Below are 115,343 nucleotides of genomic sequence, written 5' to 3'. Positions count from 1 at the left end.
GTAAGATGCCAGATTATTCGCTCAAGTACTTCCACAGAAATACCAGAGTATCCCTGACTTAAGGACTGCAATTTGGTAATGAGCATCAGCCGGACAATGTCCAGAGGAACAGGGGGCCCTACGCCGACACTATGGCTTCTTAGAATGTTATCCTGAAGTTTCCGGGTGTCGCTGGCGGCTATCTGGGTATTGCACAAAGGCCCAAAGCCGGTATTGATGCCATATACAACCTTATTGCTTTCTACAATTTGGTCAACATAACTTCGGCTCTGTTCAATTTTTTCTCTGGCGGCTCTGGCGATCTCAACACCGACTTCCTGCTGGCACACCCTCATGAGAAGACCGACAGACAGCCGGTCTTCTCCAGGGTGAAAATTCACTGACGTGGGCATAATTTGGGTTAAAGTTGCCTATTCGGAACGAACTGACCCCTAGACCTATGAAAATCAATCAGTTCTAACCGACGTAAGCATTTCTCAAATCTACTCACTACCTTTAATTACTAAAAATACCTTTTATATCAACAACTAATGCCTATAAGTAATCAGTTAGAGCTTCGCCATTTTAAGTACTTTTTGGAGGTGGCAGAGGAGCTTCATTTCAGGAAAGCGGCCGAAAAACTGTTTATCACCCAGCCGGGGCTCAGCCGCCAGATACAGCAGCTGGAAGAAGAGCTGGATGTAAAACTGTTTGTAAGAAACAAGAGAAACGTAGCACTGACGGCACCGGGAAAATATCTTCAACAGGAGCTCAAGGGCGTTATCAACAACCTCGACTTCATAGTCAAGCAGCTCAAAATGATTGAGGCTGGAGACGACGGTGAGGTAAGGATTGGCTTTGTTGGGTCGGCTATGCAAAGAGTCATTCCAAAGGTATTGCTGGAGATTAACAAGCAGTACCCTTCGATACATACCACACTGACAGAAATGGCTAACCAGGAACAACTGGAAGGGCTCATGCACGATAAACTGGATATCGGTTTTGTGAGGTTGGAACATGCACCCAAGGAGATGCAATTGGTGACAGTTTTTGAGGATACTTTTTCGCTGGTGCTCCCTCAGGATCACCCAATGAATGAAGACAACTTTGTGGATTTGCATCAGCTAAAGGAAGAAAACTTTATCCTGTTTTCGAGCGACTATAGCGTCGATTATTTTAATCAGTTCATGAATATATTTGAAGCCAGTGGCTTTCGTCCGAAGGTTTCACATCGCTCTGTGCACGCCAGTACAATCTTCAGGCTTGTAGAGAATAACCTTGGGATTGCCATAGTACCCACTACCCTGAAAGATGGCTTCAGCCTGAAAGTGAAGTTTATTGAGTTGAAAAACGGGAAGCAAACGGCCCGGTTGTCAGCGATGTGGAAAAAGGAGAACGAGAATCCGGCACTGAGGAAGTTTTTGGAGGTGATGTTGGGGGAACACCGGTAACCACTTGTCTTTTTAATTGAGATGCCTGCCTTCGCAGGCATGACATTCCTAAATAGCAATCAATGAAATTTCCAGCGCAAGGTTGAAACCCAGCGCTAAAAACAATAGAATTGATGGAGATTGGATGGCTTGGAACGCAACGAAAATGCGTCGGGTTGAAACCCAACGCTAAAGAAAATCGCCCCGATGGGGCTTTGAAATGCGTTGAACCAGATTTTATTTCGTAATTGGTGTGCTTCAGTCGAAATTCCAGCTTTCACGTTCGGCTTCGATTTTGGCTACTTTCTCTGCGTATTCTCTTTCGAAAGCTTTGTATTCTTCTGATGGAAGCAGGTCGAGGAGTTGGATCACACCATTTTCAGCATAGTTTTGGAAACCCATGTCGAGTGCCAGCCAAATATATTTCTTGATGACATCGGGGTTATATGGATTGGCTTCAATGCTGGCCACGAGCACATCGTAGGCCGCTTCGTCCTCCTTCATTTCCCGCAGAAAATCGGCGGCAGCCATAGCGAGGGCCGCATTGAAGGGGTTACTTACAATTGCCTCCTTCAAGGCAGTCGCATCGTTCACTTTCACCGCCTGAGCAGCTTTTGCCCACACCTGGCCATACTTTGGAGGCAGGCTATTGATCAAATCAATATCATCTAGCTTTGGCAGCCCACCCTCTTTAATCGCCAGTTCCAATTCTAAAATCGTCATTTCGGGCTGTGCCCAGTCATTCAGCAATGGATTGTCTATCAGCTGCTGTGCGGCTTGTGTGTTTCCGGCGTTAAAATAAGCCTGTGCGAGGCAAACCAAGGCTGCCTTCTTCATGCTTTCGCTTTCGAAAGCGGCTAGAACATCGTCCTGCTGCGGTTCATTTAATCGCAGTCCGAACCAACGAAAGTACTGGTATCGTTGTTGGTCAGTTGTCAGATCACTCAAATCCGTTGTCTCCGACAATTTGAGCATAGAGTCAGCAAGTGTTGATGTGCCCTCATGGGTTTCCAACAAAATCCACTTCAAAGTGGCCTGCTGCCAATTTCCAGCTTCAGATAATGCAATCGCCTGGTTGATATCAGCATCAGGATAGTTTTCAGCCGAGGCACTTTCAAAATACTCAGCTGCTTTCATTGCTGCCCCCTGATCAAGCGCCATCACGCTCATTAAATGGAAGCAATAGCCCCGATAGGTGGGGAAGGTTTGCTGCACCCGGTTGAGGATCTGAATGGCTTGGGAAGCCCTGCCGCCATAATAAAGGTGAAATGCATGCGCAATGGACAAAGGGCCGTAAAAGCCCGCATTGGAAGACGCCTCCACCATAGCAGGTAGTCTGCCGGTCAGTTTTCCTTCCGTCTGCCCAAGATCTACCAATGCAGCATTGTAAACAAAAGGGAACGTGAAGCCAGATAGTGTCGAGTCGGGTAGAAAGGGCTCTACTACTTCTGGCAGTTCTTTCGTGCCATTTTTTGCTGTAGCTGCCAATGCATTGGTCAGGAATCCAAAAGGTAGCTTGTCTTTCACTACCTCCTCTATTTCATCGGTGCTAATTTGCTGACCAGCCTTGAACGACACATATCCAAGATTAGCGTTGGCGGCACGTCGGGAAAACTCTTCTCCCAGCCCTTGCTTCAGATAAAATGCTGCAGAGTCAAGAATATTGGTCGAAGAATAAAGCACGCCCAGGTTGTTGCCAATGTAGCCATTAGAAGGGAATTTGCTCTTCCCCTTCCGCAAAGTGAAAATACCTTTAAAGAATTGGTCGGTATTTTGATATTGGTTACTCAGGTTGACAAAAGCGTGGGGGGAAGGGTTCTTACTAGCTGCCAGATCAAACCTATACAGCGCTTCACCGAGCTTTTCTTTGCTGTTGGCGATGAAGCCTAGCTGATAGTTAGATTTGTGGTTTTGGTAACCATACAATGCCCCCTGAAGGTAGTACTGTTCGCTCAGCAACTGCTCATTTCGCACTTTGTACAAGTCACCCAATGAGTTGTAATACCCTGCAATTGACTGATTGAGTGCGACACGGTTGGACAGCAAAAACAAAGCGGTCACGGCGATGGTACCTGCCAGGCGGTAAGTTGGATAAGGCAGGGTACCTTCTTTGAACACCACCCTGTAAACTGCCAGGTTGCGCATGAGGGGAGTGACAAAATTGACAATAATGTAAAGGAGAAAAATGACTCCAAACCCCAGTTGACTGAAAAGAATAGCATCTTCAAACGCCTCCAGCACCGGGTCGTTGCCCTGCAACACTTGGTAGCCAATGGTAGTGAAGCTAATCCCGCACAAGGCGACGTAAAAAACAGCTGCGATAGGATAAAAAGGAGCTGTGCCTTCGTACCTGGCCTCCCTGGCTTTCAAACCCCAAAGACCTAAGACGGCTGCAAGGCCGAGCATCAAAAATTCGTTGAGATAGAGAATGTCCCAGGTGAGATAGCGGGCATTGTGCGCATAGGCCAGACCCACGTTGACGAGATAGAATATGCTGAATGTGAAAAAGTGCACCCAGTTTTTTGACCCCGCCTGCGCTTTACCGCTGGTGATCACTCGCAGGATGAAATAGACGACCTCGTGCCCTACCAATAAAGCAAACACAACGACAATAATTACAGGAGCTGTGAAATTGTATTGAGCAAGGGTATAAAAAGGCTGGTCAATTTGGGAGCCAAGGTAGATGACACCTGCAAGGAGTATGAATGCTCCTGAAAATGCAAAAAACCTTTTAAGCAGGGGAATATGGCTTTTGAAAGCATGGAAATAGTAGCTCAAGGGCAGAAAAAGCAGTATTCCAATCGCCAGAGGCTTGTAGTCGAACCAGCCGAAAAGAAGGAGCTGCTCCAGGCGCATCGAAATCAGCAGGGCTATGAAAACCACTGAAGCCACCATGTACCAAAACCTGGGGAGGTAAGTAGAAACGGCCAACAGAAGGCTGTAAAAAAGAGAGATGAGACCAAGATAAACGACACCGGCCCACGGGCGGATGATCCAGGTACTGCCCTCGAAATGCTGCTTGACCAGGTATACATCTGCTGGTATTTCCAGGTCGAAAAGGCCAACTGAAACACGATCCAACGCAAGCTTGACAGTCTCTGTTTCGGAGGTGAGGTACCAGTCAAGCACAAGGTGATGGCCAGCGATTTCGAAACCCAAAACGGTTAAAATGAGAAGGCTGGCGATGGCTGCCATGGCAACAAAAAGCCGCCTGAGTTCGAAAGGCCACTCCTTCCAGAAAGCCCGGCTTCCGTTCATATTATTCGATTACCTTAGGTACGATGAAGAACTTGTCGTCGTGCCGAGGGGCATTGGCTAGACCTTCCTCCCGTGGAAGTTCTTCCGTTACTTTGTCCTCTCTGAAGGCGTTCAATTCATAAGACATGCTCACAAGGGGATCCACATCCTTTGTGTCCAGCTCGTTGAGCTTTTCCACCCAGGTCAGTATTTCGCTCAGACTGTTGAGCATTTCCTTTTCGTTGGAAGGATCCAACTCAAGCCTGGCCAGGTGGGCCAGTTTGTGTAAAGTGTCTTTATCTATCTTCATGTAGTTTCTTTTGCAAATTCCTCAGGAAAACGACTCCTGAGTTCTTCATCTATCACCTTAAAACACTCATCCTTCAGTTCGTTCACCCTGTCGATTGTCATTCCTTTGGTGTCGATGGGCTCATGAAGCACAATTTTAGGGCGTTTGAAACGAATGACAAAACGATTATCGTCGGGTAAAATTATCCAATTGTATGGAATGGTCACTGGAACAATAGGAATTTGTTTCTCAATGGCCATGCGAAAGGCACCATCCTTGAATGGCGTCATCTTCGGCGAATGCAACACTTTGATACCTCCTTCAGGGAAAATGATCACAGATTTTCCTTCGTCCAAAGCAATGGCAGCTCTTTTGTACACCTCTGCCCTGCTTCTGGCCCTCTCTCTGTCGACCATGATGTGTAACTTCCTAAACATAAACCCGAACAGCGGCACTTTGGCAATGCTGCTTTTGCCTACGAAAACGCAAGGCGAATGCACAAACCCCATCACGGGTATGTCCAGGTATGAAAAATGGTTTGAGCAGAAGATGTAGTTTTGGCGGCCGTCCCGTTTGAAGCGCCACTCCTCACCAATAGGCAAGCCAATAAGGAAGAAGTACACAATCGCCCACCAGTAGTTTACTTTTAGCACTAGCCTGGAAGCAGGCGTGTAATAGATGCCCAATAGAAACCAGGGGAAAAGAATGAGAAAAGTAATAGTGAAAATCAGCAAAGCATAGCCTACGTACAGCCTGTTGAAGAATAGCTTCATGGGGTAAAAATAGGGATTGTTAGGAAATGGTGGCGGACAAATTCATGAATAGAAAAAGGCCGGCCTCGATTCACCCCATCCTCACGCACAGCCAGGTGGCTTCCAGAGCGGGCAGTTCGTTCACATAGGCCACGCCAGACTGCTTGATGAGCTTGTCGCTGATGCGAATATTTTTGATCACATATTTAACGGGCTGATCGTATTCCACTCCTTTGAAAAACTCTGCGTGTTCAATACTGGTCAGGGCAAACAGGCCGTCCATAATGCCCATCTGCTTGATGGCGGCTCCGCCACACTGCGCCATCGACTCAATCAGGATGGTGCCTGGCACGAAGTTGTGCTCCGGAAAGCTGCCCCTCAGCCATTGATTGGTTTCACTGTCGAAGGTCTTTATGGCTACGATTTCCTCTTTGTCGGAAGAAACAATCTCATCGACAAACAGGAAAGGAGTTCTGTGTGGCAGAAGCTCCTCTATGTTTTGTTCTTTGTTCGGCATTATTCAATTTCTCAGAAGAGGGGAATCCATCCCATGTTTACACGGGCATTACCTTTTCTTTCTTACCCGAAGCAATCGACTTGTAGATCGCTTCCACTACCAGCAAGTCCTTCAGGCCTTCATAGCCGTTGACCGGTGATTCCTTGTTCTCTTTCACACAGCGGCTGAAATCGTCCATTTGCAGGGCCTGGTGAACAGTGTGGGGAATGTCCATTTCGCCTTTGCTGGTTTTCCCCTTGATAGGGCCGTAGCCAAATGCCGGCCGGAGCTCCGCCCAGCCTTTTTCGTAGGCCACGTACAGTCTTTCTGTTGATGCCGCATAGGTAGTAGTACAAGTTGCTACCGCACCACTGGGAAATTCCATTTGCCAGGTAATGGTTTCGTCGACTTCCTTGAATTTGACAGGATCGGTTTTGTACTCCTGCGCAGTAACGGCAATTGGCTGTTCGCCCGTGGCATAACGAGCGCCGTTGATGCAGTACACGCCCACATCGTACATGGCACCGCCTCCGGCCAGGGCCTTTTTCAGCCTCCACTGGGTGGGGTCACCAATGCGGAAGCCATCGGCTGCTTCAATCAGCTTGACAGCTCCAAGGTCTTTCTCCCTGGCCAAACGCATGATCTCCTGTGTATGCGGCTCCGAGTGCAGTCGGTACCCAATGGCTAGCTTCACCTTCGCCTTGTCGCAGGCAGCGATCATTTCCCGACATTCAGCGGGGTTGAGTGCCATAGGCTTCTCGCAAATCACATGCTTACCAGCTTTGGCGGCTCTGATGGTGTATTCCTTGTGCATGCTGTTGGGCAGCACCACATAAATGATATCGATGTCGGGGTTGTCCTTGATCTTTTCGAATGTGTCGTAGCCGTAAACATTCTTATCGGCAATATTGTACTTCTCTTTCCATTCGGGAATCTTCGAAGGCGTGCCTGTGACGATTCCGGCCAGGTAACAATCCTCGGTTTTCTCCAGCGCCGGCGCCAGCAGGTTTTTGGCATAGTAGCCAAGCCCCACCAAGGCTATTCCGAGCTTCTTCCCCTGCTTGCGCCGGGGAAATGAAGAGACCGAAGCCAGTGCTGTAGAAGATGGAAAAGTAAGCAGAGAAGCTCCGAGTGCTGCACCAGCACCGAGTTTCATTGTATCTAAAAATTTGCGGCGTGAGTAGGTGGTCATCGAATATCAGTTTTTTTGAACAATCAAGATAGTGAGAATATGAGTTTTTAGACAATGAAGTTACGTAATAGGCAACAAAAAACCCCGCCACAGGAAGGGCTGTGAAAAACCAATGCTCTCTTACCTGAACATCACTTCTGCCATCACCGGCAGGTGGTCACTAGGGTAGCGGTTTTCTTTCGAGTCTGACAACACAGCATACTTTCTCACCAGCACTTTTTCATTGACAAAGATGTAGTCGATGCGGCGGGTGAGGTCAGCGCTGTGGTCGAAACCGTTCCAGGTACCGTAGGGCCCGTAAGGTGGGTTCTCGCTTAAATTACGAGCGTCGGTCAGTCCTTCAGTAAGCGTTTCGTAGGCCTTTGTTTCAGGCTCCGAGTTGAAGTCACCGGTAAGAATCACAGGAAGGTTGCCAGCAATTTCTTTGACCTTTTCGATAATAAGTTTCGATGAGTTAGTCCTGGCCTCCACGCCGATATGGTCGTAATGCGTATTGAAAATGTAAAAGTCTTTTCCCAAATGCCGGTTTTTCATTTTAGCCCAGGAGCACACCCTCACAATGGCTGCATCCCATCCTTTGGAGGGAACGTCGGGAGTATCTGACAACCAGAATGTGCCCGAGTCCATAACCTGAAACAGGTGCTTGTTGTAAAGAATGGCCGAAAACTCACCTTTAGCGATGCCATCGTCTCTGCCCACACCCAGCCAACTATGGTCGGGTAGCCTTTCTTCAAGGTCTTTCAACTGATGAAGAAGTGCTTCTTGCACGCCCACTATTTCAGCCTCATGGAATTTGACGAGGTCAGCAACTGCATCTTTCCTGTTGGGCCAGGCGTTGATGCTGTCGTTGGGCGTGTCGTATCGGAGGTTGAACGACATCACCTTGAAAGAAGGTATTTCTTTCTTCTTGCAGCCTGTGGCTACTATCACTAACAGTAAGGCAATGGCCAAAATATTTTTCATCAGTATACGGTAGGTGGATACAATAAAGCTATAAGTAGCAAGGTGCAAAATTCATTGACGAAGCCCAAGCTATATAATCCGACTTTTTTGTGGGCGGAACAGGATGGTAATTTTGGGTGGCAGGGGTTTTGAGCTTGCTTCGGCTACTCACCTCACCCCGGCCCTCTCCTAAATGGAGAGGGGGTAGCTGCAAGCAGCTTTCCAATTAAGAGATTTACTTCCCATTCGGAAACATAGGCCTCGGAATCACCATCAACTCTTTCTGCCGGCCATCGATATAGCGGAAGCCGGTTTTGTCGAAATAGCCGTCTTCTTCCAGCATGATCCTGATCTCTTTGTTCCATTCCTTGATGAACACGCTGGCGTTGAGCTCAATGGAATAGGCCGTGTTGTGGTACAAGGGATAATCGCCATTGAAAGGCACGCCATCCTGCTGATCCCACATGCCGATGGTGGGGCCGCTGGCATGCCCATAGTAGCCGATGGGGTGTGTATAAATGGAAGGCTTTAAACCCGCAGCTTTTGACTGATCAAGCGCTGCTTTTAAGATTTCATTGCCGCTTTTGCCCACCACAAAGTTGCTGGTGAGGGCGTCCTGCACTTTGTTGCCCTGGGAAAAAGCCTCCTGCAAAAACTTAGGTGGCTCGGTTTCTCCGGGCTTCAGGATATAGGCATGCTGCTGCGTATCTGTGTTGAGGCGCAGGTAGGTGATGCCAAAGTCGGTGTGAATAAGGTCGCCGGGTAAAATGACCTGCTCGCCAGGCCTTTCGGAGAAGCTGCGCAAATGGTCGAAAGATTCAGGATCCTGGCGCTGGATGGAGACTGAGGGGTGGAACCAGGTGTCGAGCTTGAGCTCTTTGATACGCTCCCGCATCCACCATACCACATCGTCGGTGGAGGTAATGCCGGGCTGAATGACTTTGTCGGAGAAAGCCTCCTGAATAATTTGGTGGGCGATGCGCACAATCTGCTGGTACACGATCATTTCGCTTTCGGTGCGTGTTTCCAGCCAGCCGATGGCCAGCTTTTCTGCCGACACCACTTTTTGCTGGAAGTTCTTAGGCAGCACATTCATCAGCTGGTCGTACTCATTGGACGTAATGCCATCTGTTTGCGCAAAGTGCTCCGATTTATTGATGCCTATTTTCTTTGGGTTCTTTTCCTGGATCAGGCGACTCAATGCCTTGAACTGATCGGGTTGAATGGCAGGGTTCCAGGCCATTTTAAAGGCGCTGCCTACGTTGTAGCGGGCAATGGCATAAGTTTCCAGCTCCTTGCCTGCGCCCGGATCATATACCACCAATATGGTGCGGCGACGGGCAGCCAGCCAGGTGGCAGGCAGCATGGTGCGGATCACAGGGTCTTCGTTGTACTCCCTGGCAATGATCAGCCACATATCGAGACCTTCCCGGCGCATGAGGTCGGGCAACACATATTTAATGCGCTCTTCCAGCCAGCGGTCGATCACCTCGGCTTGCTCACGCTGGGTGAGGATTTTAGGGACTGACATGTCCTGCGCCAGCACCTGGCCAGCCATGATTACAGTAAGAAGGAAGGTGAGTATTTTTTGCATATTTCATCGTTTTGCGAAAGCTGACGAAAAAGTGCAAATGAGGCAAAAGAAATTGTTTGGGTGGGGAGGTGTGGTGGTCAATATTTCACCCATTTTGAAATGCGTCCGAGCTAATAGTTCGTCACCAGCGGGGTATCGTGTCACATGATTTTACAGATACTGTCTACGCTTTTTCTGAGCTTTGCCATTTACCTCTTCTTGTTTTTCAGCTCCTTTTCTGTTTTTTCTATTTTTTTGATAAAGTCTTTCTCTACTTGTGAAAGTTCGTTTTGATGGAGCTCTTTGAATTTCTCGTATTCAGCATGTGCTTTATCCAATGCCTTTTGATGGCTCACTTTTCCGGCATGGGAGAGAATGTCATTGCCTGTCATTGTTAGGAAATCATCTAAACGAGCTACCCAATCTTTCATGTGCATGGGTTTGTGATTCAGGGCCTGTAGTTCTGCTATCTCCAAATAGGCCGTTACCATTCTGTTGAGAATGTCCATTTCCTTTGCATTCAGGAAGTTTTTAGCAACCTCAACTTCCTTTTTTGTTGGTTTTTCACCTTTAAAATTGGTAAGCCCTAGATTTGGTTTAGAAGCATCAATCCGTTGGTAAATCACCTCCGCAGCAGTTTGGCCGTGGGCAGCCCAATGCATCTTGTTTTGTACTGTTTTGAAAAAAGTCTGCGATATGTCAGTATTTGGATCATAGTCAATACTCGTTGCATAAATATCAAGCACTTTTCTCCAAAAGATTTTTTCAGAAGAGCGAATATCCCGGATACGGGCGAGCAATTCATCAAAGTAATTGCCACCACCGGCTTCTTTGAGCAACTCATCGTTCATGGTGAAACCTTTCACAATGTACTCACGCAAGCGAGCAGTTGCCCATTGTCTGAACTTGGTGCCTTGCAGGCTTTTCACCCGGTAACCGACAGATATAATGACGTCCAGATTATAAAAATTTGTGGGTTTGGTAGAAAAATCGGAAATCCCGATTTTTCTCATGGATGTTTCCCGGGTTAGTTCACCTTCTTTGTAAATATTCAGGATATGCTCATTAATGGTCGATTTGCCTTTTTGGAAAAGTTCGGCCATTTGCTCAAGAGTTAACCAAACTGTTTCATTCTCCAAGCGAGTTTGAATGCTAGTCTTGCCATCTTGAGTTTGATATATGATGATCTCTGAACTCATTAAGCTCCTGTTTTTTTAAGTTCTGATTCTTTCACTGCTTGAAAGTACTTTTTCTTTTCTCTAAAAATACCATTTACAATTCCCAATGCTGAACCCGGTTGGAAATCTCTTGGATCAGCCATCCATTTTTATCCTTTGTTCGGCTTTCCCGCTTAGCGTCGGGTTGAAACCAGACGACGGGGCTGAGGGACGCCCTTCGGAACAGGGGAAAAAAGGAGGGTAAGTACTTTCTGCATATTTCATCGTTTTGCGAAAGCTGATGAAAAAGTGCAAATGAGGCAAAGAAAATTGTTTGGGTGGGGAGGGTATTGCTCGGATCCTGGCCAATTTTGATTAGGGTACGAGACCGCTAGTGGTACGAGACTCCGTCCGGGTCAAGCCTCGCACTAGCGTTCGCTACTATTGGATGATGCCGCTGCTTGGACTGCTAGTGGGACATTCCAAGCCAGCTACCCTATGATTACCCGTGAAGCCCACATTCATTTTTACCGTTGTTTTAGCCACATTTATTTTAAGAATTTCCCGTTTGAGACTAAGTGAAAGAAAAACTTTATGTGATCAAAAAGCTCCGGATGCGATTTAATGAAATCACTTGCTTCGGAGGAAAACATAGACACTATTGTGCCCATCGCTAGGTTAATCCAATCGATTTTTGGGTATTTCTTATCAACTCGGCTTATCAGATAGTCGATCTTCGCTTCAAGAGATTGGACGACCATCTGATTTTCACCCTGTAGGCTTTCAATTTTTTGCTTGAGCAAAAGTAGCTCTGTTGTGAGCTGACTGACCTCATCCTCATTCAATAATACGTCCTCTGAAAAATCGAACTTCTCTGTTGGTGTGGAGGCAAATTCTTGAATATCATCAAGAAATTCACTGGCTTGGATTTCATCCTGCAAGAGTGCTATCCATGACTTAAATATTATCTTTACATTATCCCAGCCCTTAATTAATTCAAAAGAGGAATATGCTGAATAGTCATTACCTGGAGTAAAATATACATGCCAGCCTCCCATATTTTGGTGCACCGTTTCAAATAAAACATCGTGAAATATCTCAAAAAATAAGCCAGTGGGTTTATGGATTAATCGACTATATTCTTTTCCAGCATTTGCAACTTGGACTTCTTCAAAGTTGCCCCAGTCAATAGAGTTGGATAGCACTATCTCTGCCAGTTCCTTCTCTTGTTTAGGGGTTAATTTCATATATCGCGTCAATTAGAACCTTTGCTACATAAAGTATTTGAGCTAGCCTTTACTTGAAATTTCTACATTCTCCGAAAACTGAAAAATTTGATTGTCAGTCTCAATTTTAAAATCAGCAAGAACTCCTTTTGCTATTTTTATTCTTTTCAAATCCATTACAACATTAAACAACGATCTCCTTTTAAATAGTCGTTGGGCAAAATTCTGTCTGTTTGATAATGTGAATTGGAGCCGTACTTTTTCTCCTGTTGGGAAAGACAAATTCTCTCCAGTGAAGTCATTATTTAATTGGTCGTCAAAAGTACGCAAATCAATGATGCAGCCATTCTTGTAAATATCAAAGTAGTCGACTAGAATTTCCCCAACTACATCTTGAGCTTTCTCATTTCTGAAATCAAACTCAACCCACTTTTCAATAAAATCTTGATTTGGGAGGTTCTTAAGATCTTCTTGTAATTTTTCGATGTGAATAGTTTGAAGTTTTAAGGCATTTTTGTCGGGCTTCCCATCTATCCCAAGAACCTTCATACTAATTAGTTCATGGGCGGTCAGGCTACTAAGAAACGGCTGGTTTACCTCCATGAATCGATCCTCCGAATAAAATACTCTATAACGTCCAATTTTATAGTATGCCATTCATGTATGCGATTTTATGCAACGAACGAATATACACAATTACGTTCACTTTCATTATAGCCACAAAAGGCCTAAACTGCTCTATTTTGCCTAATAAGGTCCATTGCCCATTTTTAGGTGTCTAGAGATGCTTACAAATGCCTAAAAACGGCCCGTTGGAAGCCAGGCCTTTCGGGGCGATACCCGGGAGGTTACAGTGTGCGGCCGGAAAGTTGCTGCTCTGTTAACTGTCGGCACTTTTCCAGATGGCCGAGGCTTGCCAGTTGCCCAGGCCAGCGAGTCAGAGGTTCCCTCTTAGAGATTCTCTCTCAGAGACTCGTTTTTATTGTCAATCCGCAGGGCTCTGGGGAACTCTACGGATAGTAAGGTTCAGACCAACACCAATAAGAACTTCTGGAGCATTCTTAACCGTTGGGCTGTATAGGACTTACCGCCAGTAAGTGAGAAGCACATTGAAAGACACCTTGACGAGTTTTCAGCCCGATTCAATACAAGGGATATTACCGAACGGGACAGGTTTAATAAATTCTTGAAGGACTCAGAAAGCGTACTGACATACAAAAGATTGATAGGGGCTGAATAATCAGCCCTTTTCTCATTTATGCGCCCTCCTCTAATAGTAACAATCCCCGTTTTACACATTGAAAATGTAAGTTATACTTTACAAAAGCAAAATATTATTTCGTTTTGTGGGTTATATTAACATCATATGCAGTACAATATTCTATTTTTGTTCCTGAAAGTTTTGGAGTGAATTGGGAAAAGATGCAACTTTGCAAACAGAAAAGGCGCCCGTTGTGTGGTGCGCCCCTCTGAGTCAAATAATACCCTCTGTGTAACCGGCTCTACTACCGTTGTATGGATAGTAACCGAGATAAGCAGAGTACTAATCGGTCTGGTCGAAGCCATTCTCATTAAATGGAAATGAGATGGGGTGTAGAAAACTCTAACAGACCTTTTTATAGTTGGATCAAAATTAAGGCTGCTCACAATGTGGGTGGCCTTTCTTACTTCAAAGGTAGTATTTCCCGCTATCAGGCCAAAACCTTTCTAATATGTAGGTTCCCTAAAAACGGATCAGCCGGAGGGCCGGGGCTATCAGGAGGTCGCTGAGCCACCAGAAATACTTGTGGGTGATTGGGTCGCTGGTCCTTTTGCCTCTGGGCTCTTGCCGGGCAGATTCTCACGTCGTCATGCTCTGCTTTGCGCCGCATGGCTCCTCAGAATGACGTGGCGAGGCGGTGGGCTGCCCCCTGCCAGCTTCCCACGCCCTCCTGCCCTACTCCCCTTCCTTCTTTTCCTTTGCCAGCTTCCTGAGCTCTTCCAGGGGCAGATTGTGCAGGGCTGTGAGCCACTCCACGGCCTGCTGCTCGTCGTCTTTGCGGGCCAGCCGGTGCAAGGCATGGCCGGGCGGCACCACCTCCCGGCCGGGCGAGAAGCGAAACAGGTCGTTGGGTGTGCAGTTGAGTAAATGGCATAGCTTTTCTATGTGATCGAGGCGGATGGCACGGATTTGCTCATTGGCCATTTTGTGTGCCAGGTTGGGCGAAATGCCATTCCGAACCAGGTAACCATAGGGCTGCCTGATCCAACGTACCCGAAGCACCTGCAGTAAGTTGAAAGTAAGCATGAGTTTGTCTTTTAGTATAAAAAATTTACCTTTTGTGCATGAACTACCCACTTAAAAGAATAGTCATTCCACTTAAATGGTAAGTAATTTAATCAAAAAGATAACTCTCCTGAATAAAAATTATAGGAAAATACTCTATAAAAATAGTGTTTTCACTCAAAAACAAGGTGATACCACCGAAAAGATAAGTAAGTGTAGCAAAAAGGAAGGTATTACGATTTAATTTCTGGCTTATCTTTCCTTAAGCAGTAGTTTGATCAACAAAAAGCAAAGTAAGTTCAATCAGATACAAGGTTTCTCGATACAAATACTTGCTCAGTAGGGTGTTAGGGTGTTTTTATTCCTTGCGCCATTAGAAGCTCCGTCAAGCTTCATTTGGCGGCGAAAGCTATCTCGCACCTTTCCTTCTCCAGCAACGACACCACATTCTCCAGCTGAAAAACCTTTTTGGTTGCCTGCATCCTTTCAGCGGCTTCCTTCTTCAGGTCTTTTCGGTGGATAGCTTCCACAAATCTCCTGACCTCCTCTTTGTCGGACAGAATGAGAGCGGGCACTGTGGTCAGCTTATCGTTGTCGTCTTTGGCCACCATGGTAAAGTAGCTGTTGTTGGTATGCTTCACCACGCCCTCCTTTACGTTCTCAGCCACTACGTGAATGCCCACCACCATGGAAGAATTGCCCACGTAGTTGATGGATGCCTTCAGCGACACCAGGTCGCCCACTTCCACCGGCTGGAGAAAGTCGACGGTATCGACTGACACCGTGACGCAATAAGCACCTGAATGCTTGGTGGCGCAGGCATAGGCTACTTTGTCCATGAGCGACAGCAGAATGCCGCCGTGGATTTTGCCGCCGAAGTTGGCGTATGAAGGGATCATGAGCTCGGTGATGGTCACCTGAGAGTAAGCAACGGTTCTGGGATGTATGGCCATTTTGCGAAAGTCTTATTTGAGAATGCCAACGCCCGACAGGCTACCGTTGGCACTCAACTTTTCACCCAAATTAACTAATATTCCTTCCGTAAAAAATAATTCACTGCGCCGCAAATCAACGGATCGGGCAATCCCATATCTTTCCGCATTTATACACCATCAACCGTTGACCCTGAATGAAAAAACTCGCTCTTCACTGGCAGATTATTATTGGAATGATCGCCGGCGTTCTGGCAGGACTTTTGGCCGGATCTCTTGGCACCTCTGCATTTATCAAGGTTTGGATAAGCCCCTTCGGCACCATTTTTATCAACCTCCTCAAGCTGATCGCCGTGCCGCTGGTGCTGGTGAGCCTCATTGTGGGCATGAGCAACCTGAAAGACATCAGCAGGCTTAGCAGAATGGGTACGAAGACCTTTGTTTTGTTTCTTTTCACCACCATTCTGGCCATTACCATTGGCCTCCTCACTGTGAACATCATCAATCCCGGCCTTTCTTTCTCCCCCGAAAAGCGGGAAGAGCTGAAGGCGATGTACTCTTCGAAAGTGGAAGAAAGGAGTGCGATGGCACAGGATTTTCAAACCAAGGGGCCGTTGCAGTTTGTGGTGGATGCCGTGCCGGAAAACCTGTTTATGTCGCTGGGCGATAACAAGCGAATGCTGCAGGTGATTTTCTTTGCCCTTATTTTTGGCGTTGCCATGGTGATGCTGCCCGAAAAGCAGACGGATACTGTCCGTAAGTTTTTTCTGGAAGCCAATGACATTGTGCTGAAAATCGTGGACATCATCATGAAGTTTGCTCCCTATGGCGTGTTTGCCCTCATGGCAGGCATGGTAGCCGACTTCTCAAGCGGCGGTGGGGTGCTTGAGCTGTTTCAGGCACTGGGGCTTTATTCCTTTGCCGTGATTTTCGGGCTTTTCATGATGCTGCTGCTGGTGTATCCGTTGATGCTCAAAATATTTACCAAAATCCCGGTGAAGAAGTTTTATCAGGACATTCTTCCGGCGCAGATGCTGGGCTTCAGCACCAGTTCCAGCGCAGCGGCGCTGCCGGTAACTATGAAGTGCAGCGAAGAAAAGCTTGGCCTCAGGGAAGAGGTGACGAGCTTCTGCCTGCCGATTGGCGCCACAGTGAACATGGACGGCACCAGCCTTTATCAGGCAGTGGCGGCGGTCTTCATTGCTCAGGCCTTTGGCGTTGACCTGAGCCTGGGCCAGCAGCTAACGATTGTGGTCATGGCCACGCTGGCCTCTATTGGTGCTGCCCCGGTTCCTGGTGCAGGCATGGTGATGCTGATTGTGATTTTGCAAAGCGTAGGGCTGAATGCTGAAGGCCTGGGGCTTATTTTTGCTGTCGACAGGATACTCGACATGTTTCGCACGGTGGTCAACATCACCAGCAATGTGACCGTGGCGGCCATCGTTGACCGGATGGAATACAAGCAAACCTAAACATCATTTGTTATGTTTGAGAAAGTATTGGCATTACTTTCTCAAACAATAAAAATGACGCTCAAAAAATACCTTACCATTCTCCGGCTGGTTTACATTTCTCTCATGTCAACCCTGGCCCTGTTCACGATGGTTTCTTTCTTCGTTTTTTTCTCCGGCGAGGGGGCAACGATTATTCCCACGGGACTGCCGAAATATGCTATCCTTGCGGTGGCGCTGGCGGCACTGGCAGGGTGGACTTTCACAGGGAAGCTGCTGAAGGCTGATCCTACTATTCCTTTGCAGCAAAGGTTGCAGTCGTGGTACAACTACAAAGTGATCAGAGGGGCTGTGCTGGAAACGGTGGGACTGATTGGCGTGGTGGGCGCCATTGTCACCTACGATCCGATATACTTCCTGGCGCCTATCTTCATTTTCAGCGTATTATTCACTGTTTTGCCTTCAGAAAGACGCATTCAGATTGACCTTGCCCTGAGTGAGGAAGAAATGGAAGAGTTGAAAAAACTGAATCAATAAAAAAAGATCGGTGGCGGGAAAAGAGCATTTGTACTTCATCATTCACAAGCCCTATGGTGTGCTGAGCCAGTTCACCGACGAAGACGGCAACCCTGGCCTGGGCACTCTGTTCAAGCTGCCGAAGGATGTGTACCCGGTAGGCAGGCTGGATACAGACAGCGAGGGTTTGTTGATTCTCACCAACGACAAGTCACTTAATGCGAGGTTGCTCCACCCAAAGTATCAGCACCAGAGAACTTATTGGGTGGAAGTGGAAGGAACTGTGCAGCATAAAGCCCTGGAAGACTTGGCCAAAGGCCCAACTATTCGAATCAAAGGGAAAGAACATCGTAGCCTGCCTGTGGAGGCTAAAATTGTAGTGGCATCTGACAAGCTGGCTGAAAGGAACCCACCTGTCAATCACAAAAAATATACGGAAACTACCTGGCTGGAGTTGAAACTTACCGAAGGGAAGAACCGGCAGGTGCGGCGGATGACGGCGGCAGTGGGGCATCCTACGTTGCGATTGGTAAGGGTGGCGATTGAAGAGCTTGGCCTCTTTCCGCTGAAGTCGGGAGAAATCAGTCAGGTGTCGGCTGGGGTATTGATGAGGAAGTTACATTTGGGGTGATGGTGGAAAGTCACCCATCAATTCAAAGGCTTTTTTGTGAATTTGTACAAATGAAAACGATCACTCTAAATAATATACCAGACGATATCGATGAAAAAGAGGTATCGATGATTGTGGCTGCAAAGCTGTTTGATCAAGGAAAATTATCGTCCGGTCAGGCGGCGGCTATCGCAGGGATTTCCAAACGGGAGTTTATCGAGACTGTGGGAGAATATGGTGTCTCCGTGTTTCAACAATCGGCAGAAGACTTGCTTAATGATGTTGAAAATGCTGCGAGGAGAAAATAACGATGGAAAATAGCTTTAGACCTCCGTACATTGCTTACCACCATGCCGAGAGCTGCAAATGAAAACTAACTTCCCCGCATCATTTTCGAACAGGCTGCAAGCACAAATGGGAGCCGAGGCATCGTTGCTGCTTGAGGCTTTGGCTACTGACTCCCCTACCTCCATCCGTATCAACACAGCGAAGTTTCATGCTCCGGTGCAGCTGGAAAAAGTGCCGTGGTCGACCAATGGGTACTACCTGCAGGAAAGGCCCTCCTTTACCCTCGATCCGCTGATGCATGCCGGCGCCTACTATGTGCAGGAAGCCAGCTCCATGTTTTTGGAAGAGGTGGTGAAGCAGTCGGTAGATCTTTCTCAACCCCTGAGAGTGCTCGACTTGTGCGCAGCTCCTGGTGGCAAATCCACGCTGCTGGCTTCGCTGCTCAGCAAAGAATCCCTGCTAGTCTCTAACGAGGTGATCAAAAGCCGGGCGGAGATACTGGCCGAAAACATAACCAAATGGGGCGCTCCGAATGTGATTGTGAGCAACAACGACCCCAGGGACTTCGACAGGCTGGAAGGCTTCTTTGACCTGATAGTTGTGGATGCCCCGTGCTCCGGCGAAGGGCTGTTCCGTAAAGACCCCAATGCCATCAACGAGTGGTCGCCTGACAATGCCAACCTGTGCTCCGACAGACAGCGAAGGATTTTGATGGATGTGTGGCCGGCGCTGAAGCCCGGCGGCGTGCTGATATACAGCACGTGCACCTACAACCACGCCGAAAACGAGCAAAACATCCAGTGGCTGTCAGAGCAAACGGAGTTGGAGCCCGTCAGCCTGTCGGTAGACGCCGGGCTGAACATCAGGGAAGTGCCGGCTGCCAACAATGTGGTGGGTTACCAGTTTATGCCTCACCTGGTAAAAGGAGAAGGCTTTTTTGTATGTGCCGTAAGGAAGCTGGATGGCGATGAATGGCAGACTCCGAGAAAAGATAAGTTTCCGCTGGCCCCCACCGGCAAAAAGGAACAGGCAGAAGTAGCTCCCTGGCTGACTGACGACCGAGACTATTTCCAGCACTATGAAAACATCCTGGCTTTTCCACCGGGCGACAACACTGCCTGGGGAGCAGTGATCCGGGAGCTACATATTGTGCAAGCCGGTGTGCTGGTGGCTGAAATCAAAAAGAAGAACCTCGTGCCTGCTCCTGCCCTGGCGCTCTCAACTATTTTCAAGAAAGACACTTTCCCGACTTGGGAGCTAGAGCTTCGCCAAGCCTTGCAGTACCTGCGCAAAGAGGAATGGCCCATCGACAGAGAAAAAGACGGCTGGCACCTGATGTGTTACGAGCAGTTGCCTTTGGGCTGGATCAAACGTATTGCTACCCGGTTTAATAACTACTATCCGCTGCATTGGAGAATCAGGATGGAGCTGCCTGTGGAGTTGCCTGGAACTGGCTTTTTTAGTGCTAAAAATTAGCTGCATTGTAGATCCACCGATCCAAACAGTCGGGTCCTTATGGAAAGACACTATGCTGAGAGTATTCGGTACAATTCAATGTTTAGGTAGTAGTGATGACCTTCGATTTCTTTCTTCTCCATCACCTCCATTTCGCACAGCCTATTCAAGTAATCTCTTGCCGTATTCTCGGCATACAGCCCGGCTTCAACAAGATGTTTCACCTTTGTAAAGGGTTGAGAAAATAAGAGCTCTACCAGACCTTCCGGACTGCGGAATTTCCGATCACCCCTCTTTACAAATTCCAAAATTGAATCTCTCGCCGACATAATTTCATTGATCTTATGAAAAGTTAGATTCGAAGTATGCTCCACTGCCCTCATCATAAAAAGCAACCAGTCTGTCCAGTTTGCTCGTTGAGAAACTCCCATTAACCCTGCATAATAATCCTCCTTGTGATCCAGTATATATCTGCTAAGAAAGAGTATGGGCACATCCAGTAGCCCTTTGTTAGTTAAATAATGAATATTGAATAAGCGCCCTGTCCTACCATTTCCATCACGAAAAGGATGAATAGCTTCGAACTGAAAATGGGCGATCGCCATTTTTAGTATATCATCAATTCTATATTTCTCATCATTATTGAGGAAGTTTACCAGATTGTCTAGCTTATCCTTAATAGCGGCAATACCTCTCGGAGGGGTATAAATCACCTGACCAGCATTGGGCCCAGAGCCTCCCTGTCTTATAGTTGTATTCAGGAAATCAGGGCGAATCCCTTCCCTGGTTTGTTTTATCACCTGAAACCCCTGAATGAAATACTCTTGATTGAATTGGCCTGTTTTTTTTAAATAGTGATGGCCAGACCAAAGTGCCTCCCGATACCTCAGCACTTCTTTGGATGCTCCTGTCGACTCGGTATTTTGATCGCTAAATGCTTTATACAACTCATCGTCCGTTGTAAATATATTCTCGATGGCACTCGAAATCTTTGCTTCCTGCAAGCTTATTGTATTTATCAATAAGCCTTGATTGGGTATAATTGCACTACGTCCATGAAGCCTGGCCAGCGCCGCCTTTGCATCTCCAAGTTTCTCTAACACTTCTATCGTATGATGGAGCTCCTTCCTGATGGGTAATGAAGGAATATCATTCCATGGAACACTTCTATCTGGGTTGATTGGATAAAGTATCTCTGGCATTAATTAATCCGTTTTTTAATGTTTACAAGAATTCTAGCCTTAAATTTACACTTTAATCACTTATCAAACATTAAAAATGCATACCTTTTAATGTCTACCCTGGTTTTGGCATTAAGAAGAAGGCTGGCACCTGATGTGCTACCAGCAGCTGCCCCTTGGGTGGACCAAACGAATAGCTACCAGGTTCAACAACTACTATCCGTTGCATTGGAGGATCAGGATGGAGCTGCCTGGGGAGTTGCCAAAGGTTGGTTTGTTGGACGCAGGCAACTAAGGAAGGTGATGATTTTGCCGGGCTGAAGGCAAGGCCATGTGTGAAGATGTGTGAAGACACACATGAAAACGGCTTTGGTAGAAAAAATGGACTGCTGGCAGCCAAAGTGCTACCAGCATCCAATAAGCCCAACAACTATTTGATTGAATCGCCTTTGTAGACAGTCATTTCCAATAGCTCATATTGCTTGCCTATTTCTTCAGGATCAGGGCCTGGTAAGTGCCTTAAATGCCTGTCGAAAAATGAGGTGGTTAGCTTAGTGACAATTTCCATTCCCTGATAAGGGTCAATGTCGCCAGTACCAGCAAGCGATTGAACAGGGATCATGAAGGGAATATCCATAAAGTTCGGATGCCCAGATTTCAAGAGCTTGCTCTCGTAGAAGTAGTCCGTGCTCTTGTTGAGATAAATATGGGAGTTAACATCTTCATGTTCCTCTGGCCAATCCGCCGAAATATAGAGGAAAGGGATATGGTAGGTGCTATCGATCGTGTTGCCCCATGAAATGCCATCCAAATTTGCTGCTGCCTTTATCCGGCCGTCTGTAGTAGCCACCACACCTGCTGCCCCACCACCTACTGAATGCCCAAAAACGCCTATTTGATTCAGATTCAGTTTACCTTTCAGTGCACCGTCGGTGTTCCACTTTTCCAGCAGATCCAACGTATATATCATGTCTTCAGCCCATCGATCATTTACTCCGGCCATGAAATAATTCTTGGATGCTTCCCGCACAATAGGATGCCTTTCCTCATAACTCAGGCCACTTTTGAATGCTTCGATCAGCGGCTCGACCACTGGCTGGGATCCGGCAGAAATTTCGTTCTGGAAGTCATAATCAAAGTACTTTACCCTGCCATCCGGAAAAGTAGCCCCAAGGCTTTCGTAGGTATGATTCATGTTGATGATCACATATCCCTGGCTGGCCACCTCGGTCAACAAAGCATAGTATCCCGTTGCTTTTGACCCATAGCCATGAGAAAAAATCAACACAGGGAAGGGCCCATCCGCTACCGGAATATCCGGATAGACGTAAGTTTTTACCCGATCAAGGTAATTGAGCGCTGAAGGTGGCAGGCCATACTTAACGGAGAAGCCAGCCCGGCTTCCTTCATCTACATACTTCTCGCCTTTCAGCGATAAGACTTCCACATCGCCTGGATACCAGATTTTATACATTAGTTCTCGCTTATCGGTAGCATCTTTGGTGATGATCTCATCCCGCTCAGTTTGCACGTAAACCAATTCTGCACCCACGCTGTAAGGGCCCCGTGGTTCCGGCAAGGAGAAAACAGGGAGGAGCTTTGGAAGTGCCCAACCCGGCAGTAGCAAAACAATCAATCCCAAATACCCGACCACCCTAACAAAGGACACACGGGCAGAGTCAGTAGCATCAACAGCTTTCACCCTCCATCCCACGATAAGCGTAAGCAGATAGGCGGGAAACATTTGCCAGCGCCATCCTTCTACGGTCAGGTGCAAGGCCAGCAACACCCCGAGAAATGCTAAAACGTAGTTAGCCCGAACGTGCCGGACAAGCGGTCTCTTGACGAAAGGCAGTATCGATACAACCAGCAAAAGGGTAATCTCGAAAGTTCTCATGCACCAGTTAAGTTTTGTAGGACAAAAATGTTTATAGCAAAACTAGGGCGAGGGTGGTTCAGATGCGATGTTAAATCCGTGCGCAAACTCGTTATCCGTCGACCAAACCTAACATCGATATCAGTTATTGCCGAAAAATGGGATTTTGCTGGCCCGGTAAGAAGAGTTTTGGCATTAAGAAAAGGGTTGGCACCTGATGTGCAGCAGCAGCTGCCCCCTGGATGAACCAAACCGATTGCTACCCGTTTTAACAACTATTTTCCGCTACTTTTGAGGATAAGTATTGAGCTGCCGGAAGATTTAACTCACTCATTTTTGAACCACCATGCTTAAAAAAATCAATTTCAAACTTGCCGTCCACGCCATGATAGCCCTGCTGTCGCTTGTTTTGGTGTATCACCTCATCATCATCACCGGTCTGATTCCTTATGAAGCCACCTGGGGTGGGCGACTGCAAAACAGAGAACAAATGCTGCGGTTTGAAACTGTCAGCATTGTGGTGAACCTGTTTATTCTTACCGTCATCCTGATCAAAGGAGGCTATTTGAAGCTAAAACTGCCAACTATGATATTAAAGGTTTTGCTTTGGGCGTTTGCTGTGCTTTTCGCTCTCAACACCGTAGGGAACCTGGCCTCCACCAGCGTGCTTGAACTTATCATTTTCACCCCGCTGACAGCGGTTTCGGCAGTCTTTTGTGCGAGGTTGGCGGTGGAGCGGCAAACAGCTTAACTGTGATCTTACAAAGGCGTCATTTCCTTTAGGATTGTAGGGAGAGAAAATTCTAAGAATTGAATTAGATTAATTAGGAAAGAAACTGACAGGGTGAACTATCGTCATTTCTAGATTAGGGATCTACGCTGCGATTGAGTCCCTGTCAGTTTAGATTGAGTAAGTCTCAAATAGAAATTAGGGTAAGACCCATTATCAAGGTATTGAGAAATTCTCGATCAATTAATCACTTAAATCTAAAGGTATGAAATTCAATTGGTTTATTGGAATTGATGTAAGTAAACGAACGCTTGATATCCACTTACGTTATTTGTCTGATCACGTGGAATACCAAAAGATTGATAACACAGCGGCAGGGATCAAGGCTTTCTTGTCACGTTGTAAAGAATTGAAAGTAGACTTTACCGATGCATTGTTTTGCTTAGAGTATACTGGGATTTACAATGAGTTATTGGTCAATACACTATCTAAGAAGAGGCTTCACATCTGGGTTGAGCAGGGCCTTCATGTGAAGAAGTCGTTAGGAATGCAAAGAGGTAAGAATGATAAGGTAGATGCTTCCAGGTTAAGTGAATATGCATTCCGGTTTCAGGATAAATGCAAGCTATGGGAGCCTGTAAGTTCTTCTTTGAAACAACTTAAAGACCTTACAGCACTGCGAAATAGGCTAATTAAAGCCAAAAAACTTCTGAGCGTACCAATAACTGAATTAGCAGAAAATGCCATAAATAAGCAGCACATTTCTCAGATATCAACGCTCAATAGGCCAGTAATTACACAGCTATGCGAGCAGATCAAGCAGGTCGAAAAGGAAATTTCAACTGTGATTACCAATGATCAACGATTACAAGAACTGCAACAAATAATCACCTCAGTGGATGGAATCGGGCCAGTTACGGCCTGGGAGATGATCATCGCAACCAACCAATTCAAATCGATCACAGACGGGCGTAAATTTGCCTGCTATGCTGGAGTAGCTCCCTTTGAATATCAGTCCGGAACCAGCATTAAAGGAAAGCCTAGAGTTAGTCATTTGGCCAATAAGAAGATGAAGCAACTACTCCATCTGTCCGCACTATCGGCCACCGTTATGAAGGGAGAGCTCAATGAATATTACAATAGAAAGGTAGCCGAGGGTAAAAGCAAAATGCTCGTTCTAAACAACATCAGAAACAAAATGATCCTGAGAATATTTGCTTGTGTGAACGAAAATAGAAAATATGAAAAAACTTATATGCCAAGTCTTGCTTAATCCATAGAAATCGTAGTGCCGCTGGATCTCTTGTTTAAATACTAACAGTTACCTCCTCAGGTTTTGTCCAGTTCCAGGCATACCAAACAATTACCATTGTTGTCACAATCTCTATACTTCCAAAAAACAGATAATATGATTTGGGAGTCGCAACAAACATGGTCAAAATCATAATCACAGTTTTTATAGAACCTGCGATAATATTGGCCCAGCGATTAGCTGTGTGTTTCAGCAGTCGGGAAAGGATAACCATCGCTATAGGAATCTCCATTAGAATGGCCCCACTTAATAAGAAATTCTCGTTCATCTCCATGCCATTGACAGTGCCTGTCAAATATTGGCTGAGCAAGCCTGAATCCATGAGCCCCACGACATCACAATACAGATAATTTAGCGTAGCGAATATCCAGAGAGTTGAGAGTAATATTTTTTTATCATTCACGGCAGTTGTGTTGTTTTGTCGTTAATAAGATGAGTACAAAGGCATTCGTGCCAGGCAGGAATGCCTTTATATATTGTGGTCAGCTTTTTTCTTCCTCACTATTTTTTCGACTCGACTATTTATGATTTCCGCCAAACTCCAGTCGTATCCATCAAAATTGGTTGTATTGTTAAATTGAATAATCACTGTATCAATGTCTTTGTGGTATTTGGCAATACTCTGGTAGCCAGGGAGCAGGCCCGTATGTTCGTAAACATAAATGGAGGAATAGATTTCCTGTTCCCCGTCTTTGAACACGGAGCCATCGTTCAATGCCCTCAGGAATTTGCCCACGTCCTCTGCCGTAGCTATCATGGAGCCTGCAGGGCTTATAAATTCATTGTGCTTTAGGTCGCCATCATACCCTACATAATAGCCACTCATTACATCGTCTATATTCACTTCACTAAGCAAACTGTAAGTATTGTTCAGGCGGAGCGGCATCAAAATTTCAGTTTTGATATATTGGTGATGGCTATATCCCAATGTTTTGTCAAGGATGTCGCCTATCAGTAAATAATTCGTATTTGAATAGCCATATGATTCATCAGGCTCAAAGTCCGCAGGCTTGTCCAACACCAACTCAAGATTTTCTCTATTGGCTTTCGGCGGATCCACCCAATAGCCAGCGGTGCGGGAAAAATCGGGAATGCCACTGCGATGCTGCACCATCATTTTCAGGGTAATTTTATCCGCATGTTCAATCCGTCCAACAACCTCTGGGATGTATTCAGCGAGGGTTTTATCCAATGATAGCTGTTTGTCATTGACCAATTTAGCGACGGCTACAGCCACATATAACTTGCTCACACTGGCAATCTTGAACAAAGCTTTTGGGTTGGCGGGAATTTTATCTTTTCGGTCGTGCCAGCCTGCGGCATACAACTCCGGTGGCTTCCCGGCCTGGTCCACGTAAACAATCATTCCATCAAATCCGAGGTCGATTGCTTCACTGACTTGCTCCTGAATGGAATCAGGTAGTGGCATAATCCAGGCCTTTACCAAAATCCATGGCACGAAGTATAGGGAGCCGAAGCTTGCCACAATAAATGCTATTCTGAGTATTCGCTTAGTTTGTTTCTTTTTCATTGCATCATTTTTTCAGGACGGTGCCCGTGCCCCATTTAAATCCATCCCAATTCCTTGACTGTTTTTTCACTTTCCGTTGTGCCAGTATGCAACGTTTCCTTTGGCTCAAAAAGTAGGTTAAATACAATTTCTCCATTTGTGTGCGGCCTGTGCTCCACTCCTTTTGGCACAATCAGGATTTCACCTTCTTTCACTTCAACTGTTCTTCCATCCCTAAAGTCCATCAAAAGAGTGCCTTTAAACACCATAAAAAGCTCATCTTCATTTTCGTGGCTATGCCACACAAAGTCGTCCTTGAGTTTGCATAGCTTGACGTACTGACCATTGAGTTCCCCAATGATGTGAGGAGTCCATTGCTTTTCAAACAATGAAAACTTCTCCATAATGTTGATAGAATTGATTTCCTGCATAGTTTCTTACATTTTAAGTGGTCAATGCTTCTATGATTTTGACGTTCAACACTTACAGCGGACGAAAAGCATCAGAAGCTTTGGCTTAATTTTTCTTGTACTTCCGTTTTATCGATTTTCTTCAGAAGAAGTAGAGCGATAATCAATAAAGGCATAAATATAACTATTGGAGCCATTGACACATTCTGTGATTCTTGCGGCACCTGGCTTTGAAGGCCAGGTAAATTTTGAAGGGAAAACGAGAAATTAATTAACGCATGTGTTATGGCGATGGGAACAAGCTTATTGGTTTTTAGCAGTAATACACCAAAGAAGAACCCAATAAATGTGGCAAAAACAACCTGGACTAGCACTGGCATTAGTGCCCCTTTTTTTAAATAATTGATGAGGTGAAATAAGCCAAAAGCAAGCGAAGGAATGAAAATGCCTGAGAAAATGCCTGATTTTTGGTGAATGTATCTCTTCAGGAAAAACGATTGTAAAACACCTCTGAACAATAGCTCTTCTGCAAAACCTACCGCCAAACAGCTCAGTAATAGAAGGAGTAAGTTTGGTAGTTCTATTTTCGTCAGATCAGCAGCGATTACAGAGGCAAGGCCAAGCAGTACCAGATAAACAGGAATGACATTCAAATATTGACGCTTCCAAGTGTAAATGGCTGAGAGCCCAGCAATAACAGTCAAGTTCCATTTTTTTATAAGCGAGAATCCTAATAGCATTAACACGCTCATTTTCGCTAGCAGGTTGACATATTCAGCCTGAAAGTCTGACAGAGAACATTGTAGGAGTAAGCTTTCAAGTGGAATCATAAAAACTAACCCCACTGCGAGCAGCATGATGGCTGTAAGAAAAAAGGGAGCAATAGTTTTGATGTCTTTCATTGTGCTTTTTTTAATTTGGCTAAATACGACCCGCAATAATGAAGGCTGAGTGTCATTATTATCAAAGTCCGTCAACAAACCGCCTGAATGAACTCACAAACAATGGCTGCTCTTCCATATACCCTTCATGAGCACTATTTTCTAATATCACCATTTCCTTGTCCGTAAAATCAGGCCCGCCAATACTGTTATATGCATCAAAACCCATTTCAATTGTATTCACCCCGTCGTGTCTTCCCCAGATGACCATTGAGGGTATCTTGATCTTTGCCATTTGAGGGCTGAGGTTTAGCGCTAATACATTAAAGTTTGGTCTGAGGTATCCACCATTGAAGAATATGGACAATGAGAGGTAGGAGTTCATTGCGCCCAAAGCGCCGACTTCTGGTCCCTGCACCTCCTGATTGGGATCTTTGCGATAGGCATTCGTATTGGTTAAGTAGGCATCGTATTTGAAATAGTTTTCCTTAATTGTCATGTCCCGAGCAATGGAGCACCAGTTAAATGCTTCTCTCCAATAGCCAACATCAATACCTGCCTCAATTTGCTTTTGGGCGTATTCTTTCACAAACACCACCGATTTCGGAATGCCTTCAAGCAGGTTGTGTCCGCTATCCATACAGATGAATCCGGCTACCTTTTCCTGAAGGTTGCCGGTACTTAAATAAGCGCTGCCTAAAGCACCGCCCCAGCTAATGCCGTAGAAGACAATCCTGGGGTTGTTGTGTCTGAGTTTGATGCTTTCAACAACTAAATCAAGGTCTTCCACAAATTGATCGACGGTGAATGTGGCTTGGTCAGGGTTGCCCTGCGAAAGTCCGGAACCACGCTGATCCCAATAGACAAAGGCGTAATCCTTTTCCAGCTCTTTTGAGACGGGCATAAAGGAAGGAAGAGAAGCGCTTCCGCCTGGCCCGCCGTGCAGGAAGACGATAAAAACACCGGACTCGGTGTTTCCTTTTATGAAGACCGGCATTTCGGCCCCCGCATTTTTGATAAAGAAATAATCTCCATCGTAGAAACTTTCCTTTTCACAGGAGCTCATGATAAACAGAGCTAAACATGCGAGCACTTGAATTAAAGTTCTCATAGTGATTGTCTTTTGAATTTATAGGTAAACCCAACCTTGGCCGCGGCATGAGGAAGGAATATGTGATTGAAGGAGGATTGTAAATAGGCCTCCACTCCTGCATGAAAAGTCCAGGGTAGGTTCATTATTCTTGTTCCATCCCAGCCGATCAAAAAGGAGGTGGTGGGCATAAAATGAGGACTCCCCCAGTTGGCTGCTATTTCAATTCCGCCTTCTGAAGATATTTGATACATGGTGCCAGCAGGAAGGGAGTGTATGTATCCGGCTCCGACATTCAGATCGACAAAGAGAGACCTGACTGGAAACCTGGCGCCAATACTGGATTTGAGAAAGACTGCGGTATTGTTCCAGCGATGCCAGTAGCCTCCCAATTCTGAGTCCCAGTGAACGGTTACCCAGTTCTTCCTGGCTAGTGTGTAGTCGATTCCCATACTAAGGCCCGGATGTAGCACCAATTCCCCGAAGTAGTCAAGCTTCAAGGCCACCTTGTCGTTATAGACGAATTGGGAGACAGCATTTTTATCTTGACTTTTTTCACTGTATTCCGAATTGGCCTGGGCATTGGGTTGACTAAATGAGTTGATTCCAGCGACCAAACACAGGATCAGGAGTAATAGCTTTTTCATTTCTTGAATTGGTTAAGTTCAACTGAAAGCAAGAGTAAGGGGATTTATTCAGGGTGTAAAATGAATGTGCTCGGAGCATAGTTAGCTGTGATGGATACCCTTGACAATGTGAAAAAGACAAACTTCCCGGGGAGGGTGGGTTTGCTCACATTAAATGTGCAGGTCGTCCCACGAGTAGCTTTGCAGGCCAATAGAAGGCTGGTTTTAATTTAGAATCGGTAACCGACGTTTACCTGAAAATCGAGGTTCATACCGAACTCATCAAACAGGTTTTGCGTGCCAAGGTAGTTTTTGTACGGATTCTCCGTGCGCTTGCTATGAGTGAAAGTTCCAAGATTAATGCTTGTTCCCAAATACGCCCCTTTAATCAACCTGATTTGCATACCATACCCTCCGCTTAAGAACAGGTATTGATAGGTGGCTGGATAGTATGTCTTTCGCAATTGATTGACATAGGCGGTGGACATCATCAGAAACAGATTGAATTTGTCGTCTGCTCCGTTTGGAAAGTACTTATAATTGAAATTCCCGCTTACTATTCTTTGGTTGTTTACAACAAACGGATAAAACCCGACACCCAATTCGAACTGACTTTTTCCTTTGTAGTACGATGCGCTGGGAACAAGTCCTACTGCGTCGACTTCAGTGTTAAAGCTTGAATTCAAAGCGAAACCCCAACTATTACCTGGTGAGTCAATTTTTTGAGCACTGCTTAGGTAAGGAATCAGGCTTGCCAGTAGAATGAGAAAGAAATGTTTCACAATATTAATTTCAATTATTGGATTGTTCCTTTTCTAAAGCTTTGACAATCCTGTTGTATACCTGTTCCAATTGAAGCCAGAACAGCTCATTACTGCTCGTATTAACGAACTGGACAACCACGGCATCTATGTCACTATGATAGCGTGCGATACTTGAATAGCCGGGTAACCAGCCCGTATGCTCGTATTTGTAAACAGAGGAATAAATCGCCTGCTCATCGTCAGAGAACAGTGTGCCATCAATTAATGCCCGCAAGAAAATCCCTACGTCCTCTGCAGTGGCCACCATCGAGCCACCAGGATGAATAAAATCATTGCCCTTGATATCAGGCTCATATCCTTTATTATACCCACTCATTACATCTTCTATATCCACCTCACTAAGCAAACTGTGGGTGTTGTTTAGCCTTAGCGGATGGAGAATTTCATTTTGGATGTATTGGTGATGGCTGTAACTCAATGTTCGGTCAAGTATCTCTCCGATCAGCCAATAATTGGTGTTGGAATACTTATGCTTTTTATCTGGTCTAAAGTCGGCAGGTTGACCCATCACCAGGGTGTAGGTGTCACTATTGTCCGTGAATGGACTGTCCCATGGGTAGGCGTCAATGAAATCAGGTATACCGCTGCGATGCTGGAGCAGCATTCTCAGGGTAATCTGATCTGAATATTCAATGCCTTTAGCAAGGTCTGGAAGGAGCTCTGTTAGTGTATTATCCAAAGACAAAGATTGATCAGCAATCAATTTGGTTGTGGCAGCGGCTATGTAGAGCTTACTAATGCTCGCAATTTTAAACAACGAGTGGGGATCTGCAGGAACCTGTTTTTCTCTGTTCTTCCATCCGGCGCTGTAAAACGAAGATGTTCCTGATCGATTGATATACACAATGGTGCCGTCAAACCCACGATCGATCGTTTTATCCACTTCTTCCTGAATCGTACCAGGAAAGAAAATCAATTCCCTGGTACATCCTGTGAAGAGCACGAGAGATAGTATAACCCCGATCGTTAAAATGCTTAACCTGCCTGTTTTAAGTTTCTTTCTCATAAGCGATGCAAGCCTAAGGGGCAAAACCTCGCCACTCAAAATGCTGTTTGAATTTTAGCCTCAAATTTTTCGGAGCCGTCATTCAGGGTTAGTAGTGAATCTGTCATATTAATTACTAAATCTTGCATGCCACCATTGCGGTGCCCGTCAATAAAGAATTTGTTTTCGCCCACAGGCACAAGCGCCACCTTTGTCACATGGCTTGTTCTGACAGCATCATCCATGAACATTCCCTGTATTTTGTGTTCAGCGTTCACCACGATGACCATTCCGACATCAACTGACTCGAAGTGAAATCTTATGTGCACGTTTTTCACTTCTTCGCCGGCAATTTTGTAGATGTTGTACGATTGAAATGCACCAGCATGGTTGACAAAATTGGCCCACATTCCTTTTAATTGATCCTGTCCTTGTTGGGTGCCTAAGAATCCTTTCATTTGTTCGTTGCCGTAATCTGAAAGTCCCTCAAACTGCTGCGTACTCCATGCTTTGGCGAAAAACAGCGCTACTTCACTGGCTTCATTCTTCTCACTTGCATCCTTAGCAAATGCATAAGTAAAAACCGACCAGGGTGCTTTGCCAGTCGTTTCTAAAAAGTACTTACCACCTTCATTTTTAATAACGATAGTGTGTTCGTCGTCCAATTGAAACGCCTTTTCTTCACTGAAACTGCCAGCACTTATTTGAGTGGGTACAGGTGTGAGTTCAACAGGCTTGCCCAGTAGCAGCGCTACCATTTTATCTGTTATTTCTCCTTCAACGAAGGAGATATTCCCCTCGAATTCATCTGTCACAGGGTTAACTGAAGTAGCATTAGATAGAATGATAATCTTAATGTTTTGCTCCGGCAACGAGCCCATCATGGAGGCATACCCAGGGAGCAAACCGCTATTGTATACCCACTTTTCTCCCTCTTTTTGATCGGTGACCCAACCCAACCCGGACGTCATCGTATTCACTCCCATTTCCTGAGAGCGGGTGTACAGCTGATCTACAGAAGCTGGAGTCAAAAGTGTGCCATGGTCCAACGCCTGCATAAACTTGTATAAATCCGTAGTGGTAGACGTCACGTCAGCAGCACCCATGAGCCAGGAAGTGTGGAATGGAGTCGTGAATTTTTCGAAGGTCTCCATACCCAATCCAAAATAAGGGTAGGCTATTTGCCCAACATTTTTTGATGCAGCCGCAGCCGTGTTTTTCATGCCAGCGGGTTTGAACACAGCTTGCTCCATAAAGTCGGGATAGGAGTAACCGCTTACCTTTTCAATAATGTTGGCAAGCAATACGTAGCCAAAGTTATTGTACTCATAAGCTGTGCCGGGCTCAAAATTCAACTTCGAATCTCCGAATTTTTCTAAAAGCTCATCGATCGTTATTACTTCTATTCCAGGCATCAGGCCGTTGCCAGCGTCGTCTATCCTTCCAATATTGGCCTGCATGCCCGAGCTATTATTTAACAGGTGCTGGATAGTGATTTGGCCTGAATGCTCGGGCATAAAATGGGGGAAGTAGGTGGAGAGAGGCGTTTCTAAAGTGAGCTTTCCATTCTCGACCAGCTTCATGATGCCTACAGCAGTCAATGATTTTGTAAGTGAAGCGATACTAAATATGGATGCCCCGGTGTTCTTTTTACCCCTTTCCAAATCGGCATACCCAAAACTCTTTTGGTAAGCGATCTGATCGTTTTTGCTGACTAACACATTGCCCACAAAGCGATTGTATTGTGTATAGCTTTCAAATAATTCATCCATTTTAGTTTCCAACTCCTTCTTCGAATTGGATTGCCCAAAGGAACCATGTCCGGCGGCTAAAATGAGTGCAACAATGATTAACCTTTTCATGATGTATCGCTTATAATGTGTTTTATAATTGAAACAACATTAGAGCATGTGGATGGCACTATAAAATGAAAGTGACCGACGTCCAATAAGATGTGATACAGGGGGGAAATGATGTGAAATAAGCCAACTTCACAGTACTACACGGTTTAGTCACAGGAAAGAGGGCATTTGTCCCATCGGGATTTATTCACCGTTTTAATTCCTTTTCTTTGAGAAGGAAAATCATCAACATGAATAAGAAATCAGAGACGATCATCCATATTTTGATTTGGGGAGTAGGGTATTTTATACTCTTGCAAGCAACGTCAACCATAGGAGATTTCAGGAAGGAAACCGGTCCCTATTGGGCACCGCTCTTGTACGGCACTTTGATGAGTCAACTGCTTTTTTACACGACGGCCTTTTACCTTGTACCTAAATTTCTACGCTTAAAAAAGACAAAGACATTAGTCGCTTTAATACTTACTGCACTTATTTCTATTGCACTGGTTGAGAGCTTTGTTGACTACAACTATCTGGTCAATTTCTTCTCCACGGCGAATGAAGGTTTCCAGGTTTATTTTTTCTACAATTTAATTGTCGGGTTCTTTGTTTTGCTTGTTGCCCTATCCTATTCGCTACTCAAGTATTGGCTACACAATGAAAAGCTGAAAAGGGTATTACTCGAGGAAAAACTATCCACTGAGATGGCCTTTCTGAAGTCGAAAATCAACCCACATTTCCTGTTCAACGTGTTGAACAGCTTTTATGCAAAAGCCTTGAAGCACAATGTCCCCGAATTGGCAGATGGCATTGCAAAACTGGCCGAGCTGATGCGATACATGGTGTACGAAACCAATGCAGACAAGGTGGTGCTGGAAAAAGAAATCCATCACCTGAAAAACTTCATTCAGGTATATCAATTGCGCATTGCAGAAGACGACGATGTGTATATCGATTTTGACGTGAAAGGAGATATCAAAGCAGCCAAGATAAGCCCGATGTTGCTTATTCCTTTTGTGGAAAATGCCATCAAGCATGGGGTAGTTCCCAATGCTAAATCATCCATAGAAATATCGTTGGAGATAAAGCAAAACCGGATGGACTTTAAAGTGACGAACTCCATTCACAAAGGAGCCAGCGCAATTCCAGATAATTCATCAGGGTTTGGCCTCGATAATTTAAGAAAGCGACTTGCTGTTCTATATCCTGATACGCATAAGCTGAAAACAACGGAAGAAAATGGCTACTTTATCTCTTCGCTAAGTTTACAACTTGACCAGACACCATGATAGACTACGTAATTATTGATGACGAGCCTGCCGCTATCGAGGTGCTTGAAATTCATTTGAATACTCTTCCTTCGATGGTGCAGAAAGCTTCTTTTCGAGACCCCATGGAGGCACTGGACTATCTTCAGCAGCACAAAGTTGATCTCATCTTTCTTGACATTAACATGCCTAAGCTGTCGGGCATTAGTTTTTCCAGGCTACTGCAAAATCCCCCATTAATTATCTTCACTACCGCCTATTCGGAGTATGCACTGGAAAGCTATGAGCTAAAAGCGGTAGACTATCTTTTAAAGCCGATTCAGTTCGATCGATTGCTTCAAGCGATCATGAAAGTGAAGAACGTGCTGAATCAAACCATTGGCGCTCAATCTGCCAATGCTGAACCATCGGCTGATGTGTCGGAGCAGACCATTTTTATCAAAAGCGGCGCTGAATTTCATCAGCTAGCTATCAAAAACATCAAATACATTGAAAGCGATGGCAATTATGTGACTTTCCATACGGCCGGCCGACCAATACTGGCCCGGTACAAATTGTCTGAAGTACTGGGGCTACTTCCGCCGCATCAATTTGTTCGAGTACATCGCTCCTTTGTAGTAGCACTCAAGCATATAGAAACAATCAAAAACCATTGTGTGATCATCGACAAACATGAGGTGCCTTTAAGCAGCACTTATAGAGAAGATTTTTTAGAAATAATAAACGGTAAAATTGGAGAGTAAGAAAAATTGACCTTAAGCCATCCGATTAATAAGGTGAATGTTCAATTATCTTTCAAATCTCCTTCTACGATACCATAATGATAATTGTCTTTCCATTCCCCTCTTATTGGGAGTATTCTCCGATGTAGCCCCTCTCTTTTCATCCCTATTTTTTCTAGAACCTTGATGGATCTGACATTTTCTGTTGCCACGCCAGCTTCGATTCTATGTAGAGAAAATTCATTAAATCCCACGCTTATCAACAAACTGCCGATCTCGGTTGCATACCCTTTACCCCATTGATCGGGCAAAATTTTGTAGTAAATCTCTCCACGTTTGAATCGATCGAGGGATAAAGTCATTCCAGCAATTCCTATAAACGCTGAAGTCGCCAATAATTCTATTTTCCAGAAGAAGGATTTTCTGGGAGTCACTTTTTGGGCTTGAATCAATGGCGTTAAATACTCTTTGGTTTCATCAAGATTCCCCGGAATCCCGAGCGTATTAAATTCATCCACTTCTGAAAAAGAGTGTAGATGATGAATATCACCTAAGTCATCGAAAGAAATCTCTCTCAGCCGTAACCTTTCAGATTGATAAGTCATTGCAAATTTTTCTCGTTAAGCAACTGCCAACTTCTGGTAAACCTCCAGATTGACATTAGGGCATTCTTTTCTAAGGACACGAAAGAAGGCCGAGCCACATCAACCACTACTCCCTCCTCCTTGCAGCCTTGAATTCACTTGCGTCGTACCATTTAGGAAAGTAGTCTTCATTAGCTAACCTGAGACCCACCTCAAACATCAGTTGTGCATCAAACTGCACACCGGTTAAATTCGTAGTCGCAGGGTCATATTCATCGGAGGGCTGGTGGTACCTGTAAGTTTCGTAGTGATCCGCTATTTCTTTGATCTGCTCCACACTGTAGTCGAAGCCCTCGTAAGTACCCGATGCATACAAAGCAGGGATGCCTATTTTGGCGAAATTGAAGTGGTCGGAGCGGAAGAAGTAGCCTTTCTCCTTGTTGGGATCGGGTATCACATAACGCCCTTGCTTTTCAGCGGCAGCAGTGGCGTACTCATCCATTTCAGAATGGCCAAAGCCGGTAATGGTGAGGTCTTTCATGCGGCCTGGGCTGGAAAGGGCATCCATGTTGATATTGGCCACCGTCTTCTCCGGATCGTAAATGGGATGCTCGGAGTAATACGCCGAGCCGAGCAGACCCTGTTCTTCGCCGGTCACAGCGATGAAAACAATCGACCGCTTCGTTGGCTCTCCTTTTTTTAAGGCTTCGGCGATTGCCAGCAGACAAGCAGTGCCTGACGCATTGTCGACAGCTCCATTATAAATGGAGTCACCATCGATGGGGCGGCCCACACCAAAATGATCCCAGTGGCCAGAATAGATAATGTACTCGTCCTTTCTTTCAGTGCCCGGCAGCAAAGCCACCACATTTTTTGACATATCTCTTTTGATGCTATTGGTAACTTTTACAGACACCGTGAAGCCAAGCGGCACAGGCTTGAACCCCTTAATCCTGGCCATTTGGTTGTAGTCTTTGCCCTCAAGGTTCGTGGCGGCAAATAGTTCGTCGGCTGCCTGGGTTGTGATCCACCCCTGCACGTCAGCCACAGACCGGTCGCTCTCCAGGTTAAGCTGTGGGCCTGTCCAGCCCGACTGTATCACGTTCCAGCCGTAAGAGGCCTTCTCGGTTTCATGGATAATGATCACTCCTGCAGCACCTTGTCGACCTGCTTCTTCGTATTTGTAGGTCCAGCGACCGTAGTAAGTCATTTCATCGCCTTTGAACAAGGTAGAATCGCCCGATTTGAAGCCAGGATCGTTGACTAATACCACGGCGGTTTTTCCGGCCCAGTCGATGCCCTCGTAGTCGTTCCAGCCGTATTCCGGCGCCACGATGCCATAACCCGCAAAAACGAGCTCAGAGTTTTCAAGACTTACCTCGGCCGTAGGCTTTAGGGTGAGGGCGACAAAGTCTGTCATGTAGGTCAGTTCCATTGTCTTGCCAGGGCTGGCGAATACCATCTTTTCTGACGGCGTGCCTGTAATCTCCACCATGGGCACCTCCTGAAAATAGCTGTTGCCATTGCCTGGCTGTAGCCCGAGTTTTGCAAATTCGTCCTTCAGATAATTGACTGTTTTGGTTTCTCCTTCAGTGAATGGCATTCTACCTAAAAATTCATCGGAGGCCAGTTGGCTGATGTGCTGGCCGATGGTAGCCTCTTCCACTGTGGCAGGGGTAGATTCTTGTTTTGTTTCTGGGTTACAGGCTGACAGCACCGCTAGCAAGAACAGGGGAGCATATTTTTTCATTGGGATGGGTTTCATGAGTGGTTTTAAGGTTTGGTTGTTAGGAGAGACAAGCTAAGGCTGCTATGGCAAATTTGCAATTGCCAGGAAAGATGCCATGGGGCAGGACAGGGCTTTATAACGAATCAAAGTTCCAGTGGCCAACCTTGAGAATTCAAGTTCCCTAGAATCAACGCTCATCAAGCCACGCCTGAACAAGGTCCTGATCGAACTTATTAAACTGAATATAGGAGATACCCTGACCAACCCATCTGCAGACAAAGTGTTGGATTTGCATGCTGCATAGACACAAAGGAAATAATCGACGTGAGGCAAAGTGACTCTTGGTGTGCACAAATTTTGGAACGTGTCTTTTAAACCGCTTGGTAAATATTTTACAACGTTCGCAGGATAATGATTTCACACTAACGAAATCATTGTTTCCTTGACCTGGTCAAACCGACGTTTTAATTAAGCATTCACCTTTTGGTAGTAAAAATCTATCAAGGCTAAAACAAATAAATTGGACTTGAAAAACCTTACCTCATTCAAACTGGTACTTCTGATTTTTACGCTCAGCTGTTCACCGCTGTCAAAAAAGCAGCCTGAAGAAGCCGTAAAAGCCGACTCTGCATCCGGACCGGTCGTAATGGCTTATTATGTACCGGGGCGCAATTTCGAACCGGAAAAAGTACCGGTAGAAAAGCTTACCCATATCATTTACTCTTTCACCCATGTGATCGATGGAGAAATGAAATTTAGAAAGCCGGAGGTGGCTGGGCCAAAGCTAGAGGCACTTGTCGAGCAAAAGCAGCGCAATCCGGCCCTAAAAGTAATGATCGCTTGTGGAGGCTGGGGTGCGGATGGGTTTTCAGATATGGCGCTTACTGAAGAGAGTCGTGCAAAGTTCATCAACAGCGCTTCGAAATTTATAGAAAAGTACCAGCTCGATGGTATGGATATGGACTGGGAATATCCAGGAATATCAGGTGCTGGCACCATGGCACGTGAACAAGATACTCAGAACTTCACCGCCCTGATGAAAGGCTTGCGTGAGATGCTGAACGCTTTTGAATCCAAAAAAGTCCTGACCTTCGCTTCGGCTGGCTGGAAGCGCTACTACGATCACATTGAAGTGAATGAAGTAATGAAATATGCGGATTATACCAATGTAATGACCTATGACCAGGTATCTGGCGTATCAGATTACACAGGACATCATTCGCCGTTGGGTGACGTGCGAAGCGAAGATATATTGGGCACACCGTTCCATGATCACCTGGATAGCTTGTACCAGGCCGGTGCCAATCCTGACCCCCACCCACGTTCTGCACAAAAAATTATCGACTTCCTCCTCAATGAAGGTGTCAACGCCAATCAGATAATCATTGGAGCCGCATTTTACGGTAGGGTTTGGAAGGGGGTATCACCAGAAAACAACGGATTGTATCAGCGCAGCGGCGGTATGCACATTGGGTGGATGGCCTACCACCAAATTCGGTCATCTTATGAGAACGACAGCAGTTTTCGACGCTTTTGGGATGATAAAGCCAAGGCACCTTTTATGTACAATGCTACAGATAGCTTAATGGTATCCTATGATGATACAGTCTCGGTGGCACTAAAAACGAAATATGCCATGGCAAAAGGATTGGGAGGTATCATGTTCTGGGAATTGGGCAACGACACAAAGGAAGAAGGAAGCCTGCTTGACGCAATTTACAAAGCTGCACATGAGTGAAAATAACGGAGAAAGCCAGGGTCAAATATCCTTCAATCTGCCTGTGTGATCGCAAATGAGAGACGTGCTGCCTGAAGTGGTTCAATCTTATTCAGCGAGTATTCCCGTTTCAAATCCATCAATGCTCTCAGTATTTCTATTCTTCCAGTAGTCTTCAATACCATCGGTTCCTTGTTTTGCCGACCAGTCGTTCAACATGGTTCGCTCTTCCTTGAAATCCATGTATGGTACAGCAAACCCACAGGACGTTTGCACCAAATCGACATGCATTTCAATGATTTGCCTGGAGCCAGTATTTTCAGGAAACTGGCCAATATATTCTTGGAATTTGCTGTCTCGCTTATGATAGATTTTAGCAGTTCCATAAAGCCTGAGAATCAAAGGCCTCCCTTCAAAGGCACAGAACATTACCGTCATTCTATCATTCTTTAATAAATGAGCAGCTGTTTCGTTTCCGCTTCCTGTTAAGTTGAGCCAGATAATTTTGTTCCCCTCCAGCACCCGAAAGGCGTCGGCCCCCTTGGGGGATATGTTTACCCGGCCTTCCCCGGCCGCAGTCCCCACAAAAAAAATTTTTTGATCCTCAATGAATGCTTTCAATTCAGGCGTGATAGCATCTAATCTCTTTCCCATTCTCTTCTAATTATTGCCGCAAGCACATGCTCCCTTCTATCTGGTTATGAAGGTATCGATTTCTGGGAAATTTCTGGGCTGAAGCTGGGTCGTTTTAGGGTGAGGACGTCCTACCTCGTGGATCGAGACACCCTAGAGAACATAGGAGAAACCCCCAGGCGTTCAGGCGCCGTACTAGCTTTCACCTCTGAATTGTTTTCCGCAACATGGGCAATGCACTACCGATGCTGGTCAATCAAAATCACATTGCCATCGGGATCGGTTATCATCATGCTGGCCGGGCCGGACGTTTTGGGGTCAATTTCCTTCCCCGTTTCAATGCTCTCACCTTTCAGGTGTTGCTGGATTTCTCTAATGTCATCGAAGCTTGCTATGTCTTTGCCATTTTCGTCCCAACCTGGGTTAAATGTCATAATATTGCCTTCAAACATGCCCTGAAACAGCCCGATCAGTGCATTCTCATTTTTCATGATGAGGTAGTTTTTATCCATACCGCCTCCCAAGACGGTAAATCCGAGTTTTTCATAAAACTGTTTTGAAGCCTTTAGGTCCTTGACACTAAGACTAACTGAGAATGCACCTAGTTTCATCTGTATAAAATTTACTTTTTAGAGGCCAGATCGGTCGCTCGGCGAACCGCCGCCGAAGCGGGAATAGCCTGTACCATTACGGAATAGATCGTAGTCTGTTGACTGGTTATTCATCGTTCCACGCCGGTCCGTTGGGTATGGTACTCCTTATGGCTATTTCATATTATTAAAATTTTCAAGTTATCACCTCAACCGCTCCAGCTTACCTTTTCGCTTGACGATGTTTTTATAGTCCCACTGAATATTTCTCGACTTTCCGAGCCATTGCTGCAATTTAGTCACGTCAATTTCTTCAGCAGAATTGTAAAAAATAGAAGCATCTTTGAACTTCTCACCTCTAACAGCTAAATCCTCTTCTTCAAAATCAGCTCCACTCCAAAACATCAGGCGCATCCCCTTCTTTTGCTTGCTGTACCCCACAATCGGATTGCCTTCCAAAAACCAAACAGGATGGGCATGCCAGATTTTGCTTTCGGCCTCAATCAAAACGCTGTCGATTGTGGTGGCAAGCAAGTCGCAGATTTCCTTGTCAGCTGCCGGTTGGCTTTCGTTATACGATTTTATCCCTGCATTCATACTTTCAAAAATTCGATCAGGCGAGCATTCGTCTTCTTCCTGGATGCACAGCATACAACAAGGGATTTTTTTGAGCCCCTTCTCTACATAAACATATCTCTTAACAACAGCAATTCCAAGATCAAGGATCAAGGTCAGGACAGCAGCTATCCAATATAACGATCAGCAAAAACAAACGACCAGCAGTGTAACAACAGTCACATACTTCCTTCTCTCCCCTGCCGATATTTAGGTAAAACATACCTGACATGGCAAAGATCGTTGTACTCGGGGCCGGTATTTCCGGCCACACTGCCGCCTCCTACCTGCGGCGTAAGCTCTCGAAGAAACATGAGGTGCTGGTGGTGTCGCCCAATAGCAACTACCAGTGGATACCCTCCAATATTTGGGTGGGTATCGGGCGAATGACCCGCAAGGACACTGTGTTCCCTCTGACTCCGCTCTACAAAAGGAAAGGCATCGGCTTCAAACAGGCCAAAGTGGTCACTTTCCATCCGGAAGGCGATGCTGAGGAAAGCATGCCTTTTGTGAAGGTTGAATACACTTCTGCAGACAAAAAAGGCCAGCAGGAAAAAGTCACTTACGACTATCTGGTCAACGCCACGGGGCCTAAGTTGGCTTTCGATATGACGGAAGGGTTAGTGCCCGGTACAAACAAAGCTTATTCCGTTTGTACGTACGACCATGCCGAGCATGCCTGGGAGGGTTTAAGAGCACTGATCGATAAGCTGAAAACCTCTGGTGAAAGAGCCAAAATCCTGATCGGGACCGGCCACGCCAAAGCCACCTGCCAGGGTGCTGCTTTTGAATACATACTCAACGTGGAGAAGGAGCTTGTCAGGTTTGGCGTTAGAGACAGGGTGGACATGACCTGGATATCAAATGAATATGCCCTTGGCGACTTCGGCATCGACGGCATGCTACTGAGCTATGGCAAGGACGTAATGAAGTCGAGCGACATGCTGGAAATGGTCTTCAGGGACAGAGGCATTCGCTGGATCACCGGAGCGGGCGTTACCAAAGTCGAAGACGGGAAAGCACACTACGAAAACCTCGACGGAGAGTATAAAACCGAGGAGTTTGACTTTGCCATGTTGATCCCAGCCTTTTCGGGTCATGGCTTCAAAGCTTACGACAAAGCGGGAGGCGATATCACCGACAAGCTTTTCAAGGGCTTCATGATTGTGGATGCCGACTACACACCCAGGCCCTACGAGGAATGGACGGTGCAGGACTGGCCGGAAACCTACCAGAACCCCTCCTACCCCAACATCTTTGCGCCAGGTATCGCCTTTGCTCCTCCTCACACCATCTCCAAACCAAGGAAAAGCAAAAACGGTACGGACATTTTCCCGGCACCTCCAAGAACAGGCATGCCTTCGGGCATCACCGCTAAGTTGGTGGCCGACAATATCATTGAATCAGTGAACAACGGGAAAATTACCCTGCCTCACAAAGGCTCAATGGGCAATATGGGTGCTGCCTGCATCGCCTCTGCTGGCTATGGTGCCACGCAAGGCATGGGCATCAGCATTACCACGTTTCCTATTGTTCCCGATTACAAAAAATACGGAGAAACCGGTGGAAGAGACGTCCACAAAACCTTTGGCGACATTGGGCTGGCAGGCCACTGGGTCAAGCTTACGCTGCACTATGCCTTCATCTACAAAGCTAAAATGAGACCTTTTTGGTGGTTGATACCTGAATAAAGAAACAAAGTCATGACACAGAAAATAACAAAATCGCAAAAAGCCAGGATGCAAAACCCAATCATCCAATTTTTCAAATACCTCTGGCTGAATATCAAAATCATAAGGATAGTGGCCCTGGGGCATGGTGGAACGAGAAAGGGCTAGCATCGTCTGTGATCTGCAAATGGTGAGCGTGGCTCTCTGAGGTAACTCAAGTGTCAGGTCACGCCAAAAACGATGTTAAATCCCTGAATTGATAAATTTTCAAAAATTAAATGTAGTTACACATAAAGGGTTGCTGCATTCCTTCTTATTTCCCTACTTTTATCCCCAGATACATAAATACTCAAAGTGAATTCTTTACTCTTTAGTATTCCCTTTACAACTCATAACGCTCCATGCTTAGAACAAGCTTACTATTCTTCCTTACACTTTTCACTTCTGTTTCTTTCGCCCAGCAGCAACTTCAAATTAACGAGCAAGGCTACTTCGACATGCAAGGCCTTAATGTTACTGTCTTTAGCGACATTTACCCCGATGGCCATCAAACAGGCGTCACTATTATCCAACATGGCAACCGGGTGGCTGCCAATGGCGATCTACGCCTCGAAGCATCGCCGGGACAATGGTCTCCTGTGCCCAAAGGAGGCGAGCTAACCATCGACAAGCAAGCAGGCACTATTTCCCAAAGACTTTGGTACCCTGATAGCAGTAAAAATCGCAAGGGATTCAATCCTATTTTGTACCCCGACCTAACCTTTGCCTACAGTGTGGAGGTGAAAGCCTTGCAGGGAAATACCTTCAGCGTGGTGGTACACCTCGACGAGCCCCTGCCCGCTGAGTGGATTGGCAAAGTAGGCTTTAATTTCGAGCTGTTTCCAGGCGACCTTTTTGGCAAATCGTGGATACTCGATCAGCAGACGGGCATCTTTCCTCAGCAGCCCAACGGGCCGGTGGCCGAAGAAGGTGGTGAGAATGTCACCCATGTGTTGGCTTCGGGCAAAAAACTTGTGGTGGCCCCTGAAGCTGATCTGCAACGCATCACTTTCACTTCCAATTCAGGCACGCTGGAGCTAAGGGATGGCCGGGCCAATCATAACAACGGCTGGTTCATAATAAGAGAAACCATACCGGCGGGCTCCTCCCAAAATGCTTTGCAATGGACAATTACACCCAATGTGGTGCCCAACTGGCAGTACAAACCGGTGGTGCAGGTGTCGCAGCTTGGCTACCACCCCAACCAGCCCAAGCAGGCGGTCATTGAACTTGATCCAAAAGACAATACGATAGCAGACCTTACACTTTTCAAACTCACCGAAAACGGCAGGCAATCTGTGAAGTCGGGTAAACCAACAGCCTGGGGGAATTTTCTTCGCTACAAATACCTGACCTTCGACTTTTCAGACATCAAAGAGCCGGGCATGTATGTTGCCAGTTATGGTGATATTGAAACCAATGCTTTCAAGATTGGGGCAGACACCTATGAACGCCATGCCTGGCAGCCCGTGTTGGAGTACTTCCTGCCAGTGCAAATGTGCCACATGCGGGTGAACGAAAAATACAGGGTTTGGCACGACTACTGCCACCTCGACGATGCGCTGATGGCACCCGTCGACACCAACCATTTCGACGGTTACATACAAGGCCCTTCCACATTGACCAAATTCGAGCCGCTGCAACCAGTCCCGGGCATTAACAAAGGCGGCTGGCACGATGCCGGCGACTTCGACCTGCGGGTGGAATCACAAATAGGCACGCTTTGGAACCTGGCCCTGATGATTGAAGAGTTTGGCCTCGACTACGACGCCACCATGATTGACCAGGAAACCAGGATCGTGGAAATCCACCAGCCCGATGGTACTTCCGATGCTTTGCAGCAGATTGAGCATGGTCTGGAAAGTGTGCTGGGAGGTTATCGTTCGCTGGGCAGGCTCTACCGTGGCATTATTTGCCCTACCCTGAGGCAATATGTGATGCTGGGAGATGCCACTGCTATGACGGACAACCTGGTGTACAATGCCTCACTGGGTAGTGGTGAAAGAACTGCGACGGAATCGGCTGTTATGGATGACCGGTGGGTGTTTACAGAAGAAAACCCACGCCGGGAGCTTTACGTCGCCGGCGGACTGGCTGCAGCTTCGAGGGTGCTGAAACAAAGCAATCCGGCGTTGGCGGAAGAAGCCCTGAAAGCAGCTCTCATGCTATATGAAAGTGCTGCTTCCGGCCCGAGAGTGGAAAGCGCAAAAATAGTTGCCTTGTCAGAACTCTTGCTCGCTACCCAAGACGAGAAATACAGCAAAGCGCTGGTTTCCATGCAAGAAGGTGTTGTGAAAGATATTGCCCGCAGCGGATGGGCCGTTGGCCATGCGCTGCCGGCCATCAAGGACAAGAAATTTCTAAAAGCGGTTAGCCAGGCTGTTGGGGAATACCAAACGAAACTGAAGGTCGAGCAAAAAGCCGACTCACCGTATGGGGTACCTTACAAACCCAATATTTGGGGGGCAGGGTGGAATATCCAGCGGTTTGGAGTCGAGCAGTATTTCTTCTACAAAGGTTGGCCTGAATTGTGTACTCCCGAGTTCTTCATCAATTCATTGAACTTTGTGCTGGGCGTTCATCCGGGCATCAACACCTCGTCTTTTGCCTCTGGCGTTGGATCCAAATCGGTGACGGTTGCTTATGGCGTGAACCGAGCCGACTGGTCATTTATTCCGGGAGGAGTCGCCTCCGGCACGGCCCTGATTCGACCTGACCTGCCAGAGTTGAAAGTATGGCCTTTCTTTTGGCAGCAAACAGAGTACGTAATGGGAGGAGGGTCTACCAATTATATGTTTTTGGTAATGGCCGTTGAAAATCTTTATAAAAATCAATAGTATTTCAGGAGATGATGATCCAAAATATGGATAAGGAACTGAACACAGCTCAAAAATTTAAGTTAGATCCCTTTTTTGAATTATCACCCTATTTACTTTGTGTTGCTGGCTACGACGGTTATTTCAAAAGAGTGAACCCTGCCGTGTGCAAGCTGCTAGGCTACAGCCAGGAGGAACTGCTGCAAAAGCCTATCAGTGATTTCATCTACCACGACGACAAACATCTTACCAAAGTCCATCGGGACTCCCTCATAAGAAATGTGCCCCTGCTGGATTTCGAGAATCGATATGTGACCAAAGGCGGGGAAGTAGTTTGGCTTTCATGGAATTCTATGCCCTATGACTCGGAACAGTTGGTATATGCCATTGCAAAAAATATTACCCACAAAAAAAGGATTGAAGAAGGAAGAGAAGCATTGCTGGCCGACCTGGCTGAGGCAAACAAAGACCTGAAGCAGCTAAATTATACTACCTCTCATGACTTAAGATCCCCCGTCAACAATCTCCTTACAATAGTTGAATTGCTGGACAACTCAAATATTCAAAGCAAAGTCGCACTTGAGCTAATTCCTATCCTTAAAGCCGCTACGGAAAATCTCAATCAAACGCTGAATGACTACCTGAACATAATCAGCCAAAAAGAGAGCCAGACTGCACCCATCGAAGAACTTGACCTGAAGGAAGTGTTGAGTACCGTAGTCAATTCTATCAATTCTTTGGCGAAAAATGCCAATGTTCAGTTTAAAATCGACTTTTCGGAAGTAACACATATCAAATTCAACAGGGCCTATCTGGAGAGCGTGTTCCTGAACCTGATCACCAATTCGATCAAGTACCGGAGACTTGATGTGGTACCGGTAATCTCTATTTCGACTACCAGATCGCACAACACAAACCAACTTGTCTTTTCAGACAACGGGCTTGGGTTTGACATGAACAAGGTAAAAGGAAAGATATTCGGGCTTCACCAGCGTTTTCATAACCATAGCGACAGTAAAGGCATAGGCCTTTACTTGGTTCACAGCCATGTAACCAGCCTTGGCGGAAACATCGAAGTCGAGAGTGAGGTCAATAAGGGGACTAAGTTTACCATTTCATTCAACGAGTGAAATGGTAGCAATCACCTCGCCTCCATCTCAAATGGTATCCACGGCCACTTTGTAGGTGGGATCCTCCATCACATTCACATCGATAAGCTGATCAGCATTTTGCAGCAGTTGTTTGCAGTCGGGGCTTAAGTGTTTCAGGTGAAGTTTCTTACCTACCTTCTGGTAACGTTCTGTGATCTTATTCAAAGCTTCTATGGCTGACATGTCTACCACCCGGCTCTCCGCAAAGTCGATAATGACCTCGTCAGGGTCATTGGATACATCAAATTTTTCATTGAACGCAGACACCGAGCCGAAAAAAAGTGGCCCATATATTTCATAGTGTTTTACGCCATTCGCATCGATGCTTTTTCTTGCTCTGATCCTTTTAGCGTTATCCCAGGCAAAGACCAATGCGGCGATAATGACACCAACCAACACCGCCAAGGCGAGATTGTGCAGAAACACAGTCACGAGCGTTACCATTACCATCACGAAGATGTCGGACTTAGGCATTTTATTGAATGTTCTCAAACTGGCCCACTCAAATGTGCCGATTGACACCATGATCATCAAACCGGTAAGAGCCGCCATAGGGAGCTTCTCCACCAGACCGGCACCAAACATGATGAATACCAAAAGCATCACGGCAGCCACAATGCCGGACAAGCGAGCCCTGGCACCTGAAGAAACGTTGATAAGGCTTTGGCCAATCATGGCACAGCCTCCCATGCCAGAAAACAAACCCGACAGGATGTTGGCCGTGCCCTGAGCTACCGCTTCTTTGTTGCCCCGTCCCCTTGTTTCGGTAATTTCATCGACGATGTTGAGCGTAAGGAGGCTTTCGATCAGTCCCACCCCGGCCACTATGGCAGCATAGGGAAAAATGATGGCCAGCGTTTCGAGTGAAAAGGGAACTGAGGGCAAGTGAAACGGGGGAAAACCGCCTTGTATAGAGGCTATGTCACCCACCGTTTTGGTATCAATACCAAAGATGGCCACGATACCAAAGACCACGAGGATAGCCGTAAGTGCTGCGGGAATAGCCTTTGTAATTTTCGGCAAGCCCCAAATGATCAGCATGGTTAACAACACAAAACCTAACAGAATATACAAAGATGGGCCGGTCAGCCAGTGACCTGAAGCATCTTTAAACTGATCAAGCTGCGACATGAAAATGATAATGGCCAGGCCGTTCACAAAACCAAAAATAACCGGGTGTGGCACCAGGCGCATGAACTTGCCCAGGCGCAGAAAACCAGCGGCTAGCTGAATAATACCAGCGAGGATCACAGTGGCAAAAACGTATTCTACCCCATGCGACACCACCAGCGAAACAATCACTACCGCAACGGCTCCTGTAGCCCCGGAAATCATACCGGGCCTTCCACCGAAAATAGATGTAATCAGGCCCATGACAAATGCTGCGTAAAGCCCTGTGAGAGGAGACAACCCGGCTATTAAAGCAAAAGCCACTGCCTCTGGCACAAGAGCCATGGCTACTGTAAGACCTGATAAAACTTCAGTTTTGTAATTGACCTTTTGGGAGAGGTCGAATAGGTTAAAATACTTCTTCATTAAAGTTTGGTAAATGGCTTCTCACCCGGGAAATAGTCACCCAGGGATGAAATCAATATATTGTATTAGGAATTTATGGCTGGGCGTTAAGCAGGTAGTAGGTTTGCCCTCTATCATTTTCGGACTGCAAAGGTAGGGATAATCCTTTTCATTCGAATCATTGACCAAGAAAATCGCTCGCTTAGCATTTGTCCACAGCCTTGTCGGTGTAGAACAGGCGCTTTTCGTATATTGAACCTTCGTCTAACACAACCGAGCAACCATGAATGTTACCCACCTGAAGCTACTCCTTTTTGTCTGCGTTATCACCATCTTACATGCCTGTCAGAGCCAAAAACCCCAAACCTGGGTTTTCATCATGGCAGGGCAGTCGAATATGGCAGGGCGTGGTATAGTTGAGCCCCAGGATACGGTGACCAATCCAAGAATACTTACTATTGACTCTCTTGGGAAGGTAATCAAAGCCAAAGAGCCACTGCATTTTTACGAACCAAGCAGGGTAGGTCTTGACTGCGGCTTGGCGTTTGCCAAGACCCTGCTACCAAAGGTACCAGACAACGTCACCATCATGATTATTCCGACTGCCGTCGGTGGCAGTTCAATGTCGCAATGGCTGGGTGATTCGCTTTATCGAAATGTGAAGCTACTTTCTAACTTCAAAGAAAAGGTAGCGATTGGAAAGCAGCATGGAGAGATCAAAGCGATACTGTGGCACCAGGGAGAAAGCGACGCCAACGAAAGGTCAATAGAAGCCTATCCGAGCAAAATCCCTCAGTTGTTGGCCACTTTCCGGTCTATTGTGCAAAACGACTCATTGCCAGTGCTGATGGGAGAGCTGGGAAGCTATTCTAATAACAACGATTATTGGCAAATGGTGAATACGGCGATCCGTGAATATGCCACCACCGACCAAAATGTGTCGGTGATTGGCACCCAGGACTTGATTCACAAAGGAGACACCGTGCATTTCAATTCCGCCGGGCAAAGGGAAATTGGGAAGAGGTTTGCCAATGCCTATAGGAGAATGGTTAAGTAGAGGCATATAAATTTTTCGGTCTTTTTACCCCATACCCCAAAGGAAGGAGACCGGAAAATTCTCCAACAACGGTAACAGTGAACCCTTTTCTATTAAAAAATGAGCGACAGTACATGAACTACAGAACTTTAGGCAAAACCAACTTCAATATCTCAGAAATCGCACTGGGCACCTGGCAGGTGGGTGGTAAATGGGGCTCGCCATTTAACGATGCCGAAGCTGATAAAATCATCAATACGGCTATCGATCGAGGCGTCAACTTCATTGACACAGCCGATGTCTACGAAAACGGCCTGAGTGAAACTGCCGTGGGGCGGGTGGTGCGCTCCAGGTCAGAGAGGATTTACGTAGCCAGCAAATGCGGCAGACAAATCAGCCCGCACACTAACGAAGGCTATCAACCCAAGGTGCTCCAGAAGTTTGTGGAAGACAGCCTCAGGCGAACAGGTCTGGAAGCGCTGGACTTGATTCAGCTGCATTGCCCTCCTACTGAGGTCTACTATCGCCCCGAAATATTTGAGCTTTTTGACCGACTGAAAGGGCAGGGGAAAATTCTCAATTTGGGCGTCAGCGTTGAAAAAGTGGAAGAAGCGTTGAAAGCCATTGAGTACGACAATGTGGCGACTGTGCAGATCATCTTTAACCTGTTTCGTCAGCGGCCTTCAGAGCTGTTTTTCAAAGAAGCTAAAAGAAGGAATGTCGGCATCATTGTGAGGGTTCCACTGGCCAGCGGCTTGCTCACCGGCACCTACCATGCAAAAACAACTTTCGAAGCAGGAGACCATCGGAACTTTAACCGAAACGGAGAAAAATTCGACAAAGGAGAAACCTTCTCCGGCATTAACTATGACCTGGGCCTGAAAGCCGTCGATGAACTAAAGGCACTATTTCCCGGCGTGACCAATCTGGCACCGATAGCGCTTAGGTGGATACTTGGCTTTGAGGAAGTAAGCTGCATTATTCCCGGCGCATCGAAGGTTGAGCAGGTGTTGTCCAATTTATCCACCTACGACACGCCGCCACTTACAACAGCGCAGGTAATGGCGATGAACAAAATTTATGAAGTATACATCAAAAAAGAGGTGCACCAATTGTGGTGAGTACCCATTTCCGAAGCACTAAATCAACTTTATGAAGTCAATTAATGCCTGTTTTTTCGCAATGTTGCTAATTGCTGGTAGCTGCTCAAGCCCAAAACCCACTCAGCCACCAGGCCCCAACCCTGCCGTCGACAGCCTATTCGAAGCCTACAATCAATTCAAGCTTCGGATCAACCCTATTGAGGCAACCAAAGCTGGCGTGTCGGAATATAACGACAAGGTAGCCAACTTCATTGCTGACGACTACCAGGAAGACCTTATAGAGAACTACACCCATTTTCTCGAGGCGCTTAGTGAATACGACTCCACCACGGTGAGCCCGTCGCAGTGGATGAGCATGCAGGTGATGGCCTGGGACTGTGACATTAAGCGGGAAGGCCTCACCAACAAGATTGTGACCATGGCATCGCCGATCTACAATTTGCCCAACTTCGAGCTCATGCCCGTCCTTCAAATCCAGTCGCTGCACCTTTACTTTTCGCAGCTGGCCGGGGGGCAAAGTGTACAGCCTTTCAACACAGTGCAAGACTATGACAACTGGCTTAGGCGGATTGATGCGTACCTGCCCTTCCTCGATACCTGCATAGTGAAAATGAAAGAGGGCATCGCCACGGGTGTCGTGCCTCCCAAAACGCTTATTAAGAAAACGATTCCTCAGCTGGATGGCTTTATCAATGACCCGCTGTCCGATCACTTGTATTACGCCCCTATTCGCCAGATGCCTGAGAGCTTTTCATCAGAAGAGAAGGAAAGGCTCGCCAGCGCTTACAGCGACGCCATTCAAAACAAGCTCAAACCGAAGTACAAAGAGCTGCAAGACTTTCTCTTGGATAGCTATTTGCCTGCTGGCACAGAGACCTCGGGTCTTGGGGCTTTACCCAATGGTCCCGAAACGTACAACTACCTGTTGAGGCTGCACACCACCACCAACCTGACGGCTGACGAGATTCATGAGTTGGGCAAAAGTGAAGTAAAAAGGATTTTGGCTGAAATGGAAAAAGCGAAAGCTGCGACCGGCTTTGAAGGCGACCTGAAGGCCTTCTTTGAGCATGTGCGTACCAGCAAAAGCCAAATGCCTTACACCGAACCAGAGCAGGTGATTGCCAGTTTCAACACAATAAGGGCACGTGTCGAAGCCAGACTGGTGGAGGTATTTGACCTGAAGCCCAAAGCCACTTTCGAAGTGCGAAGAACGGAAGCGTTTCGGGAAGCCTCGGCTAGCGCAGAATATGTGCCAGGCAGCAAAGATGCGACGAGACCAGGTACTTTTTATGTGCCTATTCCAGACGTAACAGCTTACAACAAGTTCTCCGACGAGGCCCTGTTTCTGCACGAGGCAGTTCCCGGCCACCACTACCAGCTTTCGCTGCAGCAGGAAAACGCTAGTCTGCCTGAATTTCTACACCCCGAAAGCCTCGGTGTGTTTGTGGAGGGGTGGGCCTTGTATGCCGAGTCGCTGGGCAAAGAGCTTGGCCTGTATGACGACCCGTATCAGTACTTTGGCATGCTGAGCATGGAAATGCACCGGGCGATCCGGCTGGTAGTCGACACCGGTATCCATGCTAAAGGCTGGACGAGAGAAGAAGCGATACAATATTCGCTCGACAATGAAGCAGAATCCGAAGCCTCCATTATTGCGTCCATCGAGCGCTACATGGCCACACCCGGGCAGGCCGTTTCGTACAAAATAGGTCAGCTGAAAATTCAGGAGTTGAGAAAAAAGGCTGAGGCCACTCTTGGTGATAAATTTAGCATCAGGGAGTTTCACAATCAGGTGTTAAACTCAGGGAGTTTGCCCCTGGTTCTTCTGGAAAAGAAAATCAATGGCTGGATGGAGAAAATCAGGTAACTGATTGATAATAGAAACAATGAATACCGTATCAAATATCAGTCTATCCGTGCTACTATCAGTTTTCGCTTTACTCAGAAGTGAAGGCAACTTTTTTATACCTCTCCAAGCGATCGACCGAAGTTCAACGAATTCCATAGTGCTGACCGACATTGGCGAATTCGGCTTGCTGAGAAATGAAAGACCCAGCATTCCGGCGCATTATCACACTGGCATTGATATCAAAAGACCTTCGGACAACTATATCAGCGAACCCATTTTCGCCATCAGTGAAGGTGTTGTAATCAGCAAACGGACAGACGGGCCTTATGCCCAACTAATTATTGAGCACCAGGATGAAAGGGGGAAATTTTGGACTCTCTACGAACACATCGCTGGTATTGAGGTAGAGCTTTATCAACCAGTAACTCCCGACAAACCAATAGCACGGTTCATGAACAAAATGGAGCTGGATAAATATGGCTGGCAGTTTGACCACTTTCATTTTGAAGTATTGAAAGTGGCACCTATTCCCCTCCAAAAAGACAGAACGAAACCAGAAAGGCATTTTTCTTCATATACATTGGTTTGCTATACCCGAGAGGACTTGAGAAAGTACTTTCATCATCCTTTGGAGTTTTTGAGCGAGCGGTTATAACCGAATGCTGTAGCAATAGCTTCAGGATTGCCGTTTTGTCAATTCTGCAAATGGCGGAAGAACTGATGGCCGAGAGTCCGTCAATTTTTTCTATTTTTATTGAACACCCAAAGTCAAGCATCTCTCAACTATGGCAAAGCCTACCCCTGTACTGCTGTTCCTTTTTGTTTTTTGTTTTAACACTAATACTCCCACGGAAGCACACCCCAGGCACTCCGACCCCGTGCTGGCAGAACTGAACGATTACCTCATGGCCATACAACTCCTGAGGATTGACGACCCAGCTGCGGCACGGTTGTTCAATATCTGGGATGAGCTTAGGGTAGCATCGTGGCAGATCCGTGAGTTGACCGATGAGCAAAACCTGCTAATGGTTGACAGCAAGGTAATGAAGCAAATAGGCACAACCAGGGCTAAGCAAAAGCAGCTTTTGGAAGAATGTCGAGGCTACTTTGCCGGAATGGCCCGCAAAGGTCCTTCGTTAAATGTGGTGATTGATCAGTCGGTCAAAAGCTCGTCAGAAGCACCGGTAGTAAATGTGCAAGTCGGGCATTTCAAGGTAGTGGTTATCGAAATTGAAAATCGCCGGAGCATGGCCACAAAACTAGTCATGAAAGCCGATTTGAGCGATGAGATATTGTTTTGGAATAAGACCATCACCCTGGCTCCGGAGTCAATTGGCTACACCTTTGCCGTTTGCACGCCGCTCACTGAGAAGGCATTGACTCAAACCATACAAATAAGCGATAGTCTTGGAAACAAGGCGTCAGCCACCATACGGATGCAGGGTATGCCCATGCAGGATCCTCCATTTTCGCTGCTCCCTGCCAACAATGCGTACAAGGTAGTGCTTCCTGCACCTGGGCGGTCACCCGCCAAAAGAGATGCCCCATTTAAAGAGGGAATCAAATTCACAATTACCGATAAGCTTAGCGGCCAACCGCTGGCCACTCGTATTGAGGTGAAAGACGCTGCAAACAAAAGCTATTGGACGCCCATTAAAGGGCCTTCCTACGCTGTAGGCCGAAACGAAAACGATGGCTGGAGGTCCATTTTTTGGGAATATCAGCCAGGCCCATACTTCTATATCGATGGCAAAGCGGAGCTCGGCGTGCCACCAGCGGGGAAAACAGCCACCTTCTATCATGGCTTTGAGTACAACCCAGTGACAGTAAAAGTGCCCGAAAATGGCGTTGTGGAAGTAGCCATGGAACGCTGGATCAACATGCCAGCGCTGGGCTGGTATTCGGGCCAAACGCACATCCACACCACCGACGTGGGCATACCGGTTCAATTCAGCAAATACTGGCCACTGATCTCCAAAAGTGAAGACCTCAATGTGTCGGCCATCCTGACGCTGAAAGGTGAATGGGAAACGCACGCCATTTATGCCAACGAATTTCCCATGGGCGAAAGGAAGGCTTTTAGTACAGCGGAGCATTTGATCACCTATGGAGAAGAGTTTCGAAACAACCCCTATGGTCATCTGGCCTTTCTGGGGCTAAATGAACTGATTCAACCTATTAGCTCAGGTGCTGTAGGTGAGCTGGGTGGCCCCGATTATCCACCCAATTCATATATTCTGGATGAAGCCATCGAGCAGGGCGCCACCACTATTGCCGCCCATTTTGGAAACTTCAAAGGCACTGACCAAATCAAAACGCCCTGGCCTTCCTCCGGATTTGAGATGCCGGTTGATATTGCATTGGGCAAGATCCAAATGGCAGAAATAGCCGGCAACGGAGGGCAGCTCGATATCTGGTACGACATCCTCAATTGTGGCTTCAGAATACCCGCCACCGCCGGGCCCGACTGGATCATCAAAGATACGCCAAGGGTGTATGTGAACCTGGAAGACGAGCCCTTCACATTAGACAACTGGCGAAAAGGCTTGCAGCAAGGAAAAAGCTTTATTACCAACGGCCCTATGCTCTTTTTCACCGTGAATGGCGAGCAGCCCGGAAGTGTATTGAAAGCTGGCAAAACGCCAGCAACCTTTGAGGTGATGACAGAGGCGCTCACTCCCAAAGGAAATGTGCCCGTAGAGATTGTCTTCAACGGCAATATGCTTGCCAGCACTACTGATAAGGTTACAAAAATTACGCTGGAAGACTCCGGCTGGCTGGCCATCAGGTGTGGGGGAGCTCACTCAAATCCGGTGTATGTTGACTTTGACGGCAGGCCCGCTGGCTACGCCGAACCAGCACAAAGATTCATTGCTATCATCGACCGGCTCGCCGAATGGGTAGAAACAAAAGGCCTTTTCTATGAAGCCGACCAAAAGAAGGTTGTGCTGGAAGAGCTCAACAAAGGAAAAGCAGTATATGGTAAAATAATTGAACAGGCAGAAAGACTGGGAAGGAAGATAGAGTAGGTACCAACCTAGGGAGCAAAAGCTTCCTCTCACCAAAGTGGCCTGCAAACGCTTCGCTCAGTCATTGAGAAATTGGGCGATGCGCCTGCAAGAGATGTACACGAAAGCTTCATCGTGTATCCGGTCACATTACCTCAATCCATTCCATTCTGCCAAAAGTGAAGCCCTGGTGCCAGACAGTCGATTATTTGATAACTGGACGGGCCTGATGATGGATAAACCAATTAAAAAACCAAAATTAGGGTGTTGAAACAAATTATACTCTCATGAAAAGAAGACTCTTCCTCAAAAATACTGCACTAGCTGCCTCCTCTATCGCTTTCTTGTCCTCTTCCTCCTGGGCCAGGGTCAAGATCGACCGGCTCAGAACTGCCCATATTGGCGTAGGAGGCATGGGAGGCGAAGACCTCAAGTCCATCTCATCGCACAAGTTGGTCGACGTAACTGCCCTTTGCGATGTAGACGCCAACAACCTGGCGGCGGCCAATAAACTCCATAAAGGGGCCAAAGTATTTACGGACTACCGAAAGCTGTTTGACGAAATAGGCAAAAGTATCGATGCGGTGATCGTGTCAACGCCTGACCATACCCATGCGCCCGCCTCCATACTGGCCATGCAAATGGGCAAGCCCGTGTATTGCCAAAAGCCCCTGACTCATCACGTGTCTGAAGCCAGGGCCATGCGCAAAATGGCTGAAGACAACAAACTGATCACCCAAATGGGCATACAGATTCACTCCTGGAATCAGTACCGTGGCACTGTTGACCTGATCCAGTCAGGCATTATTGGGAAAGTGCAGACCGTGAGGGCGTGGTCCAACAAAAACTGGGGCTTCGACGGCCCTGCACCTACAGGTAGCGACCCTGTGCCAACCACACTGGACTGGAATCTGTGGCTGGGAACTGCGCCTGAAAGAGCTTACAAAGAGGGCTATTATCACCCTGGCAACTGGAGAAAAATACTTGACTTTGGCTGCGGCACCCTGGGCGATATGGGCGTTCATATTTTCGACACCCCCTACACTGCCCTGGCGCTGGACGTGCCCAAGACCATTACCACAAGTTGCCGAAAGCCAACAGGCTTTGGCCACCCCGAAAAGAACGTAGTAACCTACGAATTTCCAGCTACGAAATTCACCACTAAGAACTTCAAGTGGGTATGGTACGACGGCGTAGATGCGCCTGACAGTCATGAAGAGCTGGCAATGCCGGGTGTCGATAAACTTCCGGATCAGGGTGCCATGTTTGTTGGTGAAAAGGGAAGACTACTTCTGCCGCATATCGACTACCCAAAACTGATTGTTGAAGGTAAATACGAAAAGGTGGACTTCCCCGATCTGCCTAAAGCAGATCACTATCACCAGTTTGTTGATGCCTGCCTTGGTAAGGACAAAACCAGTGCGCCATTCTCATATGCGGCCCGATTAACGGAGGCCATCCTTTTGGGAGTTGTTGCCAATCGATTCCCAAATGAGACCTTGCATTGGAACAATGGAACGCAGCAATTCGATGAAGCAAGGGCCAATAAGCTGCTGGAAGCACCTTACAGGAAGTTTTAAGTTGTGACAATTTTGGCAAGTCCATCCTTGTGACCCAACTGTCATGAGGATGGATTTTTAGTTTTATCTTGCGCACACAATTTCATGGTGGAAGTCAGCCAGCAAGAACCCTGATTCTTGATATAAGGGCTTATTTGTCGCAACGCAAATAAGTTCCTCCTCTCTATGACTACCTTTTTAACTCCCCTAAGACAAATCGTTCATCGACACGATCTTCAAATCCTCCCTTCTCGGCTGCTTCAACGGTGCGCTTTTGCCTCGATCATACACATAACCCTTATCTGACAGCGGCCAAAGCATCGGTGCCAAAAACAATAAACTGGCTTTGTACCCCTGCATGATGGCACCTTCATTTCCAGTAGCTTTCGAAAGCTTGGCTTCGTTTTCCATCTCATAAGGGCCATTGAAACCTTTTTCATTCAGCACATCCACAAACTTCCGCCAGTCCATCGAGTCCGAGCCGCCAAAGCCCGGCATCATGGCTTCATAGTTATGCCTGTCCCAGCTGTGGCCTGGAACAGGAACCCCAGCCCTGGCAGCAAGTTCTTTGTTCACAGCCTGCATCGGATACATCGCCCCCCAATGCGTACGGGTGGCATTGTCAAGGTTTCTGGTAGCTTTTACATGGAGGCGATGAAGCCGGGTGATGTCCATCGCTTTGATTACTTCTGTAGGGTCAATGTTCTGCCACACGTCATGCGAGGGGTCATAGATTTCGCCATGCGCTTTGCTGGGAATCAGCTCGTACATCAACTTGCGGGCCGCAAGTACGCCCGGGAGATTGTTGAACGTCCCTGTGAAGTCTTCAGATCGCCACCCTTCCATAGGGCAGTTTTCATACAGAATGGTCACTCCCAGGTCTTCAGCGTATTTCACAATTGGAGTGAAAACTCGAGAATACTCATCCAGGTTTTTCTGGAAGCCACCTTCAGTATTCCCCATCTCGTGGTTATAGCCAACGAAGGTGCCCACCTTCACATCGTTTTCATCACCTCCAAGCAAATGGGCTATTCGGATCAATTTGAGAAGGTGATTTTGGTTATTCACCCTTTCTGCTTCGTCTCCTCCTATCAGGTTTTCAAAAGCTCCGATAGACAGCTTCAATTGATGGGTATTGAACAGGTCAATGATGCGGCTAGCTTCCTCAGTCCCAAAGTTTTCGTAGTCCAAATGAGTAGCCACATGGTCCTGGCGGGTGCCGTCTCTTCGAAATACACAAAGATCGAGGCCCTGCACGCCTACTTCTTTAGCTCTTTCAATGATTTGCTCCAGCTTCAGGTAATCGAAGGCGGAGGTCATAAACCATAGTTGATTGTTCATTGGGCGGAGTTGTTGGTTAACAGATTTGCCAGAATACTGAATGTCAGTCTGAGTCTGTCGAAGACGGTTTTACTAAATACTTCGACAAGCTCAGTATGACATTTCGTTCCTTAAAAAACATCGAACGATGGCTAAAAGTAACCAACAAGCCAATAAATCAAAAGGCATCCTCGCTCAGTGGTTGGTCATTCATGTCTCAACACATCTGCCGGATTGGTAGTGGCGCTGCTGATCGACTGGTACAAAATGGTGGTAAGGGTGATGCCCAGGGTAAGCAATGCCACTGCCGCTAGCATGATCGGCTGGACTGTGATGCGATAGGCATATTCTTCCAGCCACAAATTCATTAGCCAATAACCCACCGGCAGACCAATGATATTGGCAACGATGACCCAGCCAAGAAACCTTTTGGAGAAAGCGAAGATGATTTGTTGCATGGTCGCCCCCAACACTTTTCGCAAGCCTATTTCTTTACGCATTTGTGCCGCCACAAAAGAGGCCAGCCCAAACAACCCGATACAGGAAATCAGAATGGCTATCACCGAGAACGAGGTAAACAACTGACTTACTTGTGCTTCTTTTTCGTACTCTTCATTGAACTCCTGATCAAGAAACGAATAGTCGAAAGGCTGGTTAGGCACAGCCTCTTCCCAAATGGTTTGCATGCTGGCCAGCGATGCCTGCAAGTTTGCACCCGATATCCTGGCAATGACATTGTTACTTCGCCGTGGGCTCAGAGAAATCACCTGCGGGCTGATTTTGGCATTCATTTTCTCGAAATGATAATTTTTGGCCACGCCAATGATCTTCCCTTCGTTTTTCCACAGCCTGAACCTTTCCCCCACCAGCTCTTCCGGCGATCTGCCAATCAGCTCAGCCATGGCCTCATTGATCACCACGTTCATCGTATCAGTGGAAAACTCTCTCGAATGCGCTCGACCAGCCAGCAGATCAATGCCCAGCGTTTGAAGGTAGTCATACCCCGTGTTGATGAAATAAATGTTGACATCCATTTCCGGGTCTTTGCCCTCCCAATCCATATTGCTTGTTGAGTATCCACCATTCACAGGCACCTGGTCGGCGATGGTCAGTCTCACTATGTCAGGAAAGCGGGCGGCACCGGCCTCCAGTGTTTTATATGGACCCAGTGGGTCGCCCTTCATCGTAAGGTAAATGACATTCTCGAGCTTGTACCCAAGGTCCTTATTTTTCATGAAGGAAAGCTGCTTGTTCACCACAATCGTGGAAAGGATAAGCACAGTAGAAAGCGTAAATTGAAGGATGACCAGCACTTTCCGAAACAAGCCCCCCTGTAACTTCACGGTGCCTTTCAGCACGTCAACTGGCTTAAATGAGGAAAGGTAAAAGGCCGGATAAATACCAGCGAACAGGCCTGTGATCCCAACAATCGCCGCCAGGCCAATCACAAATGTAGCATCCACATCTGTCCACAGCAGCTGCTTGCCCGACGCCTGATTGAACCAGGGCAACAGCACAGCAGCCAGGCCAACGGCCACAATGGAAGAAACCAATGCCAGCACCATTGACTCCATCAGGTACTGGCCAATCAGCTGATTCCTCATGGCGCCGACGGACTTCCTTACCCCAATCTCCCTGGCCCTTTTCATCGCCCGGGCCGTAGCCAGGTTAGTAAAATTGATGCAGGCTATGAGCAGGATGAAAATGGCCGCCACCACAAATATTCTTAAGTAGGTTTTAGGATCGTTCTTTCCATTGAGAGCCGACAGGTGCAGGTCTGCGAATGGCAAAAGAAATAATTCTACGTTGGATCCTTCATTGTTAGTTTTTACCTCATCTCTGAATGTGGTGGCCAATGCCTCTGCGTTGGTGCCATCAGCTAGCTTTACATATGTTCTGAGGGCATTGGAGCCCCAGTCTGTTTCTATCCAGCTGCCCCATCTATCGGCCAGGAAATGAAAGGGGACAACAGCATGAAACTGCAAACCTGACTGGCGGGGAGGGTTTTCGACCACGCCACTCACGGCCACGTTCCACTTGTCGTCGAGACGAATTGTTTGCCCTACCACCTCCTGCTGCTGCCAGTCGTTGCCAAAATACTTGACGGCCAGGTCTCTCGTAATAACTATGGTAGCCGGGTCAGTGAGGAGGGTTTCTCTATTCCCCTTTAAGACAGGAAATGAAAAAACGTCAAAGAAACTCTGATCGGTCATGTATACCTGGTCTTCATTTACCAACAAGTCTCCGACATTGACCGTAAAGTTGGCCCACGTAAAGCGCACAGCGTGCGCTATTTCGGGGTATTTCTCCTGTAGAGCCGGTGCCAGTGGCCCTGGGGTGACGTAGGAATAAAAACTTTGGCTGCTGTTTGAATATTCCTGATGTTCATACACATAGTAGATGTTCTCGATCTTCTCATGAAACTTGTCAAAAGAGAGCTCGTCCTTCACCCACAGGAGAATGAAAAGGGCAGTTGTGAGCCCAACAGAAAGCCCGAGGATGTTGACAATGGAAAACAGGTGGTCTCTGCGGAGAACCCGCAGCGCAATAGTAAAATAGTTTTTGACCATGGCAGTGATGAGTTTTTTGGACTACTCAATTTTCTGCCTGTGGTTACAGCTCAGTCAATTTCCTTTTTTTGATACACGATATCCTCCTCTTCTTTCGTCATCTTCAACTGTTTGCTTATCCGGCGCATTTCTGGCCGAACCTGCGCAAAAATAATCAGCATGCCCAGGTAAAGCAGCACGAAAAAAGTCATTCGGGTGAGGTACAGGCCGAGCACAGCCATGATGGTGGCAGCTTCCATACAGCTATACTGAACAACGGATGCATGAAGAAACAAGTCGAGCCTGTCACGAAGTGAGGTCAGTGACTTCAGAGGCTGAATTTCCTGTTTGTAAAGCCGCATGCCCAACACCACATTGCCAAAAGCAAACACGGCCAGTATGGCCGTAATTGTCGCATTGAGTTCAGCACCAAACGGAGGCGTCACTGCACCTTCCTGCATTTGAAGGTACACCACAATAAACGGCACCATTGGAAGTGCTGCCAGCAAATAAAAAATCAGCGATAGCCTGAAGTAGTACTGGTCGGCGGTTTGATAAGAAAACGGTTTGATCCTTGGGAGGTTCATAGTTGTGATTTGATTGCAAAGGTAAAACAGGTATCGAAAATGCCTATGCCAACGGCAACTTTGAGGAGCGAGTGAACAAGGGAACCAAAGCCGTTAGAGCAACTCCTGTTTCTTATCTGGTAATCCTTATATTGAAGGTTGCTAACGACCGACTTATGAAACGATCCTTCCCTCATCCTATCATGATCATGCTTTTGTTTATCGCCGCAGCCGCTGTCATGACCTGGCTGGTGCCCGCAGGGCTGTATGACAGGGTGCCGGACGAAGCCACTGGAAGGGACGTGGTGGTACAGGGAAGTTATCATACCATAGAAAATCAACCGGTCGCTTTCTTCGACATGCTGGTGGCCATCCCCAAAGGCATTGTGAGCAGTGCCGATGTCATTGCCTTCATTCTCATTTTAGGTGGCTGCTTTTATGTGATTGAAAAAACAGGCGCTTTCAATGAAGCCCTGGGCTGGCTCGTGACCAAATTTAAGAATGCCGAAATGGCCCTGATGGTATTCGTTGGCATCGTTTTTTGCATTGGAGGCGTTTTGAACGGCCTTGCAGAAGAAGTGATAGCCATGATGCCCATCGTATTACTGCTCACCGCCAAAACCGGCTACACCAAAGAGGCCGCTGTGGCGATAAGCTTCGGGAGCGCCAATATTGGAGGATCCTTTGGCCCGTCCAATCCTTTTGTTGTATTGATTGCCCAAAAGGTAGCTGGCGTGGAGCCATTCTCCGATAGCCTGTTCCGCATTGTTTTTACCGTTATCGCCCTGGCCATTTGGATTTTCTTTGTGCTGAAATATGGGAAATCAAAAAATGGCAGCACAATGGATTCAGCCTCCTCCGTCACCAAATTGTCGCTCAAGTCCGTGGTGATCCTCGCCCTTTTGCTTGTCACTTTTGGCGTCATGATTTACGGGGCTGTGAAGCTGGAATGGGACTTTCTGCAAATGGCCGCTCCGTTTTTTGCATTGGGAATTACCGCTGGCATTATTGGCAAACTGGGCTACAATGGCACCGGAGAAGCCTATACCGCCGGGTTCAGAGACATGGTATTTGCCTGTGTGGTGGTCGGGTTTGCCAGGGCCATCTTTCTGATCATGCAAGAAGGAATGATCGTCGACACCATCGTCCATGCTTTATTTTCGCCTCTTGACGGACTACCACAAATGATCACAGCCGTTGGCATGATGGTCTCTCACATCATCATCCACATCCCTGTGCCCAGCACTTCCGGGCAGGCCATGCTCACCATGCCACTATTGGCGCCTATTGCGGACCTCACAGGCATGTCGCGCCAAATTGTGGTGCTCGCCTATCAATATGGCGCCAGCCTCACCGACCTTATCACGCCCACCAACGGCACGCTCATGGCCGTGATTGCTGCGGCCGGTGTCGCTTACGATGCCTGGTTTCGGTTCGTATGGAAATCACTGCTGATGATTTTTGGCATAGCTGCTATTGCTCTAATAATGGCTGTATTGATCCATATATAAGCTTTTTGGGCCTTTTCGGCGCACCAGCTCTCACCCTTCTTTCTAAAAAGATATAACCTGAATGCAACCATTCAAAAACTTTGACGTATATTGATATCAAATTAATATCATATTAAATCATTCTGATATGGACACTGAAAAGATTAACAAACCTACATCCGGCTATCCTATGATTGCATTATTCCTGATTTTTCTCATCGGTGGCATCCTTGGGCTGGCTGTGGCCCGCATGCCTTTGTCAGCCATTTTTGTCGTGCTGGCTATTGTGATGACTCCCGGTTTCTTTTTTGTGAACCCCAATGAGTCAAGAGTGCTTACCCTGTTTGGTGAATACAAAGGGACTGTGAAGGGCAACGGTTTCTTTTGGGTCAACCCACTGTACCAAAAACAGAAAATTTCTCTAAGAGCCCGCAACTTCGACAGCGAAAGACTGAAGGTGAACGATAAGCTGGGCAATCCTGTGATGATCAGTGTGATCCTTGTTTGGAAAGTCAAAGAGACTTTCAAAGCTGCCTTTGAGGTAGATGACTATGTGAGTTTCGTGCGAGTGCAAACCGATGCGGCCGTAAGAAAGCTGGCCGGTCGCTATCCTTATGACAATTTCGACGACCATGAAGAAGAAGTTTCGCTGAGGTCAGGCCTTGAGGAAGTGAATCACAACCTCGAAAAAGAGTTGGAAGAAAGACTTGACATTGCTGGCATTGAAGTACTCGAAGCGAGAATTGGCTACCTGGCCTATGCAGAAGAAATTGCCCAGGCTATGCTAAAGCGGCAGCAAGCGACAGCTATTGTTGCTGCCAGATTCAAAATTGTGGAAGGAGCTGTGGGCATGGTGGAGGCGGCACTTGCAGAACTCTCTAAAAAACAGATCATTGACCTGGACGAAGACAAAAAGGCTGCAATGGTCAGCAACCTCATGGTGGTGCTTTGTTCCGACAAAGACACCAGCCCGGTTATCAATACAGGAACCTTAAATCATTAAACCATGGAAAAGTATAAATTCTTAAAAAAAGGTGGTTTGGAAAGCCTGGAAAAGTTTGAAAGGAAATTGAATGAAATGGTGATGACAGGCTGGAGAGTGGTCAATTTCACAAATGACCATGGAGGATTTGTGGTTTTGCTTGAAAGGATACGGTAATGACTGAGTTTAGAGAAACGCAAAGAATAGACCGGGGGCTGCTTATATTTTTGGCCCTCACGTCTATTGGCGCAATTGTTGGCCCGCTTGTTTTGACATATCAGGAAGCTCTTAAAGCAACCGGAGGTGATGGAAATGACATTACGGTAAAATACCTACTCATCGCATCGGGGGCTTTTGTTTTCACTGTGTTGGTGTTCAGTTTAGTAGCCAGCCAGCGACTCGAAATCGACATCAACAAGTACAGGTTTCGCTTCAGAATGCCTCCGTTCGTCAAGTGGAAAGAAATTGCTCCCGAAGAAATAGACAGCTTTCGGGTGGAAAAAGCTAAATGGTTTCAAAAAATGAGAAAAAGCCGCATGCACTACAATCCCTTTACGAAAAAAGCATCGTACATGATGGCAAGGAAATATTTTGTAGAATTGAAGCTTACCAATGGAAAAACCATTTTACTGTCAACTAACATGCCTGACGAGATGCTCAATGCTTTGGAAGGATTTAAGCTGAACGGGAAATAATTTGTGATGGGGAAGAAAAAAGCATTTGTGATTCGAATTGACGAAGAGATGCTCAAGTCTATTGAGAAGTGGGCCGCTGACGAATTTCGCAGCACCAACGGGCAGATAGAATGGATCATCAACAAAGCCCTGAAAGATTCGGGAAGGGGGAAGAAGGATTAACCTTTCTTAATATTGCTGTCGTCCTTTGCTTTCCTCCAAAATCCTGCCCTACTTGACAGCTTTCTTTCAATAATCCGGGATTGATTATTTTTGGCATATGAAAGCATTCTTTGTCCTCCTGCCTTTCGTTTTCATTAGCTTCCTGTTACCGGGCCAAACTACCCCCTTGCCCAATGCCCACGCCCACAACGACTACGAGCATGACAGGCCGCTCTTCGATGCACTTTCGAACGGTTTCACCAGTGTAGAGGCCGACATTTTCCTTATCAAAGACGAGCTTTATGTGACGCACAACAAGCCTGTTTCATTGAAGAACACCAAGACTTTGACAGAACTCTACCTCCAGCCACTTGATGAGGTTGTTAAGGCCAATAATGGGCAGGTGTATCCGGGCTATGGTGGATCATTTTACCTCATGATCGACTTTAAAAACGACGCCGAAGGCACCTACGCCAAGCTCATTGAACAGTTGCAGCCTTACAAGCATCTGCTCAAAACAAAAACGCAGGATGGCCCATTAACGATCTTCATTTCCGGCGAAAGGCCTATTACCGCAATATTGAATGACCCCGAGAACCTGGTCAGCCTCGATGGCCGACCCAACGACCTTGGTCAGGGCATAACTGCTGATAAAATGCCTGTAGTAAGCACCTCCTTCAAGTCGCTTGGCTTCTGGAACGGCAACGGTGAAATTCCGTTCGACATCCGGCTTAAAATCAGGCAGCTGAGCGATGCAGCCCACAAGGAAGGGAAAAAATTAAGACTTTGGGCTACCCCCGATAACCCGGCTTCGTGGCAGGTGCTGCTCAACAACGGTGTTGACTTGCTTAACGCTGACGACCTGACTGAACTAAAAACCTTTCTACTGGCAAAATAATGACATCCAAATTGACAGGTCTTGCTTTTGCCATTCTCACTTTTCTTAGCCTTTCTTTCTCTCCGTTTGTGGCCACCAGCCAAACTAAGCCAACAGGTATTGGCCATGGCTACAATTTCGAGGGAAACGGAAAAGACGATACAGCCGCCACATTGCCTTTGCTTTACACTAAGAAAGAAAGCTGGGAAGGGTTTCGGCAGGCGCTTGAGCACAGCGACTCGGCCCTGATCGTGTCTTTAAAAAACCAATACCGATACCTCTTTTTGAAGGACCCCGATCAAAAACACAACCTCGAAAACCTGAAACCGACCAACGAAAAGCTTCGAAATACGTTGCGGGCGCTGATCCAATCCATTGAAAATCCAGCAACTGCTTCCTCGTTCAGCCTGTACCAGATCAAAGGTGAGGACGGGAAAGGCAATGTGCACTTTACCGCCTACTTCACTCCGGTTCTGGAGGCCAGCCCAGTAGCGACAGAGAAATACAAATACCCGATTTACAAAAAGCCTTCGGAACCCGGCCAAAAGCCCCTTACCCGAAAGCAGATAGACGGACAGGGTGCTTTGAAAAACAAAGGCCTTGAAGTCGTCTGGACGTCCAGTCTTCTCGAAAATTACTTCCTGCAAGTGCAGGGCTCTGGTTATGCGGCCTTCGCCGACGGCTCGCTACAGTTTTTGGCTTTTAATGGGCAAAACGGACTACCCTATTCCAGCTTAGGCAAGTACATGATTGCACAGGGGCATATTTCAGAAAGCGACATTTCGTTGCAGAGTATCAGGAATTGGTTTGAACAAAACCCAGACAGTCTTGAGACTATTCTTTACAAGAACCAGTCTTACACTTTCCTGGCACCTGTCAAAGAAGAGCCAAAAGGTGCCTATGGGTTCCCGCTTACCCCGGAGCATTCCATTGCCGTCGACACGCAATACATACCGCTGGGCGCTGTCTTGCTGGCCCGCTTGCCGGTGCTGGACGAAAGCGGCAGGCTGCTGAGGCATGACTTTACCATAGTCACAGCGCAGGACAAGGGCGGCGCCATAAAAGGCCCCGGCCATGTAGATGTGTATATGGGTGTAGGCGATGAAGCGCTCAAAAAAGCCAGTGCCATGCATCATTATGGCAATTTGTGGCTGATTTTAGCAGAATGAGACTACAAAAGTTTCGCCAGAGGTGCTGCTGTTAGCTCTCATACTATGCTTGGAGGTACACTAACTTTCAAGCTCCCTTCCAAACTTTTGTAGTCTTTGCGACAGGGCAACAGGGAACAAAAACAAGTTAAGTCCGCTTTGACACATTCGAAAAATCTGCCTGTTTTTACCCTGAGCCTAAGCCTGGCGCCCCTAAAGGGAACAGACAGATATTTCTCCTGACTCCTTTTAGGGCAGGGGTAAATCAGGAGAAAAATCACACGGCACTTAATCTGTCAAAGTAGGATTAAACAAAATCACGCATCAGCCTGATCAGCTGGGCCCGGCTCTTTACATCGGTCTTTTGGTAAATCCTTGAGGTGTGGTCTTTGATTGTCTGCAACGTCACAAACAGCGTATCGGCTATCTCCTGGTTGGTCTTGCCACTGTATATCTCCCTGACAATTTCGGACTCACGGGCAGTGAGAGCGAACCTGGCAATAAACGCCTCGGCTGACGGAGCCTCGATTCCTTTGGCAGCTTCATACTTAATGGTATACACGAAGTAAACGGCAATGAAAGTGTTGAGCAGGAAGAATACGAAGTGGCTCAGAGCCTGAAGCATGACATTAACGGTGGATGTCATGTACTCAAAACCATAAAAAATGGCGAGGGCAAAAAGTGCGGCAGTAAGCACCAGGCGATCTCTGGTTAACAGGAGGGTCGTTTTCTGAGTGAGAAACAGCGTTCCACAGAAAGCCGATGCAACAAAGCCAAACACTGCATAGACGTTGGGCAACGACGTAAGCACTGTCCATTCCAGCGCATAGTATTGAGTGATTGCAACAATGCTAACGATAACTGCCAGGGAAGGAATAACGACCCAATGCGTGCTTTTTAGCGTGACTTGTTTGCTCCAGTACATTTGCTGCGCCGCACTGAAAGCAATAAACGGTATGCCCAGCACAGTCAGCACCTTTGAAAAGGGTTTTACCTGCTCCGCAAAAGGCATAAAGGCAATAAACGACTCACTCCAAAGGCTGTAGAAGCCAAAGGTGTATAACAAAATCAAAAAATACTGCAGGTGCTGGAAAGCCGGTAGCGCCTTCAGTTTGGTGAACCTGAAAATCACCATAATGCCTCCCGCCGTCAGCGCCAGGCAAAAAATAAAGCTTATCCAGAATACCAGTCCTTCTACAGTCATTAAATAGTTCGTCGGTTACTTTGGCTAAAGTATACTCCACTACCAAAGTAGCTTCAATACTAAAGTAGTGAAAGTAAAAACACTACTTTGGTAGTTAAAGGATGGCGGGCACTCCTCCTACATTTGAGTCATCAACAAAATTATATCTCAATGTCAAACTCAAATGATTTTACAACAACAACTCCCGGCGTAGGAAAGGCTTTGTCCTCAGGCTGGGAAACGATGAAGGCCAACTTCCTTTATTTCTTTCTTATCATCATTCTGCTCAGCTTGCTGGATGGATTGATGGAACTCTTTGGCCGTGGCCTTACCGGCGAAGGCAATTTCGTCAAATCGGTTTTCAGTCTCGACTTCGAACGTGGCCTTACACCGGGCATCCTATTCGCTGAGTTTCTTGCTGCCGCTCACTTCCTTTTAGTGATGCCGGTATTTGACTATGGCGCCGACTATATTTTTGTGCAGGGCGTAAGACGACAAAAGCTTGACTTTAAAGACTTCATCAATGGCGTTAATAACTACCTGACCATCGTGCTCAATCACCTGCTCATAGTGGGCCTGGTAGGCATGGCCATGGTGGCTTTCATCATACCAGGTATTATCGTTGGCTGCAGGTTGGCCTTCTCCTCCTACCTCGTGATGGACAAGGGTCTTGACCCGATCAGCGCCGTAGAAACCAGCTGGAAGCTGACCAGGGGTCATGGCTGGAAGATCTTTGGTCTGGGCTTTCTGTCCATCTTTATTTTCATCCTCGGATTTATCGGCTTCTTCGTCGGCGTATTCCCCGCTGTGATGTGGATCAAAGCGTCGTTTGCTTCATTGTATCAATCGGTTCTCGATGAAAAAGGAGAGGATTTCTTTCCGACAAGTGAGGAGGCAGTTTGATCACTAGCTAAAAAACAGGTGCAGCTATGCTGCTAATCAAAAAGCCCTTGCTGCGTGGCAAGGGCTTTTTTTTTAGTGACGCCGGCCGAAGATACAATGCCAGGGTTTGATACTCGTTGCCAAGAGCAAACTGCTTGATAGTTTCAAGCAACCACATTTTCCTGATGAACAGAAGACAGCATGGCAGTTTTTAAAAAACCACGCAAGCTAAGATCCTCATCGAGTGCCGGCCAATGAACTCCAGTTCTGCTTATTTTATATTGCTCTAGTTGTTCCAGAGTAGCACCCTTCAGAAGTCGAAACTTGCTAATTGACTCCTTGAGCACTTTCTTATTGTTCAAAACCACCAGCATTAAGTCCAAATCAAGGTCAAAGAACAGCTTTTGTATTCTAAGACCTTCCTGAAAAATCATGCTGTCTATTGGATCAAACTTCTTTTTACTTGTTTGAGAAGTACTCATACCATTTTCTAATAAAGTTATCTCTATTTGTCGAAACAATTTTCTTGATCTGTGCTCGCTCCTGAGCTTTGAAACCTTCAAGGTATTCTTCATTGATTTCTGGTTCCAGCCAAATCTTCCCATCCGCCTTACCCTTGCTTATATGAACGTGACACAGCTCATCTCCATCACCAGAATAGAAGAAAAACTTGAACCCATCCTGATCTAGGATTTTCGGCATATAACAAAGTTAGCAGTTATATCGAATGATGGTTACATTTTTAACTTAAGTAGCTTCTGATTTTGCCACCGCTCAATATAGTTCTTCAGGCCAAAGGAAGCTATATTGTGTGTTACCAATAGAAATTGGAGCGGCTAAGCCGTGGAAGTAGGAAGCCCCTGGCGGCTAGCCCTATTGGCGCCAGGACGCTTTGTGTTAATGGCTAACGGTACGAGCCACAGGCATCGCACCAGCGTTCGCTGCTATTGTTGAACTTTGCTGCTCGGACTAACGGGGGGCAGCTAAGCTGCTAATCAAAAAGCCCTTGCTGCGTGGCAAGGGCTTTTATTGGGTTTATAATACAACTCGGCTTGGAAGGACATAGGTATCGAATCAGCACTCAGCCCCTTTGCCGTGCCTGGCTACTTGCGGTTCCTGCCCATGGAATTCTCTTTTCTGAGCAACTCCTCAGCACTATCGAGCGCTAAACAACAAATATTCCCGTACGAATCTTCCCCTTTTTTATAAATATGATAAGCATTGACAAAATTGTAATACGCATTAATCGCAGTCTTGCTATTTTTTGCTCTGATAAAGGCGCTATATGCACTTGATCGCAGGTCTTCGCTAAAAATGTCGTTGACATATTCCCTCAATTGTTCATCGGGAATACATATCTCTGGATCAAGCTTCTCAAACATCTCCCTGCTTCTCTCTTTCGCCCTTTTGGAATCAAATAAATCACGAAGAATTCCTTGCCTCCACGCATCATAGTCTTTTTGCGACCTTCTTGGTTGGGCCATCAGGGAATTTCCTTTTTCATCTGCAGGATACAGCAATAGCTTTCCCTTAAAGGACTTTTTTTCTTTTCTGGGAAGTCGAAATTTCTTCATGACTTCTGTACTCTTAACCGAATAGCCTCTGCTATGAAATTGTTCAAAGACACCTTCGCTTCCTTTGCTAATAAAGCTGCCTTTTGATGAAGCGATGGTGAAATTCTTACATTGAAGCTACCTTTAAATGGCCTCTCAGGTTCGACACCATTTGATTTACAATCCTCTAAATAAGCATCGACCGCTTGGTGAAAATCGTTTTCAAGATCAGCACCTGTTTGCCCCTCAAAAGAGATTAGGCCATTAATTCCCAGCACTTTACCATAGAGCAAATTATCCTCAGGACTGTACTCTATACTGCCTGTATAGCCTTTGTATTCCAGGTATTTCATAACTCTAATATTTCTTTTACTTGTCGCATTTGGTATTGCTTCATAAGACCGCTCGGGTGTGGTTTGTGAAGCATGATCGGAACGCCTTCTCCATTTTCGAATTTTACTCTTGATCCAGCCGTTTTCCCCTTCTTAACTTCTACAAAGCCGAAGTATCCAAGCAGTTTTACCATCTCATCATAATGAAAATCGGATGGCATGCTTACAAATCTTGCAATAAGCTTTTCCTTTCTGGACACAACCAAAAGTAACTATATTTAGTTGCATATCGCAAGTTTTTATACCCTAACGTGTTGGAAAAAGTGAAAGAACATTCTTCTAGTAGAAGTAGACCTGGGCTTTTATGTGAAGAAAGAAGAGAAGGTGCGACTGGCCAGCACAAACACCCCGGAGCTGACTGCTGATGCCCTGGCCGGTTCGCATGCTACCAGCTGCGCTTAGCAAAGAGTGCACGTGCCAAGGCCAAGAAGTTCTGCTCCAAAGGCTCTCAGATTACTTTACAGACTCAGAAGGAAAAGCGTGACCGCTATGCCCGCTACCTGGCTGAGGTGGTGCATGATGGTGAAAACCTTTCTGATTATCTTCTGGAGATTGGGGGCGGCTTCCAGCCGTACTAAGCCGTGGAAGTAAAAGAGCCCTCACCGATGAGTAAGGGGTTTCTTTATGCCTATTGGTACGAGACTCCGTCCGGGTTCCCCAACCGGGTTCAAACTCGCATCAGCGTTCGCTGCTATTGTCTGGCTTTGCAGCTCAGACTAGGGGTGCCGTGACGGGCTGGCTACTTACCTGCTGCCCGGCTGGACAGCACGCCAATTTACCTGTGGGGTGAAGGCGATAAGCCGAACGAAGCGATGGAGATTTCGGAGCAGGTTAGTGGTTAGTAGGGCTTTGGTTCCTGCCTTACATGCCTGATTCTTAATACCCTGACTTGTGTGTCTGTAAACCGGTAAGCTATGCGATAACTATGGGTTTCAAAAACCCGATAACTTCCCTGATTCTCCTTCTTAAACTTATCCGGCGGGTATCTTTCAGGGTTTTGCCTGGCCAATTCCAATGTCGCTAATATGGCCTCTTCCACTCGTTCAGCCTGAAGATACGAGTCCTCACTAATCCTTTTCAAGGCTTTGTTCAATGAGCTGGAAGGTCGTTTATTCCAGACTACTTTTCTCTCCATGAACGGATTTCCTTTACAGCTTCTTCATGGGTTAGATAATCTCCTGCTTCGATTTGTGCATCAGCTTCTTCTATTTCCGCATTGTATTGTTCTATACTGATGCGCTGATGTTCCTCTTTCCATTTAATCAGCTCACCGATCAAGGACTTATCTTCCAATGAAGCCATCCATTCAAGTAATTCCAGTTTTTGTATTTGCGTGTCGCTCATAAATAGAAGCTTTCTCACAAAATAACGATTTATTTGTATGATTTGATCCGTTTAGAGTGGATGATGTTAATAAATTCCCTTGCTCAACCCTTTCTAGTCGGCAAATCCCTGCCTGTGACACACTTTTAGTAGAAGTAGACCTGGGCTTCTATGTGAAGAAGAAGGTGCGCCTGGCTCGCATTAATGCCCCAGAGCTTACCGCAAACGCCCTGGCCGGGTCGCATCCTACCAGCTGCGCTTGGGCAAAAGTTCCGCCCCGAAGGTTCGCTAGTGGTTTTACAAACACAGAAGTAAAAACGAGACCGCTACGCCCGCTACCTGGCTGAGGTACTACGAAATGGTGAAAACCTCTCTGATTACCTGCTGGAAATAGGGGCGGCTTCCACCCGGGCTAAGCCGTGGAAGTAAAAGAGCCCTCACCGATGAGTAAGGGCTTTCTTTATGCCTATTGGTACGAGACTCCGTCCGGGTTCCCCAACCGGGTTCAAACTCGCACCAGCGTTCGCTGCTATTGTCTGGCTTTGCTGCACGGACTCGGGGGGGCCTGGACTGGCTGGCGACTCACCTGCTGCCCGGCTGGACAGCACGCCGATTTACCTGTGAGGTGGGGGCAGTAAGCCCTACGAAACGTTGGGGATTTCGGAGTGGATTTATTATGCCTTAAACTGCTTTGGGTCTTTTCGATTAGGTCTAAAGCTCACAACTTCTATATAATCATCCTTGATGCGGTAATAAATGCTGGTTTGTCTACTAAAGACACATTTCCTCAGCCCTTTTTGCTTATTGGATGCACGATACATCTCTGGCATTTTCGAGATCTGGGCAAGCACTCTTTCTATCCGATCATAAATCTCTTTTGCTTTCTTTCGTCCAAACTTCTGAATAATGTATTCCAGCAATTCTATTTCCTCATGCCTGGCACGAAGAGAATAGCGAACTTCCAAAGCCAATTCTAGAAGTTAAAGCGGTTTTTGATTTCTTCACGGACTGACTGATGGGATACATATTGCCCTTTATCCAACTGCTCCAACCCTTCATTAATTGCTGCTTGATCTTCCGCACTCAGTTCATCCCAAAAATCCACTTCGTCTTCAATCTTCAAAAGGGACTTAACAGCGTTCAAAATCTCGTCATCGTTGCTGCTAATGATTTCTGATATGATCTTGTACTTTACTGCAATGTCCATTCGATTCATGTTTTTATACTCTAAAGTTAACGATTTGCTTTCATTATTGATTTATCCGAACAGATGAAACTTGTTAGTGCCCCCCTTCAGTCATTCCGCAAAGCTTAACAAGACACCCTTCTGGTAGAAGCTACCTGGGTAGTGTGTAAAGGAAGCAAAGTAGGTGCGCCAGGCCCTCATAAACACCCTGGAGCCGGCTGCTGATGCCCTGGCCGGTTCGCATGCTACCAGCTGCGCTTGGCCGGGGGCGTCCAGCCAAAAGTCCTAACCGGCCGTGCCCGGGCCAAGGCTAAGAAGTTCTGCCCGGAAGGTTCTCTGGTGGTTTTACAAACTCAGAAGGAAAGGCGGGATAGGTATGCTCGGTATTTAGTCGAGGTGGTGCATGATGGTGAAAACCTTTCTGATTCCCTGCTGGAGATTGGGGCGGCTTCCAGCCGGGCTAAGCCGTGGAAGTAAAAGAGCCCTCACCGATGAGTAAGGGGTTTCTTTATGCCTATTGGTACGAGACTCCGTCAGGGTTCCCCAACCGGGTTCAAACTCGCACCAGCGTTCGCTGCTATTGTCTGGCTTTGCTGCTCGGACTCGGGGGCCGGGGGCTGGCGACTTACCTGCTGCCCGGCTGGACAGCACGCCGATTTACCTGTGACGTGGAGGCAGTAAGCCCAACGAAACGTTGGGGATTTCGGAGTGGAGTTACCAAGCTACCGTTTCCAGTTCCTTGATGTGACTAAAGTGTTGATCAGCCGTAACCAATGCAATATCATGCTCTATTGCCAGTGCAGCAATCCAGACATCGTTTTCAGGAATGGGTTTCAAAGATTTGAGCTGTGACTTAATGCCGCCATAGTGATGAGCAGTCGTTTCACTTACTTCAAGCACTGGATAATTATCTAAAAAATAGGCTATCTGTTTCAAGCGTTTTTTCTTATTGGCAACTACGCCTGAAGCATAAGCCCCAAAATACAACTCACCGATCACGATAGAAGGCAGAAAAATCTCTCCTTCTGCAAGTTTCATTCTAATTGTCTGATCACCCTTGAAAAAATCAACTACGACATTAGTATCTACCAAAAACCTACCACTCACTTGTGTCGATTTTTTCACAACCATCTTCTATTACCTTTTTAACATCTTCTGCTTCTTCATTCGTCCATGAACCCGACAGGGTATCCAGCATAGCCTTCCTTTCTTCAAAAGTGGGCTTGGGAAGCACAAGAGATTCTATTTGATTGATTTTACCAATATCTTTCATTGAGCTAAAAGCTTCGATAATCCGCAGTTTTCTGGCTTCTATATTCATATCTATGTTCCTTCTTCCCACAAAATAACGATTTACTTGCATGATTTGATCCGTTTTGAGTGGATGATATTGATTAATCTCTTCTTTTAGCGTCTCCCGTCGTATGGAACAGGCTATGCTATTCTGTAAATAGCCCTCCGAACGACTGAAATACCTATGAGCAGGTACTGCACTTCTCGAAGGTTATGGGCTTTCAACCATTTGGTAATGATTGGGGCTTTGTGTTGATTGTCTTTCTCTCCTTAAAAATGTAGTGGCATGTATGAGTATAAAGCCAAAGTAATGCGCTGGATTGACGGAGACACTCTTTTAGTAGAAGTAGACCTGGGCTTCTATGTGAAGAAAGAAGAGAAGGTACGTCTGGCACGCATTAATGCCCCAGAGCTAACAGCTGACGTGCCTTACCAGCTTAGGCTAGCCAAAAGTGCCCGTGCCAAGGCCAAGAAGTTCTGCCCGGAAGGCTCACTGGTAGCTTTACAAACACAGAAGGAAAGACGGGATAGGTATGCTCGTTATTTAGCTGAGGTGATACACGAAGGTAAAAACCTTTCCGACTACCTGCTCGAGATTGGGGCGGCGAAGCCGTGGAAGTAAAAAGCCCTTGCCGGTGGGGTAGTGGGCCTTTGTTTTTGTAGCTAATGGTACGAGCCAGCGGCATCGCATCAATGTTTGCTACTGGCAGAAGCGACAATCAGATTTTAGCTTTTGCACTAGGGTTTCTTCCCCCATAATTATCTTCTCGATACATTGCTTTTGAGGATTATATGAAAACTGCAACTCATCGTATTCATCGTCTGGTTGCCATTTCTCCTCTCCATTATTATCAAGTTCGACTAGTTGCCATGTCAAATTGTTTGGTAGTGAGAGGCTGACTTCCTGAAACTCATGAATGACTTCATCTGCTTGCAGTTCTCCATATTCCATGTAGATACCAATGTCTTTATAATTAGAAAAAAAAACCTTGCCAGTTGAAATTTCACCGCTATTGATTTTCAAGATTCTGACTATAGATGTAGTGTCAGTCCAACCCTTCATATCACTAATAAAGATTTCCCGACCACTAGTCCAAGGAGATACCGATGTGTAAGCATCAAGAACACATTCAAGCGAATAGCTCAACGGCTTTTCATTTTTCAAATGGCACCCGATTAAAAGGCACAATACTATAAGTCTTCTAGTCACTATTTCTCGATTATCGCCCTATGTACTCCGTCGTATGATGTAACCTTTCCACTCCTTGGATTGTAAACTTCAAATTTTGTATTACCAAAACCAGGTCGCCTTCTCATTTCTCGAGCACTTTTAGAATCACCTCTATCATGTACACTATTTTTCGGAACCGGCATTAAACTATATGGATTCCCAGTTTCTTCACCATAATGCCCGCTAGGTATGCTATTCCCGCTTGGATGAGAGTGTGATAGTTTAATTCCTTCAAATCCTTTCTTTGTATAGTCCGCCACCAATTGAGTGATTGTTTTCACAATTCGCTGGCCATGTGAAGTAGTTACTGTTGATTCTATCCTCCCAGAAGGAGACTTGACATCTAATTTAGCGTATTCAACTCCTGACTGAGCAGCAAATTTGTAGAACTTCTCAGCTTTATCTGGGCTTCCAGCATCACGTTGAGCAAATGTCACATTTGTTCCGTGGTCAACTTCTTCTACGGTGGTTTCTGACTTAAAGGAACCATTTGTTCCATATGTATAGCTGTCGTGAACCTTTCCTGTTACATCTATTAATCTAACGACATCATCACCCTTTGCCTCGGTGACAGACATCTTTCCCGTCCCTTTCTCGATGTCTATTACATCGAGCCTTCCGTCTGGATCAACTCTAAGCAAGGGATTATTCTGAACATAGTTATATGGACTCAGCCAATCTCTTTGATCTGCCAAAGGATCTGTAGTACTCATCCGGCCAAGTGCTGGATCATAAAAGCGAGCACCGTAGTCATAAAGGTTGAGATCGAGGTCTTCTTGCAGCTCCTTTCCGTTGTACAGATAGTCATTCTTCAGCCCCGACTGATACGAGTTAAAAGCGAGGCCAAAAGGGTAGTAGTCACCCCCCAGCTAGTTGGTCAAAACGTAGCCCATCTAATTCTCCAACACCTTGAACTCCACCCTCCTGTTCGTCTGACGGTTTTCTGCTGAGGTGTTCGGCACCTCTGGCTGGCTTTCGCCGTAGCCCAGGGCGGTGATGCGGTTGGGATCGATGCCGTTGTCTACCACATACTGGCGCACGGCCTCTGCCCTGCCCTGCGACAAATTCTTGTTGTAGTCATCGCTGCCCACATCGTCGGTATGCCCGCCAATTTCGATGGTAATGGTCGGGTTCTCGTTCATAAAATCTACCACCTTGTCAAGCTCTTCAAAAGACTCAGGGCGTAAAATGGTCTTGTTAGTATCAAAAAATACTTTTTCCAAACGCACCTTAGTGCCTACTTCAATCGGATCGAGGTAAAAGGGCTTGTCGTAGTACCTTTCCAGCCCGTCATACGCCACATTAATTTCGTCGTTCGCTGAAAGAAAGCCCTCTGCCTTTACTTCCAGCTTGAAATTGCCCTCATGAGGAAGCTCCACCTCATAAAAGCCATCTCCTTCTCCACTTTCCACAAACCCGTCGTCGGATTGCGCAGATTGGTAACCAACCACTGCACCCGAAATGGGCGTCCGGTCTTTGCTCGACATGACAATGCCAGTAAGCATAATGATTGGCTCAGGTTCTGGTTCGGGCTCAGGCTCCGGTTCGGCCTTGGCAGGCACCAGACCGAAAATATCGAGGCTGCCACCATCCTGGGTTGTGTACGACCTTGTAGTAAAAGCATTTTGCCCGTCGCCACTGATGGAGAAGTAAGCATCAAAACCTTTGGTGTTCACCGGCTCGCCGAGGTTGACCGGCTTCGACCATTTCATCCAGGTATCATCCAGGCGTTTGGCCATATAGATATCAGTGCTGCCAAATCCCCCAGGTCTGTTGCTCGCAAAGTATAAGGTAACGCCATCAGCTGCCAGAAACGGTCCAAACTCATCGTAAACAGTATTAATCCCCTCAGGCATTTTCGCTGGCGGCGTCCACTTGCCTCCCTTGTCGAAGCTGATATACAAGTCACTGTATTTGCCTTTTACTCTTTCTGTAAAATACATAATGACCACCTTGGCATCGTTGCTCATGAAACTGCCCGAAAACAAGCCCTTGTTCATGCTGTCGTAGTTGGGGATATTCACCTGTGTTGGTGCCGACCACCCACTTCCTGATCGCCTCACAATGGAAAAACCAGGCTCGTTCTTTCTGGCTCCGCCATTAAGCATTAGTGTGTTCCCGTCGGTGGTAATTCCCAGCACCTTATTGAACTTATGGATATTGAAAGGAGGGCCTGCATGCACAGCTTGCGTCCAGTTTCCATCGGCATCCCTGGTCGAGTACCAAATGTCCTGCGAGCCGTCTTCTCCGTAGGTGTTTTCAGGACTGTTAGACACCACCCAGTACAGCGTATTTCCGTCAGGCGAAATAATAGGGCCGGACTCATGGTGGCCCGTATTCAATTCTTTCCCCAGTTTTTCGAGGTCAAATTTTGGCGCTTCGTCCTCCTCTTGCGCTTGCCCAAAATGGGTGACAGAAAGAAATATAAAGCATAAAAAAATACTCGGTAGAGTGGCTGGTTTCTTCATTTGACTATCAATTAAGCTGCAAAATAATGATAGTGTGACATTTAGCCAATCTCTGGAAACTTTATTGACTTTTTGGAAGATGCAATTGTATAAAGCAAATGCCTTCTATGGCTTAAAAAAGATCCCCACACTCCAGGCAGGTCGGGCCAGAACGTTTTTTCCTGACAAAGCATAATCAACAGCCAAGCTTGCACCCATTTTTCCTCCCTTGTGCAGATAGGCGACTTGAGGGCCGTAGGCAAAATATTCTGTGTTGTTAGAAAAAATACCATTAACGGCATCAGGGGCGTCACCATTGAAAAAGGAAGAAACACTTCTGATCATGGCAGAGACGAGCACCTTTTCTTTAATCGTGTAGCCAATCTCGGCATTGTAATGAAACTCTTCTGAGAAACCCTTCGTTCGGTTGTTCAAACCAACTCCAAAAGTGGCATAAGCCGGCAATGGATAAAGCGACACCCCTCCCTCAAGCCTAACCAGCTGGTTAAATTCACCATCTCCAGTTTGCAAAAGCATGGTATTGCCACCTCCCGGATTACCCGTTGGCAGTCCAAAATAGACGCCAGCTGCCAGCACAAAAGCCTTGTCTTGAATGATACCGTATTTAGCGCCCACCAGCATGTCGCCCAGTGAAGTAACTGCATCGCCGGGTTCGGTGCGGCCACTCAGGGTGAATTGGCGCTCGTTCAACACATTTCTGGCAATCAGCGGCACGGTACCAATGATATCAATGCGATCCGTGATGCCATACTCTCCGTAAAAGTTGGTGAGATAGATCGAAGAGGTCGTAATCGGCACTACATTGCCCTCCTTGTCAAAAAACTGGTTGGCGATGATCCAGCGCTCTTCCAGCTTAAAGTAGCCATGTCCTTTTTTAGATGTCCAACCTCCGCCTGCCAGGGAATTGGCAGACAAAGCAAGTCCGGTAATGAGCAAGAGGAAATGTTTCATATTTATTAATTCAGCTCGGCCAAACCGAAGACAACATTGAACGGTTTGCACAGTATAATCACATATTTGTAGTCGTCTATAGCAACGCCGTCGGCCCGGTAGCTGCTGGGCCCTGTGGTGCTAGCCAACGCAGCCAGCTCTTTTCCACCGGCCACCGAGTTGTCCTGATTAGAAAGGTAGACAAACAAGCCAGGGCCATTATTGGAATTAAAATTATCCTGTAAACTCACCTGCAAGGCATTGCTGTCAAGGATACTTACCCTCACATCGCCGCTTACATTGTAGCCCCCCTTACCGACGAAGCTGCCGGTTCGTACCCCAAATTCTCCACCGACGATTATTTGGTAAGGCTCACTATTGACGCCATCGGCCGAGGCAATAATGTTTGTTGTGCCGTCAGCCACGCCCAACACCAGCCCCTCATTGTCAACGGAAGCGATAGCGGGATCAGTGGATGACCAGGTCACCTCTATATCATCGATGGTAACGTCAGCCGAATTGTAGACAAAAGCATTCAGGTCGACAGATTCACCAGCTTCCACCCGCATAGCCTCACCGGTTATTTTGATGTAGGCCACCTCATTGGCCAGGTCAATAACATTGAGCTGCAGACCTTTTGATGCCTGCCCCCCGTAACTGGCAGTAATTGTCACCTGCCCCCTGGCAACACCAAAAACGATCCCATTCAAGTCAACTGTGGCCACAGTTGGGTCAGACGACTGCCATGTAGTGGACACATCGAATCGATCTCCGAATTCATTTACACCGCTAGCAGTCATCTGGAGGCTTTCATTGACGTTAAGAAATGCCTGAGGCGAAAAGATTTCGACGCTGCTCACGGTGTCCTCAACCAGATCGGTGCCTATGCACGAAATCATCAATGCGGACAATGTGCTGAATGCAATAAAGCGCTGGATCAATGACATTCTTGTTCGTTTTAGGTCTAAATATACTAAGGACGCTAAATCAAGAATGTCTCGAAATGGACAAAGGCGGGATTTACATCCAATAGCCCAGCACCAGCCCCATCAACGGGTAGGCCACAAGGCAGTATCCCACAGAAATGAGGTAGAAGCGTATTGGGCGGGTTTCGTATACAAAATTGATGGCTTGCGCAACTGCCACAAAGGCGGCAGCCAGAAACCCAAGGAGCACCCCTTCAAAAGCGCTGGTACCATGCTCTGCATGAATAAGTATTGACAAAAGAACTGAGGTACATAAACTCAGAAAAAAGCCAGTTAAAAAACCGTACTTTTTATCACGTGAAGCAACTCCTTCTGCACCAAGCCCGATGTCTTTGGCCCAAAAATACCCGAAAAGCCCTCTGCTAAACCACAGCAACTCCAAACTCTGGCCAATCAAAACGGCAAAAAAAATAGCGATGTAGTTGAGTTCGGAAATAACGTCCATTTATAGGTGTTTGTTGATTAAGGCAAATTTATAACAAATTAGCTTATACGCAGTATACAATTCTGCCAGCGCAACACCAGAGTTGAAATTTTTGGTCAGCCCAGCCGAAGTGGCCGATCAGATACCCCAGTTAATGAGCCTGAAACCTCTCGGCTTAGTCTTACGCAGCCTTTCCTTTATTTTGGGCAGGTACATTGTGTTGTATCTCAGTCGGCTGATGTAGTTGGGGTTTTCATGATCACCGTTCCAACAGTGCTCGGCCCGGTCACCATAGTCTACCTCCCCGCCATAATATGGGTCGGTGGTGCTCTCCAGAAACTCTTCTGCCATGTAAACTGCGTTGTTCAGATAGTAATTGTCCATGTCTCCGCAGTAGATATGCACTTTGCCTTCGAGCTTTTTGCCAATCTTAGCCCAGTCCCTTTGCATGATATGGCTGAGGTCATAATTCTCTTTCCAATAGTTAGCCACCTCTTTGTCAATCACGCCAGTCATTTTGTCCCAAATCGGGCGGGGATATCCATTGGCACCCGTCGGCGAATATACTGCCTGCCAAATGTCCCACTGGTCACCCGACCGGCTCTCCCTGCCGCCAATCACGAGCTCCTTGTGGTTCGACTCCTGAATGGTGCTTTGCACATGACCGAGATAATCCCGGTGCCCGGGTCTCGGCGTTTTATTGTAATCATTATCAAGGTAATAGGCGTTCTCGTCTTCATACAAATTGACTACTGTATAAGCACGAAAGTCGATAGGATCGGGACAAGCAGCAAAACAACCGTTGTATTCGTCAGGGTAGAAAACCTGAGCCGCAAGCGCTTCCCAGCCGCCAGTGGAGCCGCCATACAAGAACCGCCCCCAGCCCTCACCAATCCCGTTAAACTGCTCTTCGATATAGGGAAGCAGCTCATAAGTAATGGCATCGCCGTAAGGCCCCAAATTGGCTGAGTTCACAGCGTAGGAATCATCGTAGTACGGATTCTGGTGTTGAATTTCAATAGCAATATACCGGGGAAATCTCGGTCCGGTCCACTGTTTGTAGAGATCATATGCCTCTTCCTGCACAATCTTATTGTACCCCTCTATTTTAAACCTTTCGCTATAGTCAGGCTTCAAGTTAGGATCAGGAGGCGTCTCACTGAACCCACCAAAAGTATAGGGGAAATGCCCATGAAATATCATCAGTGGATACCTCGCATCGGGCTGCTTGTCCCAGTCATGCGGTAGAAGAATATTGGCACCCAGATACATTGGCCTACCCCAAAACTCAGACAGTAGCTTACTCTCAATCTTCACATGTTTGATGTACTTGGTATCGACCGGATCGGGAATGGGCGGTATCTCATTGGTAAGTGAAATCTTGAAATTACCTCCGATAGCGGGATTAATGGTAACCTTTTGAGGGGTACTAAAAAGATTTTTCGGTGACGAAGCCCACTGCTGCCCTTCCCCCTGATCCATATGAAGCTTCACGGTATGTCCGTTGGCCAGATTGAAGGTGGTATACTTATTCAAAAATCCCTGGATATAATAATCACCTGGAGGGATGTTCTTGATACTTTGAATGGGATACCCGAAGACTGACGAGTCAATGACAACTTCAGTGCCAGCCTGAAGCTGATCCACCGTAATTCCAAAAATCATTTGAGATGAAGGCCCATCAGAGATTTGGAAGCGTGGTTCGGGGTCGTTTGTCTTGGCAATGACTAGCAATATTCTACCGTCAAAAGGCCCATCGACGAATTTCTTGTCTATAGAAATCCCAAAATTAAGCACAGGCTTGGGTGGGGGAGTATTGGGCTGCTCTTTGTTAGAGCAACTGCCAACAACGACTACAAAAATGATTAGAAATAAAGGAGATAGACTATCCAGGCAGCGCTTCAATTGCATACGGTTCAGGTTTCTTAGTAGGAATGTAGCCTTAAAATCTCAAAGGTGCAAAGGAGTTTCTGTGAGCGTTATTCAAGTGAGAATAAAAACCAGACACCCTCCAGCTTTAATGTGGAGCTGATCGGTTAATAAGCTATTTGAAAGGAAAAAATCAATTATGAAGTTGCGTTCAGTCAAAAGATGGCGCATGAAACATCGCATTTTTCACTTTTTAACAAAAATCATCAGTGACTTTTGGTGTAAATGGTCTATTTAAGTTACGATAGGTAATTATCCTATTTCTATCACAACGTCACTTGTGATGGGATGCCCCACACAACAAAGAACATACCCTTCCCCTTTTTCAGAAGCTGACAGGCCATCGTCCTCATCCATCTTCACTTCCCCTGAAAGCAATTTGCCCCGGCACGCAGTGCACAAGCCACTTTGGCAAGAATATGGCATGTCAATATCGAGACTAAGACCCGTCTCCAAAATCGTTTTGCCTGATGGAACGTCAAATGTGTGCTCCTGTCCGTCGAGAATGATTTTAACGGGCAAGCTTTGCCCGGTTCTATCGACAATCTCAGCGGGAGATGTCTCTCCTGCGGTAAAGCTTTCTCTTTTGATAGCGTCTGCAGCGACTCCCAATTTGGTCAATCCATCCACAGCGATATCCATCATTGGCGCCGGGCCACACGTGAAAAACTCAGCTTCCCTGAAATCAAACGCAGGCAGGTTGTTTAGGATTTGCTCCACTTTTTCAACGGTAAGTAGCCCCTCAAGACTTTCAACTTCCGCTGACGGCTTTTCCAATACGTGTATCACCTTCAGCCGTTCCCCATATGCAGCCCCCATTTCCTCCAGCTCGGCCTTAAAAATGATCGAGTCTTTATCACGATTGCAGTAAACTAGCCAAACTGTGGAAAGAGGTTCTTTGAACAAAACCGATTTTGCGATGGACATCAGTGGCGTGATGCCGCTGCCTCCTCCAATCATCACCAAATGGCGCTTTCTATTTTCATCAATAGGGGTCACAAAATGCCCCATCGGCTCCATAACCTCTATTTCATCGCCAACCCTGGTCACAGTATTGACATAAGTAGACATGCTGCCTCCCTCTACTTTCTTCACCGTAACGGCGGGCAGTTCATCCAGAAACGGGCTACTGCAAAGAGAATAAGCCCTCCGAATCTTCTTCCCGTCAATAGTAAGTATGAGCGTCACAAATTGGCCTGCCTGGTAATTCAACCCGCCTTCCGGGTTTTCAAAAACAAGACTCACCGCATCGTTAGTTTCCCTTCGAACCTGATGGACTTTAAGTGTCAGGTACCTGCTGTCTTTTTTTTTCTCTTTTGACGACTTCTTAAAAAAACTAAATGCCATTGCTACAAATGCTGAAAATTCTAAAACAATAGTTGATGGGAAATATGATGAGCTAAGTGCTGCAAAACTAATCCTAAAACCATTCCCTACCAATCAAATCAACGCTACTTTAAAAGGTGCCATTTTTTTCCTTACTTCTCCTCTCAAATCCCCCTTGTAATGAAACAATCCTTTCTCGGTTTAGTGCTCGTTTACATCTTTTATTGTTGCAGCCCTATTGAAAACCCGCAACAGGTAAATAAGTTCGAAAGTGAGCTAGATGCCATTTTTGCAGAATCCCAAAACGAAGCATCACCAGGCTGTGCTGTTGCTGTCTTTCAGGGGGGCAAGGTTGTTTTTCAAAAAGGCTATGGCCTCGCCAATGTCGAAAACAATGTTCCCATCACCACATCAACTACCTTCGACATAGCGTCAGTCTCCAAGCAATTTACAGCCTATGCTGCGGCGCTATTGCTGGAACAGGGAAAGATCGCACTCACCGACGACATAAAAATGTACTTTCCTGAATTGAATGACTTTCCCCACCACATTACCATCGACCAGCTCATTCATCACACCAGTGGCCTTAGAGACTGGCCACAAACACTGGCTGTGGCGGGCTGGAGCATGGAGGATGAGCTTACCTACGAACAAATACTGCGAATGGCTTTTGCCCAAAAAGACCTCAACTATGAACCAGGCGCCGAATATTCATATACCAACACAGGTTATGTGTTGCTGGCGGAATTGGTAAGCAGGGTCGCTGAGGAACCGTTTCATTCATATATAAACAAGGTGGTTTTCGAACCTCTTGGGATGAAAAACAGCCTATTCAACAACGACATCCACAGCGTCATTGCTGGAAAGGCCCAAAGCTACTACAAAGTCGATTCGGCCACCTATGGCAGCTATGCCAACACCACCACTGCTATGGGCTCTTCGAGCATGGTTTCCACTGTCGAAGACCTGGCCCAGTGGCTGATGTTTCTATCGAAAAACCCGTCAGACAACCCTGCGGTTAATCGCCTCCACGAAAGAGGTGTACTAACCAATGGCGACAGCATTCACTACGCTTACGGCGTTTGGTTCGAAGAGTCGGGTGACCTGCCGGTGATTACGCATACAGGGTCGTGGGCAGGCTTCAGAGCGATGACAATGCGCTTCCCTACAAAAGATTTTGGCCTGGTTATTTTAAGTAATTACGCCGGGTTCGACAGGTATGGGTATGCCGAAAAAGTGGCAAAGGCCTTTTTGACGGATGATTATTACCTTTCTGATGAAAAGACTGAAGAACTACCGTCTTCGGATCGGTATCAGCGCCTGGCAGGAGCTTATGTTTCGTCCCCCACACGGATTTACGAACTTGGGAGTGATGATAACCCTATGAAATTATCCATTGATGGGGCTTTTGAATACACCATGGTGGCGGCAGATTCAGAAGGAGAGTTTTTCGCCAGCGAAGATCCAACACTTTTGCTAAAACAAAAGGGAACAACATTGTCGATAAATGGGCAGCCACTGGAGAAAATTAAGACGGAGCGACTTCCGCTGGGCAACTACACTGGCACCTATTTCAGCGACGAACTCCAGATGATGTATGAAGTAGTTGTGAAAGATGAACAGCTTTTCATGAGCAGTCTCAGGCACGGCCCGGTTGAGTTGCAGCCCATTGCGGGCAACTTGTTTGCAGGTGGTGAGTGGTTTCTGGGGAGGATATTGTTTACCACCACGGCCGACGGCATTTCTGGTTTTCAGGTGTTTGGCGGGAGGGTGAGAAGGCTACATTTCAGAAAGGTGCAGTCATGGTAGACCAGGCGAACATTTTTGACAACCTACTCCGAATAAAAGCACTTTCGCAGATTGGAATCAATTTTAGGAATTCGGAGTACGACCGTGAACGATACGAGGAGATTGTTTCCATAGTAGACCAGCTTATTGCAGGCATATCTGACATGCCCATCGAGAGAATAACGGTTCTCCATGCAAATGAAGAAAGCTATATCACCCCCAAAGTGGATGTAAGAACAATAGTTCTGAAGAACGACCAGGTTTTGCTTATCAAAGAAAAAGCGGACGGCCGCTGGGCGCTGCCCGGAGGCTGGGCCGACATTGGCTACACACCATCGGCAGTAGCGGTGAAGGAGGTAAGAGAGGAAACAGGATTGGATGTGAAAATTGAAAGACTGCTGGCGGTATTTGACAACTCCCTGCACCAGCATCCCCCATCGCCCTTCTATGTGTATAAGCTCTTCTTTCTTGGAACTGTCACAGGCGGCTCATTCGATCTAAAAGGTCATGAATCCTTGGAGGTTGGGTTCTTTTCGTTACAAGAACTCCCGCCACTGTCGGAAGAAAGAAATACTTACCAGGAAATAAATCAATTAGCTACGATTGCTGCTCAAGCCAGCAACGGACAGACCTTGTTTGACTAAATGACAACAAATATCAGCGTGGACTCAAAGGTATTTCAGATTGAGTCATATTTACCCTATATTCAGTGAGCTTTGATCAACGACTCTCTTTTCTGGAATAGATGGACGAATATTACCAAAGATCTCTTGATAAATTCTGTGCCGTTTCGGTATCCGACCCGGAAAGTATTATCTCGTCAGTTAATGACTTCTTCTGTCGTGTGTCAGGTTATGAGAGAAACGAATTAATCGGGAGGTCTTACAATATTCTGAAGTCAGCAACTCATGGTGAAGATTTCTACAAAGACTTGTGGAACACCGTCAGCAAAGGCAAGGTTTGGAAAGGGGAAATATGCAATTTATCGAAAGACAGCACGCACTATTGGCTGGACACCACCATAGTACCCGACCTCACAGCAACTGGTGAGATCATCCGGTATATTACCTACCAGGTGCCAATCAATGACCCGATCCAAAAAAAGCAGACAGCTAGCGATACAAACAGGCAAAGTTCAGATGAAAGCGACGACCTGTATCATTCTCTGGTTAATAATCTACCCATCAGCGTATGGAGAAAAAACAAGGAAGGAAAAATAACCTATGTAAATAAGACCCTGGTTCAAAATGTAAAGATGGAAGAGTCGGAGCTACTGGGAAAAACAAACCACGACCTGTACCCAAAGGAGCTTGCTGACAAATATGAAAAAGATGATAAGGAAGTGATCTCCAGCGGCATCGCCCTGCATTCTGTTGAACCTAATATTGACCTGAAAACAGGAGAGCACATCTACATTGAAACAATCAAAATCCCGATCAAAGGAAGGGATGGGAGCATTGAAGGCCTTCAGGGAGTGTTTTGGAATATCACAGAGTCGATAGAAACTCAAAAGCGCCTCGAAATTCAAAACGAACAATTGACAGAGATCGCCTGGTTGCATTCGCATAAAATAAGAGGCCCGGTGGCCACTATTATGGGCTTGATGAATATTTTCGATTGGACCAACATGAATGACCCGCAAAATTTAGACATAGTGAGAAAGGTCGACACGGTAAGTAAGCAACTCGACGAAATTATTCATGACGTCGTGAAGAAAACAGGCGATCTCTATAAAAAAGAAGACTGAGGGTTGGCCTCAATGCCAGGCACCAAGAATGTAGCCCGAAATAGCCAGAGACACCATCCAATAACCTCCATTGATAATGATATACTTAAAGGATTTCTGCTCGTACATCGCATTAACGCCAATGCCCATAGCAACAAACCCAAAGCCTGTCAAAAAACCGTACAAGGCGCCATCGGTGGCTCCGATTTCGGTTCCGAACATCATGGCCATATTGAATATGAGGATAAAGCTCATGACAAAAGCTGAACCAAACACTTTACCCATATTACCGCTTTTCGCTTTCTCTTCGGTCATGCCCGACTCCTTCATCCAGGCTGTACCAAAAACTTTTGGATTGTACCAAACAAAGCCAACAACAAAGGTTACGACTGTGGCTGCCACAATTGCTAACCAGTTCAATGCAGAAATGTCCATAAAATTAGTTTATGTTAGTGAGTAAGAAATATAGTGAATTTGTATTTCTTTCATTTTCACATCTCACCCAGCTATTCAGCCGTCATTTGTAAAGGCTCTTACAAACTGGCTTTATTAACATTTATGCGTCAACGACAAGAGGATACCAGATGCCTTCTAAGACTAACCGAATTGTAACGAATGCAGGCCCGTTTGCGGGATTTTGGGAGTGGGATATTCGCAGTCGCCAGGAAAATATAAGTAAAAGTCTTGCCGAAGCATTCTCCTTGCAACACCCTTTCAGCAGGGAAGAAGGGGAGTTTTGGAAAACGATACTTTCGGTTACTGACTTTCAGTCTTTTATTGAACTGCGGGCAGAAGCCAGTCGAAAAAAGCAGGGCGATATAATATCTACAGTGCTTCAGGGCATCACGGCACTGGGGGAACTCATTACTTTCGAAATTCAAATGGAGACAGTGGCCTGGAACGACTCAGGAGAAGCTGAAAAAATGATCGGCTATGTAGCAATCAACAGGCCTGGCCTGAGTAGTGCAAGCCATCCGTTGCTCAGGAAGCTCACAGAACATGTCCACGGAGTCGTTTATCAATACCAATACCTGGACAACGGCCTCTCCCGATTTCCATACGCCAGTGATGGACTTTGGGATATCTTTGAACATACTCCTGAGGAAGTAAGAGCTGATGCGGCCAGCGTGCTTGACAGAATACACGCTGAGGACCTCGACGAGTTCATTCAGTCGATGCTCAATTCGTACACAAGCCTAAACCCCTGGAAAATGGATTTCAGGGTTGTACTACCCTCAAAAGGTGAAAGGTGGATCAGTGGACGTGCCACGCCCGAGAAGCAACACGACGATAGCGTGATTTGGCACGGGTACATGGCCGACGTAACCGACCGAAAGAAAATCGAACAAGAGCTGCTCAAGACAAATAAGGATCTTCAGGGCATTTTAAATGCAGGTAGTCAAATATCAATCATCAGCACACGTGTTGACGGCCTCATATCACATTTCAGCAAGGGCTCTGAGAACCTGCTTGGGTATAAAGCCGACGAGGTGGTGGGCAAAGAAAATCTGACCATCTTCCATGTGAGGGAAGAAATTAAATTGCGTGAGAAGCAATTAACAGCCCGACTAGGAAAAGAGGTGGAAGGCTTCGATGCGCTTGTAGAAATGGCCAGAAAGGGAAAACACGACACCCGGGAATGGACCTACTCAAGAAAGGACGGCGCCACTTTTCCGGTGCAACTTGTTGTAACGGCCATTACCGACGAACACAGCAAAATAGTTGGGTTTTTGTGTGTTGCCACCGACATCAGTCAGATGACGAAAGCCAGGCTGGCATTGGCTGAAAGTGAGGAGAGGTGGCAGTTTGCCCTTGAGGGAGCAGGCGATGGAGCCTGGGATTGGGACTTGGCAAAGGGTTCCATTTTCATTTCGCCAAAATCTAAGAAAATGCTGGGATACGCTAGCCACGAGGTGAGAAACGCTCCGGAAGGCTGGGCCAAGCTGATCCACGCCGATGATGTTCCAACGTATCAAAAGAACCTGGACGAGCACCTGCAGGGGAAGGCTGAAACCTACTCCACAGAGTACCGGGTGCTGTGCAAAAACGGAGAGTACAAGTGGGTGCTTGACAGGGGAAAAGTGACCAGAAGAGACGAGGGTGGCAAGCCTTTAAGAATCATCGGCACACACTCCGACATTTCCCAGGCCAAAGAGAAAGAAGAAGCATTAAAAAGCACAATTGACATTATTGGTGAACAAAACAGAAGGCTGCTCAACTTTGCGCACATCGTATCGCACAATCTCAGGTCACATTCGGGCAACTTTGAAATGATGTTCAAGATGTACGATGTCGCTGAGGATGACGACGAACGGAAGGAAATGCTTGCCCACATCAGAACGATATCAGAGAAACTAAGCGAAACCATCCACCACCTCAACGAAGTGGTGATGGTTCAAACCTCCATCGACCTGCAACGGCAAAATATCAACTTGCACAGCTATGCGGAGAAAACAAGAGAGGTATTGACAGCAAACATTTCCTCAAAAAATGCCCACATAGTAATTAACATCCCCAGGGACATTGTAATAAATTACAATGCAGCGTATATGGAGAGCATTCTTTTAAATTTGCTGTCCAATGCTATTAAATACAGCCATCCGGACCGTAGGCCGGAAGTGCATCTAACGGCCTACCGTGAAAAAAATTATACTGTTCTGGAGGTAGCCGACAACGGCCTTGGCATCAATCTACATCTCCACAAAGACAAGCTTTTTGGTATGTACAAAACCTTCCACCCCAACAAGGATGCCAAGGGAATTGGTCTCTTCATTACCCGCAACCAGATCGAGGCAATGGGCGGAAGAATAGAGGTAGAAAGCGAAGAAAATAAGGGCTCAGTATTTAAAGTCCACTTTTTGTAACAACACCTCTTCAGGCTGTTCAATGCCTGCTTCGGTACTTCATTAGTTGCTTATCTGCCTGAAAATGATTAACTTCTGTTACATCAAAAAGCACAGCTATGGTAAAGAGCTTCAGAGGTGAAATAGAGGAAAAGCCAAAGCGAAGAGAAATGCACCCCGTGCTGGTGGCCGACTACATGGCAACCCGGCTCGTGACTTTCCATCCAGACCAGTCCATTTATGAGGTCGTTCACATCCTCCTTGCCAGGAAAATATCCGGTGGGCCGGTTGTCAATGCCGAAAATGAGCTAGTGGGTGTGATTTCTGAAGGAGACTGCCTGAAAGAGGTGGTCAGGGGAAAGTACCACGACATGCCTGTGCTGTCAGGAAAGGTGGCCGATCACATGGCTACAGAAGTGGTAAGTATTGCCCCTTCGGTGACCATTTTTGACGTAGCCAAGCTGTTTCTCGAACGTCGGCTCCGTAGATTTCCAGTGGTACTTGAAGGGAAGCTGGTGGGCCAAATCAGTCAGAAAGACGTAATGAAAGCCGTGTTGAAAATAAAGGGTTAGGTAGCCTGTGTTTGCGCTACATCAGCGTCTTTAACGTTTTCTATAGCCCGCAGTTTACTTAAGAGGTGGTCAGTGTTGGCTGCGATGGCATAGTAGGAGATATCCATTTCAACCAGGCCATCTACAGGCTCACGTATTGCAAAGACGATGCCCTTTGTTGGTATTGTCCACATGTCGTTAAGCACTGCTTGCTTTGCAAACCGTTTTGTCAGGCGCTCCCCACCTTTAACTTTTAGCCGGATTTCTATCCTGTACTCATGAATTCCCTTTAAAGGATGCTCTTCTGTTGGTCTCGTCGTTAGCGATAGCCTTTTTCTTATTTCATCGACCACAGCATTCAACTTGCCGGTTAGATTTGTGGGTTTCATAGCAAGTCTCTTTCTTTAAAATGGCGTATGATAAAAGGTAGCAGATAGGGATCAATCATATAAATACCTGTCGCCTTTTCCACAACTACACCCGAGCGAATCAAAGCAAGGAGCATTTCCCTGATGTACACACTATCCCAGCCAGTTATCCGACCGATTTTATTGGCATCGAGCCGCTTGTGAAGGACAAACTGGTTTAGTATCATCACCCATTCTTCATCAAGCTCTTTTAGGAAAGCAAGCGAAAGCTTCGGCGGAACAGCGATTTCAATTTGATCATGAGAAACGTTGGAGATATTTGTCAGCCAGCCGTTGAGTGCGGTACCGGGATTGCCACCACTGTAGTCAAAATATTTATTAAAAAGCCTGGCCAACTCAATTTCACTTATATCCTTCACATTTTCCCCTACCGACAAGCTAAGCCCACTTGATTTGTGGCGCTTCATTATCACGTCTTTAATCATCTCGGCGTCAAATGCATCCATATTAATGATCTCAATAAATTTTTGAGAAAACCCTGTTATCTGGTCGATTAACTTAAAGGCATGCGGGTTCACATTAACAACGAAAAGACACCTTGAGCTGAACTCATCAATCAGGTCGCCAATTGCTTCCACTATCCTCATTCCATTGACCTGCCGCTCCCAAAAAAGCTCGAGGTCATTGATGGAAACAATGCTTCCCGGAGGAAGCTGCGTCAAAATTTCCTTCGTGCTGCCGTGCATCAGCGTTGCCTTGCGAAGCGATTTTTCAAATTCAGATATATCCAGGGTGCCCTGCAAGGGTGGAAAAACAGCATAAAAGTTCTTCTCATTGCCTGAGCTGCTCACCGCATATTTTGTAAATGCAGTCTTGCCTTCGTTTCTTTCGCCAATGATAAGAATTCCCCCCAGATAGCCCGTTTTGTGCCTTGAAACAGCTTTCTTAAAAATAGCCTCCTCCCGGGGGCGTGGCACCCAAAAATCTCTGCCAATACTTGACCTGCCGTTGAAAAGGCTCACATAGTAGCCCGGCAACTCCCTTATCACCCTCTCCTGCGGGCTCACCTTCTCCTTCAGGTCCAGCAGGCGACCGGATAGTGAATGAATTTCCTGCCTATTGGAAAGCTTTCTGGCAAAAAGCAGCCCCTCACTCCTGCTGTACAATAGCTTGCTCACTGATTTGGATGCCAACTGAGCTACCCGCTGCCACGACCTGGAAATAAGCTGAGCTACCTTCCTGCTCTTTATGCTCTTGAAACCATAGCCGAAAGCTGACGCTGCCTCCTCTATCTTATACGATTTTAAGGGCTCAAATGCATCGTCAAAACTCTTTTTAGATTCCGACACAAACCGCTGAACCACGTTATCAATTTCCTTTTTTTCCTGGTCAGCCTTCAGCGAAAACTCTTTTAAAATATCTTCAATTGAAAGATCGGCGCTGGAAGTTTCGGCATTGTCTAATTTAAACCTGAGCAAGTTGCCAGCTTCCTTTATAGCATATATGCTTCGCTTGATGCCATCTATCGCCCGCTCATGTTGCTCTTCCAGCGTGGTGATCAGCTTCGTCTTCAGAAAATACTCCGCCATTTTGCTGACGGGTATCTCCACCGACTCGCTCTCCAGTCGAGCAGCTGAGGTTCTTACCTTCAATACCTCCAACGTCTCTGGCATTTCCGACGCCGTTTCCAGAAACCGTTCCGTTGTATAATCCAGTGTTTCTTTTAGCTCCAATTCCCAGTCAGTTTCGAGTTCAAACACCACTTCCCTTGAAGACGTAATCGGCAGTTTGAGGTACTTGTCAATCTTTTTAATCACTCTGGACTCAATCATGTGGGCAAAGCCATCATTGAGTGACCGATGCATAATGCCGATCCTGTTTTTCACCCTGTCGATTTCCTGCTCCATAATGACCTTGTTGAGCATCGTCTTCAGGTCAGAATCGAAAGACTCTAATAAAGCTTCAATTCCCTCAGTTTTAGCTTTGATGTATTGGGCGGAGGAAGACCTCCTCCAGGATTCCTTCATCGGAAAAAGTAACTCCAACGAATGGCTCATGAGCTGAAGGTTTTGGACATGCTCCAGCAAAAGCCTGGCCTCAAACAGCCTTTCTTTCTCGTTTTGCGCTTCCGAAAGTTTGTTCAACTGCTCTATCTCGACACGAATCGTGGCCGCCCACTTACTCTCTTCTTCATCAAATATGGTGGTGGCCGTGTTAATCACACTACGGCAGTCGGCATAGAAACCAAAGACGCTATCGGTGTGCTTTGCCAGGTACCCGGAAAGGAATGAAAGCCTACCTCCCCATTGAAAGTAGCCCGCCATCGCTCTGAATGCCACGTTGTGCGTAAGTGGGTAGCCAGCTACGACGTGAACGACCCTCCTAAACCCTTTGTAAAAAGAGGCGCCTGGCGTAGAGGCAGGCGCTTCTGCAAAAGCTTCCTTTGAATAGCTTATAGACAACGTTTTAGGATAGCGTTTGAAATCTTCCTCTAACCGCTCCATATACTCAGTAGTTGCCTCCTTCAGCATAGCTACTTGTTCGGGAACGAGGCCTTGAAAGACCTTTTCGCTAAACAGGTGACTAAGCCGGTACGACGTTTCATTGCGGAGTTTATCCAGTGCCTTTGCCTTTTTATACGATTCCTTAAGCTTTTTAATGTCAGCCAGCTCCTTCTCAATAGTCTTCAAGAGTGTTTGAAGCTCGCCGAGAATAACCCTGTGATTCTCAAATGACCTTCTAAACCCCTTCGCAAAAAGGAGCTTCTGAAGTTTCCGCCCGTTTTGATCTATCTTGTAGATGTTAACTGTGACTTCGGGAAACCTGGACGGCTGAACCGTTGGAATTGCTTTCAACAAGCCACTGGAATCTGGCGATGGCACCTCCTTTACCTTCTCCGCTATTTCAAAGCTTTCAAAATAAGTCGATGAACTCACAACCATCGTGGTGCCAAGCTTATCGAGGAGCTCATTCACACCATCATAATACTCATCTATTTGATCCAACGTTCTGGCATCGAGGCCCAACATTACCAAATCGGTCTCAGCCGACTCTCTCGCTATAATTTTCTTGTTGTCTCCTTCGCCTTTGATCACCCGCACAGTCACGTCAAGCCTGGCGCTTTCGAGAATGGCCTTTGCCTCCTTATAAATACCCTCATGGTTAGCACCTGACTCGTCAATAATCAGCAGTCTCACCCTTGCCAGTTTCCACAGGCTGGAAGCTACCAGGTTTCTAACCAACGCCAGTGAAAAACTCAGATTGGGGCCTTTGCCCCCCCACCAAATATCAATGGTGCTGAGCTGGCCGAACTTCCTGTCTTCGTGATAGTCAATAAAAATATTGTTGTATCCACCCCGGCGGAAGCCTCGTAATGCTTTTGCAAACTGCTCTTTGTTTTTTGGCGCTCTGCTCCAGCCCATCAAAATAGTGTTGGGCTCTACACCGGAGAAGCCATACACTCTGGTGATTTCGTCCATGCCGGAGTAAATGTCTGTGCAGCCAAACTTATAAGAAAAGTACTCACTTTCGCTATCGGTGGTGGCCAGCATTGATTCCGCTTTTGATAAGTTTTTCTCATCGGTTTCTATCAATTCAAAGGCCGACAGAATACCCAGATTACCGGCGATGGCTTTTCCCATTTCAGCAATGTGGCGTCGTGTATCGGGTCTGCCACTAAACATAATAATATTGGGCCTCCAGTTTCTTGTATGAATCTTTTCCTTCTTAAGCCGGGTAAGACCCGTTTTGACCAACGACGCCCACACCCCGCTCCAGGCGTCGCCGGAGTTCAATGTTAGCTGTTGGCGCTTCAGGAATAAAAACAACAAGCCGAGGATGAGCACAGCGGCCACCATCGCCACGAAATCAAGCTGGATCATAACAAGCATGCAGGCGAGAGCACCCAGGAGGCTGATCCAGCCAGACACCTTGAACTCAGGCCGGAAATCGGAACTAGTCCACGACTCGAAAGCCGCACTGACATTGAGAAATCCGTAGGTGGTGATGAAGAAGATAGACACCACCCGGGCAATTACATCGAGTTCTCCGATCAGAATACCGGCCTCAGCGATCAGGAAAGTAAGCAACAGTGCGTTGCGGGGCTCATTGGCTTTGCCGTAACCCTTCCCAAAAAAACGGGGAGCGATTTTATCGGTCGAGATAGCTTGCAAAATACGGGGGGCCCCCAGAATGCTACCAAGTGCAGAAGAAAGCGTTGCCCCCCAGATACCTGCGATAACCAGCTCGGGTACCCAGGAAATATTCAACAGCACATTTGAGTCAGCAGCCAGCACACCTGCGTCTACCGTAAAATACAAGTAGCAGGCGAACCCTATATAAACAATAAATCCAACCACAATAGCCAATAGAGACCCGGCTGGAATCGATTTTTTAGGGTCTTTCAAATCACCAGACATAGAAACACCGGCCTCAAACCCTGTGACTGCCGGAAAAAATATCCCAAACAACACCATGACTGACACAGTGGAAGAAGAGATACCCTCGGTTACATCCGTTGGCCCAAGGTCATGTGTGCCCAGAAATATGGAGGCCAGGGATAACACAATAGCCGCCATAATAAAATACTGGGTTTTGATGGCCATAGAGGTGCTGATGAAAGTAAGTGTAGTTACTGCCATCAACACAATACTACCTGCTATCCTTATATTATTAACAGTGGTCTCATAACCCCAATAGCTGAGAAAGCTTTCCGAAAATCCAATAAGGTACAAACTGACGCTGAACGAAAGCCCTACGAACAAAGCCAGCCCAAGTGTTCCTCCTATGGGTAGCCCCAGGCTACGGCTGATCATGTAGTAAGTGCCACCAGCTTCCACCTTTTTGTCGGTAGCAATGGACGATACGCTGAGGCCTGTTGTTACGGAAATAATGTGAGCAACCAAAATGATGCCCAGCGTAGTCAATAACCCCACCTCACCAACAATCATTGGTAGCCTCAGGTACATGATCACCCCAAGGATGGTAAGAATGGATGGCGTGAATACTCCCCCGAAAGTTCCGAACTTATTGCTCTTCGACATTGATCATCTAATTTAATGCTAGTTAAGAATTGAAACTGCTATTTTCGTACCTGACAGGAGTTTTTGCTTTCAGTTAAAAGTAGCTCTCTTTGTAGTATATCTCAAAATTAACATCCAGGTATGGACATGCTAAATGCTTATAGCGAAACTATCGCTATTTCGATCATCATCATTGCTTCGTACTTCTTTAATCAGTTTTCGAAGAAAACTAATATTCCAAGTGTATTGCTATTAATTGGGCTGGGTGTAGGCTTTCAGGAGCTTTTAAACTTCTACGACATCAACCTGGAAAGGGGTATTATGGAAGCGCTGGAGCTACTGGGCGTGGTTGGCCTTATCATGATTGTGCTCGAAGCTGCCCTGGATTTGAAGCTGACCAAAGAAAAAAAGCCCCTTCTGATAAAATCATTTTTGGTGGCATTGTTGTCGCTCATTGCTACGTCCATTGGTATTGCCTACCTTCTTAAGTATTTTTTCTTCGACGATTTCTACACTGCCTTAATCTATGCAGTGCCGCTTTCGATACTCAGCAGTGCCATCATTATCCCCAGCGTCGGCAACCTGTCCGGCTCGAAAAAGGAATTTATGATTTATGAAAGTACCTTTTCAGATATCCTGGGCATCATGTTTTTCTATTTTTTGCTTGGGAGCGCCGAAACTGCCACCACAGCAGGTGTGGTGTGGGAGGTCTCAAGCAGTATCCTGATTACTATCGCCCTTTCTATCATTATCAGTTACTCACTGGTGCTTCTCCTGCAAAAGCTGACGACCAAAGTGAAGCTGTTCTTTCTCATAGCTGTTTTGGTGCTGTTGTATTCAACGGGCAAAATGTTTCACCTCTCCTCCCTCCTTATTATCATGGTGTTCGGACTTGTGCTGAGCAATCATACTATTTTCTTTAGGGGCAAGCTGAAGAAACTAATCGATGAAACAGCCCTGAAGCACATCTTGGAAGACTTCCATGTGGTGACGATGGAGTCTGCCTTTGTGGTGAGAACATTTTTCTTTGTCATTTTTGGAATGACGCTTGATTTTTCGGGCCTCACCGACGTGTTGGCACTCATTACTTCCCTTACTATTCTAGTACTGACTTACGTGGTGAGGTACATTTTGCTAAAGTCGATTGTTGTCAAAAACATCAGCCCTCAAGTTTGGATTGCGCCCAGAGGTTTAATTACTGTCCTTCTGTTTTTTTCCATTCCCGACGAATGGAAAAATGACGCCTTCAGCGATGCCATTCTTTTGATAGTCATTATCGCCACAAGTGTTTTGATGACACTCGGGCTTGTTTTCAAGAAGCAAGACTTTGAGGACAAAGATGAGCTTGAATTCACTGATTGGGACAAGCTGGATCAAGAAATAGAGGCCCTCACAAAAACAAAGTAAACCCTTGTTGTTGTTTTATAGTTAATCAGCAAGAAACTCCTGATTTACAGACAGTTTTAAAAATCTATCAGATAAATTATTTTGTTTGTAACTATCGCATATAGTGTTCAATATTTGTACTAACATTGCGCAAAAAAAACGACCCACCCTAATGGCTATTCGTACACTACCCAAGCCAAACTATCAGCTGATGGTTGGCCTATTGATGCTTGTGTTGTCTTGCCTCTCAATACCAAAGGCCGCTGCTCAGTACAACCCCACCATTCGCAGTGCCAGGCCTGGACAATCGGTTGGGCCGTTTACCACCGGGAAAAATGTTTTTCAGGTGCAAACCGGAGGTACCTATAACGCATACTCGGTAGGCAACACCGATGTCACTGGCACCAACTACACCTACCTGGCGTCGTTGCGGTACGGAATTCTTGAAAGGCTTGAGATCAGGTCCGCTTTTGCTCTGCGCCATGACAAAACGAGTGTCTCAGATTTGACAGCAGGTGGTTTGGGCATGTGGAATGCAGGCATCCGCTACAACTTACTTGACGGCCATGGAGAAAAGCCCTCCCTTGGTATCCAGGCCGATGCCCGGTTCACAGCTGTGGATGAGGACTACAAAGCTGCTAACCTTGCACCAAGGATCATGCTTATTCACGGCCAGAGACTCACCGACAAGCTAGGACTTACTACCAACTGGGCTGTGGCCTGGACGGGTAACAATACCGATCCGGCATTCAATTACACAGTGAATCTATCCTTTCCTTTGGCTGAAAAGGTGGGCAGCTTTATTGAAAACTATGGCACCGTATTCAACGGTGACTTTGACAACCGGTGGAATACCGGTCTCTCCTATCTTGTCAACAATGATTTTCTTCTTGATATGTCCGTCGGCTATGGCAAAAATGACGGTGTCAGCGACTGGTTTGTTGATGCAGGCGTGTCGTGGCGAATTAAGTTGGGGGGAAGACAATAGTCAGCTTGAGAAGCTTGCGGTACGTCTGATTGTTATCATCTCTATTCGTCTGAATTAGAGTAACTTTGTAACTGAAATATCAATGATATGAAACTCAAAGTTTTATCACTCCTCATAGCCATAATCAGCTGTTTCAACAGCCAAGGCCAGTCAGCTGACAGCCTGGTTGCAAAGTCCGATTCTGTCGAACAAGCAAAAAGAGCGCAGTACATAAGCGATTCGATAGCTAATCAACTGGAAGAATACTCCAATCTTGTCAGGCGAAGCGAGCAAAAAAGAATTGATGATTCGGTAAAAAAGGCTGAGCTTCTTCAACAAATCAACCTGCTAAAGGAAAATGATAAGCTGAAACAAGCCGATCTGCTGCGTCAGGTCAGGAACATCGAAATACAGGATTCCACAAGAAAGGCCGAGCAACTTAAAAAAATCAATCAGCTGAAGGAAACGGCTGTAGGTTATCCCGTCACCCCGTTCGGAGATACTTTGTTTATGGTTTTCACAAAGCTGGGCCCGGTGATGCCTAAAGAAAGAGCAGCCAATATCACAAAAAAGATTGAGGTTCTTTATCACGACGACAACTTCAAACCGGATTCTCTCCAGGTTATTCTTAATGAGTCGACAGCCGACATCACGTTTGGGGAAATGATCCTGATGAGTGTGACCGACACAGATGCACTCTGGGTTGGAAGGGAAAAGAAGGCACTAGCTACTGAGCATGCAACTGCGATATCGAAAGGTATTGAAGCTGAAAGAGATGCCAATAGCTGGAAAAATATACTGATGAGAGTGGCGCTTACCCTGCTCATCATCGCAGGTACCTATGGCCTAATTTATCTACTCAATCGACTTTTTCGTAAACTCAATCTTTTGATTATCGTCAAGAAAGATTCCCTTTTCCACGGGATCAGGTTCAGAGACTACGAGATTCTTCCTCCAAAGCGTGAGCTGGATTTAACTCTGCGAATCAGCACGATTCTGAAATGGGCAGTATTCGGATTGCTGATGTACATCTCCCTTCCATTGCTTTTCAGTGTGTTTCCCTTCACAAGAGGGTGGGCTGCTACCCTCTTCGGCTGGGTTTGGGAACCAACAAAAAGTATCCTTATTTCCATTTTCAGCTACCTGCCTAATGTATTTTCTATTGTAATTATCTATCTGGCGACGCACTACGCTATCAAGTTCATAAAATTTGTGGCACAAGAGATTGCTGCTGAACGGCTAAAGTTCACCGGCTTCTATGCCGACTGGGCAATGCCCACATTCAATATCATCAAGGTGTTGCTTTACGCTTTTATGTTTGTTGTGATTTTCCCTTATCTTCCAGGGTCCGACTCTAAGATTTTTCAAGGCGTTTCCGTTTTCCTGGGTATTCTTTTTTCACTAGGCTCATCCACTGCTATTGCCAATGCTGTTGCCGGCTTGGTTATCACCTACATGAGGCCTTTTAAAGTAGGCGACCGGGTCAAAATTGATGACATTGTTGGGGATGTGGTCGAAAAGTCTTTGCTTGTTACCCGGCTTCGGACCCCAAAAAACGAGGACATCACCGTACCAAACGCCAGTATCCTTGGAGGTAAAACCATTAACTATTCGACGTCCAGCAAAGAGTTAGGACTCATTCTCCATACCACCGTAACAATTGGGTACGACGTGCCCTGGAAACAAGTTCATGAATTACTGATTGCCGCTGCGCTGGCTACCGATGGCGTCAACAATGACCACAAGCCGTTTGTGTTGCAAACAAGTTTGGATGACTACTATGTATCCTACCAGCTCAATGCCTATACCGCCGAGCCCAATAAAATGCCAAGGACTTATTCCGACCTGCACCAGAATATCCAGGACAAATTCAATGAAAGTGGGGTAGAAATATTGTCGCCACATTACCGTGCACTTAGAGATGGTAATATGGTAACTACTCCAGTCAACTATCTGCCAAAGGACTATCAGGCACCGGCATTCAATGTGAATAGTAAGCAGAGCAGCCCAGAGCCTAAAAAGTAAGCCATGGAAGATTTCGCAAAAGAGTACCTCTACAATCCCACCGTCGGGAAACTGGTGACAGTGTTTATCGGTATTGCAGTTATTTGGGCCATTACCCAATTCATTGGGAAAACGTTTTCCGGAAAAATTGAAGACACTAAAATAAGGTACAAATCAAAAAAGGCGATTTCGTTTTTTGGGTACTTTCTCGTAGTAGTGCTGATAACGGTCGTTTTTAGCGATAAGCTGGGCGGGTTTACGGTGGCGCTCGGCGTGGCCGGTGCAGGCATAGCATTTGCACTACAGGAAGTGATAGCCAGTGTTGCAGGGTGGATGGCCATTGTCTTCGGTGGTTTTTACAAAACGGGAGACCGGGTACAACTGGGAGGCATAAAGGGGGATGTCATTGATATTGGTGTTTTGCGGACTACGCTGATGGAAATAGGCCAGTGGGTAAACGGAGACCTCTACAATGGTCGAATAGTTAGAATTGCCAACAGCTTTGTCTTCAAAGAACCGGTTTTTAACTACTCCACCGACTTTCCCTTTCTTTGGGACGAGATCAAACTGCCGGTTCAGTTTGGCAGCGACTATCAAAAAATGAAAAATATGCTTAACAAAGTGGCAGCCGAAATTGTAGGAGGCTATACCGCCACAGCCCGGCAGGAATGGGCAGGGATGGTGAAAAAGTACATGATAGAAGATGCTTCTACTGAACCAATGGTCACGCTGGCAGCCAACGATAACTGGGTGGAGTTTACTCTTCGCTATGCCGTGGACTACAAAAAAAGGAGAAGCACCAAGGATCTGCTTTTCACAAGAATTCTGGATGAAGTCGACAAAAGTAATGGAAAGATAAAGTTTGCTTCAGCCACCTTCCAGCTGGTAGAAGGTTCGCATATAAGAGTGGCGCTGGACAAATAGCATACCATGCGATCGGCGGTATTTACCTGTGATGGCACAAAAGGATTGCTTTAAAACAGCCTATGTCACTGGTTCAACTGATATTGCTATCTTTCGGATTCGGCCTGCGCCAACCGGTGCCGGTTGATTAGGTTCAACTAACCACCTACGCCTACTTATGTTTACCTTGTTCTACTACTGCTTTATCAAGCCGGTTTCTCTATTGCCCTCCTGGCTGCTCTACGGCATTTCCGACTCCCTTTCGTTTATCCTGTTCTATGGCGGCCTCTATCGAAAGTCGATTGTTGTCAAACAAATAACGGCCTCGTTCCCGGAAAAGTCACCAGACGAGGTGCTGGAAATTACCCGGAAGTTCTATTCGCACTTTTGTGACCTGATGGTGGAATCTTTGATGATTTTCAGCATTTCAAGAGAAGAAGCCATTCGAAGGTGCAGGATTACCGGTGAGCAGGTGTTTACTGATCTGTTTGCTGAAAATAAGAACATCATCATTGCGGGAGGGCACTACAACAACTGGGAAATGCTGGCTGTAGCCATCGACGAGCAAATCCCACATCAGGCTATGGCTCTGTACACACCTCTCGCAAACAAAGGGGTGGACAAGCTAATGAAAGACTCACGAAGTAAGTATGGCTTGCAGATGTACCCAAAGAAACGTTTCTGGGAGATTTTTGAAGCAAAAGATGGCCCACTGTTCGCTGCTGTGTTTGGTGCTGACCAGTTCCCGACCAAGAGTAAGAACGTTTTTTGGACCACTTTCCTCAACCAGGAAACCTGCGTGGCTTTCGGAACAGAAAAATATGCTGTCGAGCAAGACTGTGCTGTCGTGTTTGGCAGAATCATCAAAGTCAAAAGAGGTTGTTATCAAATGGATTTCGAATTGATAACAAAGGACGCTACCAAAGAACCCTTTGGCGCCATCACAAAAAAACATGTAGCGCTTTTAGAAGCGGACATACAAAAACATCCGGAGTTTTGGCTATGGACGCACAGAAGGTGGAAGAGGAGCCGACCTGCCGACCAGCCAATTCACTAAGTACTCCGTTGATTTTGACCGGTGGAGTGCAAAAGTTCAAAGGTCTTTTTACATTCGGCTTGGTCAACCAATTAATACAGCCTCATAGCTTATGAAAAAACTACTCTACCTGACTATCGTTATCATCTGCTTTGGCAACGCCACTGCCCAGGAAAAGGAAAGTGAAAAACCAACGGGGCCGATCCCCGAAGGTGAAGTGGCCACCACCAAACAAACGGTAAAAATTAATGGCACCTCCATCGAGCTTACTGCCAAAGCTGGTACTGTTCAGCTCCGAGACGAGAACAATGAGCCTATTGCGCTATTTGGCTTTACGAGCTACGTGAAGGAAGGTGCTCCGTCTACCAGACCCATCGTTTTCTCCTACAACGGTGGGCCTGGCTCTTCCTCTTTCTGGTTGCACATGGGCGTAATGGGCCCGAAACGCATTGTTGTGAACGATCCAAACTTCAATAATGCCGCACCTTATCAGCTAGTGAATAACGATTACTCCATTCTGGATATAGCCGACCTGGTAATGATTGATCCGGTGGGCACTGGGCTAAGCGTGCCGGTAGGCAAGGCCAAGTTCGAAGACTTCTGGGGTGTGGATCAGGATATTCGCAGCATCAGTCTTTTCATCACGCAGTACCTGATCGACAACAGTCGCATGAACTCGCCAAAGTTCCTTTTGGGAGAGAGTTATGGCACCTTCAGAAACGCCGGAGTGATGAACAGCCTGCTGGATCAGGGCATTGCGATGAATGGTGTGATCATGGTGTCCGCAGTGTTCGACCTGAGAACACTGCTGTTTCCTCCGAACGACGACCTTCCTTATATCGTACACTTCCCAACGTACGCCGCAACGGCCTGGTACCACAACAAAGTCGCCAACAAACCAGCCACCGTGGAAGCTTACATGGCCACAGTGCGAAAATTTACTGAAGAAGAATACACGCCAGCTCTTTTTAAAGGAGACCAGCTTTCAGCATCAGAGAAATCGGCCATGGCGGCAAAGCTAAGCGCACTTTCAGGTGTTTCCGCAGACTATTGGTTTAAAGCCGATCTCCGGGTTCAGGCCGATGAGTTTTTTCAGGAACTGCTTAGAGACGAAGGAAATACTGTCGGGCGCCTCGACTCCAGGTACAAAGGCATCAGCCAGGATGGCATCGGCCAGTTTGCTGACTACGACCCGCAAAGTGCTGCCATCTCACCCGCCTATATCCAGGGCTTTCTCCACTACTTCCACAACGACCTGAAGGTGAATAAAAAACTGACCTACACGGTAACAGCGGGAAGAAGAGATGGCTTCAAATGGGACTGGAAGCACAAAGGCAACTTTGCCTGGGGAGCAACTGCCGCCATTAATACGGGCATCGACATGGCCGAAGCCATGAGCAAAGCGCCCAATATGAAAGTGTTGATCCTCAACGGCTACTACGATATTGCCACTGTCTTTTATGGTGTGGAACACAGCATCAACCACCTTGGGCTGACAAAAGAAGTGAAGGACAATATTATCATGAAGTATTACGAGGCAGGCCATATGATGTATACCCACCAACCTTCGTTGGAGAAGTTCAAGAAAGATGTCGGATCTTTCATTATTGAAAATGCCAACTAGGAGTCGATCACCGAAAGCTCCACCCATTAAGGTAGCGCATTTGTTTCGCCCACTCGACGAGGCCTTGATGAAGCTGCTGGCCTCATTGAATGACGATGACTGGCAAAAATCGACGCCTGCGAAGCACTGGAACGTGAAGGATGTCGCTGCCCATTTGCTGGACGGTAATCTTAGAACTTTGTCTATCCAACGTGATGGATACTTTGGCGAAGCACCTCCTCCGATAAAAGCTTATGAAGACCTTGTCGGCTGGCTCAATCAACTCAATGCCGACTGGGTGAAGGCCAGCAAAAGACTGAGCCCGAATGTTCTTCGAATACTTCACCAGGCAACCGGCCCGCTGACGTCGGCCTACTATGAGTCGCTTGACCCGTGGGACGAAGCCATTTTCGCTGTCGATTGGGCGGGTGAAACGAAAAGCTACAACTGGATGCACCTGGCCAGGGAGTACACAGAAAAATGGCATCACCAGCAGCAGATAAGGGAAGCTGTGGGGCAGCCAGGTATAATGACCAGAGCGTTTTTCTTTCCGCTGATGGCTACCTATTTCATGGCCTTGCCACATACATTCAGAAACATAACAGCGCCTGAAGGTACGCTGGTTACTGCTGCAGTAAGCGGCCAGGTTGGTGGCGAGTGGCATTTGGAAAGGAAAAATTCAAGCTGGGCACTGGTTGACAAGCCCGGGCGGGTGCCAGATGCAGCTGTGGAAATAGCCCCCGAACTAGCCTGGAAGCTGTTTTCGAAAAACATCAGGCCCGATGACGTCAAAGACTGGCTTAAAGTAGAGGGTGATAAACTTCTGGCAGCTCAGGTACTCCAAATGGTGTCAGTAATGGCATGAAGCAAATGAGCCAAACTCCCCCCAAAGTCGGCGCTATTCTTCCCATCATTGTGTTAGCTCAATTTGCCTGTACGTCGTTGTGGTTTGCGGGCAACGCTGTTTCCAGGGATCTCGTGGCTACCTACCAGCTAGGCGACGGCACGCTAGGACACTTAACAAGCGCAGTGCAGTTGGGCTTTATCACCGGCACACTGGTGTTTGCGCTCCTCGGTATCTCGGATCGTTTCTCCCCTTCCAGGGTCTTTATGGTCTGTGCACTGCTGGGAGCAACAGCCAACCTGTTAGTGCTTTTGCCCAATCAGTGGCTTACTTCTTTGTTGATCATTAGGTTCGGAACCGGCTTTTTCCTGGCTGGCATTTATCCCGTGGGGATGAAAATCGCTTCAGATTATCATGAAAAAGGGCTTGGGAAAGCGCTTGGCTTTCTTGTTGGCGCCCTGGTGCTTGGCACTGCCTTTCCTCATTTGATCAAGAGCATTGGACAAGGACTTAGCTGGCAGGCAGTTTTTATCTGTACTTCTGCCATTTCAGCTTTAGGAGGCATTTTCTTGTTTCTCGCAGTACCTGACGGGCCATTCAGAAAGCCCAGCAGTAAAATCGATCTCGGTGTTTCTCTTATGGTGTTCAAAAAAAATGACTTCCGACAGGCTGCTTTCGGCTATTTTGGCCATATGTGGGAGCTCTATGCCTTCTGGGCCTTTGTTCCTGTTGTGCTTATGCTCTATCAGGAAGGGCATCCATTGATCCAATTGAATACTTCCTTGTTCTCGTTTATCATCATTGGAGCAGGTGCCTTTTCTTGTATTGCAGGTGGCTATCTTTCAGCAGCAAGAGGAAGTGGGTTTGTTGCCAGAGTGGCACTGACTATTTCCGGGTTGTGCTGCGCTTTGTCTCCATTTGGTTACCAACTACCCTTTGGCCTTTTTATAGTATTTCTGCTTGTTTGGGGCACTTCGGTTATTGCCGATTCGCCACAGTTCTCAACGCTGGTTGCTCAGTCGGCACCGAAGGAAAATACAGGCACGGCCCTCACAATTGTCAACTGCATAGGCTTTTCCATAACAATTTTCAGTATTGAAGTGGTGCAGTGGCTTATGCACTACGGTTCACCCAATTTAGCCCTCCTGGCCCTTGCCCCAGGCCCTGTTTTAGGCGTATTGGCTACTATCAGGAAGAGTTAGCCATATTCAATAAAATAGGTCACCGCCTTTTCTAATTGGTATTATCCGCCTAAATTATAAATCGTAACCGTGGGCCAACCTACAGGCCATTGAGCATTATTATGAAAGATCGATTTTCTGACAAAGCCAGCGGCTATGCCGCCTTCAGACCCAAGTACCCTGAGACTCTTTTCAATCATCTCTACACACATACAAAGGCGTTCGACGCTGCCTGGGATGCCGGCACTGGCAATGGACAAGTGGCGGCCGTATTGGCAGGTAAATTCAACAAAGTGTATGCGACGGATATCAGCATAAAACAACTGATGAAGGTGCCAAACATGCCCAACCTAAGCAGTTTTGTGGCAGACGAAGCAGCTCCACAAATTTCAGACACCTCCATCGATTTGATCACTGTAGCGCAGGCCATTCACTGGTTTCAGGTAGACAAATTCTGTGATGAGGTAACCAGAGTAGCCAAACCTGGGGCTTTGTTGGCCACCTGGGGCTACGGCCTGATACAGCTCCCCCCCGCTTATCAGCCAGCGGTCGATCATTTCTACAGCAAGGTAGTTGGCCCCTATTGGGATGCTGAAAGAGAACACATCGACAATAGCTATGCCGATATCTCTATTCCTTTCAGAGAACTGAGGCTCTCCGAAAATATGCAGATGACTTACGAATGGGATATAAATATCCTTGAGGGATACCTTAACACCTGGTCGTCGGTGGGTAATTACATCAAAGAAAGGGGCGAGAACCCCGTCACCCCATTTATCAAAGAACTGAAAGCTAAAGGTCTTCCCGGCAGCTTTCCGGTCTCTTTTCCACTTTTTACTCGCCTTTTCAGGTTCTAAAGCGGATTTATCGTGTATACAAACTTTACCTGAATGATGTGGTCGGTGAAATAAAACTGCTCGGCCTTCAACGTTCTGCCCCATTGCAGCATGTAGTAGGCATCTACCCTTATCGCCGGAGAAAGGCTATTACTTACTCCGAGATAGAGCCGCTCTGTATTGAAGAACTGATCGCTCAAATGACCGGAGTTGGTGGTCAAAAAAGGTTCGTACTGAAGTGCCAGCTGAGCACTTTTTCCATTCTCGTCTTTTTCTTTCAAAAGATAATTTAACCCCAACCTGTAACGAAGCCGCAGGTTCTGGTAGTTGTCGGCACCTTCCTGATAAAACACCCTTTCTTCCGCTCTGAAATAGTGCTGCAAGTCCACTTTCCAAAACAAATGATGTGTGTACTGCAAACCAGCCCAATATCTAATCTCGTTCCTTGGTGGTGTCTCGTGGTCTTTTGTACGGAACCACCCAACGCCTCCCAGCACTGTTACCTTCTCCGATATAGAATGGCTGATGCCTGGCCTTAAAACAGTTTGCTTCCAGCCTATGTCGTTGAGCCTGGTTCGATAGTACACATCGCTAGAAAATCGGGTTTTGGTAGAAAGGCTATAATTGACCGTGGGGTCTATCCAAAGTTGAAAGTTGGTGTTACTCTGCAACGACTGCGCACTAACATACTGCAGATTCACCAGCAAGAGAGCGCCGAAAAGGAAAAATCGCATCAAACGACAAATTTAATGCAATTAGGCAAATAGACGTGACTATTTTAACAGCCTTCTCAAAAATACATTTCGTCTATAGAAACCTCTGGAGTTCGTAACTATCATCTACCGATCAATGATGACGGAAATACAACCAGGCTTTCGTTTCCATCCTTGCCAACGGCCGCCACTCCGAACAAGTAGTTGTCAATAACAAATCCCTCCAGGGTAAATTCATTCACTTTACCAACAAACCGGCTGCTCTCCCATTGCGGCACAGTAGTGTCTCGCCAATAAATTCTGTAGCCAGCCAGGTTCGGATCGTCAACTGTAGACCAGGCAAGCTTGGTAGCTGGCTGAACAGCTCCTCCAATTTTTACTTCTGCGGGTGCTTTGGGTGCCCAGGCCAGGCTGGCAAGGTTAATCGCATTGACAGCAGTCAGCTTGGCAGCGTAGTCGAAGTTCACTCCTTCCACCACATCGCCGTAAGGAATGCCATTCTCAACCCTGATGTCCTGATGCTGGCGTGGGTAGTATTCGTGGGCTTCCATGATCCTTATACCGGCATAGCCCACATCATTAAAAGGCCGGTGATGCCCACCTCGCCCAAACCTGTCCAGGCGATAAACCATCATTGGGTTCATCTCAGGCATGTAAGTGGAAACGGTCTTGTGTACATATCGAGCAAGCTGGCGACTGATACCATCCACCTCTCCGCCATAAAAACGACGACTTCCTCTTTCTTCATCGGTTTCTGTCACAGGCGTAGGCTCAGAGAAGATCCTGAATGTGCGGTTATCAATCACTCCATCTACCCCTTCGATGTTGCCTATCATGTCGTTATTCATCACGCCAATGATGTCCCAACCTTGCTCTTTGGCCATTTCGGCCATGTAGGTGCCCCCCACAAGACCCTGCTCCTCACCTGAAAGGCCTACATAGATGATACTATTCGGAAACTTATACTTGCTGAGCACCCTGGCCGCCTCAATGGCGCCGGCCATGCCAGAAGCATTGTCGTTCGCACCCGGGGCATCTATTTTTCCATCCATCACGTCTGAGGCTCTTGAGTCAATATCGGCCGACATAATGATGTAGCTATTTGGATTCACTGTTCCTTTTTGAATCGCAATTACATTAGTAACGACAGTTGGCTCTTTGATGCGGGCAAACTTATCTGCCGGCACCTTGTTGTGCTGATAAGTGACTGTAAGGCACCCAGCGCAGTCCTTCGATATTTTATCGAACTCAGCTTTGATCCACCTGCGGGCAGCTCCAATGCCCCTCGTCGCTGAAACTGTATCCGAAAGAGTGCTTCTGGTACCAAAGCCAGCCAAAGTCCTGACGTCTTTTTCTATTCTTGCGGAAGAAACGGCCTTTGCGATGTCATACATGCGCAGGTCTTGTGCTGGTGGCACCTGAGCGGGCTGGGCTTCGACAGGCTGCTTGCTTAGTACAACAACAAAAGCAAAAAGGAGGTAGCAAAGTCTAAATTTCATGTTGTTCCGATTGATCAGGTGAGGAAGGTAAGGAAAACTTTGTTTGTTTCCCGACAAAAATCTACGGACAGGTCATAGCGATTACTAGTGGCCGAGCTAGCTGAATTCTCTGTTTCCATTTTTCAGAAAAAAGAGTGTCTTCACCTCTACAGATATACCCGAATGCCCAGGCTTGCACCCAACCCATAGGGCCGTACATTCACAGGTGTCGCCAACCGTTCGCCCATGTAAAGCGAATAATTGAAGGTGGGTTGAAGAAAGAAGGTCGCCCTGGGCTTCCACGGGTACTCGGCCCGGTAAAACAGATTGGCAAAAGAATAGTATCCGGCAGATCTCTCTTGACTCACAAGCTGATCGAAGGTGATATTCCTCTTCAGCCCCTTGTGCATTTCTGCGCTTACACCCACCCATTGCCTTATTTTGCCATCATTTAGCCTAAACTGTACGCCAACCAATAGGCCCAGGTTCAGTATATCAACTGACATGTTAAGGGTGTCACTCATGTAAACCGGAGTCAGGTTATAGTTGTCCGCCTTTTTTGAAACAATGACAGAATCGACTTTTCCAACAATCAGGTTAGCCTCCTGATTCCGACTATACATCATCACACCGGTTTGTATGTGTATCTTTCGGTTAATCGCATACTCCACGCCCACCTCACCTCTCACTCCAAGCCTTTCCAGCGAAAATCCGGGTACCTGCTGCACGTTAGTAATCAAGATTTCATCCGTGGTGTTTACCTCAAAAATATTGTAACTAAAGAAGGGCATCGCTTCCGCATAAACAGCCCATCTTCTTTCTCGCTCCGGCTTTACCACAACGGGCTGACCTTCATTTGTTGGGCTGACATGCAGAATAAACCGAAAACCCGGGGTTGGCGGAAACAGCGAACTGGACGCCCACTGTTTTGGAGCTGGCGCCGAAGAAAAGTTAACCCGTTCTCTACCTATACTGTTTTCACCTCCAGCAACATTCGATTCTTCATTCTCAATTGCTACGGCTACATGTCGAGCAACTTCTTTGGTCTCCTCTCCACCCGACGTTTCCTTTTCATCACTCCTATCGGTAATCGGGGCACCAGAGCGGCTGGAACCATCGATACTACCTTCGACCTCCTTACCCACATTGTCCAACGCCTCGTCCTGGCCCGTTTCTCCTTCAACTTTCATCTCCTTCGACGCCTCTTCTGCCCCCTTTCCAGCAACTTGCTTCGCCTTCTCCCCTGCGATTTGACTTTCTTGCAGGCCAACTTCCTCCGGACCAGTAACAGCTGACACCGGCGTTTCCTGCATCCACCAGTAGCCTGCTCCAACAGTGAGCAACAGCGCCAACGAAGCGGCAGCAGCGTACTGATAGAACATCCGGCGCCTGGCATTAGCCACGCCCCTCACTATTTTGTCAAAGGAGCTGTTGTCCGGATCCAGTTCAAACCCCGATAGTCTGTCTCCTATTAGCTTATCTAACTCATCGTTATGCATAATTGGTCAGGCTTTTAATTCCTCTTTTTTCTAACAGAATCCGAAGCATCGCCTTTGCCCTGCTCAGCTGCGATTTGGACGTATTCTCCGAGATCCCAAGTTTGTCGGCAATTTCAGGATGCGTATATCCCTCTACCACATAGAGATTGAACACCATTTTATATCCTGGCGGTAGGGTATTCACCAGCCCCACCAGCGCCTCATTGTCCGTTTGCTGTACCAGCAATTTGTAGTCGGCGCCTTCTGTCTCTTCTATCTCATCGAGGTTCGCATCGTACTTGTGCCTTTTAGTCTTGTGAAAGTGGTTGATGGCTGTCGTCACCGTTACCTGTTTCACCCAGGCCGGCAACGCTACCACATCTTTTACCCCTTTTAGCTTTAGAAAGATCTTCACGAAAGCATCCTGGAAAATATCACTTGCTTCCTCCTGATCGACTGCATAACGGACGCACACTCCCATTACCTGCCTTTTAAAGTGGTTATAGAAGGCCTCCTGTGCCTTCCTGTCATTTTTGATACACTTTTTTACTATTTCTTCCGTCACCAGACTTTTTACAGTGAAAGGCCAGAAGTGTACACTCCCAGCCTTTGTGCTATCAATTGTTTTACTCCTCTAGTTTTCTCTCTGTATTAATACAGTTGCCTCACTGCAAGTGTCGGATCCACTGCACAGCCTATAGCTCAAACTATCCAGCTGCTCAAGGGAAGAGAAGTCACTATACACCAGATGGTTGTTCTGATCGATCACGGCGGAACCATGCTGAGGCTCCATTAGTATGACAGGCAGGAGATCTTCACTACACAGCTGGTCGTTAAAAAGAATCTCAAATATGGCTTGGTCGGCGTCAACATGGAGCGTGTCGGAAATGTAAAAATGATCGTCCCTTGCTGTGATGAAACACGCACTTTTTGTCACATACACTTCGGCTGAGTAGCATTGATTATTCGTATCACAAACCGTATAGGTGAATTTATCCTCGCCAATAAAATCGTTATCAAAAAGCTCGTAGGTAACAATTCCGCTGTCCAATTGAAGGACAGCAGCGGCGCCAAACTCTGGTTGCTGCGTAATGTTGAACGACTTAATCTTGGTCGGATCGCATATGGTGTCGTTCTCAAACACACTAATTACCAATGTGCCGGTGGTCGCCTGCGTAAACACAATGTGGTCATCACCCAGAGTGATATCACTATTACACGGGCCCGCTACATCGCCTAATTCCAGATAAACCAAGCCCCATGCGCAAACCGGGCTGCTTCCCGAAGAACAAACTTTGTAAATAACAGTGTCGACTTTCGAAGTAATAGATGGCTGCTTAGTAAACGTAAAACCTCTTTCGCTGACACTGATAGTACCATATTTAGGTAGCTGAAGAATGGATATCGGAGAGCTTGGCAATGAAAGCGCAGAACATATGTAGTCGTTGCTTAGCACGTCAATTTCAACAGGGCTTTCCGTTCTGATCATACGATAGTCGTCGGCAGCAATAATGGTGCAGGGCAGGCCGAGTGAATCCTGAGCATTGCTTACTGACTTCACCTCAAAATTGATGGTATCGAGGCGTTGCGTTGATCTGCCGCTAAAGGTAGTTTTGAATACTGCTTTGTCTGCACCGGTAGATGAGAAATTGGGAACATACCTGAATAGCTGCCCTCCTAAAGACTCGAGTTTACCGGACGACGGTCCCAGGGTAATTTGTGACGTAGCATCGGACGTAGGGTTTACAATGTCAGTCAGTGAAAAAACGATAGCACCGCCAGACAATGTAACCAGGTCGGTAGAAGCGGAGGCATCAGGCTCAGGCAATGAGTCGGTTTCAAGCACGTCGCACCCATGGATAAAAGCCAGCCCAAGTAAAAAAATCGAAGCGTGTATTTTCATTCCTTTCATAATTGATATTTGCTGTTGACTATCCGGAGGACAAGCCAGCTTTGAAAAGGGTTGCGTAGCCCCATAACAAAATCAGGTATTTTAGCCCCATTAAAAAAACAGCTGTGGTAACTAAGCCCAATAACATTCAGTCAAATCAATCTATTTTCCTATTTTACGGGGCTTGAACAAAAACACCTGCTTAACACCCTTTGCATGAAGACCAATCGCTACCTGCTTGTAAGTTCCGTTGTGGCCGCCCTTGGGGGGCTTTTGTTTGGATTTGACACCGTTGTGATCTCTGGTGCCGAACAACAGCTGCAAGCACTTTGGAAAACATCTGACCTCTTTCATGGCTCGGTGGTGATATCGGCAGCCCTATGGGGCACCGTGCTGGGAGCCTTATTTGGCGGGTATCCCACCGACTTGTTTGGCCGAAAAAAGACGCTTTTCTGGATTGGTGTCCTCTACCTGGCATCAGCATTGGGCTCAGCGCTTGCCTGGGATCCCTGGTCGTTTGGAATATTCAGGTTCATTGGCGGCCTTGGCATCGGCATTTCAACCGTTGCGGCACCAGCCTACATCTCTGAAATTGCCCCCGCCGACAAGCGAGGCAAGCTGGTGGCATTGTATCAATTCAATATCGTTTTTGGTATCCTGCTCGCATTTGTATCGAACTACCTGCTGAAAGATATCGGTGAAAACTCCTGGCGTTGGATGGTGGGCATGGAAGCGCTTCCTGCATTCATTTACCTGGCATCCACCTTTTCGTTGCCGGAAAGCCCCCGCTGGTTATACGTTCACAAAGGCGACAAAGAAGGGGCTATCGCCATTTTAAAGAAAATCGGAACTGATGAAAAGGAGCTGGTGCTGGCCACCAAGGAAGACGAAACCCGGCACGCCGGAGAGTCTATCTTTCAGAACAAATACAGGTTTCCGCTAATACTCGCCTTTCTGATTGCTTTTTTTAATCAGCTGTCAGGCATCAACGCCTTTCTCTACTACTCCCCCCGGATCTTTGAAGCCGCAGGTTTAGGTACCAGCACTGCTCTGCTCAGCAGCATCGGCATTGGCATTACTAACATGATTTTTACGCTTCTTGGTCTTTACCTGATCGACAAAGTGGGCCGCAAAGTGCTGATGTATATTTGCTCCTTCGGGTATATCATTTCGCTGAGCCTTGTTGGGATAGCCTTTTTTCAGCAGTGGCAAGGAATGGCCGTTCCTGTATTTCTGTTCCTTTTTATAGCCGCTCATGCAATTGGCCAAGGCACAGTTATCTGGGTATTCATATCTGAAGTATTCCCCACACACCTCAGGGCGTTCGGTCAGTCGTTTGGCAGTTCCACGCACTGGGTGCTGGCGGCACTGGTATCGCAATTCATGCCAGCCATGATGAGCGGGCTAGGCAACCCGGGACTCGTCTTTTTCTTTTTCGCTTTCATGATGGTGCTGCAGCTAGTGTTCGTGATTTTTATGATGCCAGAGACAAAAGGACGATCACTGGAGGAGATTCAGCAGGATTTTGGTATCACGAAATCTTGATTGACATTTCGATCGACAATCGGCAATTTACTGTATGGATTTTCTTTTCATTGTGGGCATTGCTCAGGCGTTCTTCTTTGCCCTGCTTTTGGGTAGAAAAAAGGACAAGTCCATCGCAGACAACATTCTCCTGATTTGGCTAATTTTTATTGGGCTTCACCTCCTGGGCTTCTATTGGGATTACTCTGGCTTTACCAGCCAACATCCTCATCTCCTTGGCTTCAGCTGGTTTATGCCCATAGCAGAAGGGCCATTTTTGTGGATTTACGCTGCTGCCCTGCTTTCTGGTGCCAAGCGATTCAATCCCTGGTGGTTGATCCATTTTGTGCCATTTGTATTTCTGAATGTCTCTATCTATGACTTTTACCTAAGTCCTCCTGAGGAGAAAGCTCAATTTGCCTCTACCTTGTGGCAAAACCCACCATGGCAGGCAGTGCTGGGTAATTTTCTCACGCTGTATTCAGGCCCCGTCTACGTCATTTTTCTCCTTGTTCGACTGAAACGGTTCAGAAGTGGCCTCAGGGACTTTTTCTCCTCCACTGAGAGGATTAACCTACTATGGCTGCAGCGGCTTTCCTGGGGCCTTGCTGGCATCTGGGCCGTGGTGCTGGGGACCTACGCCTACTGCCAAATTGCAGACGCTCGTTTACCTGACAATAACAACTACTACATTTTTATTGCCGTAAGCTTATTTGTGCTTTTTCTAGGCTACCATGGTTTGAAGTATGAAAACATTCTTGTGAAATATATTTCACAAGACATGGCTAGCGAAGAGGCTGTCACTGTAGAGCGGTATAAAAAGTCAGGGCTCAAATCCGACGATGAGAAGGCGTTGCTTGACGAAATAAAAATGCTGCTGGCGAAACAAAAGCTGTACCTGGGACAAAACCTCACGTTGGACGATCTGGCAAAAGCGCTTGACAAACCACGGCATTATATTTCACAAGCGATAGGTAGTGAGGAAGGCCTGACTTTCTACTCACTTGTCAATCAGCTACGGGTGGAAGCGGCAAAAGAAAAGCTTGTTTCCGAAGACTTCGCACATTTTAGTTTGCTGGGTATTGGCCTTGACAGCGGTTTCAATTCCAAGGCATCCTTCAATCGGGTTTTTAAAGAATATGCAGGCATCAGCCCAAGTGAACATCGGGAACGCCATCAAAAGATTCATCAACATTAGGTCTCATCCTACCGGATGAGGCGATAACGTTTTTGAAAAGCACTTATTTGGCTGAAAAAACTCATGAATAAAAGGATTAAAATTATCTTATGGGGCTTGCTTGTGTTTCTTTCCATTAGCGTTGCAGGCTATGCTTTTTCGTATTTGAGCTTCACTCCTGACAGAGGTTTCCCTGCTCAAAAACCCGAGGTGCTGAGAACAAGCTTTTTCTGGCTCCTGGCGTTTTACATGCACATCAGCTTTGGGGGAATCGCCCTCCTTACCGGCGTTTTTCAGTTTTCTGAAAAGTTGAGGAAAAGAGTGGTATTGCATCGCACTTTGGGTAAAATCTACCTGATAACCTGAGTTCGATTAATAAAACGTTGAAATATTGGGGAGGAAAAATAGATAAAACCAGTGCGCTTGTTTATATTTAAGTATCTGACATTCAAAGATATACAAGCAAAGCACATGGTTCTATCTGACA

The 115,343-nt window shown here is 46.6% G+C and carries 112 protein-coding genes (1 of these 112 running past the window's edge); 50 read left to right on the top strand and 62 right to left on the bottom strand.

Features of this window, described 5'->3' with window-relative positions:
- On the bottom strand, positions 1-392 hold the beginning of the coding sequence (gene hutH / locus GC130_RS08760; RefSeq protein ID WP_151997910.1) for a histidine ammonia-lyase. The gene continues 1,186 nt to the left of window position 1, outside the view; only the first 392 of its 1,578 coding nucleotides appear in the window; it begins with the start codon at positions 390-392; the stop codon falls past the left edge of the window.
- A gap of 138 nt (positions 393-530) precedes the next feature.
- On the opposite strand from hutH, the gene GC130_RS08755 reads away from it, so the two are divergent.
- On the top strand, positions 531-1,430 hold the full coding sequence (locus GC130_RS08755) for a LysR family transcriptional regulator (protein ID WP_201568284.1): 900 nt from the start codon (positions 531-533) through the stop codon (positions 1,428-1,430).
- 237 nt (positions 1,431-1,667) lie between these two features.
- On the opposite strand, the gene GC130_RS08750 is transcribed toward GC130_RS08755, so the two are convergent.
- From GC130_RS08750 to GC130_RS08695, 13 genes are all read right to left on the bottom strand, one after another.
- Entirely contained in the window at positions 1,668-4,667 is a 3,000-nt protein-coding gene (locus tag GC130_RS08750) for a tetratricopeptide repeat protein (protein WP_151997909.1), read from the bottom strand.
- Position 4,668: 1 nt separating this feature from the next.
- Entirely contained in the window at positions 4,669-4,956 is a 288-nt protein-coding gene (gene gatC, locus GC130_RS08745) for an Asp-tRNA(Asn)/Glu-tRNA(Gln) amidotransferase subunit GatC (protein WP_151997908.1), read from the bottom strand.
- Positions 4,953-5,708 (bottom strand): 1-acyl-sn-glycerol-3-phosphate acyltransferase, encoded by a 756-nt coding sequence (locus GC130_RS08740; protein ID WP_151997907.1) that lies wholly within the window; start codon positions 5,706-5,708, stop codon positions 4,953-4,955. Before GC130_RS08740 ends, gatC begins: the two co-directional genes overlap by 4 nt.
- 70 nt (positions 5,709-5,778) lie before the next feature.
- Complete coding sequence (locus GC130_RS08735; RefSeq protein ID WP_151997906.1) at positions 5,779-6,204, bottom strand: 3-hydroxyacyl-ACP dehydratase FabZ family protein; 426 nt, start codon at positions 6,202-6,204, stop codon at positions 5,779-5,781.
- 37 nt (positions 6,205-6,241) lie between these two features.
- The gene (locus tag GC130_RS08730) at positions 6,242-7,339 is read right to left on the bottom strand and encodes a Gfo/Idh/MocA family protein (RefSeq protein ID WP_226940415.1); all 1,098 of its coding nucleotides are present in this window, start codon (positions 7,337-7,339) and stop codon (positions 6,242-6,244) included.
- A 156-nt stretch (positions 7,340-7,495) separates the two neighbouring features.
- Positions 7,496-8,338: an endonuclease/exonuclease/phosphatase family protein gene (locus GC130_RS08725; protein WP_151997904.1), complete on the bottom strand. Its 843-nt coding sequence runs from the start codon at positions 8,336-8,338 to the stop codon at positions 7,496-7,498.
- Positions 8,339-8,552: 214 nt separating this feature from the next.
- Positions 8,553-9,911 carry a M24 family metallopeptidase gene (locus GC130_RS08720; RefSeq protein WP_151997903.1) on the bottom strand — a complete coding sequence of 453 codons (1,359 nt, stop codon included), beginning with the start codon at positions 9,909-9,911 and terminating at the stop codon, positions 8,553-8,555.
- Positions 9,912-10,099: 188 nt separating this feature from the next.
- Positions 10,100-10,993 carry a virulence RhuM family protein gene (locus GC130_RS08715; RefSeq protein WP_226940414.1) on the bottom strand — a complete coding sequence of 298 codons (894 nt, stop codon included), beginning with the start codon at positions 10,991-10,993 and terminating at the stop codon, positions 10,100-10,102.
- 95 nt (positions 10,994-11,088) lie between these two features.
- Entirely contained in the window at positions 11,089-11,211 is a 123-nt protein-coding gene (locus GC130_RS29075) for a hypothetical protein (RefSeq protein WP_255471519.1), read from the bottom strand.
- Positions 11,212-11,595: 384 nt separating this feature from the next.
- Complete coding sequence (locus GC130_RS08710; protein WP_151997901.1) at positions 11,596-12,294, bottom strand: hypothetical protein; 699 nt, start codon at positions 12,292-12,294, stop codon at positions 11,596-11,598.
- A gap of 42 nt (positions 12,295-12,336) precedes the next feature.
- Positions 12,337-12,930 carry a hypothetical protein gene (locus GC130_RS08705; RefSeq protein WP_151997900.1) on the bottom strand — a complete coding sequence of 198 codons (594 nt, stop codon included), beginning with the start codon at positions 12,928-12,930 and terminating at the stop codon, positions 12,337-12,339.
- 1,279 nt (positions 12,931-14,209) lie between these two features.
- Positions 14,210-14,560 (bottom strand): helix-turn-helix transcriptional regulator, encoded by a 351-nt coding sequence (locus GC130_RS08700; protein ID WP_151997899.1) that lies wholly within the window; start codon positions 14,558-14,560, stop codon positions 14,210-14,212.
- 371 nt (positions 14,561-14,931) lie between these two features.
- Positions 14,932-15,492 (bottom strand): acyl-CoA thioesterase, encoded by a 561-nt coding sequence (locus GC130_RS08695; protein ID WP_151997898.1) that lies wholly within the window; start codon positions 15,490-15,492, stop codon positions 14,932-14,934.
- 176 nt (positions 15,493-15,668) lie between these two features.
- Between GC130_RS08695 and GC130_RS08690 the strand changes: the two genes are divergently transcribed.
- The 5 genes from GC130_RS08690 to GC130_RS08670 are packed head-to-tail and all read left to right on the top strand — an operon-like array spanning position 15,669 to position 19,812.
- The gene (locus GC130_RS08690) at positions 15,669-16,943 is read left to right on the top strand and encodes a dicarboxylate/amino acid:cation symporter (RefSeq protein WP_151997897.1); all 1,275 of its coding nucleotides are present in this window, start codon (positions 15,669-15,671) and stop codon (positions 16,941-16,943) included.
- Positions 16,944-16,955: 12 nt separating this feature from the next.
- Positions 16,956-17,459, top strand: a complete 504-nt coding sequence (locus GC130_RS08685; protein WP_151997896.1) for a hypothetical protein — start codon at positions 16,956-16,958, stop codon at positions 17,457-17,459.
- Positions 17,460-17,469: 10 nt separating this feature from the next.
- Complete coding sequence (locus GC130_RS08680) at positions 17,470-18,069, top strand: pseudouridine synthase (RefSeq protein WP_226940413.1); 600 nt, start codon at positions 17,470-17,472, stop codon at positions 18,067-18,069.
- 50 nt (positions 18,070-18,119) lie between these two features.
- A complete protein-coding gene (locus GC130_RS08675; protein WP_151997895.1) occupies positions 18,120-18,356 on the top strand; it encodes a UPF0175 family protein in 237 nt (78 codons plus the stop codon).
- A gap of 58 nt (positions 18,357-18,414) precedes the next feature.
- Positions 18,415-19,812: an rRNA methyltransferase gene (locus GC130_RS08670; protein ID WP_151997894.1), complete on the top strand. Its 1,398-nt coding sequence runs from the start codon at positions 18,415-18,417 to the stop codon at positions 19,810-19,812.
- A gap of 50 nt (positions 19,813-19,862) precedes the next feature.
- Here the strand turns inward: GC130_RS08670 and GC130_RS08665 are convergent, their stop codons facing one another.
- Positions 19,863-20,993, bottom strand: a complete 1,131-nt coding sequence (locus GC130_RS08665; protein ID WP_151997893.1) for a Fic family protein — start codon at positions 20,991-20,993, stop codon at positions 19,863-19,865.
- A gap of 133 nt (positions 20,994-21,126) precedes the next feature.
- Between GC130_RS08665 and GC130_RS08660 the strand changes: the two genes are divergently transcribed.
- The gene (locus tag GC130_RS08660) at positions 21,127-21,267 is read left to right on the top strand and encodes a hypothetical protein (protein ID WP_151997892.1); all 141 of its coding nucleotides are present in this window, start codon (positions 21,127-21,129) and stop codon (positions 21,265-21,267) included.
- A gap of 135 nt (positions 21,268-21,402) precedes the next feature.
- On the opposite strand, the gene GC130_RS08655 is transcribed toward GC130_RS08660, so the two are convergent.
- A complete protein-coding gene (locus GC130_RS08655; protein ID WP_151997891.1) occupies positions 21,403-22,869 on the bottom strand; it encodes a hypothetical protein in 1,467 nt (488 codons plus the stop codon).
- Positions 22,870-23,194: 325 nt separating this feature from the next.
- Between GC130_RS08655 and GC130_RS08650 the strand changes: the two genes are divergently transcribed.
- Both GC130_RS08650 and GC130_RS08645 read left to right on the top strand, forming a co-directional pair.
- Positions 23,195-23,599: a hypothetical protein gene (locus GC130_RS08650; protein ID WP_151997890.1), complete on the top strand. Its 405-nt coding sequence runs from the start codon at positions 23,195-23,197 to the stop codon at positions 23,597-23,599.
- A gap of 244 nt (positions 23,600-23,843) precedes the next feature.
- Entirely contained in the window at positions 23,844-24,851 is a 1,008-nt protein-coding gene (locus GC130_RS08645) for an IS110 family transposase (RefSeq protein WP_151997889.1), read from the top strand.
- Positions 24,852-24,885: 34 nt separating this feature from the next.
- Here the strand turns inward: GC130_RS08645 and GC130_RS08640 are convergent, their stop codons facing one another.
- The 9 genes from GC130_RS08640 to GC130_RS08600 all read right to left on the bottom strand — a co-directional run bounded on the left by GC130_RS08640 (position 24,886) and on the right by GC130_RS08600 (position 33,078).
- A complete protein-coding gene (locus GC130_RS08640) occupies positions 24,886-25,293 on the bottom strand; it encodes a DUF6326 family protein (RefSeq protein WP_151997888.1) in 408 nt (135 codons plus the stop codon).
- Positions 25,294-25,359: 66 nt separating this feature from the next.
- Positions 25,360-26,421: a serine hydrolase gene (locus GC130_RS08635; protein WP_151997887.1), complete on the bottom strand. Its 1,062-nt coding sequence runs from the start codon at positions 26,419-26,421 to the stop codon at positions 25,360-25,362.
- 35 nt (positions 26,422-26,456) lie between these two features.
- Positions 26,457-26,831, bottom strand: a complete 375-nt coding sequence (locus tag GC130_RS08630; RefSeq protein ID WP_151997886.1) for a cupin domain-containing protein — start codon at positions 26,829-26,831, stop codon at positions 26,457-26,459.
- Between the two features lie 71 nt (positions 26,832-26,902).
- Positions 26,903-27,712 (bottom strand): CPBP family intramembrane glutamic endopeptidase, encoded by an 810-nt coding sequence (locus GC130_RS08625; protein WP_151997885.1) that lies wholly within the window; start codon positions 27,710-27,712, stop codon positions 26,903-26,905.
- A gap of 61 nt (positions 27,713-27,773) precedes the next feature.
- Positions 27,774-28,802, bottom strand: coding sequence for an alpha/beta fold hydrolase (locus GC130_RS08620; RefSeq protein ID WP_151997884.1), 1,029 nt, complete (start codon positions 28,800-28,802; stop codon positions 27,774-27,776).
- Entirely contained in the window at positions 28,799-29,428 is a 630-nt protein-coding gene (locus tag GC130_RS08615; RefSeq protein WP_151997883.1) for a hypothetical protein, read from the bottom strand. Before GC130_RS08615 ends, GC130_RS08620 begins: the two co-directional genes overlap by 4 nt.
- A gap of 209 nt (positions 29,429-29,637) precedes the next feature.
- Positions 29,638-30,189, bottom strand: coding sequence for a hypothetical protein (locus tag GC130_RS08610; RefSeq protein WP_151997882.1), 552 nt, complete (start codon positions 30,187-30,189; stop codon positions 29,638-29,640).
- A gap of 10 nt (positions 30,190-30,199) precedes the next feature.
- Positions 30,200-31,237 carry a serine hydrolase gene (locus GC130_RS08605; protein WP_151997881.1) on the bottom strand — a complete coding sequence of 346 codons (1,038 nt, stop codon included), beginning with the start codon at positions 31,235-31,237 and terminating at the stop codon, positions 30,200-30,202.
- Positions 31,238-31,272: 35 nt separating this feature from the next.
- Positions 31,273-33,078: a serine hydrolase gene (locus GC130_RS08600; RefSeq protein WP_151997880.1), complete on the bottom strand. Its 1,806-nt coding sequence runs from the start codon at positions 33,076-33,078 to the stop codon at positions 31,273-31,275.
- 230 nt (positions 33,079-33,308) lie between these two features.
- On the opposite strand from GC130_RS08600, the gene GC130_RS08595 reads away from it, so the two are divergent.
- Both GC130_RS08595 and GC130_RS08590 read left to right on the top strand, forming a co-directional pair.
- Positions 33,309-34,349 (top strand): sensor histidine kinase, encoded by a 1,041-nt coding sequence (locus GC130_RS08595; protein WP_151997879.1) that lies wholly within the window; start codon positions 33,309-33,311, stop codon positions 34,347-34,349.
- The gene (locus GC130_RS08590) at positions 34,346-35,071 is read left to right on the top strand and encodes a LytTR family DNA-binding domain-containing protein (RefSeq protein ID WP_151997878.1); all 726 of its coding nucleotides are present in this window, start codon (positions 34,346-34,348) and stop codon (positions 35,069-35,071) included. The genes GC130_RS08595 and GC130_RS08590 overlap by 4 nt, the downstream gene beginning before the upstream one ends.
- A 41-nt stretch (positions 35,072-35,112) precedes the next feature.
- Here the strand turns inward: GC130_RS08590 and GC130_RS08585 are convergent, their stop codons facing one another.
- A complete protein-coding gene (locus GC130_RS08585) occupies positions 35,113-35,655 on the bottom strand; it encodes a GNAT family N-acetyltransferase (RefSeq protein ID WP_151997877.1) in 543 nt (180 codons plus the stop codon).
- Positions 35,656-35,761: 106 nt separating this feature from the next.
- Positions 35,762-37,399, bottom strand: a complete 1,638-nt coding sequence (locus GC130_RS08580; protein ID WP_201568282.1) for a M28 family metallopeptidase — start codon at positions 37,397-37,399, stop codon at positions 35,762-35,764.
- A gap of 490 nt (positions 37,400-37,889) precedes the next feature.
- On the opposite strand from GC130_RS08580, the gene GC130_RS08575 reads away from it, so the two are divergent.
- Positions 37,890-39,101 carry a glycoside hydrolase family 18 protein gene (locus GC130_RS08575; RefSeq protein WP_226940412.1) on the top strand — a complete coding sequence of 404 codons (1,212 nt, stop codon included), beginning with the start codon at positions 37,890-37,892 and terminating at the stop codon, positions 39,099-39,101.
- A gap of 87 nt (positions 39,102-39,188) precedes the next feature.
- Here the strand turns inward: GC130_RS08575 and GC130_RS08570 are convergent, their stop codons facing one another.
- The 3 genes from GC130_RS08570 to GC130_RS08560 form a co-directional block, all read right to left on the bottom strand.
- Positions 39,189-39,734, bottom strand: a complete 546-nt coding sequence (locus GC130_RS08570; RefSeq protein WP_151997876.1) for a pyridoxamine 5'-phosphate oxidase family protein — start codon at positions 39,732-39,734, stop codon at positions 39,189-39,191.
- Positions 39,735-39,952: 218 nt separating this feature from the next.
- Positions 39,953-40,324 (bottom strand): VOC family protein, encoded by a 372-nt coding sequence (locus GC130_RS08565; RefSeq protein WP_151997875.1) that lies wholly within the window; start codon positions 40,322-40,324, stop codon positions 39,953-39,955.
- 183 nt (positions 40,325-40,507) lie between these two features.
- Entirely contained in the window at positions 40,508-40,954 is a 447-nt protein-coding gene (locus GC130_RS08560; RefSeq protein WP_226940411.1) for a DUF1801 domain-containing protein, read from the bottom strand.
- Between the two features lie 194 nt (positions 40,955-41,148).
- On the opposite strand from GC130_RS08560, the gene GC130_RS08555 reads away from it, so the two are divergent.
- The 4 genes from GC130_RS08555 (at position 41,149) to GC130_RS08545 (ending at position 46,573) form a co-directional block, all read left to right on the top strand.
- Positions 41,149-42,609: an NAD(P)/FAD-dependent oxidoreductase gene (locus GC130_RS08555; protein ID WP_151997874.1), complete on the top strand. Its 1,461-nt coding sequence runs from the start codon at positions 41,149-41,151 to the stop codon at positions 42,607-42,609.
- Between the two features lie 12 nt (positions 42,610-42,621).
- Complete coding sequence (locus tag GC130_RS29070; RefSeq protein ID WP_255471518.1) at positions 42,622-42,756, top strand: hypothetical protein; 135 nt, start codon at positions 42,622-42,624, stop codon at positions 42,754-42,756.
- Between the two features lie 233 nt (positions 42,757-42,989).
- A complete protein-coding gene (locus tag GC130_RS08550) occupies positions 42,990-45,464 on the top strand; it encodes a glycoside hydrolase family 9 protein (protein ID WP_151997873.1) in 2,475 nt (824 codons plus the stop codon).
- Between the two features lie 26 nt (positions 45,465-45,490).
- Positions 45,491-46,573 carry a PAS domain-containing sensor histidine kinase gene (locus GC130_RS08545; RefSeq protein ID WP_201568280.1) on the top strand — a complete coding sequence of 361 codons (1,083 nt, stop codon included), beginning with the start codon at positions 45,491-45,493 and terminating at the stop codon, positions 46,571-46,573.
- A gap of 27 nt (positions 46,574-46,600) precedes the next feature.
- On the opposite strand, the gene GC130_RS08540 is transcribed toward GC130_RS08545, so the two are convergent.
- The gene (locus tag GC130_RS08540) at positions 46,601-48,130 is read right to left on the bottom strand and encodes a SulP family inorganic anion transporter (RefSeq protein ID WP_151997872.1); all 1,530 of its coding nucleotides are present in this window, start codon (positions 48,128-48,130) and stop codon (positions 46,601-46,603) included.
- A gap of 262 nt (positions 48,131-48,392) precedes the next feature.
- Here GC130_RS08540 and GC130_RS08535 point away from each other — a divergent pair, with 262 nt between their 5' ends.
- The 6 genes from GC130_RS08535 (at position 48,393) to GC130_RS08510 (ending at position 56,685) form a co-directional block, all read left to right on the top strand.
- Positions 48,393-49,166, top strand: coding sequence for a sialate O-acetylesterase (locus GC130_RS08535; RefSeq protein WP_151997871.1), 774 nt, complete (start codon positions 48,393-48,395; stop codon positions 49,164-49,166).
- A gap of 113 nt (positions 49,167-49,279) precedes the next feature.
- Positions 49,280-50,266, top strand: a complete 987-nt coding sequence (locus GC130_RS08530; protein ID WP_151997870.1) for an aldo/keto reductase — start codon at positions 49,280-49,282, stop codon at positions 50,264-50,266.
- A gap of 31 nt (positions 50,267-50,297) precedes the next feature.
- A complete protein-coding gene (locus tag GC130_RS08525; RefSeq protein ID WP_151997869.1) occupies positions 50,298-52,115 on the top strand; it encodes a DUF885 family protein in 1,818 nt (605 codons plus the stop codon).
- A 19-nt stretch (positions 52,116-52,134) separates the two neighbouring features.
- Positions 52,135-52,752, top strand: a complete 618-nt coding sequence (locus tag GC130_RS08520; RefSeq protein ID WP_151997868.1) for a M23 family metallopeptidase — start codon at positions 52,135-52,137, stop codon at positions 52,750-52,752.
- Between the two features lie 130 nt (positions 52,753-52,882).
- Positions 52,883-55,126, top strand: a complete 2,244-nt coding sequence (locus tag GC130_RS08515; RefSeq protein WP_151997867.1) for a CehA/McbA family metallohydrolase — start codon at positions 52,883-52,885, stop codon at positions 55,124-55,126.
- Between the two features lie 266 nt (positions 55,127-55,392).
- Positions 55,393-56,685, top strand: a complete 1,293-nt coding sequence (locus GC130_RS08510; protein ID WP_151997866.1) for a Gfo/Idh/MocA family protein — start codon at positions 55,393-55,395, stop codon at positions 56,683-56,685.
- A 186-nt stretch (positions 56,686-56,871) separates the two neighbouring features.
- On the opposite strand, the gene GC130_RS08505 is transcribed toward GC130_RS08510, so the two are convergent.
- From GC130_RS08505 to GC130_RS08495, 3 genes are all read right to left on the bottom strand, one after another.
- Complete coding sequence (locus tag GC130_RS08505) at positions 56,872-58,005, bottom strand: sugar phosphate isomerase/epimerase (RefSeq protein ID WP_151997865.1); 1,134 nt, start codon at positions 58,003-58,005, stop codon at positions 56,872-56,874.
- A gap of 185 nt (positions 58,006-58,190) precedes the next feature.
- Positions 58,191-60,554, bottom strand: a complete 2,364-nt coding sequence (locus tag GC130_RS08500; RefSeq protein ID WP_151997864.1) for an ABC transporter permease — start codon at positions 60,552-60,554, stop codon at positions 58,191-58,193.
- Positions 60,555-60,604: 50 nt separating this feature from the next.
- A complete protein-coding gene (locus GC130_RS08495) occupies positions 60,605-61,120 on the bottom strand; it encodes a hypothetical protein (RefSeq protein WP_151997863.1) in 516 nt (171 codons plus the stop codon).
- 155 nt (positions 61,121-61,275) lie between these two features.
- Here GC130_RS08495 and GC130_RS08490 point away from each other — a divergent pair, with 155 nt between their 5' ends.
- The 7 genes from GC130_RS08490 to mltA all read left to right on the top strand — a co-directional run bounded on the left by GC130_RS08490 (position 61,276) and on the right by mltA (position 66,453).
- Positions 61,276-62,610 (top strand): YfcC family protein, encoded by a 1,335-nt coding sequence (locus GC130_RS08490; RefSeq protein WP_151997862.1) that lies wholly within the window; start codon positions 61,276-61,278, stop codon positions 62,608-62,610.
- A 127-nt stretch (positions 62,611-62,737) separates the two neighbouring features.
- On the top strand, positions 62,738-63,592 hold the full coding sequence (locus GC130_RS08485; protein ID WP_151997861.1) for an SPFH domain-containing protein: 855 nt from the start codon (positions 62,738-62,740) through the stop codon (positions 63,590-63,592).
- Positions 63,593-63,595: 3 nt separating this feature from the next.
- Positions 63,596-63,748: a hypothetical protein gene (locus tag GC130_RS28570; protein ID WP_193217810.1), complete on the top strand. Its 153-nt coding sequence runs from the start codon at positions 63,596-63,598 to the stop codon at positions 63,746-63,748.
- Positions 63,748-64,266, top strand: coding sequence for a hypothetical protein (locus tag GC130_RS08480; RefSeq protein WP_151997860.1), 519 nt, complete (start codon positions 63,748-63,750; stop codon positions 64,264-64,266). Before GC130_RS28570 ends, GC130_RS08480 begins: the two co-directional genes overlap by 1 nt.
- A gap of 6 nt (positions 64,267-64,272) precedes the next feature.
- The gene (locus GC130_RS08475; protein ID WP_151997859.1) at positions 64,273-64,428 is read left to right on the top strand and encodes an Arc family DNA-binding protein; all 156 of its coding nucleotides are present in this window, start codon (positions 64,273-64,275) and stop codon (positions 64,426-64,428) included.
- A gap of 97 nt (positions 64,429-64,525) precedes the next feature.
- Positions 64,526-65,305, top strand: a complete 780-nt coding sequence (locus GC130_RS08470; protein WP_151997858.1) for a phosphatidylinositol-specific phospholipase C/glycerophosphodiester phosphodiesterase family protein — start codon at positions 64,526-64,528, stop codon at positions 65,303-65,305.
- Positions 65,305-66,453, top strand: coding sequence for a murein transglycosylase A (gene mltA / locus GC130_RS08465; protein ID WP_151997857.1), 1,149 nt, complete (start codon positions 65,305-65,307; stop codon positions 66,451-66,453). The genes GC130_RS08470 and mltA overlap by 1 nt, the downstream gene beginning before the upstream one ends.
- Positions 66,454-66,739: 286 nt before the next feature.
- Here the strand turns inward: mltA and GC130_RS08460 are convergent, their stop codons facing one another.
- Positions 66,740-67,636, bottom strand: coding sequence for a response regulator transcription factor (locus tag GC130_RS08460; protein ID WP_151997856.1), 897 nt, complete (start codon positions 67,634-67,636; stop codon positions 66,740-66,742).
- 150 nt (positions 67,637-67,786) lie between these two features.
- On the opposite strand from GC130_RS08460, the gene GC130_RS08455 reads away from it, so the two are divergent.
- The gene (locus GC130_RS08455) at positions 67,787-68,518 is read left to right on the top strand and encodes a hypothetical protein (RefSeq protein ID WP_151997855.1); all 732 of its coding nucleotides are present in this window, start codon (positions 67,787-67,789) and stop codon (positions 68,516-68,518) included.
- Positions 68,519-68,661: 143 nt separating this feature from the next.
- On the opposite strand, the gene GC130_RS08450 is transcribed toward GC130_RS08455, so the two are convergent.
- The 5 genes from GC130_RS08450 to GC130_RS08430 all read right to left on the bottom strand — a co-directional run bounded on the left by GC130_RS08450 (position 68,662) and on the right by GC130_RS08430 (position 70,642).
- Positions 68,662-68,979: a DUF2442 domain-containing protein gene (locus tag GC130_RS08450; RefSeq protein ID WP_201568279.1), complete on the bottom strand. Its 318-nt coding sequence runs from the start codon at positions 68,977-68,979 to the stop codon at positions 68,662-68,664.
- The gene (locus GC130_RS08445) at positions 68,957-69,199 is read right to left on the bottom strand and encodes a DUF4160 domain-containing protein (RefSeq protein ID WP_151997854.1); all 243 of its coding nucleotides are present in this window, start codon (positions 69,197-69,199) and stop codon (positions 68,957-68,959) included. The genes GC130_RS08450 and GC130_RS08445 overlap by 23 nt, the downstream gene beginning before the upstream one ends.
- Before the next feature lie 401 nt (positions 69,200-69,600).
- The gene (locus tag GC130_RS08440) at positions 69,601-70,071 is read right to left on the bottom strand and encodes a hypothetical protein (RefSeq protein ID WP_151997853.1); all 471 of its coding nucleotides are present in this window, start codon (positions 70,069-70,071) and stop codon (positions 69,601-69,603) included.
- Positions 70,068-70,403 (bottom strand): type II toxin-antitoxin system HicB family antitoxin, encoded by a 336-nt coding sequence (locus tag GC130_RS08435; protein ID WP_151997852.1) that lies wholly within the window; start codon positions 70,401-70,403, stop codon positions 70,068-70,070. The genes GC130_RS08440 and GC130_RS08435 overlap by 4 nt, the downstream gene beginning before the upstream one ends.
- Positions 70,400-70,642 (bottom strand): type II toxin-antitoxin system HicA family toxin, encoded by a 243-nt coding sequence (locus tag GC130_RS08430; RefSeq protein ID WP_151997851.1) that lies wholly within the window; start codon positions 70,640-70,642, stop codon positions 70,400-70,402. Before GC130_RS08430 ends, GC130_RS08435 begins: the two co-directional genes overlap by 4 nt.
- A gap of 192 nt (positions 70,643-70,834) precedes the next feature.
- On the opposite strand from GC130_RS08430, the gene GC130_RS29215 reads away from it, so the two are divergent.
- Complete coding sequence (locus GC130_RS29215) at positions 70,835-71,020, top strand: thermonuclease family protein (RefSeq protein WP_151998045.1); 186 nt, start codon at positions 70,835-70,837, stop codon at positions 71,018-71,020.
- Positions 71,021-71,280: 260 nt separating this feature from the next.
- Here the strand turns inward: GC130_RS29215 and GC130_RS08420 are convergent, their stop codons facing one another.
- The 4 genes from GC130_RS08420 to GC130_RS08400 form a co-directional block, all read right to left on the bottom strand.
- Entirely contained in the window at positions 71,281-71,577 is a 297-nt protein-coding gene (locus tag GC130_RS08420) for a type II toxin-antitoxin system RelE/ParE family toxin (protein ID WP_151997850.1), read from the bottom strand.
- The gene (locus tag GC130_RS08415; RefSeq protein WP_151997849.1) at positions 71,562-71,804 is read right to left on the bottom strand and encodes a hypothetical protein; all 243 of its coding nucleotides are present in this window, start codon (positions 71,802-71,804) and stop codon (positions 71,562-71,564) included. The genes GC130_RS08420 and GC130_RS08415 overlap by 16 nt, the downstream gene beginning before the upstream one ends.
- Positions 71,805-72,439: 635 nt before the next feature.
- Complete coding sequence (locus GC130_RS08405) at positions 72,440-72,736, bottom strand: type II toxin-antitoxin system RelE/ParE family toxin (RefSeq protein ID WP_151997848.1); 297 nt, start codon at positions 72,734-72,736, stop codon at positions 72,440-72,442.
- 2 nt (positions 72,737-72,738) lie between these two features.
- Complete coding sequence (locus GC130_RS08400; protein ID WP_151997847.1) at positions 72,739-72,972, bottom strand: hypothetical protein; 234 nt, start codon at positions 72,970-72,972, stop codon at positions 72,739-72,741.
- A gap of 237 nt (positions 72,973-73,209) precedes the next feature.
- Between GC130_RS08400 and GC130_RS29210 the strand changes: the two genes are divergently transcribed.
- Positions 73,210-73,428 carry a thermonuclease family protein gene (locus tag GC130_RS29210; protein ID WP_193217809.1) on the top strand — a complete coding sequence of 73 codons (219 nt, stop codon included), beginning with the start codon at positions 73,210-73,212 and terminating at the stop codon, positions 73,426-73,428.
- 237 nt (positions 73,429-73,665) lie between these two features.
- On the opposite strand, the gene GC130_RS08390 is transcribed toward GC130_RS29210, so the two are convergent.
- Together GC130_RS08390 and GC130_RS08385 are read right to left on the bottom strand one after the other, a co-directional pair.
- Positions 73,666-74,076, bottom strand: coding sequence for a type II toxin-antitoxin system VapC family toxin (locus GC130_RS08390; protein WP_201568278.1), 411 nt, complete (start codon positions 74,074-74,076; stop codon positions 73,666-73,668).
- Positions 74,048-74,314, bottom strand: a complete 267-nt coding sequence (locus GC130_RS08385) for a hypothetical protein (protein ID WP_151997846.1) — start codon at positions 74,312-74,314, stop codon at positions 74,048-74,050. Before GC130_RS08385 ends, GC130_RS08390 begins: the two co-directional genes overlap by 29 nt.
- 216 nt (positions 74,315-74,530) lie before the next feature.
- Here GC130_RS08385 and GC130_RS08380 point away from each other — a divergent pair, with 216 nt between their 5' ends.
- Complete coding sequence (locus GC130_RS08380; protein WP_151997845.1) at positions 74,531-74,866, top strand: thermonuclease family protein; 336 nt, start codon at positions 74,531-74,533, stop codon at positions 74,864-74,866.
- A gap of 78 nt (positions 74,867-74,944) precedes the next feature.
- On the opposite strand, the gene GC130_RS08375 is transcribed toward GC130_RS08380, so the two are convergent.
- From GC130_RS08375 to GC130_RS08340, 8 genes are all read right to left on the bottom strand, one after another.
- The gene (locus GC130_RS08375; protein ID WP_151997844.1) at positions 74,945-75,409 is read right to left on the bottom strand and encodes a hypothetical protein; all 465 of its coding nucleotides are present in this window, start codon (positions 75,407-75,409) and stop codon (positions 74,945-74,947) included.
- 44 nt (positions 75,410-75,453) lie between these two features.
- The gene (locus tag GC130_RS28855; RefSeq protein WP_226940421.1) at positions 75,454-76,344 is read right to left on the bottom strand and encodes an RHS repeat-associated core domain-containing protein; all 891 of its coding nucleotides are present in this window, start codon (positions 76,342-76,344) and stop codon (positions 75,454-75,456) included.
- A gap of 24 nt (positions 76,345-76,368) precedes the next feature.
- Positions 76,369-77,943, bottom strand: a complete 1,575-nt coding sequence (locus GC130_RS08365; RefSeq protein WP_151997843.1) for an OmpA family protein — start codon at positions 77,941-77,943, stop codon at positions 76,369-76,371.
- A gap of 105 nt (positions 77,944-78,048) precedes the next feature.
- Complete coding sequence (locus GC130_RS08360; RefSeq protein WP_151997842.1) at positions 78,049-78,894, bottom strand: transporter; 846 nt, start codon at positions 78,892-78,894, stop codon at positions 78,049-78,051.
- A gap of 5 nt (positions 78,895-78,899) precedes the next feature.
- Complete coding sequence (locus GC130_RS08355; RefSeq protein ID WP_151997841.1) at positions 78,900-79,820, bottom strand: DM13 domain-containing protein; 921 nt, start codon at positions 79,818-79,820, stop codon at positions 78,900-78,902.
- Between the two features lie 73 nt (positions 79,821-79,893).
- On the bottom strand, positions 79,894-80,304 hold the full coding sequence (locus GC130_RS08350; protein WP_151997840.1) for a DUF1761 domain-containing protein: 411 nt from the start codon (positions 80,302-80,304) through the stop codon (positions 79,894-79,896).
- A 117-nt stretch (positions 80,305-80,421) separates the two neighbouring features.
- Positions 80,422-82,194 carry an alpha/beta hydrolase-fold protein gene (locus GC130_RS08345; protein WP_151997839.1) on the bottom strand — a complete coding sequence of 591 codons (1,773 nt, stop codon included), beginning with the start codon at positions 82,192-82,194 and terminating at the stop codon, positions 80,422-80,424.
- 270 nt (positions 82,195-82,464) lie between these two features.
- Entirely contained in the window at positions 82,465-83,559 is a 1,095-nt protein-coding gene (locus GC130_RS08340; protein WP_151997838.1) for a ferredoxin--NADP reductase, read from the bottom strand.
- Positions 83,560-83,718: 159 nt separating this feature from the next.
- On the opposite strand from GC130_RS08340, the gene GC130_RS08335 reads away from it, so the two are divergent.
- The 3 genes from GC130_RS08335 to GC130_RS08325 all read left to right on the top strand — a co-directional run bounded on the left by GC130_RS08335 (position 83,719) and on the right by GC130_RS08325 (position 87,073).
- Positions 83,719-85,347, top strand: a complete 1,629-nt coding sequence (locus GC130_RS08335) for a serine hydrolase (protein ID WP_151997837.1) — start codon at positions 83,719-83,721, stop codon at positions 85,345-85,347.
- Complete coding sequence (locus GC130_RS08330) at positions 85,341-85,970, top strand: NUDIX hydrolase N-terminal domain-containing protein (protein WP_151997836.1); 630 nt, start codon at positions 85,341-85,343, stop codon at positions 85,968-85,970. Before GC130_RS08335 ends, GC130_RS08330 begins: the two co-directional genes overlap by 7 nt.
- A 101-nt stretch (positions 85,971-86,071) precedes the next feature.
- Entirely contained in the window at positions 86,072-87,073 is a 1,002-nt protein-coding gene (locus GC130_RS08325) for a PAS domain-containing protein (RefSeq protein ID WP_151997835.1), read from the top strand.
- A gap of 9 nt (positions 87,074-87,082) precedes the next feature.
- Here GC130_RS08325 and GC130_RS08320 read toward each other — a convergent pair whose 3' ends face one another.
- Positions 87,083-87,487 (bottom strand): DUF1761 domain-containing protein, encoded by a 405-nt coding sequence (locus GC130_RS08320; RefSeq protein WP_151997834.1) that lies wholly within the window; start codon positions 87,485-87,487, stop codon positions 87,083-87,085.
- Positions 87,488-87,636: 149 nt separating this feature from the next.
- On the opposite strand from GC130_RS08320, the gene GC130_RS08315 reads away from it, so the two are divergent.
- The gene (locus tag GC130_RS08315; RefSeq protein ID WP_151997833.1) at positions 87,637-89,916 is read left to right on the top strand and encodes a PAS domain-containing protein; all 2,280 of its coding nucleotides are present in this window, start codon (positions 87,637-87,639) and stop codon (positions 89,914-89,916) included.
- Between the two features lie 98 nt (positions 89,917-90,014).
- Positions 90,015-90,467: a CBS domain-containing protein gene (locus GC130_RS08310; RefSeq protein WP_151997832.1), complete on the top strand. Its 453-nt coding sequence runs from the start codon at positions 90,015-90,017 to the stop codon at positions 90,465-90,467.
- Here the strand turns inward: GC130_RS08310 and GC130_RS08305 are convergent.
- The gene (locus tag GC130_RS08305) at positions 90,464-90,835 is read right to left on the bottom strand and encodes a hypothetical protein (RefSeq protein ID WP_151997831.1); all 372 of its coding nucleotides are present in this window, start codon (positions 90,833-90,835) and stop codon (positions 90,464-90,466) included. The genes GC130_RS08310 and GC130_RS08305 overlap by 4 nt on opposite strands.
- Positions 90,832-95,856, bottom strand: coding sequence for an amino acid permease (locus GC130_RS08300; RefSeq protein ID WP_151997830.1), 5,025 nt, complete (start codon positions 95,854-95,856; stop codon positions 90,832-90,834). The genes GC130_RS08305 and GC130_RS08300 overlap by 4 nt, the downstream gene beginning before the upstream one ends.
- 120 nt (positions 95,857-95,976) lie before the next feature.
- Here GC130_RS08300 and GC130_RS08295 point away from each other — a divergent pair, with 120 nt between their 5' ends.
- The 9 genes from GC130_RS08295 to GC130_RS08255 all read left to right on the top strand — a co-directional run bounded on the left by GC130_RS08295 (position 95,977) and on the right by GC130_RS08255 (position 106,616).
- Complete coding sequence (locus GC130_RS08295; protein WP_151997829.1) at positions 95,977-97,242, top strand: cation:proton antiporter; 1,266 nt, start codon at positions 95,977-95,979, stop codon at positions 97,240-97,242.
- Between the two features lie 151 nt (positions 97,243-97,393).
- Positions 97,394-98,209, top strand: coding sequence for a transporter (locus tag GC130_RS08290; RefSeq protein ID WP_151997828.1), 816 nt, complete (start codon positions 97,394-97,396; stop codon positions 98,207-98,209).
- Positions 98,210-98,296: 87 nt separating this feature from the next.
- Entirely contained in the window at positions 98,297-100,213 is a 1,917-nt protein-coding gene (locus GC130_RS08285) for a mechanosensitive ion channel family protein (RefSeq protein ID WP_201568276.1), read from the top strand.
- Between the two features lie 3 nt (positions 100,214-100,216).
- Positions 100,217-101,116: a mechanosensitive ion channel family protein gene (locus GC130_RS08280; RefSeq protein WP_151997826.1), complete on the top strand. Its 900-nt coding sequence runs from the start codon at positions 100,217-100,219 to the stop codon at positions 101,114-101,116.
- Between the two features lie 157 nt (positions 101,117-101,273).
- Positions 101,274-102,152: a lysophospholipid acyltransferase family protein gene (locus tag GC130_RS08275; RefSeq protein WP_151997825.1), complete on the top strand. Its 879-nt coding sequence runs from the start codon at positions 101,274-101,276 to the stop codon at positions 102,150-102,152.
- Between the two features lie 91 nt (positions 102,153-102,243).
- Complete coding sequence (locus GC130_RS08270) at positions 102,244-103,755, top strand: S10 family peptidase (protein ID WP_151997824.1); 1,512 nt, start codon at positions 102,244-102,246, stop codon at positions 103,753-103,755.
- Positions 103,745-104,599 carry a maleylpyruvate isomerase N-terminal domain-containing protein gene (locus GC130_RS08265; RefSeq protein ID WP_151997823.1) on the top strand — a complete coding sequence of 285 codons (855 nt, stop codon included), beginning with the start codon at positions 103,745-103,747 and terminating at the stop codon, positions 104,597-104,599. Before GC130_RS08270 ends, GC130_RS08265 begins: the two co-directional genes overlap by 11 nt.
- 5 nt (positions 104,600-104,604) lie before the next feature.
- Positions 104,605-105,780, top strand: coding sequence for a nitrate/nitrite transporter (locus tag GC130_RS08260; protein WP_226940410.1), 1,176 nt, complete (start codon positions 104,605-104,607; stop codon positions 105,778-105,780).
- A gap of 101 nt (positions 105,781-105,881) precedes the next feature.
- Positions 105,882-106,616 (top strand): class I SAM-dependent methyltransferase, encoded by a 735-nt coding sequence (locus GC130_RS08255; RefSeq protein ID WP_151997821.1) that lies wholly within the window; start codon positions 105,882-105,884, stop codon positions 106,614-106,616.
- On the opposite strand, the gene GC130_RS08250 is transcribed toward GC130_RS08255, so the two are convergent.
- The 5 genes from GC130_RS08250 to GC130_RS08230 form a co-directional block, all read right to left on the bottom strand.
- Entirely contained in the window at positions 106,613-107,329 is a 717-nt protein-coding gene (locus GC130_RS08250; RefSeq protein ID WP_151997820.1) for a DUF2490 domain-containing protein, read from the bottom strand. The genes GC130_RS08255 and GC130_RS08250 overlap by 4 nt on opposite strands.
- Before the next feature lie 101 nt (positions 107,330-107,430).
- Positions 107,431-108,807, bottom strand: coding sequence for a M20/M25/M40 family metallo-hydrolase (locus GC130_RS08245; protein WP_151997819.1), 1,377 nt, complete (start codon positions 108,805-108,807; stop codon positions 107,431-107,433).
- Positions 108,808-108,953: 146 nt separating this feature from the next.
- Entirely contained in the window at positions 108,954-110,285 is a 1,332-nt protein-coding gene (locus tag GC130_RS08240) for a hypothetical protein (RefSeq protein WP_151997818.1), read from the bottom strand.
- Entirely contained in the window at positions 110,278-110,829 is a 552-nt protein-coding gene (locus GC130_RS08235; protein WP_151997817.1) for an RNA polymerase sigma factor, read from the bottom strand. Before GC130_RS08235 ends, GC130_RS08240 begins: the two co-directional genes overlap by 8 nt.
- Positions 110,830-110,898: 69 nt before the next feature.
- Entirely contained in the window at positions 110,899-112,167 is a 1,269-nt protein-coding gene (locus GC130_RS08230) for an Ig-like domain-containing protein (RefSeq protein WP_151997816.1), read from the bottom strand.
- Positions 112,168-112,353: 186 nt separating this feature from the next.
- Here GC130_RS08230 and GC130_RS08225 point away from each other — a divergent pair, with 186 nt between their 5' ends.
- From GC130_RS08225 to GC130_RS08215, 3 genes are all read left to right on the top strand, one after another.
- A complete protein-coding gene (locus GC130_RS08225) occupies positions 112,354-113,700 on the top strand; it encodes a sugar porter family MFS transporter (RefSeq protein ID WP_226940420.1) in 1,347 nt (448 codons plus the stop codon).
- Positions 113,701-113,734: 34 nt separating this feature from the next.
- On the top strand, positions 113,735-114,877 hold the full coding sequence (locus GC130_RS08220) for a helix-turn-helix domain-containing protein (RefSeq protein WP_151997814.1): 1,143 nt from the start codon (positions 113,735-113,737) through the stop codon (positions 114,875-114,877).
- 63 nt (positions 114,878-114,940) lie between these two features.
- Positions 114,941-115,222, top strand: a complete 282-nt coding sequence (locus tag GC130_RS08215) for a DUF2306 domain-containing protein (RefSeq protein WP_151997813.1) — start codon at positions 114,941-114,943, stop codon at positions 115,220-115,222.
- Positions 115,223-115,343: the final 121 nt, after the last annotated feature.

This window comes from Imperialibacter sp. EC-SDR9, from assembly GCF_902498805.1.
GTDB lineage: Bacteria > Bacteroidota > Bacteroidia > Cytophagales > Cyclobacteriaceae > Imperialibacter.
This window is presented reverse-complemented; position numbering and strand designations above follow the sequence as displayed.

Excerpts from the sequence above, each read along its gene's own strand:
- GC130_RS08755 (WP_201568284.1), top strand. The coding sequence starts at position 531 with ATGCCTATAAGTAATCAGTTAGAGCTTCGCCATTTTAAGTACTTTTTG.
- GC130_RS08750 (WP_151997909.1), bottom strand. The coding sequence starts at position 4,667 with ATGAACGGAAGCCGGGCTTTCTGGAAGGAGTGGCCTTTCGAACTCAGG.
- gatC (WP_151997908.1), bottom strand. The coding sequence starts at position 4,956 with ATGAAGATAGATAAAGACACTTTACACAAACTGGCCCACCTGGCCAGG.
- GC130_RS08740 (WP_151997907.1), bottom strand. The coding sequence starts at position 5,708 with ATGAAGCTATTCTTCAACAGGCTGTACGTAGGCTATGCTTTGCTGATT.
- GC130_RS08735 (WP_151997906.1), bottom strand. The coding sequence starts at position 6,204 with ATGCCGAACAAAGAACAAAACATAGAGGAGCTTCTGCCACACAGAACT.
- GC130_RS08730 (WP_226940415.1), bottom strand. The coding sequence starts at position 7,339 with ATGAAACTCGGTGCTGGTGCAGCACTCGGAGCTTCTCTGCTTACTTTT.
- GC130_RS08725 (WP_151997904.1), bottom strand. The coding sequence starts at position 8,338 with ATGAAAAATATTTTGGCCATTGCCTTACTGTTAGTGATAGTAGCCACA.
- GC130_RS08720 (WP_151997903.1), bottom strand. The coding sequence starts at position 9,911 with ATGCAAAAAATACTCACCTTCCTTCTTACTGTAATCATGGCTGGCCAG.
- GC130_RS08715 (WP_226940414.1), bottom strand. The coding sequence starts at position 10,993 with ATGGCCGAACTTTTCCAAAAAGGCAAATCGACCATTAATGAGCATATC.
- GC130_RS29075 (WP_255471519.1), bottom strand. The coding sequence starts at position 11,211 with ATGGCTGATCCAAGAGATTTCCAACCGGGTTCAGCATTGGGAATTGTA.
- GC130_RS08710 (WP_151997901.1), bottom strand. The coding sequence starts at position 12,294 with ATGAAATTAACCCCTAAACAAGAGAAGGAACTGGCAGAGATAGTGCTA.
- GC130_RS08705 (WP_151997900.1), bottom strand. The coding sequence starts at position 12,930 with ATGGCATACTATAAAATTGGACGTTATAGAGTATTTTATTCGGAGGAT.
- GC130_RS08700 (WP_151997899.1), bottom strand. The coding sequence starts at position 14,560 with ATGCTTACTTTCAACTTACTGCAGGTGCTTCGGGTACGTTGGATCAGG.
- GC130_RS08695 (WP_151997898.1), bottom strand. The coding sequence starts at position 15,492 with ATGGCCATACATCCCAGAACCGTTGCTTACTCTCAGGTGACCATCACC.
- GC130_RS08690 (WP_151997897.1), top strand. The coding sequence starts at position 15,669 with ATGAAAAAACTCGCTCTTCACTGGCAGATTATTATTGGAATGATCGCC.
- GC130_RS08685 (WP_151997896.1), top strand. The coding sequence starts at position 16,956 with ATGTTTGAGAAAGTATTGGCATTACTTTCTCAAACAATAAAAATGACG.
- GC130_RS08675 (WP_151997895.1), top strand. The coding sequence starts at position 18,120 with ATGAAAACGATCACTCTAAATAATATACCAGACGATATCGATGAAAAA.
- GC130_RS08670 (WP_151997894.1), top strand. The coding sequence starts at position 18,415 with ATGAAAACTAACTTCCCCGCATCATTTTCGAACAGGCTGCAAGCACAA.
- GC130_RS08665 (WP_151997893.1), bottom strand. The coding sequence starts at position 20,993 with ATGCCAGAGATACTTTATCCAATCAACCCAGATAGAAGTGTTCCATGG.
- GC130_RS08660 (WP_151997892.1), top strand. The coding sequence starts at position 21,127 with ATGTGCTACCAGCAGCTGCCCCTTGGGTGGACCAAACGAATAGCTACC.
- GC130_RS08655 (WP_151997891.1), bottom strand. The coding sequence starts at position 22,869 with ATGAGAACTTTCGAGATTACCCTTTTGCTGGTTGTATCGATACTGCCT.
- GC130_RS08650 (WP_151997890.1), top strand. The coding sequence starts at position 23,195 with ATGCTTAAAAAAATCAATTTCAAACTTGCCGTCCACGCCATGATAGCC.
- GC130_RS08645 (WP_151997889.1), top strand. The coding sequence starts at position 23,844 with ATGAAATTCAATTGGTTTATTGGAATTGATGTAAGTAAACGAACGCTT.
- GC130_RS08635 (WP_151997887.1), bottom strand. The coding sequence starts at position 26,421 with ATGAAAAAGAAACAAACTAAGCGAATACTCAGAATAGCATTTATTGTG.
- GC130_RS08630 (WP_151997886.1), bottom strand. The coding sequence starts at position 26,831 with ATGCAGGAAATCAATTCTATCAACATTATGGAGAAGTTTTCATTGTTT.
- GC130_RS08625 (WP_151997885.1), bottom strand. The coding sequence starts at position 27,712 with ATGAAAGACATCAAAACTATTGCTCCCTTTTTTCTTACAGCCATCATG.
- GC130_RS08620 (WP_151997884.1), bottom strand. The coding sequence starts at position 28,802 with ATGAGAACTTTAATTCAAGTGCTCGCATGTTTAGCTCTGTTTATCATG.
- GC130_RS08615 (WP_151997883.1), bottom strand. The coding sequence starts at position 29,428 with ATGAAAAAGCTATTACTCCTGATCCTGTGTTTGGTCGCTGGAATCAAC.
- GC130_RS08605 (WP_151997881.1), bottom strand. The coding sequence starts at position 31,237 with ATGAGAAAGAAACTTAAAACAGGCAGGTTAAGCATTTTAACGATCGGG.
- GC130_RS08600 (WP_151997880.1), bottom strand. The coding sequence starts at position 33,078 with ATGAAAAGGTTAATCATTGTTGCACTCATTTTAGCCGCCGGACATGGT.
- GC130_RS08595 (WP_151997879.1), top strand. The coding sequence starts at position 33,309 with ATGAATAAGAAATCAGAGACGATCATCCATATTTTGATTTGGGGAGTA.
- GC130_RS08590 (WP_151997878.1), top strand. The coding sequence starts at position 34,346 with ATGATAGACTACGTAATTATTGATGACGAGCCTGCCGCTATCGAGGTG.
- GC130_RS08585 (WP_151997877.1), bottom strand. The coding sequence starts at position 35,655 with ATGACTTATCAATCTGAAAGGTTACGGCTGAGAGAGATTTCTTTCGAT.
- GC130_RS08580 (WP_201568282.1), bottom strand. The coding sequence starts at position 37,399 with ATGAAACCCATCCCAATGAAAAAATATGCTCCCCTGTTCTTGCTAGCG.
- GC130_RS08570 (WP_151997876.1), bottom strand. The coding sequence starts at position 39,734 with ATGGGAAAGAGATTAGATGCTATCACGCCTGAATTGAAAGCATTCATT.
- GC130_RS08565 (WP_151997875.1), bottom strand. The coding sequence starts at position 40,324 with ATGAAACTAGGTGCATTCTCAGTTAGTCTTAGTGTCAAGGACCTAAAG.
- GC130_RS08560 (WP_226940411.1), bottom strand. The coding sequence starts at position 40,954 with ATGCTGTGCATCCAGGAAGAAGACGAATGCTCGCCTGATCGAATTTTT.
- GC130_RS08555 (WP_151997874.1), top strand. The coding sequence starts at position 41,149 with ATGGCAAAGATCGTTGTACTCGGGGCCGGTATTTCCGGCCACACTGCC.
- GC130_RS29070 (WP_255471518.1), top strand. The coding sequence starts at position 42,622 with ATGACACAGAAAATAACAAAATCGCAAAAAGCCAGGATGCAAAACCCA.
- GC130_RS08550 (WP_151997873.1), top strand. The coding sequence starts at position 42,990 with ATGCTTAGAACAAGCTTACTATTCTTCCTTACACTTTTCACTTCTGTT.
- GC130_RS08545 (WP_201568280.1), top strand. The coding sequence starts at position 45,491 with ATGGATAAGGAACTGAACACAGCTCAAAAATTTAAGTTAGATCCCTTT.
- GC130_RS08540 (WP_151997872.1), bottom strand. The coding sequence starts at position 48,130 with ATGAAGAAGTATTTTAACCTATTCGACCTCTCCCAAAAGGTCAATTAC.
- GC130_RS08535 (WP_151997871.1), top strand. The coding sequence starts at position 48,393 with ATGAATGTTACCCACCTGAAGCTACTCCTTTTTGTCTGCGTTATCACC.
- GC130_RS08530 (WP_151997870.1), top strand. The coding sequence starts at position 49,280 with ATGAACTACAGAACTTTAGGCAAAACCAACTTCAATATCTCAGAAATC.
- GC130_RS08525 (WP_151997869.1), top strand. The coding sequence starts at position 50,298 with ATGAAGTCAATTAATGCCTGTTTTTTCGCAATGTTGCTAATTGCTGGT.
- GC130_RS08520 (WP_151997868.1), top strand. The coding sequence starts at position 52,135 with ATGAATACCGTATCAAATATCAGTCTATCCGTGCTACTATCAGTTTTC.
- GC130_RS08515 (WP_151997867.1), top strand. The coding sequence starts at position 52,883 with ATGGCAAAGCCTACCCCTGTACTGCTGTTCCTTTTTGTTTTTTGTTTT.
- GC130_RS08510 (WP_151997866.1), top strand. The coding sequence starts at position 55,393 with ATGAAAAGAAGACTCTTCCTCAAAAATACTGCACTAGCTGCCTCCTCT.
- GC130_RS08505 (WP_151997865.1), bottom strand. The coding sequence starts at position 58,005 with ATGAACAATCAACTATGGTTTATGACCTCCGCCTTCGATTACCTGAAG.
- GC130_RS08500 (WP_151997864.1), bottom strand. The coding sequence starts at position 60,554 with ATGGTCAAAAACTATTTTACTATTGCGCTGCGGGTTCTCCGCAGAGAC.
- GC130_RS08495 (WP_151997863.1), bottom strand. The coding sequence starts at position 61,120 with ATGAACCTCCCAAGGATCAAACCGTTTTCTTATCAAACCGCCGACCAG.
- GC130_RS08490 (WP_151997862.1), top strand. The coding sequence starts at position 61,276 with ATGAAACGATCCTTCCCTCATCCTATCATGATCATGCTTTTGTTTATC.
- GC130_RS08485 (WP_151997861.1), top strand. The coding sequence starts at position 62,738 with ATGGACACTGAAAAGATTAACAAACCTACATCCGGCTATCCTATGATT.
- GC130_RS28570 (WP_193217810.1), top strand. The coding sequence starts at position 63,596 with ATGGAAAAGTATAAATTCTTAAAAAAAGGTGGTTTGGAAAGCCTGGAA.
- GC130_RS08480 (WP_151997860.1), top strand. The coding sequence starts at position 63,748 with ATGACTGAGTTTAGAGAAACGCAAAGAATAGACCGGGGGCTGCTTATA.
- GC130_RS08475 (WP_151997859.1), top strand. The coding sequence starts at position 64,273 with ATGGGGAAGAAAAAAGCATTTGTGATTCGAATTGACGAAGAGATGCTC.
- GC130_RS08470 (WP_151997858.1), top strand. The coding sequence starts at position 64,526 with ATGAAAGCATTCTTTGTCCTCCTGCCTTTCGTTTTCATTAGCTTCCTG.
- mltA (WP_151997857.1), top strand. The coding sequence starts at position 65,305 with ATGACATCCAAATTGACAGGTCTTGCTTTTGCCATTCTCACTTTTCTT.
- GC130_RS08460 (WP_151997856.1), bottom strand. The coding sequence starts at position 67,636 with ATGACTGTAGAAGGACTGGTATTCTGGATAAGCTTTATTTTTTGCCTG.
- GC130_RS08455 (WP_151997855.1), top strand. The coding sequence starts at position 67,787 with ATGTCAAACTCAAATGATTTTACAACAACAACTCCCGGCGTAGGAAAG.
- GC130_RS08450 (WP_201568279.1), bottom strand. The coding sequence starts at position 68,979 with ATGAGTACTTCTCAAACAAGTAAAAAGAAGTTTGATCCAATAGACAGC.
- GC130_RS08445 (WP_151997854.1), bottom strand. The coding sequence starts at position 69,199 with ATGCCGAAAATCCTAGATCAGGATGGGTTCAAGTTTTTCTTCTATTCT.
- GC130_RS08440 (WP_151997853.1), bottom strand. The coding sequence starts at position 70,071 with ATGAAGAAATTTCGACTTCCCAGAAAAGAAAAAAAGTCCTTTAAGGGA.
- GC130_RS08435 (WP_151997852.1), bottom strand. The coding sequence starts at position 70,403 with ATGAAATACCTGGAATACAAAGGCTATACAGGCAGTATAGAGTACAGT.
- GC130_RS08420 (WP_151997850.1), bottom strand. The coding sequence starts at position 71,577 with ATGGAGAGAAAAGTAGTCTGGAATAAACGACCTTCCAGCTCATTGAAC.
- GC130_RS08400 (WP_151997847.1), bottom strand. The coding sequence starts at position 72,972 with ATGGACATTGCAGTAAAGTACAAGATCATATCAGAAATCATTAGCAGC.
- GC130_RS08385 (WP_151997846.1), bottom strand. The coding sequence starts at position 74,314 with ATGCAAGTAAATCGTTATTTTGTGGGAAGAAGGAACATAGATATGAAT.
- GC130_RS08380 (WP_151997845.1), top strand. The coding sequence starts at position 74,531 with ATGTATGAGTATAAAGCCAAAGTAATGCGCTGGATTGACGGAGACACT.
- GC130_RS08365 (WP_151997843.1), bottom strand. The coding sequence starts at position 77,943 with ATGAAGAAACCAGCCACTCTACCGAGTATTTTTTTATGCTTTATATTT.
- GC130_RS08360 (WP_151997842.1), bottom strand. The coding sequence starts at position 78,894 with ATGAAACATTTCCTCTTGCTCATTACCGGACTTGCTTTGTCTGCCAAT.
- GC130_RS08355 (WP_151997841.1), bottom strand. The coding sequence starts at position 79,820 with ATGTCATTGATCCAGCGCTTTATTGCATTCAGCACATTGTCCGCATTG.
- GC130_RS08350 (WP_151997840.1), bottom strand. The coding sequence starts at position 80,304 with ATGGACGTTATTTCCGAACTCAACTACATCGCTATTTTTTTTGCCGTT.
- GC130_RS08345 (WP_151997839.1), bottom strand. The coding sequence starts at position 82,194 with ATGCAATTGAAGCGCTGCCTGGATAGTCTATCTCCTTTATTTCTAATC.
- GC130_RS08340 (WP_151997838.1), bottom strand. The coding sequence starts at position 83,559 with ATGGCATTTAGTTTTTTTAAGAAGTCGTCAAAAGAGAAAAAAAAAGAC.
- GC130_RS08335 (WP_151997837.1), top strand. The coding sequence starts at position 83,719 with ATGAAACAATCCTTTCTCGGTTTAGTGCTCGTTTACATCTTTTATTGT.
- GC130_RS08330 (WP_151997836.1), top strand. The coding sequence starts at position 85,341 with ATGGTAGACCAGGCGAACATTTTTGACAACCTACTCCGAATAAAAGCA.
- GC130_RS08325 (WP_151997835.1), top strand. The coding sequence starts at position 86,072 with ATGGACGAATATTACCAAAGATCTCTTGATAAATTCTGTGCCGTTTCG.
- GC130_RS08320 (WP_151997834.1), bottom strand. The coding sequence starts at position 87,487 with ATGGACATTTCTGCATTGAACTGGTTAGCAATTGTGGCAGCCACAGTC.
- GC130_RS08315 (WP_151997833.1), top strand. The coding sequence starts at position 87,637 with ATGCCTTCTAAGACTAACCGAATTGTAACGAATGCAGGCCCGTTTGCG.
- GC130_RS08310 (WP_151997832.1), top strand. The coding sequence starts at position 90,015 with ATGGTAAAGAGCTTCAGAGGTGAAATAGAGGAAAAGCCAAAGCGAAGA.
- GC130_RS08305 (WP_151997831.1), bottom strand. The coding sequence starts at position 90,835 with ATGAAACCCACAAATCTAACCGGCAAGTTGAATGCTGTGGTCGATGAA.
- GC130_RS08300 (WP_151997830.1), bottom strand. The coding sequence starts at position 95,856 with ATGTCGAAGAGCAATAAGTTCGGAACTTTCGGGGGAGTATTCACGCCA.
- GC130_RS08295 (WP_151997829.1), top strand. The coding sequence starts at position 95,977 with ATGGACATGCTAAATGCTTATAGCGAAACTATCGCTATTTCGATCATC.
- GC130_RS08290 (WP_151997828.1), top strand. The coding sequence starts at position 97,394 with ATGGCTATTCGTACACTACCCAAGCCAAACTATCAGCTGATGGTTGGC.
- GC130_RS08285 (WP_201568276.1), top strand. The coding sequence starts at position 98,297 with ATGAAACTCAAAGTTTTATCACTCCTCATAGCCATAATCAGCTGTTTC.
- GC130_RS08280 (WP_151997826.1), top strand. The coding sequence starts at position 100,217 with ATGGAAGATTTCGCAAAAGAGTACCTCTACAATCCCACCGTCGGGAAA.
- GC130_RS08275 (WP_151997825.1), top strand. The coding sequence starts at position 101,274 with ATGTTTACCTTGTTCTACTACTGCTTTATCAAGCCGGTTTCTCTATTG.
- GC130_RS08270 (WP_151997824.1), top strand. The coding sequence starts at position 102,244 with ATGAAAAAACTACTCTACCTGACTATCGTTATCATCTGCTTTGGCAAC.
- GC130_RS08265 (WP_151997823.1), top strand. The coding sequence starts at position 103,745 with ATGCCAACTAGGAGTCGATCACCGAAAGCTCCACCCATTAAGGTAGCG.
- GC130_RS08260 (WP_226940410.1), top strand. The coding sequence starts at position 104,605 with ATGAGCCAAACTCCCCCCAAAGTCGGCGCTATTCTTCCCATCATTGTG.
- GC130_RS08255 (WP_151997821.1), top strand. The coding sequence starts at position 105,882 with ATGAAAGATCGATTTTCTGACAAAGCCAGCGGCTATGCCGCCTTCAGA.
- GC130_RS08250 (WP_151997820.1), bottom strand. The coding sequence starts at position 107,329 with ATGCGATTTTTCCTTTTCGGCGCTCTCTTGCTGGTGAATCTGCAGTAT.
- GC130_RS08245 (WP_151997819.1), bottom strand. The coding sequence starts at position 108,807 with ATGAAATTTAGACTTTGCTACCTCCTTTTTGCTTTTGTTGTTGTACTA.
- GC130_RS08240 (WP_151997818.1), bottom strand. The coding sequence starts at position 110,285 with ATGCATAACGATGAGTTAGATAAGCTAATAGGAGACAGACTATCGGGG.
- GC130_RS08230 (WP_151997816.1), bottom strand. The coding sequence starts at position 112,167 with ATGAAAATACACGCTTCGATTTTTTTACTTGGGCTGGCTTTTATCCAT.
- GC130_RS08220 (WP_151997814.1), top strand. The coding sequence starts at position 113,735 with ATGGATTTTCTTTTCATTGTGGGCATTGCTCAGGCGTTCTTCTTTGCC.
- GC130_RS08215 (WP_151997813.1), top strand. The coding sequence starts at position 114,941 with ATGAATAAAAGGATTAAAATTATCTTATGGGGCTTGCTTGTGTTTCTT.